The organism is Roseibium sp. MMSF_3544 (genome assembly GCF_030732845.1).
In the GTDB taxonomy this organism is placed as follows: Bacteria; Pseudomonadota; Alphaproteobacteria; order Rhizobiales; family Stappiaceae; genus Roseibium.
The window spans coordinates 170,879-286,221 of record NZ_JASHKA010000006.1; the positions used below are offsets into that span (position 1 = coordinate 170,879).

At 57.3% G+C, this 115,343-nt stretch carries 104 protein-coding genes (2 of these 104 running past the window's edge); 52 read left to right on the top strand and 52 right to left on the bottom strand.

The genetic code is table 11. The features are described 5' to 3' along the window. The 4 genes in view from RBB47_RS10955 to RBB47_RS10970 are tightly spaced (at most 22 nt apart) and all read left to right on the top strand, a layout consistent with a single transcriptional unit that may run on beyond the window. On the top strand, window position 1 holds a 1-nt sliver of the coding sequence (locus tag RBB47_RS10955; protein WP_305985832.1) for an RraA family protein. It extends 683 nt beyond the left edge of the window; a 1-nt sliver of its 684-nt coding sequence is all that appears in the window; its start codon lies beyond the left edge, outside the window; the stop codon is cut by the window's left edge — 1 of its three bases falls inside, at window position 1. A gap of 11 nt (window positions 2–12) precedes the next feature. Beyond that, window positions 13–642 carry an RraA family protein gene (locus RBB47_RS10960; protein ID WP_305985833.1) on the top strand — a complete coding sequence of 210 codons (630 nt, stop codon included), beginning with the start codon at window positions 13–15 and terminating at the stop codon, window positions 640–642. A 10-nt stretch (window positions 643–652) separates the two neighbouring features. Continuing rightward, window positions 653–784, top strand: coding sequence for an aspartate aminotransferase (locus RBB47_RS10965; protein ID WP_305985834.1), 132 nt, complete (start codon window positions 653–655; stop codon window positions 782–784). A gap of 22 nt (window positions 785–806) precedes the next feature. Continuing rightward, the gene (locus RBB47_RS10970; protein WP_305985835.1) at window positions 807–1,616 is read left to right on the top strand and encodes an alpha/beta fold hydrolase; all 810 of its coding nucleotides are present in this window, start codon (window positions 807–809) and stop codon (window positions 1,614–1,616) included. Window positions 1,617–1,619: 3 nt separating this feature from the next. On the opposite strand, the gene RBB47_RS10975 is transcribed toward RBB47_RS10970, so the two are convergent. The 7 genes from RBB47_RS10975 to RBB47_RS11005 form a co-directional block, all read right to left on the bottom strand. Next, window positions 1,620–2,570, bottom strand: coding sequence for a branched-chain amino acid ABC transporter permease (locus tag RBB47_RS10975; RefSeq protein ID WP_305985836.1), 951 nt, complete (start codon window positions 2,568–2,570; stop codon window positions 1,620–1,622). Between the two features lie 265 nt (window positions 2,571–2,835). Next, the gene (locus RBB47_RS10980) at window positions 2,836–3,726 is read right to left on the bottom strand and encodes a branched-chain amino acid ABC transporter permease (protein WP_305985837.1); all 891 of its coding nucleotides are present in this window, start codon (window positions 3,724–3,726) and stop codon (window positions 2,836–2,838) included. Next, on the bottom strand, window positions 3,723–4,442 hold the full coding sequence (locus tag RBB47_RS10985) for an ABC transporter ATP-binding protein (RefSeq protein ID WP_305985838.1): 720 nt from the start codon (window positions 4,440–4,442) through the stop codon (window positions 3,723–3,725). The genes RBB47_RS10980 and RBB47_RS10985 overlap by 4 nt, the downstream gene beginning before the upstream one ends. Beyond that, window positions 4,439–5,212, bottom strand: a complete 774-nt coding sequence (locus RBB47_RS10990; RefSeq protein ID WP_305985839.1) for an ABC transporter ATP-binding protein — start codon at window positions 5,210–5,212, stop codon at window positions 4,439–4,441. The genes RBB47_RS10985 and RBB47_RS10990 overlap by 4 nt, the downstream gene beginning before the upstream one ends. Before the next feature lie 12 nt (window positions 5,213–5,224). Next, window positions 5,225–6,424: an ABC transporter substrate-binding protein gene (locus RBB47_RS10995; protein ID WP_305985840.1), complete on the bottom strand. Its 1,200-nt coding sequence runs from the start codon at window positions 6,422–6,424 to the stop codon at window positions 5,225–5,227. Window positions 6,425–6,470: 46 nt separating this feature from the next. Further along, window positions 6,471–7,565 carry a cupin domain-containing protein gene (locus RBB47_RS11000; RefSeq protein ID WP_305985841.1) on the bottom strand — a complete coding sequence of 365 codons (1,095 nt, stop codon included), beginning with the start codon at window positions 7,563–7,565 and terminating at the stop codon, window positions 6,471–6,473. 13 nt (window positions 7,566–7,578) lie between these two features. Further along, window positions 7,579–8,298: a GntR family transcriptional regulator gene (locus RBB47_RS11005; RefSeq protein WP_305985842.1), complete on the bottom strand. Its 720-nt coding sequence runs from the start codon at window positions 8,296–8,298 to the stop codon at window positions 7,579–7,581. Between the two features lie 206 nt (window positions 8,299–8,504). Here RBB47_RS11005 and RBB47_RS11010 point away from each other — a divergent pair, with 206 nt between their 5' ends. Beyond that, window positions 8,505–9,641: an aminotransferase class V-fold PLP-dependent enzyme gene (locus RBB47_RS11010; protein WP_305985843.1), complete on the top strand. Its 1,137-nt coding sequence runs from the start codon at window positions 8,505–8,507 to the stop codon at window positions 9,639–9,641. Window positions 9,642–9,643: 2 nt separating this feature from the next. Here RBB47_RS11010 and RBB47_RS11015 read toward each other — a convergent pair whose 3' ends face one another. The 5 genes from RBB47_RS11015 to RBB47_RS11035 are packed head-to-tail and all read right to left on the bottom strand — an operon-like array spanning window position 9,644 to window position 16,225. Then, window positions 9,644–11,197, bottom strand: a complete 1,554-nt coding sequence (locus RBB47_RS11015) for an indolepyruvate oxidoreductase subunit beta family protein (protein ID WP_305985844.1) — start codon at window positions 11,195–11,197, stop codon at window positions 9,644–9,646. Then, window positions 11,197–13,347, bottom strand: coding sequence for an indolepyruvate ferredoxin oxidoreductase subunit alpha (locus tag RBB47_RS11020; RefSeq protein ID WP_305985845.1), 2,151 nt, complete (start codon window positions 13,345–13,347; stop codon window positions 11,197–11,199). Before RBB47_RS11020 ends, RBB47_RS11015 begins: the two co-directional genes overlap by 1 nt. 28 nt (window positions 13,348–13,375) lie before the next feature. Next, entirely contained in the window at window positions 13,376–13,870 is a 495-nt protein-coding gene (locus tag RBB47_RS11025; RefSeq protein ID WP_305985846.1) for a MarR family winged helix-turn-helix transcriptional regulator, read from the bottom strand. Next, entirely contained in the window at window positions 13,867–15,423 is a 1,557-nt protein-coding gene (locus RBB47_RS11030; protein ID WP_305985847.1) for an NAD(P)/FAD-dependent oxidoreductase, read from the bottom strand. The genes RBB47_RS11025 and RBB47_RS11030 overlap by 4 nt, the downstream gene beginning before the upstream one ends. 10 nt (window positions 15,424–15,433) lie before the next feature. Continuing rightward, on the bottom strand, window positions 15,434–16,225 hold the full coding sequence (locus RBB47_RS11035) for a cyclase family protein (protein ID WP_305985848.1): 792 nt from the start codon (window positions 16,223–16,225) through the stop codon (window positions 15,434–15,436). 112 nt (window positions 16,226–16,337) lie between these two features. Here RBB47_RS11035 and RBB47_RS11040 point away from each other — a divergent pair, with 112 nt between their 5' ends. The 6 genes from RBB47_RS11040 to RBB47_RS11065 all read left to right on the top strand — a co-directional run bounded on the left by RBB47_RS11040 (window position 16,338) and on the right by RBB47_RS11065 (window position 23,111). Continuing rightward, entirely contained in the window at window positions 16,338–17,906 is a 1,569-nt protein-coding gene (locus RBB47_RS11040; RefSeq protein ID WP_305985849.1) for an NAD(P)/FAD-dependent oxidoreductase, read from the top strand. A gap of 47 nt (window positions 17,907–17,953) precedes the next feature. Continuing rightward, window positions 17,954–19,480, top strand: coding sequence for an ABC transporter substrate-binding protein (locus RBB47_RS11045; protein WP_305985850.1), 1,527 nt, complete (start codon window positions 17,954–17,956; stop codon window positions 19,478–19,480). A gap of 101 nt (window positions 19,481–19,581) precedes the next feature. Then, the gene (locus RBB47_RS11050; RefSeq protein ID WP_305985851.1) at window positions 19,582–20,592 is read left to right on the top strand and encodes an ABC transporter permease; all 1,011 of its coding nucleotides are present in this window, start codon (window positions 19,582–19,584) and stop codon (window positions 20,590–20,592) included. Further along, entirely contained in the window at window positions 20,585–21,436 is an 852-nt protein-coding gene (locus RBB47_RS11055) for an ABC transporter permease (RefSeq protein WP_305985852.1), read from the top strand. The genes RBB47_RS11050 and RBB47_RS11055 overlap by 8 nt, the downstream gene beginning before the upstream one ends. Continuing rightward, window positions 21,433–22,299, top strand: coding sequence for an ABC transporter ATP-binding protein (locus RBB47_RS11060; RefSeq protein ID WP_305985853.1), 867 nt, complete (start codon window positions 21,433–21,435; stop codon window positions 22,297–22,299). Before RBB47_RS11055 ends, RBB47_RS11060 begins: the two co-directional genes overlap by 4 nt. Before the next feature lie 8 nt (window positions 22,300–22,307). After that, the gene (locus RBB47_RS11065; protein WP_305985854.1) at window positions 22,308–23,111 is read left to right on the top strand and encodes an ATP-binding cassette domain-containing protein; all 804 of its coding nucleotides are present in this window, start codon (window positions 22,308–22,310) and stop codon (window positions 23,109–23,111) included. A 64-nt stretch (window positions 23,112–23,175) separates the two neighbouring features. On the opposite strand, the gene RBB47_RS11070 is transcribed toward RBB47_RS11065, so the two are convergent. Continuing rightward, on the bottom strand, window positions 23,176–24,216 hold the full coding sequence (locus RBB47_RS11070; RefSeq protein WP_305985855.1) for a flagellar motor protein MotB: 1,041 nt from the start codon (window positions 24,214–24,216) through the stop codon (window positions 23,176–23,178). A 1,262-nt stretch (window positions 24,217–25,478) separates the two neighbouring features. Further along, window positions 25,479–27,008 carry a PLP-dependent aminotransferase family protein gene (locus RBB47_RS11075; protein WP_305985856.1) on the bottom strand — a complete coding sequence of 510 codons (1,530 nt, stop codon included), beginning with the start codon at window positions 27,006–27,008 and terminating at the stop codon, window positions 25,479–25,481. Window positions 27,009–27,387: 379 nt separating this feature from the next. Between RBB47_RS11075 and RBB47_RS11080 the strand changes: the two genes are divergently transcribed. The 11 genes from RBB47_RS11080 to RBB47_RS11130 all read left to right on the top strand — a co-directional run bounded on the left by RBB47_RS11080 (window position 27,388) and on the right by RBB47_RS11130 (window position 39,967). Further along, a complete protein-coding gene (locus RBB47_RS11080; RefSeq protein ID WP_305985857.1) occupies window positions 27,388–28,824 on the top strand; it encodes an ABC transporter substrate-binding protein in 1,437 nt (478 codons plus the stop codon). A gap of 111 nt (window positions 28,825–28,935) precedes the next feature. Further along, window positions 28,936–29,895: a carbohydrate ABC transporter permease gene (locus RBB47_RS11085; protein ID WP_305985858.1), complete on the top strand. Its 960-nt coding sequence runs from the start codon at window positions 28,936–28,938 to the stop codon at window positions 29,893–29,895. Then, on the top strand, window positions 29,895–30,755 hold the full coding sequence (locus RBB47_RS11090) for a carbohydrate ABC transporter permease (RefSeq protein ID WP_305985859.1): 861 nt from the start codon (window positions 29,895–29,897) through the stop codon (window positions 30,753–30,755). The genes RBB47_RS11085 and RBB47_RS11090 overlap by 1 nt, the downstream gene beginning before the upstream one ends. Beyond that, window positions 30,752–31,873, top strand: a complete 1,122-nt coding sequence (locus RBB47_RS11095; RefSeq protein ID WP_305985860.1) for an ABC transporter ATP-binding protein — start codon at window positions 30,752–30,754, stop codon at window positions 31,871–31,873. The genes RBB47_RS11090 and RBB47_RS11095 overlap by 4 nt, the downstream gene beginning before the upstream one ends. After that, window positions 31,870–32,970, top strand: coding sequence for an ABC transporter ATP-binding protein (locus tag RBB47_RS11100; protein ID WP_305985861.1), 1,101 nt, complete (start codon window positions 31,870–31,872; stop codon window positions 32,968–32,970). Before RBB47_RS11095 ends, RBB47_RS11100 begins: the two co-directional genes overlap by 4 nt. A gap of 22 nt (window positions 32,971–32,992) precedes the next feature. Then, complete coding sequence (locus RBB47_RS11105; protein ID WP_305985862.1) at window positions 32,993–35,029, top strand: molybdopterin-dependent oxidoreductase; 2,037 nt, start codon at window positions 32,993–32,995, stop codon at window positions 35,027–35,029. Next, window positions 35,026–36,054, top strand: a complete 1,029-nt coding sequence (locus RBB47_RS11110; RefSeq protein ID WP_305985863.1) for an NAD(P)/FAD-dependent oxidoreductase — start codon at window positions 35,026–35,028, stop codon at window positions 36,052–36,054. The genes RBB47_RS11105 and RBB47_RS11110 overlap by 4 nt, the downstream gene beginning before the upstream one ends. 7 nt (window positions 36,055–36,061) lie before the next feature. Next, window positions 36,062–36,799 carry a type 1 glutamine amidotransferase gene (locus RBB47_RS11115; protein WP_305985864.1) on the top strand — a complete coding sequence of 246 codons (738 nt, stop codon included), beginning with the start codon at window positions 36,062–36,064 and terminating at the stop codon, window positions 36,797–36,799. A 33-nt stretch (window positions 36,800–36,832) separates the two neighbouring features. Then, window positions 36,833–38,218 (top strand): glutamine synthetase family protein, encoded by a 1,386-nt coding sequence (locus RBB47_RS11120; RefSeq protein WP_305985865.1) that lies wholly within the window; start codon window positions 36,833–36,835, stop codon window positions 38,216–38,218. Beyond that, a complete protein-coding gene (locus RBB47_RS11125; RefSeq protein ID WP_305985866.1) occupies window positions 38,218–39,657 on the top strand; it encodes an amidase family protein in 1,440 nt (479 codons plus the stop codon). The genes RBB47_RS11120 and RBB47_RS11125 overlap by 1 nt, the downstream gene beginning before the upstream one ends. Window position 39,658: 1 nt before the next feature. Continuing rightward, window positions 39,659–39,967, top strand: a complete 309-nt coding sequence (locus tag RBB47_RS11130) for a 2Fe-2S iron-sulfur cluster-binding protein (RefSeq protein ID WP_305985867.1) — start codon at window positions 39,659–39,661, stop codon at window positions 39,965–39,967. A gap of 458 nt (window positions 39,968–40,425) precedes the next feature. On the opposite strand, the gene RBB47_RS11135 is transcribed toward RBB47_RS11130, so the two are convergent. From RBB47_RS11135 to RBB47_RS11170, 8 genes are all read right to left on the bottom strand, one after another. Further along, the gene (locus tag RBB47_RS11135) at window positions 40,426–41,004 is read right to left on the bottom strand and encodes a GNAT family N-acetyltransferase (RefSeq protein WP_305985868.1); all 579 of its coding nucleotides are present in this window, start codon (window positions 41,002–41,004) and stop codon (window positions 40,426–40,428) included. Window positions 41,005–41,065: 61 nt separating this feature from the next. After that, window positions 41,066–41,908 (bottom strand): alpha/beta fold hydrolase, encoded by an 843-nt coding sequence (locus tag RBB47_RS11140; RefSeq protein ID WP_305985869.1) that lies wholly within the window; start codon window positions 41,906–41,908, stop codon window positions 41,066–41,068. 243 nt (window positions 41,909–42,151) lie between these two features. Further along, the gene (locus RBB47_RS11145) at window positions 42,152–42,862 is read right to left on the bottom strand and encodes a GNAT family N-acetyltransferase (protein WP_305985870.1); all 711 of its coding nucleotides are present in this window, start codon (window positions 42,860–42,862) and stop codon (window positions 42,152–42,154) included. Continuing rightward, entirely contained in the window at window positions 42,859–44,451 is a 1,593-nt protein-coding gene (locus RBB47_RS11150; RefSeq protein WP_305985871.1) for a pyridoxal-phosphate dependent enzyme, read from the bottom strand. The genes RBB47_RS11145 and RBB47_RS11150 overlap by 4 nt, the downstream gene beginning before the upstream one ends. Before the next feature lie 27 nt (window positions 44,452–44,478). Continuing rightward, a complete protein-coding gene (locus RBB47_RS11155; RefSeq protein ID WP_305985872.1) occupies window positions 44,479–45,711 on the bottom strand; it encodes an NAD(P)-binding domain-containing protein in 1,233 nt (410 codons plus the stop codon). 102 nt (window positions 45,712–45,813) lie between these two features. After that, on the bottom strand, window positions 45,814–45,990 hold the full coding sequence (locus RBB47_RS11160) for a hypothetical protein (RefSeq protein WP_305985873.1): 177 nt from the start codon (window positions 45,988–45,990) through the stop codon (window positions 45,814–45,816). Between the two features lie 40 nt (window positions 45,991–46,030). Then, on the bottom strand, window positions 46,031–46,594 hold the full coding sequence (locus RBB47_RS11165; protein ID WP_305985874.1) for an OsmC family protein: 564 nt from the start codon (window positions 46,592–46,594) through the stop codon (window positions 46,031–46,033). A gap of 68 nt (window positions 46,595–46,662) precedes the next feature. Next, the gene (locus RBB47_RS11170; RefSeq protein ID WP_305985875.1) at window positions 46,663–47,370 is read right to left on the bottom strand and encodes a hypothetical protein; all 708 of its coding nucleotides are present in this window, start codon (window positions 47,368–47,370) and stop codon (window positions 46,663–46,665) included. A 498-nt stretch (window positions 47,371–47,868) separates the two neighbouring features. On the opposite strand from RBB47_RS11170, the gene RBB47_RS11180 reads away from it, so the two are divergent. Beyond that, complete coding sequence (locus RBB47_RS11180) at window positions 47,869–49,053, top strand: alpha/beta fold hydrolase (RefSeq protein ID WP_371932769.1); 1,185 nt, start codon at window positions 47,869–47,871, stop codon at window positions 49,051–49,053. On the opposite strand, the gene RBB47_RS11185 is transcribed toward RBB47_RS11180, so the two are convergent. Together RBB47_RS11185 and RBB47_RS11190 are read right to left on the bottom strand one after the other, a co-directional pair. Then, the gene (locus tag RBB47_RS11185; RefSeq protein ID WP_305985876.1) at window positions 49,054–50,031 is read right to left on the bottom strand and encodes an AraC family transcriptional regulator; all 978 of its coding nucleotides are present in this window, start codon (window positions 50,029–50,031) and stop codon (window positions 49,054–49,056) included. A 44-nt stretch (window positions 50,032–50,075) separates the two neighbouring features. After that, window positions 50,076–50,357 (bottom strand): hypothetical protein, encoded by a 282-nt coding sequence (locus tag RBB47_RS11190; protein WP_305985877.1) that lies wholly within the window; start codon window positions 50,355–50,357, stop codon window positions 50,076–50,078. A 248-nt stretch (window positions 50,358–50,605) separates the two neighbouring features. On the opposite strand from RBB47_RS11190, the gene RBB47_RS11195 reads away from it, so the two are divergent. Beyond that, the gene (locus tag RBB47_RS11195; protein ID WP_305985878.1) at window positions 50,606–51,670 is read left to right on the top strand and encodes a GlxA family transcriptional regulator; all 1,065 of its coding nucleotides are present in this window, start codon (window positions 50,606–50,608) and stop codon (window positions 51,668–51,670) included. Between the two features lie 20 nt (window positions 51,671–51,690). On the opposite strand, the gene RBB47_RS11200 is transcribed toward RBB47_RS11195, so the two are convergent. Further along, complete coding sequence (locus RBB47_RS11200) at window positions 51,691–52,707, bottom strand: AraC family transcriptional regulator (protein ID WP_305985879.1); 1,017 nt, start codon at window positions 52,705–52,707, stop codon at window positions 51,691–51,693. 524 nt (window positions 52,708–53,231) lie between these two features. Next, on the bottom strand, window positions 53,232–54,221 hold the full coding sequence (locus tag RBB47_RS11205) for an alpha/beta hydrolase family protein (protein ID WP_305985880.1): 990 nt from the start codon (window positions 54,219–54,221) through the stop codon (window positions 53,232–53,234). Window positions 54,222–54,898: 677 nt separating this feature from the next. On the opposite strand from RBB47_RS11205, the gene nrtS reads away from it, so the two are divergent. After that, complete coding sequence (gene nrtS, locus RBB47_RS11210; protein ID WP_305985881.1) at window positions 54,899–55,129, top strand: nitrate/nitrite transporter NrtS; 231 nt, start codon at window positions 54,899–54,901, stop codon at window positions 55,127–55,129. 14 nt (window positions 55,130–55,143) lie between these two features. Beyond that, window positions 55,144–55,626 carry a MerR family transcriptional regulator gene (locus RBB47_RS11215; RefSeq protein ID WP_305985882.1) on the top strand — a complete coding sequence of 161 codons (483 nt, stop codon included), beginning with the start codon at window positions 55,144–55,146 and terminating at the stop codon, window positions 55,624–55,626. A 2-nt stretch (window positions 55,627–55,628) separates the two neighbouring features. Here RBB47_RS11215 and RBB47_RS11220 read toward each other — a convergent pair whose 3' ends face one another. Beyond that, complete coding sequence (locus RBB47_RS11220; RefSeq protein WP_305985883.1) at window positions 55,629–56,252, bottom strand: class I SAM-dependent methyltransferase; 624 nt, start codon at window positions 56,250–56,252, stop codon at window positions 55,629–55,631. Window positions 56,253–56,305: 53 nt separating this feature from the next. Continuing rightward, window positions 56,306–57,157, bottom strand: a complete 852-nt coding sequence (locus RBB47_RS11225; RefSeq protein WP_305985884.1) for a 3-methyl-2-oxobutanoate hydroxymethyltransferase — start codon at window positions 57,155–57,157, stop codon at window positions 56,306–56,308. A 625-nt stretch (window positions 57,158–57,782) separates the two neighbouring features. On the opposite strand from RBB47_RS11225, the gene RBB47_RS31005 reads away from it, so the two are divergent. Together RBB47_RS31005 and RBB47_RS11230 are read left to right on the top strand one after the other, a co-directional pair. Further along, window positions 57,783–58,067, top strand: a complete 285-nt coding sequence (locus RBB47_RS31005; protein WP_371932772.1) for a helix-turn-helix domain-containing protein — start codon at window positions 57,783–57,785, stop codon at window positions 58,065–58,067. 55 nt (window positions 58,068–58,122) lie between these two features. Beyond that, entirely contained in the window at window positions 58,123–59,067 is a 945-nt protein-coding gene (locus tag RBB47_RS11230) for a methylenetetrahydrofolate reductase (protein WP_305985885.1), read from the top strand. A gap of 163 nt (window positions 59,068–59,230) precedes the next feature. Here the strand turns inward: RBB47_RS11230 and RBB47_RS11235 are convergent, their stop codons facing one another. The 6 genes from RBB47_RS11235 to RBB47_RS11260 form a co-directional block, all read right to left on the bottom strand. Next, on the bottom strand, window positions 59,231–60,166 hold the full coding sequence (locus RBB47_RS11235) for a 3-keto-5-aminohexanoate cleavage protein (protein ID WP_305985886.1): 936 nt from the start codon (window positions 60,164–60,166) through the stop codon (window positions 59,231–59,233). A gap of 55 nt (window positions 60,167–60,221) precedes the next feature. After that, a complete protein-coding gene (locus RBB47_RS11240) occupies window positions 60,222–61,241 on the bottom strand; it encodes an ABC transporter ATP-binding protein (protein ID WP_305985887.1) in 1,020 nt (339 codons plus the stop codon). Next, window positions 61,214–62,287, bottom strand: a complete 1,074-nt coding sequence (locus tag RBB47_RS11245) for an ABC transporter ATP-binding protein (protein WP_305985888.1) — start codon at window positions 62,285–62,287, stop codon at window positions 61,214–61,216. Before RBB47_RS11245 ends, RBB47_RS11240 begins: the two co-directional genes overlap by 28 nt. Before the next feature lie 2 nt (window positions 62,288–62,289). Further along, window positions 62,290–63,198 carry an ABC transporter permease gene (locus RBB47_RS11250; protein WP_305985889.1) on the bottom strand — a complete coding sequence of 303 codons (909 nt, stop codon included), beginning with the start codon at window positions 63,196–63,198 and terminating at the stop codon, window positions 62,290–62,292. After that, the gene (locus tag RBB47_RS11255) at window positions 63,191–64,171 is read right to left on the bottom strand and encodes an ABC transporter permease (RefSeq protein ID WP_305985890.1); all 981 of its coding nucleotides are present in this window, start codon (window positions 64,169–64,171) and stop codon (window positions 63,191–63,193) included. Before RBB47_RS11255 ends, RBB47_RS11250 begins: the two co-directional genes overlap by 8 nt. A 130-nt stretch (window positions 64,172–64,301) precedes the next feature. Next, window positions 64,302–65,921: an ABC transporter substrate-binding protein gene (locus RBB47_RS11260; protein ID WP_305985891.1), complete on the bottom strand. Its 1,620-nt coding sequence runs from the start codon at window positions 65,919–65,921 to the stop codon at window positions 64,302–64,304. A 230-nt stretch (window positions 65,922–66,151) separates the two neighbouring features. Between RBB47_RS11260 and RBB47_RS11265 the strand changes: the two genes are divergently transcribed. Continuing rightward, window positions 66,152–66,856 carry a GntR family transcriptional regulator gene (locus RBB47_RS11265; protein WP_305985892.1) on the top strand — a complete coding sequence of 235 codons (705 nt, stop codon included), beginning with the start codon at window positions 66,152–66,154 and terminating at the stop codon, window positions 66,854–66,856. Window positions 66,857–67,287: 431 nt separating this feature from the next. On the opposite strand, the gene RBB47_RS11270 is transcribed toward RBB47_RS11265, so the two are convergent. From RBB47_RS11270 to RBB47_RS11285, 4 genes are read right to left on the bottom strand one after another with little or no spacing between them, the layout of a single operon-like run. Next, window positions 67,288–68,982, bottom strand: a complete 1,695-nt coding sequence (locus RBB47_RS11270) for an ABC transporter ATP-binding protein (RefSeq protein WP_305985893.1) — start codon at window positions 68,980–68,982, stop codon at window positions 67,288–67,290. 1 nt (window position 68,983) lies between these two features. Continuing rightward, window positions 68,984–69,901, bottom strand: a complete 918-nt coding sequence (locus tag RBB47_RS11275; protein WP_305985894.1) for an ABC transporter permease — start codon at window positions 69,899–69,901, stop codon at window positions 68,984–68,986. A gap of 4 nt (window positions 69,902–69,905) precedes the next feature. Further along, a complete protein-coding gene (locus RBB47_RS11280) occupies window positions 69,906–70,880 on the bottom strand; it encodes an ABC transporter permease (RefSeq protein ID WP_305985895.1) in 975 nt (324 codons plus the stop codon). A gap of 58 nt (window positions 70,881–70,938) precedes the next feature. Further along, window positions 70,939–72,519, bottom strand: a complete 1,581-nt coding sequence (locus RBB47_RS11285) for an ABC transporter substrate-binding protein (protein ID WP_305985896.1) — start codon at window positions 72,517–72,519, stop codon at window positions 70,939–70,941. A 241-nt stretch (window positions 72,520–72,760) separates the two neighbouring features. On the opposite strand from RBB47_RS11285, the gene RBB47_RS11290 reads away from it, so the two are divergent. Continuing rightward, a complete protein-coding gene (locus RBB47_RS11290; protein ID WP_305985897.1) occupies window positions 72,761–73,696 on the top strand; it encodes a LysR family transcriptional regulator in 936 nt (311 codons plus the stop codon). Window positions 73,697–73,761: 65 nt separating this feature from the next. Further along, window positions 73,762–74,706, top strand: coding sequence for an asparaginase (locus RBB47_RS11295; RefSeq protein ID WP_305985898.1), 945 nt, complete (start codon window positions 73,762–73,764; stop codon window positions 74,704–74,706). A gap of 114 nt (window positions 74,707–74,820) precedes the next feature. Here RBB47_RS11295 and RBB47_RS11300 read toward each other — a convergent pair whose 3' ends face one another. Then, complete coding sequence (locus RBB47_RS11300; protein WP_305985899.1) at window positions 74,821–75,690, bottom strand: SMP-30/gluconolactonase/LRE family protein; 870 nt, start codon at window positions 75,688–75,690, stop codon at window positions 74,821–74,823. 1 nt (window position 75,691) lies between these two features. Then, window positions 75,692–77,305, bottom strand: a complete 1,614-nt coding sequence (locus RBB47_RS11305; protein WP_305985900.1) for an SMP-30/gluconolactonase/LRE family protein — start codon at window positions 77,303–77,305, stop codon at window positions 75,692–75,694. 136 nt (window positions 77,306–77,441) lie between these two features. Between RBB47_RS11305 and RBB47_RS11310 the strand changes: the two genes are divergently transcribed. From RBB47_RS11310 to RBB47_RS11350, 9 genes are all read left to right on the top strand, one after another. Beyond that, on the top strand, window positions 77,442–78,641 hold the full coding sequence (locus RBB47_RS11310) for an enolase C-terminal domain-like protein (protein ID WP_305985901.1): 1,200 nt from the start codon (window positions 77,442–77,444) through the stop codon (window positions 78,639–78,641). A 13-nt stretch (window positions 78,642–78,654) separates the two neighbouring features. Further along, complete coding sequence (locus RBB47_RS11315) at window positions 78,655–79,530, top strand: SDR family NAD(P)-dependent oxidoreductase (protein ID WP_305985902.1); 876 nt, start codon at window positions 78,655–78,657, stop codon at window positions 79,528–79,530. Between the two features lie 27 nt (window positions 79,531–79,557). After that, window positions 79,558–81,309 (top strand): ABC transporter substrate-binding protein, encoded by a 1,752-nt coding sequence (locus tag RBB47_RS11320; RefSeq protein WP_305985903.1) that lies wholly within the window; start codon window positions 79,558–79,560, stop codon window positions 81,307–81,309. A gap of 64 nt (window positions 81,310–81,373) precedes the next feature. Beyond that, window positions 81,374–82,378, top strand: a complete 1,005-nt coding sequence (locus RBB47_RS11325) for an ABC transporter permease (RefSeq protein ID WP_305985904.1) — start codon at window positions 81,374–81,376, stop codon at window positions 82,376–82,378. A gap of 10 nt (window positions 82,379–82,388) precedes the next feature. Beyond that, a complete protein-coding gene (locus tag RBB47_RS11330; RefSeq protein WP_305985905.1) occupies window positions 82,389–83,282 on the top strand; it encodes an ABC transporter permease in 894 nt (297 codons plus the stop codon). 3 nt (window positions 83,283–83,285) lie between these two features. Then, entirely contained in the window at window positions 83,286–85,031 is a 1,746-nt protein-coding gene (locus tag RBB47_RS11335; protein WP_305985906.1) for an ABC transporter ATP-binding protein, read from the top strand. Beyond that, window positions 85,028–86,509, top strand: a complete 1,482-nt coding sequence (locus RBB47_RS11340; protein WP_305985907.1) for a sulfatase — start codon at window positions 85,028–85,030, stop codon at window positions 86,507–86,509. Before RBB47_RS11335 ends, RBB47_RS11340 begins: the two co-directional genes overlap by 4 nt. Next, window positions 86,506–87,417, top strand: a complete 912-nt coding sequence (locus RBB47_RS11345; protein ID WP_305985908.1) for a dihydrodipicolinate synthase family protein — start codon at window positions 86,506–86,508, stop codon at window positions 87,415–87,417. Before RBB47_RS11340 ends, RBB47_RS11345 begins: the two co-directional genes overlap by 4 nt. Further along, window positions 87,414–87,596 carry a hypothetical protein gene (locus tag RBB47_RS11350; RefSeq protein ID WP_305985909.1) on the top strand — a complete coding sequence of 61 codons (183 nt, stop codon included), beginning with the start codon at window positions 87,414–87,416 and terminating at the stop codon, window positions 87,594–87,596. The genes RBB47_RS11345 and RBB47_RS11350 overlap by 4 nt, the downstream gene beginning before the upstream one ends. A gap of 708 nt (window positions 87,597–88,304) precedes the next feature. Here the strand turns inward: RBB47_RS11350 and RBB47_RS11355 are convergent. The 5 genes from RBB47_RS11355 to RBB47_RS11375 form a co-directional block, all read right to left on the bottom strand. Then, window positions 88,305–89,294, bottom strand: coding sequence for a LacI family DNA-binding transcriptional regulator (locus RBB47_RS11355; protein WP_305985910.1), 990 nt, complete (start codon window positions 89,292–89,294; stop codon window positions 88,305–88,307). A gap of 72 nt (window positions 89,295–89,366) precedes the next feature. Then, window positions 89,367–90,572 (bottom strand): ABC transporter substrate-binding protein, encoded by a 1,206-nt coding sequence (locus RBB47_RS11360; protein ID WP_305985911.1) that lies wholly within the window; start codon window positions 90,570–90,572, stop codon window positions 89,367–89,369. A gap of 21 nt (window positions 90,573–90,593) precedes the next feature. After that, window positions 90,594–91,391: an ABC transporter ATP-binding protein gene (locus tag RBB47_RS11365; protein ID WP_305985912.1), complete on the bottom strand. Its 798-nt coding sequence runs from the start codon at window positions 91,389–91,391 to the stop codon at window positions 90,594–90,596. Then, entirely contained in the window at window positions 91,388–92,167 is a 780-nt protein-coding gene (locus RBB47_RS11370) for an ABC transporter permease (protein ID WP_305985913.1), read from the bottom strand. Before RBB47_RS11370 ends, RBB47_RS11365 begins: the two co-directional genes overlap by 4 nt. Next, on the bottom strand, window positions 92,164–92,955 hold the full coding sequence (locus tag RBB47_RS11375; protein ID WP_305985914.1) for an ABC transporter permease: 792 nt from the start codon (window positions 92,953–92,955) through the stop codon (window positions 92,164–92,166). The genes RBB47_RS11370 and RBB47_RS11375 overlap by 4 nt, the downstream gene beginning before the upstream one ends. Before the next feature lie 132 nt (window positions 92,956–93,087). Between RBB47_RS11375 and RBB47_RS11380 the strand changes: the two genes are divergently transcribed. The 5 genes from RBB47_RS11380 (at window position 93,088) to RBB47_RS11400 (ending at window position 99,868) form a co-directional block, all read left to right on the top strand. Further along, window positions 93,088–94,251 carry an enolase C-terminal domain-like protein gene (locus RBB47_RS11380; protein ID WP_305985915.1) on the top strand — a complete coding sequence of 388 codons (1,164 nt, stop codon included), beginning with the start codon at window positions 93,088–93,090 and terminating at the stop codon, window positions 94,249–94,251. After that, the gene (locus RBB47_RS11385; protein ID WP_305985916.1) at window positions 94,248–96,284 is read left to right on the top strand and encodes a tripartite tricarboxylate transporter permease; all 2,037 of its coding nucleotides are present in this window, start codon (window positions 94,248–94,250) and stop codon (window positions 96,282–96,284) included. Before RBB47_RS11380 ends, RBB47_RS11385 begins: the two co-directional genes overlap by 4 nt. A 63-nt stretch (window positions 96,285–96,347) precedes the next feature. Further along, window positions 96,348–97,412 carry a hypothetical protein gene (locus RBB47_RS11390; protein WP_305985917.1) on the top strand — a complete coding sequence of 355 codons (1,065 nt, stop codon included), beginning with the start codon at window positions 96,348–96,350 and terminating at the stop codon, window positions 97,410–97,412. Window positions 97,413–97,569: 157 nt separating this feature from the next. Next, a complete protein-coding gene (locus tag RBB47_RS11395; protein ID WP_305985918.1) occupies window positions 97,570–99,036 on the top strand; it encodes a sulfatase-like hydrolase/transferase in 1,467 nt (488 codons plus the stop codon). A gap of 79 nt (window positions 99,037–99,115) precedes the next feature. Next, window positions 99,116–99,868 carry a dienelactone hydrolase family protein gene (locus RBB47_RS11400; RefSeq protein ID WP_305985919.1) on the top strand — a complete coding sequence of 251 codons (753 nt, stop codon included), beginning with the start codon at window positions 99,116–99,118 and terminating at the stop codon, window positions 99,866–99,868. A gap of 30 nt (window positions 99,869–99,898) precedes the next feature. Here the strand turns inward: RBB47_RS11400 and RBB47_RS11405 are convergent, their stop codons facing one another. Continuing rightward, entirely contained in the window at window positions 99,899–100,804 is a 906-nt protein-coding gene (locus RBB47_RS11405) for a LysR family transcriptional regulator (protein WP_305985920.1), read from the bottom strand. Between the two features lie 120 nt (window positions 100,805–100,924). Here RBB47_RS11405 and RBB47_RS11410 point away from each other — a divergent pair, with 120 nt between their 5' ends. From RBB47_RS11410 to RBB47_RS11435, 6 genes are all read left to right on the top strand, one after another. After that, complete coding sequence (locus tag RBB47_RS11410) at window positions 100,925–101,911, top strand: tripartite tricarboxylate transporter substrate binding protein (protein WP_305985921.1); 987 nt, start codon at window positions 100,925–100,927, stop codon at window positions 101,909–101,911. Continuing rightward, window positions 101,904–102,410: a hypothetical protein gene (locus tag RBB47_RS11415; RefSeq protein ID WP_305985922.1), complete on the top strand. Its 507-nt coding sequence runs from the start codon at window positions 101,904–101,906 to the stop codon at window positions 102,408–102,410. The genes RBB47_RS11410 and RBB47_RS11415 overlap by 8 nt, the downstream gene beginning before the upstream one ends. 3 nt (window positions 102,411–102,413) lie before the next feature. Beyond that, window positions 102,414–103,301 carry an NAD(P)-dependent oxidoreductase gene (locus RBB47_RS11420; RefSeq protein ID WP_305985923.1) on the top strand — a complete coding sequence of 296 codons (888 nt, stop codon included), beginning with the start codon at window positions 102,414–102,416 and terminating at the stop codon, window positions 103,299–103,301. Further along, a complete protein-coding gene (locus tag RBB47_RS11425; RefSeq protein WP_305985924.1) occupies window positions 103,292–104,806 on the top strand; it encodes a tripartite tricarboxylate transporter permease in 1,515 nt (504 codons plus the stop codon). The genes RBB47_RS11420 and RBB47_RS11425 overlap by 10 nt, the downstream gene beginning before the upstream one ends. Next, window positions 104,803–105,498, top strand: coding sequence for an SDR family NAD(P)-dependent oxidoreductase (locus RBB47_RS11430; protein WP_305985925.1), 696 nt, complete (start codon window positions 104,803–104,805; stop codon window positions 105,496–105,498). The genes RBB47_RS11425 and RBB47_RS11430 overlap by 4 nt, the downstream gene beginning before the upstream one ends. Window positions 105,499–105,603: 105 nt before the next feature. Next, window positions 105,604–106,518: a dihydrodipicolinate synthase family protein gene (locus RBB47_RS11435; protein WP_305985926.1), complete on the top strand. Its 915-nt coding sequence runs from the start codon at window positions 105,604–105,606 to the stop codon at window positions 106,516–106,518. Between the two features lie 391 nt (window positions 106,519–106,909). Here RBB47_RS11435 and RBB47_RS11440 read toward each other — a convergent pair whose 3' ends face one another. The 5 genes from RBB47_RS11440 to RBB47_RS11460 all read right to left on the bottom strand — a co-directional run bounded on the left by RBB47_RS11440 (window position 106,910) and on the right by RBB47_RS11460 (window position 113,556). Next, window positions 106,910–108,721 carry an ABC transporter substrate-binding protein gene (locus RBB47_RS11440; RefSeq protein ID WP_305985952.1) on the bottom strand — a complete coding sequence of 604 codons (1,812 nt, stop codon included), beginning with the start codon at window positions 108,719–108,721 and terminating at the stop codon, window positions 106,910–106,912. 79 nt (window positions 108,722–108,800) lie between these two features. Then, window positions 108,801–109,841, bottom strand: a complete 1,041-nt coding sequence (locus tag RBB47_RS11445; protein WP_305985927.1) for an ABC transporter permease — start codon at window positions 109,839–109,841, stop codon at window positions 108,801–108,803. A gap of 9 nt (window positions 109,842–109,850) precedes the next feature. Then, window positions 109,851–110,924, bottom strand: coding sequence for an ABC transporter permease (locus RBB47_RS11450; protein WP_305985928.1), 1,074 nt, complete (start codon window positions 110,922–110,924; stop codon window positions 109,851–109,853). Further along, on the bottom strand, window positions 110,921–112,450 hold the full coding sequence (locus tag RBB47_RS11455; RefSeq protein WP_305985929.1) for a sugar ABC transporter ATP-binding protein: 1,530 nt from the start codon (window positions 112,448–112,450) through the stop codon (window positions 110,921–110,923). The genes RBB47_RS11450 and RBB47_RS11455 overlap by 4 nt, the downstream gene beginning before the upstream one ends. 83 nt (window positions 112,451–112,533) lie before the next feature. After that, window positions 112,534–113,556 carry a substrate-binding domain-containing protein gene (locus RBB47_RS11460; protein WP_305985930.1) on the bottom strand — a complete coding sequence of 341 codons (1,023 nt, stop codon included), beginning with the start codon at window positions 113,554–113,556 and terminating at the stop codon, window positions 112,534–112,536. A 199-nt stretch (window positions 113,557–113,755) separates the two neighbouring features. Here RBB47_RS11460 and RBB47_RS11465 point away from each other — a divergent pair, with 199 nt between their 5' ends. Then, window positions 113,756–114,565, top strand: coding sequence for an SDR family NAD(P)-dependent oxidoreductase (locus RBB47_RS11465; protein WP_305985931.1), 810 nt, complete (start codon window positions 113,756–113,758; stop codon window positions 114,563–114,565). A gap of 68 nt (window positions 114,566–114,633) precedes the next feature. Here the strand turns inward: RBB47_RS11465 and RBB47_RS11470 are convergent, their stop codons facing one another. Next, a protein-coding gene (locus RBB47_RS11470; protein ID WP_305985932.1) for a LacI family DNA-binding transcriptional regulator crosses the window boundary here: on the bottom strand, window positions 114,634–115,343 show its 3' portion. It continues 316 nt past the right edge of the window; 710 of the gene's 1,026 nt are visible here — the last part of the coding sequence; its start codon lies off the right edge, out of view; it ends in the stop codon at window positions 114,634–114,636.

Here is a 115,343-nt window from a genome sequence, read left to right on the forward strand (position 1 = left end):
AGAGCAATCGTGATGACGAACGCGCAGGCCTATCCGGAAGATCTCCTTGAGCAGGCGCTTAAGCTCGGTACCTCGACAATTCACGAAGCTTCGGGGCTGGCCAGCAGCGCGACTGACATCAACATACGCCCTGTCTGGAAGGGAGCTGCTGTGGCCGGGGCCGCCTACACTTTGCAATGCTCACCGGGTGACAATCTTGCGATACACCACGCGATGAAAAAAGCCCCGGCGGGTAGCATCCTGGTGATCGATACCAAAGGGTTCATGGCAGGTTACTGGGGTGAGGTCCTGACCGTTTCAGCCAAAACGAGCGGCATCAGGGGTCTTGTCACAGATGGCGGTGTCCGGGATATCGATGCCTTGGAAGCCCATCAGTTTCCTGTCTTTGCACGCGGCGTCTGCATGAGGGGGACACTCAAGGCCAGTTTCGGTTCCGTTGGCGAGCCGCTGCACTTCACCGGGACGCCTGTGAAAACAGGGGATCTGGTCGTTGCCGATACGGATGGCGTCGTGATCATCCCGGCCGAGCATGTCGCAGAGACCATGGCCAAAAGCCACGCCCGATTTCAAAAAGAAGAAAAAATGATGGAAGAGCTGCGCCAGGGTGCGACCACCTACGATCTGCTCGGCCTTACCGGGTAAGGGCTGTCTCATGAGCGCGTCGCAAAAAGTTCTCAACGAAGATATGGCGCTCGCCAAACCGTCCGCGACATATCGCTTTATCGACCGCGTCGTCGCCCTACGGGCAGACAGCAAACAGATCATCTCTCCCACGCTCATCTGATGTGAACAAGGCTCACCTGCAAATGAAGACGGAATTTGAAATTTCCAGATGTCCATTCGAGATCGACGGAGTTTCCCTCGAGGTATCGGCGATGCATCGTGAAGGGGCAGGTGATCCGATCGTCTTTCTTCACGGGTTCGGCTCAACCAAGGAAGACTATGCGGACATTGTCAGACAGAAGGACCTTGGCTCCTATCCGTTCCTGGCAATTGATGCTCCCGGCTGTGGTGAAACGATGATGTCTGATCTCACCAAAACCTCGATCCCGTTTCTGGTCAAAACAGCGCTCGCCGCGATCGACAAGGCCGGTTTTGATCGTTTCCATCTGGTGGGGCATTCGATGGGCGGCTTGGCGTCCTTGATGTTGGCCAGTTCTTTCCCGGAACGTGTCCTGAGTTTCGTGAACATAGAGGGCAACATTGCACCGGAAGACTGCTTTCTCAGCCGGCAGATCGTGGATTATCCATCTGACGATCCGGACGCGTTCCTTGCAGAGTTTATCCGGCGAACCAGGCATTCACCGGCTTATTCATCGGCTTTGTATGCGGCCTCTCTTCCCTTCAAGGTTCGAGCCGAAGCGGTCCGGGGTATCTTTGAATCGATGGTGGATTTGTCCGACAACGCAGGTTTGATGGATCGCTTTTTAGGCCTCAAGTTCCCCAGACTGTTTGTCTATGGCGAGCAGAACAAGAGACTCTCTTATCTCGCTGACATTGAGAAACAAGGCGTGCATCTTGCCGAGATCCCGGAAAGCGGACACTTTCCCATGTATTCCAACGCCCCTGTGATGTGGCGAAAGATTGCCCAATTCTACAAGCTTTCAGCTGCTTGATCCCTATTCCTTCCGGAATTTCATCGGGGCTGGCTTTTCCGGCAACAGCCCTGCCCGGAACCGTTGCAGCACGACCTGCAGCAACAGGCCGACCAGAAGCATACGGATGAAGGAACTCCGCGTCGCCCATTCAGGTGGCAGCCGGTTGGTGAAGATCTCAGTGACGGACCAGATCGTCCAGATGCACAGGGCGCCGAGGATTGCGCCCTTGTTGTTCCCCGAGCCCCCCGCCATCAGCATCACCCAGACCAGGAAGGTGGTCAGCAGCGGATCGGTTGCCGTCGGCGACAGGAAGCGGAAGTAATGGGCGGACAACCCACCCGCGATACCCATGACAGCGCAGCCGATGACGAAGGTCTGGACACGGAATTTCTCTACGTTTTTGCCTGCTGCGGACGCCGAGGTTTCATTGTCACGGATGGCCCTGAGCGTCCGTCCCCAGGGGCTTTCGTAGAGCCGGGTGGTCGCAACATAGACAAGCAGGACGATGACCCAGACGAAGCCCAGAAAGGCAACGTCCGACATCCGGCCGGTCGTGACATCGGCAAAGGGCCGCGGGATGCGGGAAACGCCCAGGCTGCCGTTGGTCAGCCAGCTTTCATTGACGAAAACCAGGCGCAGGATTTCCGCGATGCCGATCGAGGCCATGGCAAGGTAGTCGCTTTTCAGGCGCACGCAGATCCTGGCGACCGCCCAGCCGGTCACGCCCGCGACAATTGCCGCCCCGACAAGGCCGATCGGGACGGGCATGGAAAAGCCGCCCAGATGCCTGCCAGAGGCCGCCGTCGTCAGGATCGCGGAGGTGTAGGCTCCGACACCGTAAAACCCGGCGATCCCGGCATTGAACAGCCCGCCCATTCCCCATTGCACATTGAGCGCAAGGCAAAGCAGCGCATAAATGCCGCCAAGGATCAGCAGACTGACGATGTAGAAAAAGAGGCCGGTGAGTTCCATTAGGTCAAACCCTCACAAAACAGGTCGCAATGGCGCTGTAAACGGCGATGAGATGCGAGGAAAAGCGCGAAAAGCGGGCTTCCCGCCCGGTTGAGCGCTTTGACGCAGCAGATCGAAGCCGTTTCTGCGTCCCTCCGGGATAAGGTGGATTTGCCCGGACACTTTGTTGCGACGCTTTGAAAACCGGACGGTTTCCTGCAGCCTCGCGCCGCGTTTCCGAACAAATTCATCCATACCATTTCGGCCTGCTTTGTAAGGGTATGACCTATAGTAACCTCCCCTTGAACAGACCTTGCGGCCGGAAGATCAGAAGCCCGATCATGATCACGAAGGCGATTGCCGTCTTGTAGGAGGGCGAGATCAGCGCTTCATCGCCGATCCAGTGATAGGAGGAGAGTTCCTCCGCCATGCCGATGATGAACCCGCCCGCCATTGCGCCCATCGGCTTGCCGATGCCGCCGAGAATGGCGGCGGCAAACATGGGCAGAAGCAGGTTCCAGCCGAGATTGGGATGGGCGCTAGTGTTGAGCGCGGCGAACGCGCCTGCCACCGCGGCGAGCGCTGCGCCGATAATCCAGGTCCAGCGGACGACCTTGGCCGTGTCGAGACCGGAAACTTCCGCCAGTTCGGGATCGTCGGCAACCGCGCGCATGGATCGACCTGTCTTGGTGGCGGTCAGGAAATAGTGCAGCAGCACAGCGATAATGGCTGTCGTGACAATCGCCTGCAGATGCAAAACGGAGACGCGGAACGTATCAAAGAGAACCAGCGGCGGGCGCACGCCGGCCACGAGCACCTGGTTCTCAGACCCCCACACGAGCTGAATTAACGAGCGAAAGACGAGCGCGATCCCGAACGAAGAGATCACCGTGTAGATGGTCGGCAGGTCCCTGAGGGGCCGATAGAAGAAACGGTCAACAAAGAGCGCGGAAGAGATCGTCAGTGCCATTCCGAAGGGAATGAGCAGCAGGGGATTGACCGGCATCAGCGCGGTCGCCGCCATGATGCCATAGGCACCGAGGGTCATCAGGTCGCCATGCGCGAAATGGGCAAAGCGCAGGATTCCGAAGATCATTGAGATCCCGACGGCGCCGAGCGCGTAGATGCTGCCGATGGTGAGCGCCGGGAACAGGTAGAAATTGACAAACTCGGTCATGCGGCCGTGCCTCCGAGAAAGAGGCGGCGGACATCTTCGTCGGCCAGCAATTCCTTGCCCGTACCGCTCAGATGATTGCGGCCATTCACCAGAATATGGCCGTGGTCGGCGATCTGCAGCGCCTGACGCGCGTTCTGCTCCACCATCAGTACGGTGATCCCGGTCTTGCGGATATCAAGCAGCAAATCGAATATGCGTTCAAGATAGGCGGGAGAGAGGCCGGCAGTTGGTTCGTCCAGCAACACCAGCTTGGGTTCACTCATGAGCGCACGGCCCATCGCGACCATCTGCCTTTGACCGCCGGACAATTCGCCCGCAGGCTGTTTCAGCTTGTCTTTCAGATCCGGAAACAGTGCCAGCACCTTTTCCCGGGTCGCTTTTTGATCCGCGGGCGGCGCGGCATAGGTGCCGACATCCAGGTTCTCGTCAACCGTCATGGAAGCAAAGACGTTCTTGTTCTGAGGCACCGCCGAAACGCCAAGAGGCACCAGCGCTGAGGTCTTGCATCCGGCCAGTTCCTGCTCCCCGAGCCGGATTGAACCGGCGGAAACGCTCGTCAGCGCGAAGATCGACTTCAGCAGTGTCGACTTTCCGGCCCCGTTCGGTCCGAGCACCACGGCGATTTCACCGGCTTCCACGGTCAGCGAGATTTCCTCGATGATTGGTGGTCCGCCATAGCCTGCCGATAGTCCGGCCACGGCAAGCTGTTCGGTCATAGCTGGACCTCGTATTTGCCGCCGCCGAAATAGGCTTCGATCACGCGCTCGTCCCGCTTCACATCGTCGACGGTTCCTTCCGTCAACAGCGTGCCCTGCGCCATCACCAGAACGTGGTCACACAGCCTTGAGACATAATCGAGATCGTGTTCGATCAGGCAGAAGGTGAGGCCGCGCTCCGCGTTGAGCATCATGATCTTGTCGGCCAGTTTGCCCAGAAGGGTCCGGTTGATGCCCGCCCCGATCTCGTCCAGGAGGATGATCTTGGGATCGCGCATCAAGGCCCGGCCGAGTTCGACCAGTTTCTTCTGACCGCCGGAGAGATTGCCGGCTTTTTCGTCGATGACATGCTCCAGTTCGAGCAGGCGAACCGTTTCACGCGCGGTTTCGTAGATTGCGCGTTCTTCGGCGGAATAGCTTCCCCTCCGAAAGATAACGTTCAACACGTTTTCGCCCCGCGGCGCCGAAGCGGACGCCATCAGGTTCTCAAGCACCGACAGCTGCGCAAACTCGTGCGGGATCTGGAAGGTGCGCGCCAGCCCAGCTTCGGCCCTCTGGTAAGGCTTCAGCGCAGTGACGTCCTTGTTGTCAAAGAAAACACGGCCTGAACTCGGTCCGATCGCCCCCGCGATGACGTTGAATGCCGTCGTCTTGCCCGCGCCGTTCGGTCCGATGAGACCTGTGATGCGGCCTGCGCCGATTTCGAAGCTTGCGTGGTCAACCGCTCGCAAACCACCAAAATCGACGCAGATTTCGTCCAGCCGGATCACGTCTGACGCGGCTTATTCGACGATTGCAATCTGCTTGTAACCGTCGCCATCGACAATGAACTTGCCAATGAAACCGCCGACGTCGCCGTTCTCATCGAACTCGGCGGTGCCGCTGGCACCGTCATAGTCAATGTCCTTGCCTTCCTTGATCAGCGCGACGGCTTTCGCCCACTCGCCCGGTCCGACCTTCTCACCCGGTGCCATGGCGACTTCGCGCAGCGCTTCCGCCATCTTGGCGCGGTCCGTGGAGCCGGCCTTTTCAACGGCAAGCAGGGCCAGGAAGGTCGCATCATAGGTCTGGTCGACAAAGGCCTTGTCCGCGCCTTCGCCGTACTCGGCGTTAAAGGCGTCGTGCAACGTCTTCTGGGCCGGGTTTTCCGCAGGCGATGTCGGCGAGGAGAAGAAGGATGTCTTGAGCGCGTCCGCGCCGACATTCTGGATCAGGAGTTCGTCCCGGAGCCCGTCGGTGCCAACGAACTTGTCAAAGAGGCCGCCCTCGATCGATTGCCGGACAATCTTGCCGCCGCTGTCACCCGCATAGGCGATGACGACAAGCGCGTCCGCATCACCCTTGGCAAGGCTTGCCAGTTCAGAGCGGTAGCTGTCCTTTTTCTCTTCGTGCTTGTTTTCCGCGACGATCTCTCCGCCGGCGGCCTTGTAGGCTTCCATGAAGGTCTGGCCGATGCCGACACCATAATCATTGTTCACATAGGTGACCGCGACCTTGTTGAGACCCTCGTCGAGTACCATCTTGGCCAGGATTTCACCCTGGTAGTTGTCGGACGGCACGATCCGGAAAACGAGGCCGTCATCCTGCAGGTCTGTCATGGCAGGCGAGGTTGCCGTCGGCGAGATCTGTGCGACACCAGCGGGGATGATCGCGGCCTCGGCGGCTGCGATCGTGGTGCCGGACATGAGCGACCCCATGACGATCGGAACATTCTCGATATTGACCAGCTTCTGGGCGGCATCGACGGCGCCTTGCGCGGTCCCGGTGGTGTCGCCATAGACAGCGACCACTTCCCCGCCGAGCAGGCCACCTTGGTCATTCACGTGCTTGACAGCCAGGTTCGCTGCGTTCTGCAGCGGTGGAATAAAGTTCGCGATCGGTCCGGTAATGTCCATCAGAATGCCGATCTTGGTTTCGGCGTAGGCCAGTGAACTGGTGCCCAGCATCAGCGCGGCGGCTGCGAGTGTCGTCAGTTTTTTCATGCTACTTCCCCTCATCGCTTTTTCATTGTTTCCGCTGCGCCCGTCCTTACCTCCCGGGCGCTTCCAGAACTTCGGTTTTGAACCGTCCCGGCAGGCTGACTTCAAGCAGCTCAAGGTCGGTTGTTGCGCCCGTGTATCGCGTCGCCATCTGGGGCGGGATCACGAAGGCGTCTCCGGCGGACAGGCGGTAAGGGTCTTTTCCTTCGCCCTCGAGTGTCATTTCACCTGCCAGCACAAAGTTGAACAGAATATCGCAATCGTGCCGCGTCCAGGGAGAGGTCTCCCCGGTCGCGCGTGCAACCATAACAGATGCCACCCCCTTGGTGTTGTCCGAGATGGTTGTGTCACGGGCCTCGAAGCCCGGGATCCTGAACGGGCTGAAAACCGCGTCCTTTGCCAGATTGTGCACGAACTTCTGGCCTTGCCATTCCCGGTCCGGGCGTTCGGTTTCCGTCGGCAGCGTCATTTCATGATCGATCTCGGTGATATGTTCTGCGGGAACACCGATCTCGACCACCTCGATGCCATCGGCGGCGTGCATGACGCGGTGCCGGATTTCGGGCGGTTGTATGAAGCAATCGCCCGCGGTCAGCCGGCGCATACCGCCCTGGTCCTCATAGAGAACGTCGACCCAGCCCCGGACGCAGAAGATCAGCTGAAACCCGACCTTGTGGAAATGAACCATGTCGGGCACCGGACCGTCGGGCACCCGGATGTGAGACGCGATCATCGCCCCACCGAGGCGGGTCGGCACCAGGTCCCGGTATTCCATCCCGGCACGGCCGATCACCCAGGGGGCCTGATCAGCGAGCCGTCGCACGACAAAGGCATGTTTGGTATCGGGAAGGATCAGGGGCGGGTTCAGTTCATCGATCTCGACCCTCGTGCCGTTGGGCGCAACAAGCAGCCGCTCGCCATTTGCGAAGTCATCAGGTGCATCGGTGAGAATGCGCAACGTTCCCGGGCTTTCCGGAGCGCCCTTTTCAATGCGCACCCTCAACCCGTGACCGGAAAAGACCGCGATTTCCGGATTGTCCGCTGGATAGATCATGTCCAGGCGCATCTTCAGTGTCCTGGTGAAGAAGGGCAGATCCTCGGCCAGATCGTTGGTGGGCAGTCGCACTTCAGCGCGCGTTTCCATTATCGCGGTCCCATCAGCGTGGTGTCTTTCCGGGCAGCAGTCGCTGTCCGGGATTGTTTGATTGGTTCACTTCCGCAGCCGCATGCGCGGCGAGATAGGCGGATTCCCCATCGAAGACGAAGCGCAGGATGCGGTCTGCGGCTGCGACGGCGTCCCGCCGGCGAAATGCCTGAAGAAGACCTGTGTTGCCGTCCACGATCACCGGATGGTTCGCGGGGTCCGCGAACGTCATCATGCGCACGGCCTGAACCTGGGTCATGTAGCGCTGCACTGCCTTGCGGAGTGATATGTTCGGGACAGCATTAATCCAGCCGTTCCGGAAAATCTCGCAGGCCCGGAACAGCTTTTCCCGTTCGCCAGCTTTCATTGCGCGGCGCGCGTTTATCAGAGCTGCCTCCAGATTGCTGAATGCGTCTTCGGAGAGGTTCTGCGCGGCAAGCGCCGCAGCCCGCGGTTCGAGCAGGCGCCGGAGATCAAAGATTTCGAGGATTTCCTGATGGTCAATTCTCGGCAGCACAAAACCTTTGGTGGTCTGTTCCAGATAACCCTCGTGCGCAAGCCGCATCAGCGCATCGCGCGCGGGCATTCGCGAGACACCGAATTCCGTCGCGACAGCGGTATCGACAAGCCGCTCCTGCGGATCGACTTCACCGTTCTGGATGCGGGCCATGAGAACGTCGTGGATCTGTACACTGGTGCCAGGCGGTGCGTTGGAAGCAGAGGCGGATTTCAAGATCGCGATGTTCTCTTCCTCCGTCTCAGACCCAAAACCGTATACGGAATGCGGGGCGCAGTGCTCCAGACTCCGCACTAAGCTTGCCCGATCTGGTGGTTTTCAGATCTTTTAAGCTTGAACTAACGTGAAAACTGTATACGAATATTTTGTGCCTGGTCAATACAGGAGCAGGCGGTCCAAGACGTCGATTTCAGGAGACTGGCATGACAGAAAGGAAGGCGGGTTACTTCCTTTATCACTCCATTGGCCAGTATCCAGGAAAAGAGGCGGATCTCAGCGATGCGATGGCTGAGCTTGCGGCTGTCTGGAGCGCTCCTGACGATCAGCAATGGTCCTACATGCTGGGCAAGCGCGCGGAATTCATCCATCTGTGGCGCGAGCTGATCGGCGCTCCGGACGGTTCGGTCACCACCTGCGAGAATGTCACGCAAGGTGTTCACATGCTGACCACTTCGCTGCCAGCCGATCTCCTGCGCGGCCGCAAGGTTCTCGTTGCCGCCGACTGCTTTCCCTCCAACCACTTTCTGCTCTCACGGCTCCAGGAAAGGTTCGGTTTCGAACTCAAAACGGTTCATCCGCGACAGGGCGCACATTGGGTCGCGGACGAGGACATGATCGCGGAGTGGGATGGCGATGTCGCCCTTGCCCTGATCACCTGGGTCAGCTCGACCACCTCGCACAAGGTCAACCTTGATGCTCTGGTGTCGCATGGCCGCGCCAAAGGCAGCCTTATCGGTGTCGACATCACACAGGCGTCCGGCCTGCTGCCTTTTTCGGTGCTCGAACCCGAGATCGATTTCGCGGTCTCCACGAGCCTGAAATGGATGTGCGGTGCGCCCGGAGCGGGCATGCTCTATGTCCGGCCTGACCTGATCGAAGATTGCCGGCCCGAGCTGCGTGGCTGGTTCAGCCAGGACAATCCTTTCAACTGGGACATAGACGCTTTCGACTATGCGCCTGACATCCGCCGGTTCGACAACGGCACGCCCGCGATCCTGCCCGCAGCCGCGACCGTGCCGGCGCTAAAATGGCATGCGGAAACGGATCGCGCAGCGATCCTCCACCACAACAGATTGCTCTGCGACATTGTGATCGAAGCGATGGATGATCTCGGTGTAGGCCTGTTGTCGCCGCGCAACCACGCTGAGCGTGGCGGCAGCCTGATGCTGGATCTGAAAACCGCTGAAGCGGCCTCAAAGACGCTCGCCGATCTGAACCAGGCTGGGTATTCGGCAGATACGCGCGGCGCAACGCTACGACTTTCCCCCGGCGTCCAGACAACGGAAGAGGCTACACGCGCGCTTATCGACGTGTTTGCAACGTCGATCAACCGGATCTGATTTTAGCCGGCGAAGCTTTCGATTGTTTTCAACGCGCCGTCGAGATCCGTACCCTTTTCATCCTTTAGTGCGGCCTCGCGCAGCCTGGCAACCCATGCTGCGCCGTCGTCGCGGTTTTCCACGAGACGGGCGCCGGCGAGCACCTTGTCGAACTTGGAAAGTCCGCGCGCATGTGTGTCCGAGTATCCCTTGATCAGCCGCCGGCAGCGCAGGATCTCCACGGCCATGTCATACCGGTCGGGGAGATATCCGGAGACCATCTTGAGCCATGCCTCAAGATGATCCTGTTCCATCTTGTGCCGCAGGGTCTTCAGCCGCCACTTGCGCATCCCGCCAAGGACATAGAGCATCGCAAAGCCGCGCAGGCCGTCCGTCCTGATCCGCCGTCCCCGGTTGAACCAGCGATCGATCCGTTTCATCCAGGCCGGATCGTTTTCCAGCTTCCGGCCGAGCTTTTCTGGCAGGAGGCCGACAATTTCCTCGGCGCGCGGATGCAGGTAATCCGTCAGGTGAAGCAGGTTCTCCGGTTTGACGCTCATCTCATCCTCGATGCGGCGAAACCGCTGCGGGCGGGTCTTAAGGTCCGCGACCCGGATGACGTCGTCATAGGTCATCGCATTGGCGATGTATTTCGCTGCCTCGCTTGACAGTTCGTAGTTCTTATCAGCGCTGTCTGCCTGCACCAGAACCTGAAGCCGGTCGAGGTATTCCGACCCGTAGTCGCAATCCTGGAAATCGACCACTTTGGTCAGGCCCGCCTTCGTCATCTCCTGAATGTCTTCCGGCAGGCCGGCAACGCGTGCCTGAAGCGCAGCCCAGGCCGTCTGGCTGGCCTGAGGCCCTTTCGGTTCCACAATCTCCTGTCTCGCGGGCGCCGGTTCTGGTGCTTTGGGTACTTCGCCGTTCTGCGCCAGATCATATCCGGCAGCGAATGCCCTCAGGCTTGCCTCCACACCTTTGCCGCCCGCGCGAATGGCGTTCTCGAAGGCTTCACGTTTGAACGGCAGCGCTTCGGAGCCAGCCAGAGCTCCGAACAGGGACGCTGAAATGACCGAGCCAACCGCAACGGCGGCCGTATCCATATCCGCAAGGATCAGCTTCTGTGCGGCGACTTCGGCTGCTGCCTTGACCTCTTCGGAGGATGCCATGCCGTCGCCGGGGACGGTTTTTTCAGAAACCGCGAGCATCCGATGCGTGGACGCGATCAGCGTGGTCCGGTCAGGCGTCACGAAGCCGCGCATGATGGCGCGACCGGCTTCCATCATCTCGGCGGCTATGGTGATGTCGACATCGCCAGAAGAGGGGGCGAGCGAGAAGACCGGCGTTGCCACATCGCCCGGAGCCATTTCGATATAGTAGATGGTCGCGCCGGTTCTCTGGGCGACACCGGCGACACTCGTCGCCTGGCAGTGATAGCCTTCGGAACGCGCAAGCGTCTCAATCCAATTGGTCAGGACGCCGCCGCCCTGGCCGCCAACGGCCATGACCGCAAGTTTGATAATGCCTTCCAGCGCCGGATCTGTCGGCTGGGCATCAAGAGGCAGGGCCAGCGACATCAGGCATTCTCCCCGGAAAAGCTCAACCGCTTGCCGGATCGCCGGTTCTGCAGCCAGGAAATAATCTTCCGGCGAAGGCCCGCATACCAGGTTTCGAACCCGGACGGATTGTGTACCACCTTGGCTTCATAGAAGGACGGGCAGAGGATCGCCGCGTCCGCGACCTCTCCGCAATTGCCGCAACCGACACAGGATTGGTCGATATGCGCGACCGGATCGTCCCGGAGGGGATCGTCGAGCTTCTTGAGCGAGAGCGACGGACAGCCGGACAGACGAATGCAGGCGTGGTCACCCGTGCAGACATCCTGATCGACGCCGAAACGTGGCAGTTCGACCCGTTTGCCATTAGCAATGGCTTTGTTGCGCAACGGCTTCTCGCGCCTTTGCCGGTTCAGCATGCACTCCGAAGAGGCAACGATCACCTTCGGCCCCTTGTAATCCGTCGTCAGCGCTTCGCGGATCGTGTCGCGCATTTTGGTGACGTCATAGGTATGGTCGATCTGGCGGATCCATTTCACACCGACACCGGCGAGAGCCTTGGAAATCGGGTTGTTGGTCGACTTGGTGTCGTTCTGAGCGCGGCTGGACATGACATCCTGGCCGCCGGTTGCCGCAGAATAATAGTTGTCGACGATGATGGCGACACTGTCGGACTTGTTGAAGACCATGTTGCCGATGGAGGAACTGAGCCCGTTGTGCCAGAAGCCGCCATCGCCGAGAATTGAGATTGCGCGTTTTTCTCCGCCGCCATCGAATGCGGCGTTGGACGCCGGACCGAGTCCAAAACCCATCGTCGAGCCGCCGATTTCAAAGGGCGGCAGGCTCGCGAACAAATGGCAGCCTATGTCGCCCGTGATCTGTCGGGATCCGAGTTCCTGTTCCGCCAGTTTAAGGGACGCAAAAATCGGGCGCTCGGGACAGCCAGTGCAAAAGCCCGGTGGCCGGATCGGTACCGTTTTGCTGAGGTCTGGAAGGTTCGTCTTGGGCGTATTCGGCGCCAGCACCTTTCCCGGCAGCAGTTCAGGTGCGTACTGGCGAACGAAGGCCTCCAGACCGTCGAACATGATCTGTCCGGTATATTCCCCGGCCTTTGGAAAAATGCCCTTGCCTTCAAGCTTTGTGGTGGCGCCTTCCTTGTAGAGCATTGCCCCGATCTGCTGCTCGATGAACTCCGGCTGTCCTTCCTCCACCAGCAGAACGGCGTCCTTGCCCCGGCAGAAATCCAGCACGTCCGATTTGATGATCGGATAGGTGACGTTCAGGACATAAAGCGGCACGGAGGTGTTGCCGCTGATATCGGCAAAACCGAGGCGCTGCAGCGAGCGGATGACGCTGTTATACATGCCGCCGAGACACATGATGCCGACTTTGCCGGTCTCCGGTCCGAAGCGTTCGTTGAGCTTGTTTTCCAGGACGTACTTCTCGGCGGCCGGCCAGCGGTTGTCGATCTTGTCGTGCTCATGCGCATAGGACATAGGCGGCAGAACCACACGTTTGAAGTCCTTCTGCGGATTGGAAAGGGCATCGCGGACAGAGAGCGGCGGCGGCACGTTGTCCGAGGTGTCGAAGCTGCCGGTTACGTGACACGAGCGGATACGGACCATCAGCATGACGGGCGTATTGCTGGCTTCGGAAAGCGCGAAGCCATCACCAACGGCCTTGACGATGGAGGGCAGGTTCGGGCGCGGATCGAGCAGCCAGAACTGCGATTTCATGGCGAATCCGTAGGACCGCTCCTGCATGATCGAGGAGCCTTCGCCATAATCTTCGCCAACGATTACCAGCGCGCCGCCATTCACGCCGGAGGAAGACAGGTTGGCAAGTGCGTCGGAGGCAACATTGACACCGACCGAGCCCTTGAAGGTGACGGCCCCCCGGATCGGGTAGTGCACTGAGGCGGCCAGCATGGCCGCAGCGGCGGCTTCCGATGCATTGGCTTCGAAGCGAACGCCGAGCTCGCTCATGAGATCCTGGGCGTCGGCGAGCACATCCATCAGATGGGAGATGGGTGCGCCCTGATAGCCGCCGACGTATCCGACGCCGTTCTCCAGAAGCGCCTTTGTAATGGCAAGAATGCCTTCGCCCGTGAAGACGTCTCCCGTTCCCTTGCGAAGATGCTCTACCTCAGCCTTGAACGACCTCTCGGCCATCGGCCCCTCCCTGCACAGTCTCTGGGTGCTAAATCGGATGTTTGCGTATGTTCTTCAAAATAGCCTGCAGCGTCGCAACGAAAGCGCGCTGATCGGCGTCGCTGATGCCGCGGAACATCTGCTGGTAAGCGGTCGCCAGGTGCGGCCAGAGCATGTCATGCGTCTGGCGTCCTTTTGTCGTCAGATGGATGCGCACGGCCCGGCTGTCTTCAGTGTCGGTCACCCGCTTGACCAGCCCGTCGCGTTCCAGGGCATCGAGCGCACGGCTGAGCGTCGAGGTTTCGACCACGGCATAAACGGACAGGTCGCGGATCAGGAGGCCGTCCAGAACGGACAAGACCGCAAGCGTCCGCATTTTCGGTGTTGTCAGCCCGAGCTTTGCCATCTCGTCCCGCAGAGCGCCGTTGTAGCGGCCCATGATGCGGTTCATGAGATAGGGAGGAAAGTTTTCAAGGCCGATTTCGCCCAGGCGCGGCACCGTCGTCTTCTGTTCCGCCAGTTCCAGCCCGTTTTCGTTTTTCATGCGCCCATCCCTTTCGCCAGGTTGTAGCCAGAGCCGCCTCCGAGGCCCGGACCCGGATGGGTCGACGCACCGATCACGTGGAGGTTGCCAATCGGCGTGGCGCTGTTGACGGAACGGGTAAACGGGCGCCAGACGAAAAACTGGTCGATATTGCAAGACCCGCCATAGGGGTCGCCTCCGACGAGATTGATGTTCATCTGGTTCAAGTCCGCCGGCGAATAAGCACGCCTTCCAAGCTTGATCTGGTCGAAGTTCCGGATGTGCTTTTGCAGGACGGCTTCGATGCGGTCGGCAAAGGCCTCCCGGATGGTTTCCGTCCACTCAGGGCTCGTTTCAAGCTGCCTTGCAGCGTCTCCCTTGATCACGCGTGGTGCATCCGGGATCTGAATCCACAGGATGGCCTTGCCATCGGGAGCACGTGAGGGGTCAAGCCTGTGCGGCTGGCCGACGCAAATCGTTGGCGTTTCGGGCAAGAGACCCCGTTCGGCCTCGTTCGATGATTTCGAAACGGCGTCGACACCGTCTGTCAGATGGATCAGCGCGACATCTTCAAGTCCGTCCGCGATCCAGTCCGGTTCAGCATCAAGGGCATAATGAAGCTGGAAATTGCCGCGGCCGTATCTGTAACGCTCCGCATGGGCTGGTGGCGGTTCATCCTGAAGGAGGCGCTGATGAAGCTGCGTCGGTGTGACGGACGCGATAACGGATTGGGCGTCGATCCTGTCTCCATCGGCCGTTTCAACGCCAACGGCCTTGCCGTCGCGCACAAGGATGCGCTCAACATCAACGCCGGTTCGGATTTCGCCGCCTTTTTCCTCAATCAGTTTGCGGAAGGCCTCCGGCACCGTTCCGGCACCGCCTTTCGCCACCGGTGCGCCGGCTGCTTCCAGCGCGAAGGCGATCACCCGGCCCATCTGGCCGGAATAGGTACTCTCGGGCGTCAGGCCGGTATGAAGCACCCAGGGTGCCCAGAGCGCCTGCACTGTTTGGCTGCCGTAGCTGTGTTCCAGCCAGGCCCGCGCCGGTTGCAGCGCGTCTCCGATCCATGTCTTCAGTCCGTTCAGGCCACGCTTCCAGGCCTGCTTCGCCATCAGACGCGCCATCTTGCCCGACCATAAGGGGCTGCCCAGCAAGGCGAACAGGAATTCGGCATCGGCTTCAACGGTGCCGACATCGGACCCGTGCTGTTTGCCGTCACCGGAAGCAAGCCCGTCGAAAGCGGCAATATTCGCGGCGCGGTCCATCGTGAGCACGGCGGACTGACCATCAGGCCGCAGCACCGCGGTCGGTTTCTGCGTGTGGCAGAATTCCAGACCGTGCCTGCCGAGATCTTCCGCCAGCTCTGCATGTGCGGGCGATGTCAGGAACAGCACGAAGGTCGCGGCCAGGACATCGTGACGGAAGCCGGGCAAGGTTATTTCCTCGGTCCGCATGCATCCGCCAAGCAGGTCCGACCGTTCGAGCACCAGAACCTTTTCCCCCTTGCGCGACAACAGTGCGGCCGCGACAAGGGCGTTGATCCCTGACCCGATTATGACATGCGGCGCGGTCACGGGATCGGCCTCAGCTCCTGGGCACCAGCGCCAGGGCGCGGATCGGGCTGCCTGTTCCCCGTTCGATCTTCAGCGGAGCTGCGATCAGGATGGCCCCCTTGGCCGGCAGCTTGCTCAGGTTGGCAAGTGAGGCCAGCCCAAAGCAATTGTCGCGGTGAAGAAGGTTGTGCGCCGGATAGGGCGGTTCCATGCCGCCAGCCTGTCCCGCATCCGTGCCGATGCATTGCGTTCCCCAGCCGACAATCTTTTTCGACAGCAGATATTCGATCGCATCCGGCGTCGGCCCGGGGCTGTGCGGCCCGGTCTCATCCGTGTTCAGGAAGAGATCTTCGTCATGGGCACGGTTGTCCCAGTCGGTGCGCATGAGAACCCATTCGCCGGCACCGATCTCGCCATGCTCGGCTTCCCAGGCCTTGATCAGATCTGCGGTCAAGAGAAAGTCGGCATTCTCCGCACTTTCCTTCGAGCAATCGATGACGTTGACCGGCGCGACCAGGCGCTGAACATTGAGCGTGTCGGTGAAACCGTCCTCGTAGTCCTTGCCGGTGATCCAGTGATGAGGTGCATCGAAATGGGTGCCGGAATGCTCACCCAACACCATCCAGTTCCAGGCGAAAAACGGCCCGTCGGAATCGTATTCACTGATCTTGTGAATCTCGACCTTCGGCGTGTTCTTGGCAAAATCGGGCGGCAACTGAATGATCGGGGTGTTGGGGCCCAATACGCCCGTGCAGTCGACCACCTCGACTTCACCGGACAAAATCTTTGCTCCCAGTCCGCTGAGCGCGTTCTCTGCTGACATCTGATGCTCCCTCTCTACGTCTTGGCCGCTTGGCTCATTATCGCAACTTTGATGCTAGACAGGTTTATTTGTATTTGCAATTATCTATTTCGAGGGAGGCACGGCTTGCACCATGGATGAGACACTGGACGGCGTCATTATCGGCAGCGGACATAACAGTCTCGCCTGCGCCGTTCATCTGGCCGCTCAAGGCTGGAAAGTGGGTGTGTTTGAGCGCGCGCCGGTCGCCGGCGGTGCGGTGAAGACCGGCGAATATACCTTGCCCGGGTACAGCCATGACTGGGCGGCGATGAACCTGTCGCTGTTTGCCGGCTCAGCCTTTTTCAAGGAATACGGTGAGGAGCTGGGCCGGAACGGGCTCGAGTTTGCTCCAGCATCCGATTGTTTTTCTTCCGTTTTTCCCGACGGCACCTGGCTTGGTGTCAGCAATGATCTTGAAAAAACGGCAAAGCGGATCGAGGCTATCAGCGCTGAAGACGGGAAGACCTGGCGGGAACTGACAGCCGACTTTCCGGCCATGGCCGAGCCGCTTGTCGGTCTGCTCGGCAGTCCTGCCAAGAAACGTGCATTTGCATATATTCTCTACAAACACTGGCGAAAGTCCGGCACGGATGGCGTGCTGGACCTCAGCCGCTTCCTGATGTCGTCACCACGCGATTGGCTCAACGAGACGTTCCGTTCGCCGAAAGTGCGCGCCCTTCTCGGCGCTTGGGGCATGCATCTGGATTTTGCACCGGACATCTCCGGCGGCGCGCTGTTTCCCTATCTTGAAGGCATGGCGAACCAGGCGTTTGGCATGGTTCTGGGCAAGGGAGGTGCCGGTGCCGCGATCAAGGCAATGGTGTCCACGCTTGAAGCACGCGGCGGAAGCGTCACTCTTAACGCCGAAGTCACGCGCATTCTTGTCGAGAACGGCGAGGCAAAAGGCATCGAACTAGCCGACGGGCGCAAGGTCATGGCGCGCAATGCCGTGATTGCCAATGTTGCCCCGAACGCCCTTTTGAAGCTCGCTGGGGAAACCGGAGACAAACGCTACAATGAGGGCCTGAAGAGGTTCTCCCACGCGCCCGGCACGATGATGATCCACCTGGCCGTCGATGCGTTGCCTGACTGGAGCGCCGGAGAAGAGCTAAAAAACTTCGCTTATGTTCATCTGGCGCCGGAGGTCGACCAGATGGCGCGCACCTATGCCCAGGCGCAGGCCGGACTGTTGCCGGACGAACCTGTGGTCGTCTGCGGACAGCCCACAGTCATTGATTCGAGCCGGGCACCGGACGGAAAGCACGCGCTCTGGCTTCAGGTGCGCATGGTTCCGGGGCTCATCAAGGGTGATGCAGCGGGGCAGATCGAGGAGACCGACTGGGCGGTTGTTGCAGACAAATACGCCGAACGGGTGCTCGATATCCTGGAAAGATATGCGCCCGGCACGCGTTCAAAGATCCTTGGCCAACACGTTGTTACACCGCTGATGCTGGAGGCGGACAATCCCAATCTGGTTGGCGGCGACCAGATCTGCGGTAGCCATCACCTGACACAGCATTTCATGTTCAGGCCCGTTCGCGGCTTTGCCGACGGCAGCACACCGGTGGGGAACCTGTTCCACACCGGAGCAGCCGTCTGGCCGGGGGCGGGCACCGGAGCCGGGCCCGGATATCTGCTCGCGCAAAAGCTCGCCGGATAGCGACAACGAAAACACATCCGGCCAACGTAAACATGGGGAACAGGACAATGAAGGTATCAAGACGCACGCTTTTGAAAAGTGCGGCCGCCAGCGGAGTGCTGACAGCCGTTGGAACGCCTGCTTTTGCAAATGAGATCGATGAACTGGTGATTGCCTATAATGTCAATCTGCCCAGCTGGGATCCGACGGTCGGCCCGTCCGCGGTCAACCCGACCATCCAGGGGATCTACCAGTCGGTGTTCGACATGTTCATCCACCAGAACCCGGATCTGAGCTTCGGCTCGGGCATCGTCAGCGACTGGGGATGGACCGAAGACAAATCCAAGATCTGGCTGGAAGTCCGCGAAGGCGTCACCTGGCACAATGGCGACCCGCTCACACCCGAGGATGTCGCCTGGTCGCTTGAAAGGGCAGGTAACCCGGATACAGGCAACCCCATCCAGTTCATCTGGGGCAAGATCGGCAACTTCCAGATCGACGGAAACCGCGTCACGGCGGACGTCAAGGAGTACGAGCCGACGATCTTCAAGTGGATGAGCTTCCTGACCGGCTATGTCCTGCCGAAGAAGTACTATGAGGAAGTCGGGGCGGAAGGCTTCGAAGCCGCACCGATCGGGACTGGCCCTTACATGGTCGACAATTTCGAGCGCAATGCGTTCGTACGCCTGAAAGCCAACGAGAACTACTGGGGCGGCGCTCCCGAGTTCAAGACCGTCACCATCAAGTTCGTCACCGACGCCTCCAGCCGCACCTTCGAGGTCAGCTCGGGCAATTCACATGTAACGCTGGAAATGCCCTATGAGGAATTCGACCGCCTCAAGGAACAGGACGGCATTGTCGGCACAGCGGCTCCGATTTCCGATATCGGCATGATCTTCATCAACGATGTCGAGCCGATGAACGACCCGAATGTGCGCATGGCCATGGCGCATGCCATCGACAAGGAAACCATTATCGAGCGGCTGTTGTCCGGCTACGGGGTCGCCATCGATACGCTCCAGACGCCCGACTACACCGCCTATGATCCGTCGATCACCGTTCCTTACGACCCGGAAAAGGCGAAGGAACTGCTGGCCGCGTCCGGCTATGGTCCGGACAATCCGGTCAAGTTCAAAATCCAGACGACGCGCGGCTTCAAGCCGAAGGACTACGAGATCATCCAGGTGATCGTCGGTCTGTGGCGCAAGGTCGGTATCGAGGCCGAGATCGAGGTCTACGAAATCGCCAAGCATTTCGAACTACGGGCGGCGGATCAGCTGGCTCCTGCGGCCTTCTACAACTGGGGCAACGCGATCGGCGATCCGACCACATCCACCGGGTTTGCCATGTTCGGCCCGTCGCCGCATTCCGTCTGGGACGGTGAAGACCTGATGCAAATGATCTTGCCGCTCTGGGGCGAAGCAGACGAGGAGAAACGCATCGCAGGCTGGAAGGCCGTCGACAAGCACATCGCAGAAAACGCGCTCGTGCTGCCGCTGATCCAGTATGTGCAACCGATCCTGCACAGCGATCAGGTCAAGGTCACACCACATGCTTCGGGTGCGCTGCTGCCGCATCTGATGACCCGTTCTTAAGTCAGGAAAACGTTCCTCACCTTCGCCGCAGTGCCCTCCTGTTTGCTCCTTAGGGCGCTGCGGCGGCTCTTTTTCCTGAACGAAGGGCTGCGAATCTTTTCATGCAAATCGTGCGTACGCTGCTGACGCGCCTGGCGACGACAATCATCACTCTCCTCGGGGCTGCCATCATCGTTTTCGTCGTGATCCGGGTCGTGCCCGGGAATCCGATCGCGATGATGCTGCCGCCTGGCGCGACTGATGCCGACATCGCGCGTCTGGAAGCGCTGTACGGCCTGGACAAGAGCATCTTCGAACAGTTCCTGATCTGGATTGCAAATGTTCTGCAAGGCGACTTCGGAACCTCCATCACAACGCGGCAGCCAGTATTCGACCTTGTGATCGGCCGGTTGCCGGCGACGCTGGAACTGTCGGTGATGGCACTCCTGATTGCGATTGTCGTCGGCGGCTCGGCAGCGCTCACCGCCACGCTTTACCGCGGCACGAAAGTCGAGGGCGGCATCGATGTTGCCGGCGGTGTCGCCCTGTCGCTGCCGGACTTCCTCTGGGGTCTCGCGCTCATACTCGTGCTTGGTGTTCTCTGGCCGCTGTTTCACATTTCCGGGCGCGTGTCGCCTTCTCTCGGGTTCGAATTCAACACCGACTTCTATCTGATCGAAGCGCTGGTGCGCTTCCGCTTCGACGTGGTGCTTGATCTGCTGGGCCACATGTTCCTGCCTGCGCTCGCGCTGGCAATCCCGTTGGCAGCAATCATTCTCCAGCTCCTGAAACAATCGCTCAAGGAATGCATGCACGACGACTACATCACGCTGGCGCGGACCAAGGGTTACTCCGAAACGTCGATCATCACGCGCGACGCGCTGCCGAATGCCATCCTGCCGACGCTGACACTCGTCGGCGTCCAGTTCACCTTTCTCATCGGCGGGACCGTCATCATCGAACGCCTGTTTTCCTATGAAGGTCTCGGAAACATGGCGATCGACGCGGTGATCAACCGCGACCTGCCGCTCATCCAGGGCATCGTCCTGGTGTTTGCGCTTCTGTTCACGCTCGTCAATCTGCTCGTGGACATGACCTATGCGGCGCTCAATCCGAGGCTTCGTCATGCGTGACGCCCGTGGACAGGTCCGCCGCATGCCCGGCCTTCGTCTCTGGCTCAGCGGCAGCTGGTTGCTCATTCTTATTCTGGCGGCAGTGTTCGCGCCAATGATCAGTCCGCATGATCCGCTGGAACAGGATCTTTTCGCGGCGCGGCTACCGCCCTTCTGGCAGCAGGGCGCGGATCCGGCCTTTCTGCTTGGCACCGATTCCCTTGGCCGCGACCTCCTGAGCCGCATGCTTTACGGCGCACGGCTGGCGCTGACCGTTGCGCTGGTTGCCGGGACACTCACCTGCCTCGTCGGGGCCACCCTTGGCCTGATCGCCGGGTATTACCGGGGCTGGGCCGATCTGGTGATTTCCCGACTTGTCGACATCTGGATGGCGTTTCCGCCCGTGCTCTTCGCGATCCTCCTGATTGCCGTTCTGGGAACGGGGCTGACCTCGATCATCGTTGCCATTGTCGTAATCGACTGGACGCGGTTTTCGCGGGTCGTACGCGCCGAAGCCATGAGCCAGGGCGCGATGGATTACGTCGCCTCCGCACAAGTTGCCGGACGCAGCCGTCTCGGCATTGCGCTAGCCGAAATCCTGCCCAATGTGCTGCCGACAATCGTCGCGCTTTTGACGCTTGAAATGGGCATCGCGGTGATCGTCGAAGCGATCCTGAGTTTCGTCAACCTGTCCATCTCGACAGACCAGCCGACCTGGGGCGGCATGATCGCCGAAGGGCGCACATCGATCTATCAGGCCTGGTGGGTGCTGGTGTTCCCGCTTGCTGCCCTGTTCCTCACCGTGCTCAGCTTTTCGCAACTTGGCGAAGGCCTGAAAGACTATTTCGATCCGGTGCTGCGATGAGCTATCTGACGACCAAGGACCTGACGGTCAGACTGAGGAACGGCGCACCGTTGCTGCGCAAGGTTTCGCTGGCGGTCAAATCAGGAGAAGTCCGTGCCTTGGTGGGCGAAAGCGGCGCGGGCAAGAGCATGATCGGCAAGGCCGTGCTCGGCATCCTTCCGCGCGCGGCAAAACTCACCGGCGGCGAGATCCTGCTCGACGGCGAGGACCTGCTGACCTTGCCGCCGAAACAGCGGCGCGCGAAGATCGGTGCGAAGGTGGCGCTGATCCCGCAGGATCCGCTCACCGCGCTCAATCCATCTAGAAGGGTCGGCCCGCAGATCACAGACCGGCTTGTCGATATTCTCGGATGGAAGCGCAAGGAGGCGGAAGACCGCGCAGTCGAACTTCTCGACGAGGTGCACATCCAGTCGCCCGAACGGGTGATGAGATCTTATCCGCATGAGCTGTCCGGTGGTATGCGCCAGCGCATCCTGATCGCCTCGGCCTTTGCCGCCGAACCCAAACTGATCATCGCCGACGAACCGACGACAGCGCTCGATGTCACGGTCCAGAAACAGATTCTCAAACTGATCCGCGAGATGCAGGAACGGCATGACACGGCGCTTCTCTTCGTAACGCACGATCTCGGTGTCGTTTCCAAGATCAGCCAGTCCCTGACGGTTCTCTATGCCGGCAAGGTCATCGAGGAGACGGATGTCAGAACGTTTTTCGCGGCACCGAAACACGCCTATTCAAGGGCGCTGCTTGCGGCAACGCCGAAGTACACGGACCCTGACGGTTCGCTCATGCCCGTTCCGGACAGCATCATTTCCGAGGTGGAACAGGAAGTTGCCGCCTTCGATGCGCAGTTGAAGAGGTGAGCGGCACCATGAGCGACCTCATATACCGTGTCAAAGACCTGAGGGTCTCCTTTCCAGACCTGTCCCGAAAGCCGTTATTCGGTGCCGCGCCGCGCATAGATGTGCTCAAGGGTCTCAGCTTCGATGTTGCCAAAGGCGATGTGCTCGGCATTGTCGGCGGCTCCGGGTCGGGCAAATCGACCCTCGGACGAGCCATGATCCGCTTGCTCCGGCCCGATTCCGGATCAATCCTGTTCGAGGGAACGGAGATCGCCGAATTGAACGAGGATGAACTGCGGCCGTTGCGAAAACAGTTTCAGATGATCTTTCAGGACCCGATGTCTTCGCTCAATCCGCGCCGCCGTGTCGGCGGCATCATTGCCGGCCCGCTTCGCCTGCAAGGTTTCGACAACATTCCATCGCGGGTCGATGAAGCGCTGGAGATGGTCGGCCTGGCGAAGCGTTTTTCCGAACGGTATCCGCACGAGCTGTCAGGCGGCCAGCGGCAGAGGGTTGGCATTGCGCGCGCCATCGCCCTCAAACCGGATTTTATTCTGGCCGACGAAATCGTGTCGGGTCTGGACGTTTCCTCGCAAGCCCAGGTTCTCAATCTTCTGGAGCAGCTGGTGCGGGAACTCGGACTGACGCTTGCCTTCGTCAGTCACGATCTGTCGGTAATCCGCCGGCTGTGTACCCGCATATTCGTTCTCCAAAAGGGAGAAATTGTCGAAAACGCGCCAACAGCCGAGCTGTTCGATAATCCCAAGTCTGCCTATACCCGTGCCCTGCTCGACGCGATCCCGCTCCCTGACCCGGATCAGGTCTGGAGTTGACAGCGCAGGCAGCACCGTCATCACCACCACCGGCTTTCTCTACGCCCGTGACGCAAAAGCCCGGCTACCTGTCGAGCAAACGAATCTCGATCCGGCGGTTCTCGGCGCGACCCTCGGCTGTGTCATTTGAAGAACGCGGACGATGTTCGCCGAACGCGCGCGCTTCCATGAGACCTTCCTCAATGCCTTCACTGGCGAGAGCGCGAAGGACCGACAAGCTGCGTGCGGATGAAAGCTCCCAGTTGGTCGGAAACCGCTGGGCCAGCGCGCCGGTAATCTGCGTGTTGTCCGTGTGGCCTTCGACCGAAATCCGAAATTCTCCGCTCGCCCCGATAGTGGACACGATCTGGTTGAGAAGCGCCGCGCCGGCAGGAGTGACGTCGGCAGACCCGCTTGCGAACAGGATAGTACCGAGAACCGTGAGGGTGATACCGTCGTCGTCCTGCCGTACGTCAACCTCTTCATCCGCCAGGTTTTCGCTCAGGTCCCTGAAGGTGCTGTCGAGTTTGCGCTGCAGCTCGAATTCGAAAGCAACGTTGTTCGCATCTTCCGCGAAAAAGGCCAAAGCATTGCCGCGCAAGACCCAGTCGCCCTCAACATTGGCGCTGTAGCGCACAAATTCCATAGAACTTGGCAACACCCAGACATAAGCGAGCTTGTCGATGCCACCTGTAAAATAGAGACCGAAATAGGTCTGGCCATTGATCGTTTGCGTGGTTTCTTCGTCCCACGTCTTGTAGATTCTAGTGCCCTCCGGCGATGTTGTGAGGACACCGGCATCATCGCTCAGGCTGCCAAGCACCATTTCCGACCGATCCGCACCGCGGGTGGTGATGATCGGGAAGCTGAAACGGCTTGTGTCGAAACCGTAGTCGTTAGGAAAGAAGTACAGGTGTTCAGACAAGCCATCATCGGCACTTTGCGCCGACTCGCCCACTGGTTTGAACAGGTTGCTGAACCCGGTGCGTATTGATGTGAACCGAGTGTAGCCGTCCGCATCGTCGTCGAGAAAGGTCACAGTTTCAATGACGGTTTCCGACCAGGCGGCGATGGGTGAAAGGATGGTCAGGATGACGGAAATCAGGATTGGGGCAAAAGACTTCATTGTGAGACAATTTTCCGGTTTGAGTATTACGCAGGAATTCTTTGGCTATCGAGCTTAGCGTCATGGTATTCCGAAACAAGCCCGCTATCGCGAAGGGGGCCGAACAGGCACATTTGACTTCTGCAAGGAGCACACACGGGCAGCCAACAGGATGAGCGATTGTCCATGGCGCTGCATTTGAACAACCAGGATGCCTCGGTCGTGGCAAGCGACGCACTGACAGCATTGCATCCCTGTCTTGTTGCCGCGGATCGCCCTTCAATAGCCTTATGCGATGCGACGCCACTTTGTGTTGGTTCGTCGACGCCGTGGGTCACCTCGTAGAAACGGCCAAGAATTTCTGAATGCCCGAGTTGGGTTTCACGGCAGCTGCTTGTTCCTGAAGACTTTCCAATAAATCCATTTACCGAACATACAGCTCGCCGCAGCCCGTAAGCTCTATTGCCGCGGGGTGCCACCCACTGCGGCGCTGACGATAGGATGCAATAGCCGTGGCCTCTCCGCGTAAAAATGCGTGAGACGTTGCACAAAACGGAGGTCACCCACTTCGCACAAGGTTTGGTTTCATTTTCTGGGAAATTTGGTAGCGGAGGACCGCTACCACCGTTACCCCCAACCCATGGGGTTCCAGTTTGTGTTGGCTTTGTTTTCTCGTAATCAGTTGATTTGAATTGGAAAACCGTAAAGTCTCTAGCCAGAGATCATTGAACTTGCGGAAAACCAAAGTGCCGACCCGACTTCGCTACATCGACCGTGTATCTCTCAATCGAGACAGCCAATATCCGAAATGGGGCTGGAAGCAAAATGGCAGGTTTTGTGTTTCGGTTGGTTGAAGCTGACATCTGACCGGATTGGTCGTACGCACCTTGACTGCCTCAGTGGTTACCATACCCGAGCCGACAGTTAGGTTCAGAAGCGATGCAAGTACGTTCGCATCCGGAAATACTTAAAGACGCAACTTGAAGAAGACATCATGGGAAAAGTCGAGGTTCCCGGTCCCGGTACAAACTTCGCGACTACCTAGTCATCCAAAGATCGCGCAAAGGCCATAACCCAGCCTGACACGATAGCGCCTACGTGCGCACCTGAAGATGTTAGGCTCATAGATTTTGGGGATCAGGCCATCAATCGCAATTTACGGACTTGAGTATTCGCGGGGTGCTTTTGATGAGTGAGAAACTCTTATGCACGCTGGATCGTTTGTGCGGATTGCAGCATCTGAAACGTCTGCCTTCAAGGCAAGAATCCAAAGCCGAAATCAACTAAAAATTGTCTGCGAAGGGATGCGTTGAGCCGTCCACCAAATCCGAAATGGATTTCAGTTTTGGTCCATGCGCAAGTATCTTTTCTTCATCATATGCGGCGAACCCGAGCAACAGACCTTTCCGTCGTCGATTGGACGAATAATAGATTGAAAGGGCGCGCGCAGTCGTTTTTTGCTCCCACAGATCCAACGACACTTGCCGATCGTTAGCGGACATCTGCAAGGGCAAGATGAAGTGCATTCCGCTTTCAAATTCGGCTGCTGGAGGCGTGTATCCCAGAAATCGGTCCAGAACATGCGCCATGCAGATTTGTCGGGCGTGGTAAAGCTCGCGCATGCGGCGCAAATGGGCGGCGTAAAGGCCGCGGTGCATGAACTCGGCCAGAACCATTTGCTCAAGGATGGGCGCGTGCCGGTCTATGACAGCACGCGCCCTGGCGAAATCAAGCGCCAGGTCCTTCGGCGCAACGACATAGCCGAGACGAAACGAGGGCAAGAGCGTTTTTGAGAACGTGCCGATCATGATGACCCTGTCGTCGGCATCTTGGCTTTTGATCGCAGGTCGTATGCCACCCTTGTAAAAAAACTCGCAGTCGTAGTCGTCTTCCAGGATCCAGGCACCGGAACTGCTGGAAAACGAAAGCATCTGTCCTCTTCGTTCACTCGACATTCGGCCCCCGAGAGGATAGTGGCGCGCTGGCGAGGTCACGATCATCCGGGGGGCTGGGAAGGACTTTCGCCCCTTTTCGAAATTCATGCCGTTTTGGTCGGCTTCGACAGGATAAACCGTGCAGCCGTTTGCAGCCAATGTGGCTCGGGTCCCGATGTAACCCGGTTCTTCGATCCATACGGGATCGCCGCGTTCGAGCAGCAGTCGCGTCACGAGATCAAGGCTTTGTTGCGAACCGGTCGTGATGATGACCTGATCGGCCTGGCAATCGACTTTGCGCGTGACCCGCAGGTGGTGAACGATTGCCTCGCGCAGCGGTTCATACCCGGCGTTTGTCACGTTGACGAGGATGTTGCCCTTGAGGCGGCCGGTGACCTCGTTCATGAGTCGAAGCCAGGAGCGCATGGGGAACGAGGTAATGTCCGGCACATCCGGCATGAACGGTGTCGGGGTCTCAGTCAGCGCTCCCGGGTTCTGGGTTACCAGATTTCTTCCGCGCGCGGACAGCCGTCGAAACGGGTAGCTTTCGGACGCAACGGGAAGTCGTTCGCCTGGCTCCTGAACGTATCCTTCAGAAAGATCTTCGGTTTCGTCGGTTGTCACAAAGGTGCCGGCGCCGACGCGGGAGTCCAGCAAACCCTCTGCAGTGAGAGTTTCGAAGACATGCAGAACCGTGTTCCTGGACACGCCCCAGTCTCTGGCCAAGGCTCGCGTTGACGGGAGCCGTGTTCCTCTCTGCAGTCGCCCGGACGTCACCGCCTGGCGAAACACAGCACTGATCTGTTCATGGATCGGAGTGTCTCCATTCCGATCCAGCTCTATTGAAACCAGCGCCCCCAATGAGCCGATCCGTGCCATCCGGTATTCCACGTATAAGAGCCAATTTCGCTCAAATTATCTCAAAATGGACCTGATGCTCAATGGCTAAGCATGCACAAATTATATCCACGCGACACGCTCAAAAAGAAATACCCACGTGTGATCGGGGTCTTTCAAACTAGAGCGCGAATAAACCCAAAACGTTGGTTCGAAACTCTTAAGCAACTTGGTCGCGTTCAAAAGTCAAAACATACCCAGTTATTAAAGAGTTGAATCGCTTAGCCGGGGAATAAATATGTCAAAGAGAGAAAATCTAAAGTCGGCCGTAAATGATCTTGAGTCGGGCGCGCTTACTCGACGTACTTTTTTAGCTCGAGCGTCAGCACTTGGCGTTTCAACCGCTGTTGCGAACTTCATAGTGCAATCTCCACTCGGTGCCTCGAAAGCGTACGCGGCTATCTCGGGACCGGAAGAACGCGCCTGGGCGCTTGCTCAGGAAATGGCGGCAAAAGCACAGAAAAAAACGCTGACGCTTTTGATCCCCACAGGGTCGATCGGCAACATGACACCCTATGTCGACAAATGGAAAAATGAGCTCGGCATCACGCTTGAGTTCATTGAGGAACCTGACGAAGTCGTTCACACAAAAGGCATGCAGGAAGCTGTCGCCAAGACAGGGCGATACGATGTGATGATGCCGACAGCTATGTCCTACCCGGACTGGATCGATTCGGGTGTCATTTATGACCTGACGGAGTGGACGGAACAGTACAATCCTGAGCTATTCAACCCGGACTATGGTGTTGTTTTCCCCGCAAGCCACCATGCGCAGCTCTACAATGGCCGCGTCGCGGGCCTGTTGAACGACGGCGATCAAATCACGCTGATTGGCCGGGCAGACCTCATCGAAGCGAAGGCGAAGGCGTTCGAGGACAAATTCGGATATCCGCTGACGATGCCAAAAACCTGGAAGCAATACTACGACATTGCATCCTTCATGCATGACCCGGACAACAACTTCTTTGGAAGCCTCGAATACCGTTCGCGCTACTACGTGAAGTGGATGTTCATGCAGCGCTTGATGTCGAAGGGGCGCCTCTATTTCGACGGCGAGATGAACCCGACTTTCAATTCCGACGAGGGTCTGGCGGCACTTGAAGACATGCTGGCGATGAACGCTTACCTGCATCCGGATGCGTTCTCGTTCACCTGGTCGTCAAACTACAACTCGTTTGGTCGCGGCGAAGGCTTCATGAACATCGTTTGGCCGTCCGGCTACAAGTATTCGATGAACCCGAAAACAGGGCCGGCGACCCACGGCAAGATTGCGGCGACGGTCATGCCGTCGGACACATTGGCCGATGGAACCGAACTTTATGCAGGCCTGTTCTGCTGGGGTTATGGCTACGCGGTCTCCAAGTATTCGGCCAATCCCGAACTTGCCTATGCGTATGCCCAGTGGATGACGTCTCCGACGATCGGAGCCGACGCTATTCCGTATCTCGGCGGCTATTCGGATCCCTATCGCGTCAACCACATGAAAGAGCCGACTCCGCGCCTCGTCGAAACGTATGGCGAACCTTATCTGCAAACGCTTTACGACAACATGGTCAACACAGTGCCGGATTTCTGCCTGCCAGGAGGCTTCGAATATCAAGATGCCCTCGACAAGGAGATCCACGCCTGCATGACCGGTGCGAAAACACCCAAGGAAGCGCTCGACGACGCGGCGCGTTCAGTGGACCGCATCACGCGGCGCGTTGGTCGCGACAAGGTAAAGCAGTCCTGGATGGCGCTTGCCAAAAACCTTGCCGATCCGATCAAGAAGGCCTCCGGCGCCGACACCTGGGTGTAACGGCCGATCGCCGAAGCCGCGGGGCACCTGCCTCGCGGCCGATCTCTCAGACATGATCCTTGCCGAGCCTCAAGCTTTTTCCCGTGACCACACCGGTATGACCAGATGACCATGCGCACAGATACACTGCCTGAAGCTATGACGGTTTCCGCCGACGAGGAACCCGTTAGCCAGCGCAAGGGAACGCGGCGCAAGACGCTCGGCAAGGCGCTCCTTTTACCGGGACAACTCATCTCCGTGTTTGTTCTGGTCGTGCCGCTGCTGGTGGCATTCTACATGAGTTTCACGGACTGGTCGCCGACGCGCGGAGCGCTGACGTCAGCCCGGTTTATCGGCCTCTTCAATTACGAAGAGCTGCTGGTCTATGACACGCGCTTTGTCGAAGCCGTTCTGCGTACACTGGTCTTTGCCGCAATCTGCCTGTCGCTGGAGTTCCTCATCGGGCTCGGTCTTGCTGTCTTGTTTCTAAGGAAGTTTCGCGGCAAGGCGATCCTGTTTTCAATGCTTTTGACCCCCATGATGGTGTTACCGGTTGTCGTGGGCTACACCTTCTGGATGCTGTTCCAGTCGAACGGCCCGATCAATCAGTTGATTGAACTGGCTTTCGGCGCAGGGGCGTCGCCCGATTGGTTCAAAAGCGCACTGCTGGCCCAGATCACCGTGATCGTGACAGAGGTTTGGCACTGGACACCGCTGTTCTTCCTCATCCTGCTCTCCGGCCTCAACGCGGTGCCTGAAAACCCGATCCGTGCGGCGGTCATTCTTGGCGCCAGTCCGCGGCAGGTTTTCTGGCGCGTTGTCTTGCCGATGCTGTTGCCTGTGATCGTAATCGCCTTCGTCATCCGCGCGATGGAAATCATCAAGCTGTTCGATGAGGTATTCATGCTTACGCGTGGCGGCCCCGGATCGTCGACCGAGACAATCAGCCTCTACATCTACAAACTGGCTTTCAACGATTTCCAGCTCGCCTACGGCGCGGCCGCAGCCTTCCTCGTCCTTATCGGGACGCTCGGGCTTGTTCATCTGCTGCTTACACCGGTGCGCAATCAGCTTCTGGAGGCTCGCAACTGATGTCCGACCGCCCGCTCACTCTGCCGCTTGCACTTCTTCTGGGTCTCGTCACCGTCGTCACCTTGTTTCCGGTGTTCTGGATCCTGATGACGGCCATCAAGCCGCCAACCGACTGGAATGCGGTTCCGGCGATCTGGGTGCCGAGCGAACCGACGCTTGTCAATTTTCAAACCCTGTTCGACCCGGAAGCTCTGGGTGTCTACGGCGTCGGCGGCGTCAGCGAAGCAGCGACCCAGGCCGTATTCGGGTCGCTTCTGGCTTCGATCGTTGCGACAGCACTTTCCGTCGGCATCGGCCTCGCGGCTGCCATTGCACTGTCGCGCTACAGCGGCGGAGGGCGTGCAACTCCGTTGATTATCCTCTCCGGGCGTATGTTCCCACCGGCCGCGATCGCCGTGCCTTTTGTGATCATCTTCTCCACGATTGGCCTCATCGACACCTATTTCGGCCTGATTGCGATCTATATCGCAGTGACTTTGCCTTTCTCGACCTGGATGCTCAAAAGCTTTGTCGACGAGGTTCCAAAAGAGGTCGAAGAAGCGGCGATGCTGGACGGTCTGACACGCGTCCGCGCCCACCTGACCGTTACGATCCCGCTGATCAAAGGCGGACTGTTCGCTACGACCTTGTTCATTTTCATTCTCAACTGGTCGGAATTCCTGTTCGCGCTCGTGCTGTCCTACACCACGATCGAAACGATCCCGGTTCGCCTTGCCAAATACGTGACGGCGACAGCCGGCACCCTCTACGGGGTTCAGGCAGCACTTGCGGTGCTTGCGATGGTGCCGCTCGTGATCGCCGGTTTCCTGATCCAGAACCATCTCGCGCGCGGGATGACATTCGGAGCCGTGAAACGATGACCCGACACAAGCTGGAACTTATCGGCCTGCGCAAGGAATATGACGATGGCAACGTCGTTGCGGTGGATGGCATCGATCTCGCTGTGGAGAGTGGTGAAACCATTGCGCTGCTAGGACCTTCAGGCTGCGGAAAGTCGACGACACTCAACATGATTGTCGGCCTGGAAGAACCAACCGGCGGCGACATTCATATCGACGGCAAATCGGTTGTCGGGCGCCCACCGGGCAAACGGAACATCGGCCTCGTCTTTCAGGACTACGCCGTGTTCACGCATATGACGGTGGCGAAAAATCTGTCTTTCGGGCTCGAAGTCAGCGGTCTGCCGCGATCGGAGATAAATCGGCGCGTGGGGGAAGCCGCCGAACTGCTGGGTTTGACGGACTTGCTGCAGGAAAAGGCGACGCGCCTTGGCGGCTCACAGCTTCAACGGGTTGCAATCGGACGTACCCTGGTCACCAAGCCCGCAATTCTGCTGCTGGACGAACCGCTTTCGAACCTGGAAGCGGAGGCCCGGCAAGCGATGCGAAATGAGTTGCGCCGTCTGCAAAACGAGATCGGTTTGACCATCGTCTACGTGACGCACGATCAGACTGAAGCGCTCTCACTCGCAAATCGGATCGCAGTCATGAGCGCGGGTAAAATCCGCCAGTTCGACGCTTCCGGGACGGTTTACAATGAGCCTGCCCATACCTTTGTCGCCAGCTTCCTGGGCTCTCCGGCCATGAACCTCGTCCGCGGTGAACTTCGCCGCGATGGGCAGGCACTCGCCTTTAAGTCGGGCGCGTTGACCGTTCCGCTGCCGGCCCGCTTCGATGCGATGGCTCCTGCCGATCAAGCGCCGGTGACGCTGGGAATTCGTCCGGAAAACCTCAGGATCGGTCAGCCGGGCGACAGTGGACTGATTTCGACTGTTTCCGTTGTTGAACCGAGAGGCCCGGAGGCAGCTCTGACTGTTGAAGCTGCCAACACGGATTTTGCAGTTGTCGTTCCGTCCGCAGCCCGGCCCGAACCCGGAGAAGAAGTCTCCCTGCAATTCCCGGAGGACTCACTCGTTCTTTTCTCGGGTGAAACAGATCGCAATCTGGCCCTGCCTCACAATGTGGAGGAAGCGGCATGACCGTCCATCCCATGATCACAAGCGCGGCCCTTCATATGGATGGGGTGTCGAGAAGGTTCGGCAAGACCCAGGCTCTGAACGCGATCAATCTGACTGTTCCGACCGGATCGTTTGTTGTTCTCCTGGGGGCGGCAGGCGCCGGTAAGACGACAACGATGCGCATTGCCGCCGGTCTGGAGGACGCCGACGAAGGCGCGGTGCTGCTGAGCGGTATTGATGTCGACGGTGTTCAGCCAAAGGACCGGGACATTGCGATGATTTTCGACAATCTCGCGCTTTATCCGAACAAGACGGGATACGACAACCTCGCAAATCCCCTAAAAATCAGAAAGATGGCGCAGCACGCCGTTGATGAGCGCGTTCATGCGGTATCGTCCACGCTGCGCATCGGGCACGTTCTGAAACGTTTACCGAAAACAATGAGCGGCGGCGAACGTCAACGCGTGGCCCTTGGCAGGGCGCTTGTGCGCGAGCCGAAGTTGTTTCTGCTCGACGAACCGCTCTCGAGTCTCGATGCAATGCTGCGCGTCGAGCTGCGGGCCGAGCTGAAGCGATTGCAGCAGGAGCATGGCTACTCTTTCCTGCTGGCGACACCTGATTTCAACGAAGCGCTCGCCGTTGCCGACACGATTGTCATGCTCGTTGAGGGCGAGGTCCGCCAAGTCGCGAGCCCACAGGAGATCTACGAAGCTCCGGTCGACCGTGATGTCGCACGCTTTGTTGGTGCGCCTGAAATCAATCTGTTACCCGCCAGTGTGGTCGCCGGCGACGATGGAAGACACCTTGAGCTCCTCGGGGCCAGTCTACCGCTTCCGGCAGGTCGTTTGAATTTTGACGGCGACTTCGAGGCGGGTATTCGGCCTGAACATGTCCAGATCGACCCGTCTGGAGCAGGCGCGCTTCAGGCATCCGTGGTCGATATCGAGCCGCTTGGACGCCTGTCCGCGCTCACGCTGGGCATTGGTCAGGAACAACTGCGCGTCACGCTCGCAGCGTCGCAAGCGGAACAAATGATCCCGGGATCAACGGTTGGTGTCGACATCGCTCTCGATTTTCTGATTGCGTTCGAGCGCGACACCGGACGGCGGCTCGACTGAGCGAACCAAAAAGAGGCCCTCCATGTCCAAAGAAAATCGGAAATTCATCAAGACGACCTGCCCTCGCGATTGCTACGACGCCTGCGGAATGGTTGCAGCGGTAGACGACGGCCAGGTTCGTAAGGTCCTCGGCGATCCGGATCACCATGTGGCCAAGGGAGTTTTGTGCGGCAAATGTGCCATTGCCTATAACGGGGTTTGGCGGCAGCCGGACCGACGACTGACGCAGCCCCTTAAACGTGTCGGCAAAAAAGGTGAAGCCGCGTTTAAGCCGATTTCGTGGGATGAAGCCCTTGAGACGGTGGCCGGGCGGTTGAGGCCGCTTCTTGAAGAGAAACGCAACGAGACAATCGTCCATGCCCACTACACGGGCACCGTCGGGCTTATCGCCGGCTGGTATCCTCTCCGGTTCTTCTCGCACATAGGGGCGACTGAAATCGACCCGGACACAGTTTGCAACAAAGCAGGCCATGTCGCTCTCGAATACACGGTCGGTGATTCTCTTGACGGGTTTGATCCGGAAACCGTCAAAGATGCCGCGACCATTCTTGTCTGGGGGGCAAATCCTTCACACTCCGCACCCCACATGCACAAGGCCTGGCTGCGCGACCGATCAGCAAACATTGTCGTCATAGATCCTGTCGCCACCAATACGGCGCTTGATGTTGCGCAGACGCATTTGCAGCTTCGTCCGGGAACCGACGCGGCACTCGCGTTCGGTCTTCTTCATGTCGCGAAGTCGCACCAGCTGCTTGATCGCGTGTTCATCCAGTCAAACGTCAAGGGCTTCGATGAAATTGAAGCGGCAATCGATGCATCGGATCCGGAAACCACCGCGGAGCTGACGGGGCTCCCGGCGGAAAAAATTATCGAAGTCGGGCTTGCCTACGCGAAGGGTCCATCGATGATCTGGATGGGGCAGGGCATGCAGCGGACATCCCGCGGCGGGAACGCATTCCGCGCCATCCTCGCGCTTGTTGCAGGCACGGGTCAGATGGGCAAACCCGGCACCGGCTTTTGTTACATGAACGGGCCGGGCACGCGCGGTATCGACATGGACAGCGCGACCGCTTCCCAGATCGCGCAGGACGGCAAGTCTGTCAGCCATATGGACATGGCAGATACGCTGGAAAACGCAGCGCAGTCGCAGGCCTTTTTTACCTGGAACTGCAACCCCCTGGCATCGTCGCCCGATCAAACGCGTCTGCGCAAGGCGCTGGAGCGCGAAGACCTCTTCACGGTGGCGTGCGATGTCTTTGCCACCGACACGGTCGCCTATGCCGACATTGTGCTGCCTGCGGCGAGTTTCCTCGAGTTCAACGACATCGTCGCCCCGTATTTCCACCACACCTTGTCCGCACAGGTCAAAATCCAGGAAGCGCCCGGAGAGGCGTTGCCAAACCAGGAGATCTTCCGCCGTCTGGCCAGCAAATTGGAGCTCGAGGAGCCGCTGCTTTTTGAAAGCGACGACGACCTGCTTTCGCGAATTCTGGCGATGACTTCTTACGAAGGCGATTTCGCAGCCCTGTCCGAAGCTGGAACCGTTCAGATTTTCGATGAGCCGCGCATGCAGTTCCCGGACGGGTTTGCAACACCGTCCGGGAAAATCGAAATCGCATCTGCAGCCGCCGAAGCTGACGGTTTGCCGCGCGTGCCGGAACCGCATGCCGACAAACCGACCGAAGGCGGTCGGTTGCGCATTGTCTCCCCCGCATCCAAGTGGCAGATGAACTCTTCCTACGCCAACGATCCGGGCATCCAGGAGCAGATCGGTGCGATCGCTCTGCACTTGCATCCGCAAGACGCCGAAGCGCGCAACCTCTCAACAGGAGACGTTGCAACGCTGACCAACGAGGCCGGGGAACTGCCCGTCACAATCGACGTGAGTGAAATTGCACAACCCGGCATGGGTGTCGTTTACAAGGGCCGCTGGCCGAACGCAGAGGCTTCCGCAGCCAACATAAACGTCCTGCACAAGGGCGCAAAAAGCGATATCGGGGAAGCCACTTGCGTTCATTCCCTGGAAGCGGAGCTTGTTACCAGGGAGGCAGCCGAATGAGCACGGACGTGGATGTCGTCATCGTCGGTGCAGGGCCTGTGGGGCTTTTTGCGGTTTTCGCATGCGGGCAACTTGGCATGCGCGCGGCGGTGATCGATGCGCTCGCCGACCCTGGCGGGCAATTGACGGCGCTTTATCCGGAAAAACCCATCTACGACATCCCCGGACGTCCGCAAGTTCGAGCGGACCGGCTTGTCTCAGACCTTGTTGAACAAGCGGCGCCTTATCGGCCAGCGTATCTTCTTGGGCAGGAGGCGAGGAGCTTGTCCGAGGATCCTTGCGGTGTTTTTTCCGTCGAGACGTCCAAGGGTGAGTCAGTGCGCGCACGTGCAGTCGTGATCGCCGCAGGTGCAGGGGCGTTCGGCCCCAACCGGCCACCACTCAAGGACATTCGCGACTATGAGACAACCAGCGTTTTCTATCACGTTGCGCAACGGGATCGTTTTTCCGGCAAGCGCCTTGTGATCGCCGGCGGCGGTGACAGCGCTGTCGATTGGGCGCTGTCTCTGGCCGAAGTCGCGCAGGAGGTGACCGTCATTCACCGCCGCGACAAGTTCCGTGCCCATCCCGCCAATGTCGCGGCGATGAGCGCGCATCCGAACATAAACATTTTGACGAAACATCAGCTTGTCGACCTGAAGGGCTCCAATGGAACCCTTGAAGGGATTGGTGTCGGGCGGATTGGCGGTGAAACGACGGTCCTTGAAGCCGATGTGCTCCTCGCTCTATTCGGCCTTGCCAGCGACATCAGCGTGTTGCGCGATTGGGACATTGCCATTGAGGGCAAAGTGCTCCCGGTCAGTGCCGAGACCTGCCAAACCAGCCGTGATGGCGTCTTTGCGATCGGCGATATCGCGCATTACCCGGGAAAGCTGAAACTGATCCTGACCGGATTTGCCGAGGCGTCTCTTGCAGCCCACTCCGCGCATCAGCGCGTCTTTCCCGGCAAAGCAATCCACTCTGAGTATTCGACGACACGAGGTGTTCCCGGATCGTCGGAAAACCCTGTCCTTCAATCTGCCTGAGGCGACCATGAACATTCTTGTTTTTCAACATGTCGATGTCGAACATCCCGGAGTTTTCAGGGACTTATGGCTTGATGCGGGTTTGAGCTGGCATGCCGTTGAGATCGACGAAGGCGAACCGATTCCATCATTGGAAGACTTCGATCTCCTTGTGGTGATGGGAGGGCCAATGGATGTCTGGGAAGAGGATCTTTATCCTTGGCTGAAACCGGAAAAGGAAGCGATCCGCCGCTGGGTGATGGATCTCAACAAGCCGTTTCTCGGTATTTGCCTCGGCCATCAGCTGCTGGCAGAAGCCGTCGGCGGCCGCGTGGCGCCGAGCGCCTTGTCGGAAGTCGGTCCGACGCCGGCAAAGCTGACGGACGCCGGCCGTTCCGACCCGTTTTTTTCCGGCATCGGACCTGATCTCAAAACCTTTCAGTGGCACTCGGCTGAAGTTTGCGAACTGCCGGAAGGGGCAGTCGTCTTGGCGGAAAACGACGCGTGTGGCGTCCAGGCCTTCCGGTTCGGCCGGTACGCCTATGGCCTGCAATACCACGTTGAGATCACCGACAAGACGATCTCCGAGTGGGGAGAGATCCCCGCATACAAAGCATCACTCGAAGATGCGGTCGGCATTGAGAATATCCCGAAAATGGTCGCTGAAACCACAAGCCTTCTACCGACTTATCGTGCGGTGGCCGAACGCCTCCACACCAATTTCATGACGCTTATCGGCGTAGACAACCTTGTTGTGGCGCGCTGAAAGACGCGTTGCTGTCCAGGAAAGGAAAGACCAATGCTCGATACCCTCAACCTGAGCCAACACTGCAACACCGTCCCGGACCTGCAACTGGCAACCCGTGACGGCTCGGAAGCGTTCGTTAAAAAAATCGCCGATGCCGGATACAAATATGTCCGGTTTGAATTCCCTGACATGGCTGGTTTGTCACGCGGCAAGACCATCCCGATCGGCCACGTTGCTTCCTACATGCGCTCGGGCCTGAACTTTTACGGTGGAACGGTCGCTCTGGACAGCTATTCGATCCCGGTGAGGAACTCCGGCTACAACGAGGAAATGAATTATACCGATTGCATCCTTGTGGTCGACGAAGACACGCTGACACCGGTGCCGTGGCTCGACGAGACCTGTCGGGTGATCTGCGACACGATGTGGTACGACGGCAAACCGCAAATGGCGACGCCGCGGTTGCTCTTGAAGAAGATGCTGATGCTGGCCGATTCCATGGGTTACACCGTGAAGATGGGCCATGAATACGAATTCTACCTCGTCGATGCGGAAAAGCGTGCGCCGATCTTCTCCGGCCAGCCGATTTTCGTAACGGCTCGCACCCACGAACACCCCGCCGTCGACACCTTGATCAGAACGCTTGAAGAAAGTGGTATCGACATCATCACTTACAATGTTGAGCACGGTCCTGGTCAGGTGGAGATAAACTATTCGGCGCTTGACGGCGTTGCAGCTGCCGACCGGGCTTTCGTTTTCAAGAACACAGTCAAGGAGTTCATGAAGACGCAAGGGCTTCTGGCGACATTCATGACCAAACCCTACAAGGGACTTTCGGGAAGCTGCTCACATTTCCATGTTTCGTTGCTTGACAAAGACACTGGACAAAATGCGTTCCTGGATGCCGAACCCGAAGACGGCATGTCGCCTCTCATGCGGTCTTTCGTGCAGGGTATTCTCGATCATGCCCGTGCGTCGATGGCGATCTGGAGCCCGTCTCCGAACTGTTATCGCCGCATCCGTCCGCGCACTTATGCTCCGTCCAACATCTCCTGGGGTGTGCAGGACCGCTCGGCAAGCGTTCGTGTCAAGGCGAGCCGGGACCAGTCGCAACATCTCGAAGTACGCGTTCCCTCGGCACTGTCCAATCCGTATCTGGTGGCCGCATCGGTCATTGCCGCCGGGCTCTTGGGCGTGACCCAGAGACGAACGCTTGTCCCTGCAGGGCAAGGGCCAAAAGAAGACAACGATTCCTTTGAGAAACTGCCGACAACCATCGAAGACGCTCTGGAGGCGCTGGAAGCGGACGGTGCACTTTGCGAACTGCTCGGCGACGAGTTTATCAAGGTCTATCTTGCCATGAAGTGGCAGGAAACCAGCCGTTTGCGCGACCAGATCCCACCAGCTGAAACCGAAGAGTATTTCGAGCTCTATTGATGTTGAACTTGCGACAAACGCAACAGGTGCAAAAGCACCTGGCGGATCTCAGTGTTGACGAGTTGACGAGCCTGTTTGTGTCGGGGGAGGCCAGTCCGGTCGACGCGGCACAGGCCGCGCTCGATCGGATCGACACATACGGTCAAACGGTCAACGCGTTCGTGCACATCGACAAATCGACGACGCTTGAAATGGCTCGGGCATCGGAGGCACGCTATAGGGCCGGGTCGCCTTTAAGCGCAATTGATGGCGTTCCCACATCCATCAAGGATCTTGCACCGGTCGCCGGCTGGCCACTTAGACGCGGCTCCGAAGCTCTCGATCCGGATGCTCCGGTCATGGAGGACTCTCCTCCTGTTGCCAGGCTTCGAGAGGCCGGAGCAGTTTTCATCGGCAAGACATCGACGCCTGAATCCGGCTCCAGAATAGTAACCCGAAGCCGTGTGCATGGCGTCACCCGAAATCCTTACGCACTCGACAGGACGCCAGGCGGCTCCAGCGGCGGCGCGGCGGCTGCGCTTGCGACCGGAATGGGCACGCTTGCCCTTGGAACCGATGGGGCAGGGTCTGTTCGTATCCCGGCAGCATTCTGCAATCTTGTCGGCTTGAAACCAGGCTTCGGGCGTGTTCCGTCCTTTCCGCCTTCTATCTTCATGCCCCATTCGGTGACGGGGCCGATGGCGCGATCTGTTGCCGACGTTGCGGCCATGATTGAAGTGATGGCGGGTCAAGAGCCAAGAGACCCTTATGCCTGGCCGGTCCCGTATGCGCCGCGGGCAATTGAAGAGTGGTCGGTTGCGGGGCTTCGAATTGCCTTCACAAAAGGCCTTGGCACGCGCTCCCACGCCGACGAGGCGACAAGCAACGCGCTCCAATTCGCCGCCAATCTGCTTGCAGACGCTGGTGTTCACGTAGAGGAGGCAGATCCAGAATGGCCGCTCGATCCATTCGATCCGTTCATTGTATTCTGGGAAGCGACCTATGCCGGCTTTCTGGACACCTATCCTGCCGACCTCGCCGCAAAAATGGATCCGCTGATCCAGGAGATTGCTGCGCGGGGCCGGCAGATTGATGTTCTGGCCTATCACCGGGCGCTTTCGGAACGGTTGCATATCGCTGCAGCCACGAAGAGCTTCTTCTCGCGTTTTGACGCGGTGCTGGCGCCCGTGATGCCGACACCGGCTTTTGACTTGGATGCGGAGGCGCCACCGGGTGAATCTCCGGATGATTGGCGCTGGTGTCCCTACACATATGTTTTCAACATGACCGGTGAACCGGCCCTGTCCGTTCCGGCGGGCTTCACGGGCGATGGGTTACCAATCGGCCTTCAGATCGCGGGCCCCATGGGAACGGAAGAGCGTCTTTTGGAGATTGGTGCAGCGCTTGAAGAAAAGCTTCGTCTTTTTGAACGGCGCCCGCCGATTTTGGGGGCAGACTGATATGGAAATCATCGTAACGCTGGCCGACGGGTCATCGCGAACACTTGTTGCGGGCGAGGGGCTTTCGGTCATGGAAGTGCTGCGAGACGCCGGACTTATTGAAGGTGAGTGCAACGGTTCGCTCGCATGCGCGTCATGCCATGTCTGGGTTGACGAGGCGTGGAACGAGTCCCTTGGAGAGACAAGCGAAGATGAGGAAGACATGCTGGACGTTGCCTTCAATCTCGCGCCGACGTCGCGCCTAAGCTGCCAGATCTTCATCGGTCCGGCCACAAACGGCATCCGTGTCGCCTTGCCGAAAGCAATCTGAGAACGCGCTGAACCAAAACACGCGTTGTGGACTATGCGGCCCAACACGAAATGTGGCGCAAGTCATTCTTCGACGCTCAACGCTTAAACACTGGCGTCGCAAGGCTAAATTGGCTACAGGCCGTCGCGCCGAATTGGACAGGATAAAACTATTTGCCCGAGCTGTAGTTAATGTCGGCTTTCGGGAACAGATCGCAAGTATAGAGACTTCCGGTTAGGGCGCGCAATCCGGCTATTTGTGCTGATCGCTCGAAGGACCCTTTTGCGCGGCTCTGCCATTCCGATTTCTTGCTTCGCTCTAAATTGGCAAAGTCTTCACTAGCGACGCATATGCACATTTTCGCTCTGCAGCGCGAAAATCAGACGTCCTTCTGGGGTGACAGCTTCAAATCGTTGACGACAAACAAGCGCTTCGCTGGGGGTGGAATTCAGCTAGGCAGATGAACCGAATACCGGATCTCAAAGTGGCTTGATCAAAAGCACCCAGTATTCTGTGTCTGTTTCCCAATCCTCTTTCACACAAGGCGCTTTTGCCGCCTCTTTGTAACCCTTGCGCTCATAAAGACGTCGCGCGCCCGTGTTATTGTCGGCCACGATGACACTCGTCTTTTGCAGACCCTCGCTGCGTGCAATTTCCTCTGCAAGATCGAGCAAGCGCGAACCAAGCCCTTGGCCACGATATTCGGGATAACAGGCCAGAACGTTCACGTACCAGCTCGCGAGGGCCTGGTTTTCCAGTTCCTGCAACGGACGAAACAGGGCCGGGAAGTCGTCCGCGATTTCTACTGGCGCCGCGCCAATCTTGTAGCCGGTCAGGCCGGCGACCGCGCCAGTTCCGTGATCCACCACCACCACAGTGCCATCTCGTGCTTTTTCTGCCTGCCGCGCACGGCCGACTTCCCAGGGTTCTTGGCCTTCTGCTGCGAGGCCCGCCCAAATGTAGTGCGGTAATCCTTCACCTGCGTAATTTACGAGTTCAGCGAGCTCAGGAGCGTCCGCTTCGGTGGCCAGTTTCAACGGTGGTGTCAGCTCAACCATCCTTAACTCCATCAATTGGACCATAAGCCCGGCATGCCGGTCGAATTAGGATTTTCCAAGTTCATATTGTTTGTCGCAGAATATCGCTCGAAGTCATCTCGTTCAGGTGTTCTTCGACAAGGTCCGCCACCTTGTCCCGGAAAATGAAGGGTCCCAGATGGCCGACGCCTTCGACTTCAATCAACCGTGCATCGGGTAGCTTGCTTTTCAGCAGCTCACCGATCCGCTTCGTCTGTCTGTGCGTTTGCGACCCGATAATCAAGGTTGTCGGGTGCTGCACCTTCTGAAACGCCTCGTCCGGTTCGTAAAGCAGTGCGCCGAAATCCAAAGGACATTTTGATATCCAGTCGGTGAGCGCCGCACGTCGATCGCGGCGCAAGACCTGCCAGGCACCGAGTCCACCCCAAAAATCGGTGAAGACTTGCGCAGCAAAATCCGGGTAACCCTCTTCAATCGCATTATGAACCGAGGTCGCCAATTTCCTGATGTCGTCAAACAGGGCGGCATCCTCGGGTATTGCTCCGTTCAAGAGGCTAAAACTGGTCGGTTCATAGAGGCAGAGCGAGGCAACCAGATCCGGATGGTTCTGCGCGATGTGGAGCGCAACGGCGGCGCCATAGGAATGGCCCACCAGATGGACCGGATCAGAGACCTTATTTAGTTGATCAATCAGTGGCTTTGCTTCTTCTTCTAACGAATAGGTCGACATCGACCACCCAGCTGCAGCCGCCTCCGGGCCGGCCAGGTTCGGACGCATCACAAACACATCCGAAGAGAGCCACCGGGGCAGATGCTCCCATTGTGTGTTATCCGATCCGGAGCAATGCAAGGCCATCACCTGCAGCGTGTCGTAGCGCGGGTGCGGCGTGTGCGAGGTTTCGTGCCAGCGTTCCATGATTTGCATCTCGTCTGTCCTCTTGTCCGGTCTGCTTCAAGCACGTTGCGACCTTTGTCGCCTTGACTTGATGAACCACTCTTTAGCCAGCGCGATCCAGGTAGAGAATGATCGCGCCACCAGTCGGGATGACCGAACCGCCGAAAGCGCTCACGATTCCGTGTCCGTGAAACCAGTGCGCAAGGCTTCAGCGCATCCAGCGTCTCAGAGCGGCTTAAGCCGCGGCAATCCATGCCGGCGTAGAGGGAATTGTCACGCCGCCATCAATGCGGCGATGTGCATTTGCCTGCGGAGGCGAAAGCCCATGTCATGGTACAAGGCAATGGCGCTTTCGTTGTTGGCGAAGGTGTGCAGGAAGGGCGTTTCAGCACGTGCGTATATGCCCGCGGCGACAACTGATACAAGTCGGCGTGCAAGGCCTCGGCGTCTGTGGTTGGGATGGACACACACCGCACTGATCTCGCAGTAGCCGGATAGTCGCATGCGCTCGCCTGCCATCGCGATCAGTTGTCCGCGGTGTCGGATGCCCCAATAGGGTCCGAGGGAAAGTGTCCGGGAGGCAAAGGGGCCAGGTCTTGTCAGGTTCACCAGGTGACGCATGTCGTTCACGTCCGGCTTGGTGAGCCTCACGACTTCGGCAGTGTCCGGGGTCCCAAGTTGACGTTCCAGAACCATCTGCACACTGGGCACCTTCAATGTGCAAACAAGGCCCTTTGGAACGTGTACATCATTGGCCTGTAGCAAATGAACGCCGTCCGCGCGTATTTGGGTCAGGCGGGCAAGGCCCGCATGATCTGTCTCGTCTTCCGGGTCGGATGCCGCAAAAGGTGCAATGTCGGTGGGATAGGCGCGCGCCGAGCCCGCGCTTATCGCAATATCTGCTTGACGCGATGTAAGCGCAAACCAGATTGGCCGATCCAGTTTTGCCTGCGCGCGTTCCAAGAGCACGGCATGTCCGATCATGACGCTGACCCATTTGCACCGCGAACCGTATTCGGCGCCGACGGCTTGCGGACCCAGGTCGGCAGATACCCCATCGGGTCGTTGACGGTACAGGCATGAATGGGCTTGGCAAGACCCACCAACCGTTTCGAAAGCATGCCATTCCCGGCACTTGCAAGAACTTCAGTGGCGCCTCCAATCAGTTCACCACCGACGAAGACTTGCGGCACCGTGCGCATCCCAGTCTCGTCGAAAAGTGCGCGCAGGATATCGCCTCCGCGGTCATCGGCCCGAAAATCTGTGCTGTCAACGTCGATGGCCTTGAACGGAATTCCGGCGTCTTCGAAAAGTCGCCGCACCGACCAGCAGAACTCGCACCATTCGAAACCAAACATGACAACTGGTGCTTCAGGGTCATGAATCGCACTGCGCACGAAAGATCTGGCGGCGCCCGAAATCGCAATCGGCTTGGATTTTTCTGGTCTTGATTTTGATTTCGCCGGGGGAGGTGCAGAAGCGGCAATCTCTTTTTCTTCCTCGGTCATGTCCACGGCAATGCGTTCGAACAGCGGCGTGGAAAGGTACCGTTCGCCGGTGTCGGGTATCATTGCAAGAATAGTGCTTCCCGGAGGCACTTTTGATGCCAGATGCAACGCTGCCGCGACCGTCGCTCCACCGCTTGGTCCGCAAAAGATGCCTTCGCGACGAGCAAGCTCCTGACTGATCTTCAGCGCATCGGCGCCGGAAACTGGCTGGAAGAAATCGATCAGGCCGGCATCGTGAACGTCACCGGCAAGTTTGGGGATGTAGTCGGGAGACCAACCTTGGATCGGATGCGCACGAGAGTTCGGATGGCTTCGCGCAGCCGCCCCGTCCGGGCGTCGCAGTTGCGGGATGCTACTGTTGAGAATCTGGGAGTTCTCAGGCTCGGCGACAACGATTTTCGTCTCCGGGCTTGATGCTTTCAGTGCGCGTGCCACGCCATTCAGTGTACCCCCGGTTCCAAATCCTGTAACCCAGTAGTCCAGACCTATATCCTGAAAGTCGTTCAAGATTTCCTGTCCCGTCGTCCGCCTGTGAATGTCAGCATTTGCCTGGTTTTCGAACTGTCGGCAAAAAAACCAGCCGTGCTTTTCGGCAAGCTGCTCGGCGGTCCGGAACGTGCCCGTTCCGCGCTCCGCTGCCGGGGTGAGGATCACCTTCGCTCCCAGAAAACGCAGCAGCTTACGCCTTTCGACGCTGAAGTTTTCCGCCATCACGATCACGAGTGGATAGCCCTTCTGGGCACAGACCATTGCGAGTCCGATACCGGTGTTGCCGGAGGTCGCCTCGATAACCGTCTGTCCTGGCAAAAGCTCTCCGGACTTTTCCGCAGCCTCGATCACCGCGAGAGCAAGCCGGTCCTTGACGGACCCCATCGGATTAAATGCTTCGAGCTTTGCATAGAGCTCGACATGGGCAGGGCCAACATGATTGAGACGAACAACCGGCGTCTCTCCAATCGCCTCTAGGATTGATGCCTTTCGGCCCTCACTGCGCGCAATATCGGGAGTTGAGCGCGCACTCCTGGTTTCCTGAACTTGCGTCTTTTCAACGAGCAGGTTCGACATGATAAAGTCTCCTGAATTTCAGATGGTTCACGCAGCGCGGCGCGCATCTAGATAGTGAGCGACGTGATGTGCGAGTTCGGTACTGTCTGCTTCGGCGCCGGAGATCTGATGGGAGCGGCGGCGGCGAAGAAACGGCAATCCGAGGACGTAAAGCCCTGGCAAACCGCAAACACCTCCTTCGTGTCGAAGGCGGCCGCGCAGGTCGAAAACGGGCAGATCGAGCCAGGAAAAATCCGGCCGGAATCCGGTGGCCCAGAGAATCGTCCGAACCTTTTCGGCTTCCAGGTCAAGGGTGAGCCGCGGATCCCGGGGTATGGATGTCGCTCCCGGGCGCACCGCAGCATCAGCACTACCCAATCCGTTTTCCTTCACCCAATCGTCTGCAAGATCGAGAGTGCGGTTCATTTTCAGGTCCGCTGCGGTCGTTACATGCGCAAGTCCGCCGGAGAACAATGCTTTGCCGTCGCGTACGTCGGAAAACCGTCCGACGATTTCGACGCCAATGTCCTGAAGCGAATTCAAATCAATTGCTCCGCCCCCGACAAGCTGGGGCGCCGGAATCCGCCGGGCGCGCTCGACGTCATCGATCTCGCCGGTCGACTGGTCCAGAACGCCGGTAATGTCCAACCAGTGTTCAATGTCCTTGCCGCGATAAGTTCGCGGCAATCGCACATGGCTGCCCACCGACAGTGTTACAGGCCGTCCCGAGAGATGAAGCTCGCGAGCGAGCTGGACGCCGGTGGCCGCGGCTCCAACCACGAGCACCTTGCCATCCGGCAGATCGGCAGGCCGACGATAGTGGTCAGGCGTAATCTGAAGAATGCCGCCCGGAACTGCTCCGGAAATTGCCGGTACGTGTGGTTTGCCCGCCGCACCGCTCGCGATCACGACCACTTCCGCGGTGAAGGTTGCACGACTGGTGTCCACGCGATAACGCGTTCCATCGAAGCTGCAGCGTGAAACCCGACAATTGCAAAGAATCGGCGCCGCTATTGTCTCCGCGTAGTGGAAAAGCTGATTGGCCATTTCGCCGGACGCCATGAAGCCGTCCGGATCGAGCCCGTTATATGGGGCTCCGGGCAGTCCGTTTGCCCAGTTCGGCGTCAACAGGCGCAGGCTGTCCCAGCGTTCGCTTCGCCAGGATTGCCCGGCCGTGCCTCGTTCAAGCACGACATGGTCGATCGATCGCCGTGACAAGGCGCGGCTCATGGCGAGGCCGGATTGACCTGCGCCAACGACGATTACAGTTGCGTGCTTCATCGAATAGACCTGTTTTGTGGGTCGGCCCCTGAGCCGACTTATGCTTCGTTCAATTTGACTGGGTTGGGGGGCGCCGGTTTCACAGCGCCCCGGATACGGCCGCTAAAAGGGAAGATCCAAACGTCTGATCCTGGCATGAACGTCATGAACGTCGTAACGGATCAGTCCGAGGTCCCTCAGCATGCGGTCATTGTCATCGAGCGTGTCCAGATGCGATTTCCGGCGCTTTGCCATTGCGTTTCGCACGCCTAACCAACGCTCTTTCAAATGCTGAAACATGGTTGATTTCCTGTTTGAGGTAACAAGCAACGAAACCCCGTCAACCGACGGTGACGTGCACGTTTCCAGGGTTGGTGATGACGTCGAACACCGCCGACCGTTTTTGCGACTGAGCAACAAGCGCGGCAATATCCTCCGCCGATGCGTCGGCATCGATGTCGAAATGCACACGGATCGACTTGAAGCCGTTGCGCACGTCTGCGTCGATGCCCAGGATGCCGGCAAGATCCATGTCTCCTTCGACGGTGGCCTTGGCCGACGTGAGCTCAATGCCGCGATTCTCGGCAACGGAAGCAAGACCGGCCATCAGACAGCTTGCAAGTGCGCCCAGGACGATTTCGACGGGCGTCGCACCGTTGTCAGGGGCGGCGAATTGCGGTGGGTGGTCCGCATCGATCGTGAACACGCGGTCGTGCTTCTGTTCTTCGCCAAGGCCGTAAAAGCTCTCGATCGTGGAGCGGCTGTGCACGCCGTCGAGCCATTCACAGGAGGCTCGCCAAATGAACTTTCCTGCTTCTGGTGCCTCCGTGAGCGCCGTGCGCGCCTCGAGGATTGCTTGGACATTGACGCCGTTTTTTTGAGGCGTTTGAATTTCAATTGTCATCTTCCGGTTTCCTTTGATTTGTGTGAACGGTGCGGACCGGATCGGGTCCGCACCGACTTCTTGGAGGTTCAGAGACCAGCGCGGGTCGGGAGTTCAGCAAACAACTGGATGTGTGCGTTTAGGCCGAATTCTCCGGGCTCCACGCCATAGGTCTTGCCGTCGCTGTGCCAATTCACGGCAAGGCCGGCGGAAAGCTGTTCGCCCGAAAGCTGTAGGCAGGTTTCGTAGGTCTGGTCGTAAACGGCTGCACCGCTTGCATCGGCGGTGAAGATCGACTGGCTGCCGTCATAAGCGCCGGCAGGCAGGTCGTAGGTGCCGATGAACGGATCGGTAGCACCGTTGACCATGAAGAAGTGCCACAGGGTATAGACCCCATCTGGTACCAAACCTTCGAAATCTATGGTGAGGTGGCCCTGACCGTTTTCGCAGCGATACTGGCCATTGCCGGAGGCGCCGAGCCACTCCCTCAGGGTAAGCTTGAGATCTGCACCTTGAGGATAGGGGCCGTCTGCCTCGGGATTGCCCGGCATGTGGCGCTGCGGCTCCGCTGAAGCGAAAAGCGGTGCGTTCGGCAAATTATCCTTCGGACCGGGACGCCAGACTTCGCCGGAGCCCGTTTCCCGCTCGATATAGACATCCTGTTCGGCGACGCCGGCATCGACGTGGTAGATGAAGTTGACGTCAAACGCGACCGGAGCGTCCTTGACGGATGCGTCGATAGCCAATGCCGGTGAGGCGATAGCCGACGACAAAAGAAGGAGTGCGATTTTGCGCATGAATGTTCCTTTTCAATTTTAAAAAATGGGTGCGGCGGCGCCGCGGTTCGGCCAGCCGTCTCCTTTCCGCTGCAAAGTGGTGAGCGGTCGGTGATCGGCAGGTTTTCGTGATGAGGTCAGCTCAAGCGTGCCGGTTGCACGAATGGCCAATCTCGTTCATCTGGCGATAGTCATCGCCTCCGACCTTTGGCACGGGCGCATGCCCGGCCTGGCGGCTGGTGGCGAAAGTTGTGATATTTCATGGTTTCACAGTGCGATTTGAATGTGTCCCATGTCTACGCGGTTCGGCGCGCGGAGCGAATGACGGGACGACCAATCCGCATGACCAAACGTCCAGAATTTCTCACGCCCGTGTGAGGTGCGCTTTGTGCAGGAAGGTGTTGCCGCTTCTCAGTGACAGTAGTCAGGGCTTTGCGAAAGCTATATGTCTGCGACGGAAAAACCGTTTCGGGCGCAGTATTCTTCAAAAGGGTTCCGGGTTCGTGCTAAGTGCAAGCGATGAAACACGCGTTTGACGATTTCCTCGTAGATCGATCCGCATTGGAACTCTGGCGTGGGTCCGACCGGATCTCCATAGAGCCGCTTGTTTTCGACCTGCTGGTTTACTTGATTGATCAAGCCGACAGAGTGGTTTCGAAGGAAGAACTCATAGACGCGATCTGGAACGGCCGCTTCGTGTCCGATGCCGCTGTTGCAAGTGCTCTGCGTGATCTGCGCCGCGCCTTGGGCGACGACGGAAACGTTCAACGCTACATAAGGACAATGCGTGGCCGGGGAGTGAGATTTGTCGCGCCGCTTGTTCCGATCGGACAGGCTCCCGAGAATACACCGGACACGGAAATGGCAGCGCCTGATCAAAGCATCCGGTTCTGTCGTAGTCATGACGGTACACGGATCGCCTACGCCATGTCTGGCGATGGACCACCCCTTCTGAAAACAGGGCATTGGCTTACGCATCTCGAGTTCGATTGGGAAAGTCCGGTCTGGCGTCATGTCAATTCTGGCTTTTCCGAAACCCATCGACTCGTTCGGTATGACGGACGGGGAAACGGGTTGAGCGAATGGGACGTTTCGGATTTTTCACTGACGCGGCAGGTTGAAGATCTGGAGGCCGTAGCCGACGCGGCGGGCCTTTGCCGATTTCCGATCCTGGGGGTTTCGCAGGCAGCTGCATTCAGCATCGTTTATGCGGCAAAACATCCGGAACGGGTGAGCAAGCTCATTTTGTATGCGGGATACGAAAAAGGCTGGCGGCAAAGAGGGGACGAGGAAAAGATCAAGTCCGTCGAAGCCATGCTGACGCTAATGGAAAACCAATGGAGCGGTTCCATTGCTGTAGCTGAACTCATCAGCGCAACATATATGCCAGATGCCCCACCGGATCATTGGCAATGGTTCAGCGATATTCAACGCCGTTCCACAACAGGCATAAATGCGGCTGCGCTCCTGCAAGCTCTCGGCAATATTGATGTTCAACCGTTTCTTTCAGAAGTCAAAGCTCCAACGCTTGTTTTGCAGGGGCGCAACGATGGCGTAGTGCCACTCGAGTGTGGACAGAACCTGGCCGCAGGTATTCCAAATGCGCAGTTCGTTGGTCTGGATACGCGCAACCACATACTGCACGCAGGTGATCCGGCCTGGAGCCAGGTATTAAAACTGTGCAGAGAGTTTCTTGCGGACTGATTAAGCCGCATCTTGGGATCGCATGCGCCAATTGACGGGTGAACGACCCATCTCCCGTTTGAAGGCGCGCGAGAAAGCTTCGGGTGCATCATATCCAACACGATAGGCTATCTCCGCCATGGTCAGTCCGTCCGTGCGCAACAGTGCGGCAGCCGTTTCCATCCTTTGAGTCAAGATGTACTTTCGCGGAGCCATCCCCATCACCTCGGTAAATCGGTCAACGAATGCGGATCGCGACATCCCGATTTCACCAGCAAGGTCCTCCACGCGCGGCGGAGTGCCCAGGCTGGTGTGTATACGTGCCAGTGCACGTCCGATGCGCGGATGAGCCATGCCCTTGAGCCACCCGCCGGGCGACGGATTTTGATCAACATAGATTCGTAGCGCTTCGATCAGCAGCAGACGGCACATCCCGCACACCATTGCATCGCTCGAACGGCGACTAAAGGCGAATTCTCTTGCAGCTTTTGTGATCGAGGCTTCGATCCAACGGCGCGTGTCGAGGCTTTCGATATTGATAACAAGAAGGTCTGGAAGCGTGTTGAGCAATGGGTTCTGCTCGGAATTGCAGGCAATAAAGCCGCAAAGGATGCGTGTCTCCATCCCACCACCGCCGTGGACAATCCGCGTGAGATCTTTAAAGCCGCCGGATGAGAGAAGATTGTCGCCGCGGACTGGTTGCGCCCCGGTTCCGCTCGCGAGCACATGAGGAGCATTTGACGGCAGAAAAACCACATCTCCAGCTCTCACGCGACGCTCCTGGTGATAGCCACAGGACTTCTCAAGCGTGACGATCGCTTCGCCTTCGGTTACCAGATGGTAGGCAATGACCTGCCGGGGGACCGGAAAAAAACTCCGGTACTCCCGTTCAGCCAAACGTGCAGTTACCGCCCAGGGGCTGCTGAACTCAGCGTTCAGAAATACAGCCCCCAAGAGATCCAAGGATCCGATAATATTCGTTAAGGGATCATTTGACATTTTTATCCCGATCTAAAAAATGATGTGGTTTCAAGGTTCTGCAGTCATGATTTTTGTGACGTAGCGCGGCGCAAGTTCTTGTTTCGATCAATTCGATCTTCCATCAGGCCTGCTGGTTCTGCGACAAACAGAACATTGATGAGTGGTGTCATCAGGCGGCAAACAAAACCTGCCGCGCTTCCTGCAAGAGGGTTGAAACACGTTTTTTTGAATGCAGGGTTCGATTGACTCGCGGCAATATATGCTTTGAGTAACGTGTGAAACCGGGCTTCTTCGCGCGCAACAGACAGCGTTTTCGCGAGGTGCGTTGTGTGTATGTCGCGCATTTCGTCTCTTCCTTCTGTGCAATCGGCGTCGGTAATTCCACGTGCACCCGATAGAGTTGCTGCTAAAGCACATGAGCAACCGAAGCTTGGTCGGAACTTGGGGACTGCTAGGGGATTGAATATCTGCGCTGAGACAGGTCCAATTCCGCAAATCGCTAGTCTGGTGATGATTACCGACTGATCCGAGCGGTGTTCAGCACCGATTAGTCAAATCCCGATCCATTCATGCCAAAATCGACGAGGAAGAGATGGCAGACCAAAGACCACTTGAGGTACAGCTCCTCGCAATCCCGGAAACGTGCGGATCGGCGCTTTATGGAATGGTTGATGTCTTGGCGACGAGCGGCAGGGTCTGGCGCGAAATTTCCGGTCTTGAAGCCGGTCCAGAACTAATTCGGACGCGCATCGTTTCACCGTGCGCTGAACAATTCCGGTGTGAAAATGGTGTCCCGGTCAGTCCGGATCTCACAACGGAATACAGCAACGTTCCCGAAGTTCTCGTCATCATGGACATCTGGGTCGGAGCAGACGATACCGTTGCCGATCGATATGAAGAGCTGAGTGCATGGCTGAAGCACTGCTGGTCCAACGGCACAATCATCTATTCGGCGTGTTCGGGCGCGATCATGCTCGCTGCAGCCGGGCTTCTGGACGGACGCTCGGCAACTTCGCACTGGGTCTACGAAGACATGTTTCGCGAGCAGTTTCCTGAAGTGAACTTCGATCCGACACCCGCGCTCGTTTTTGCTGACGGCAGCGGACGTCTGGTAACAGCCGGAGGTGCCTATTCCTGGCACGATCTCGCACTCCATATTATCTCGCGCCATATCTCTCCAGGCGAAGCCGTCTCAACTGCCAAATTTTTTCTGATGAGCTGGCACGCTGATGGCCAATTGCCCTATGCCAATCTCGCGCGGCAACGGCCGCATGCAGACAGCCTCGTGCGCAGGGCGGAAACGTGGCTGGCGGCAAATTTATGTCATTCCGATCCCGTGACCGGCGTGGTCGAAGTGATCGGTGTTCCCGAAAGAAGTCTGAAACGCCGTTTTTCACAGGCAACCGGCAATACAATCATCGGATACGTTCAAAACCTCCGGGTTGAAGCCGCGAAACAGGCGTTGGAGGTAAGTCAAAAACCGGTCGATGAGATTTCGGTGGAAGTGGGCTACGAAAACGTCGCCTTTTTCCGGCGGCTTTTCAAGCGCGCGACTGGGTTGACCCCGAGGGAATACCGCAAGATGTACGAACCGTTCTGGACTGATCAATCCATGCGAAAAATGCCGCACGTTGATGTTCAACGGAAAATCGCCTGATGCGGGTGTCTTCGCATTGGCTATGAGCAAGTTCCGTTGCGCACGACAGCGTCTGCGCGCGTCGCCGGCTCCTCTCTTAGGTCCCGCAACTCAATGGGTGAGTAACCGGTCTCTCTTTTGAATGCACGCGAAAACGCTTCGGGTGCGTCGTATCCGACGCGATAGGCAATCTCGGCGGTACTTAACCCGGTCTCACGTAAGAGCACTGTTGCCGCTTCCATTCTTTGAGCGAGGATGTACTTACGCGGACCCATTGACATTACTTCGGTGAAGCGGTCCACGAACGCAGAGCGCGACATGCCGATTTCTGCCGCGAGTTCCTCGACGCGCAGTGAAGCGCTTAGATTCGTGTGTATTCGGGCGAGCGCGCGGCCAATGCGTGGATGGGCCATGCCGTTGAGCCATCCGCCCGGTGACGATTGCTGCTCAACATGATTTCGCAACGCCTCGATCAGCAGCAGCCGGCACAAGCCGGACACCATCGCATCGCTTGAGTCTCGGCTCGCGGTGAATTTGCGCGCGGCCATTGCGACCGACGCCTCGATCCAGCGGCGGGTCTCGAGACTTTCGATGTTAATCACCAGAAGCTTGGGAAGCGTGTCGAGCAGCGGGTTTGGAACTGAATTGGAAGCCATGAATCCGCACAGTATACGCGTGCGCGCTCCGCCTCCGCCGTGGACGATCCGCACGAGGCCGTCCTGACCGGCTGGCAGCAAGAGATCGTCTCCGCAGATCGGGTTTTCGCCCGTCCCGCTCGCGAGCACATGCTGTTCATTCGACGGCAGAAAGACGACATCGCCGACTTTTACGCGCCGGTGTTCCCTGTAGCCTTCGGATTGATCGAGAGAGACGATCGCCTCGCCCTCTTTGACCACGTGATACGCGATGACCTGGCGCGGGACCGGCATGAACGGTCGACAATCTTCTTCTGTCACATGCGCGGTGATCGCCCAGGGAGCGGTAAACTCCGCGTTGAGGAAAACGGCCCCCATGAGATCGAGGGACCCGACAATGTCCGTCAATGGATCACTTGACATTTTGAATCCGCTCTCGTGTTTGGGTCAGAACCTTTCAATGACGTCTTTTGTTGTGTTTTCTCGGATTTCGGCTGACGCGTACGTCAATACCCTAATGCAAAAAGATGTGTCTATCGGCCGCAGATCACATTCTTGGCAACCCACGGACCAGAAAAACTTGATGACAATGCCTTTTGATCCTCGACGTGGTCGCGCGCGCGTAGCCTTACGGGCTTTTTTTCGGACAACCAGGATCGCAAATCCCTTATGCCCGTTCCGGGCTCGGTCTTCGTCGAAGGGGACGCAGGTGTTCAAGTCTTGCAAGCAGGCAACGCGAAATCTCGCAACGTATCGAAAAAACAAATCATTTCACCGGGCCGAGTTCACCGCCGACTTCGCGCAGCAAGGTTCCGTCATTTGGGCGAGAGATCGGCAGATCAGACTGGGTTGTCGAAAAGATCGATACCGCATCTTTTCAACGAGACTGATTTTTCGAACAGGGCAATGGCTTTGCGGTTTGGGTTAAGTGATGCCGAACTCCGCTCTCATCTGATTTCAATATCGGGATCGCTATCGGCATTCCTGCTCCATTGATCATCGAAAAAGCGAACGGTGTCTGGAAGAATTGATCGCCAAAACGCCCAGTTATGGCATCCATTTCCAACTCGCAGCTCGGGCTTTTGGCCAAGTTGACGTAACTCGAGAAACATCTCGACCGTGCCGTCATATGACCCGAAAAAGTCATCGTCACCGACGGCAAGCAAAACTCGAGGTAGGTCCGCTGCTGATGATGCTGTTTCTGCATAGCTAAATGGAGACTCTGCAATATAGTAGCCAAGATCGAAAGGCGACCCGAAGGTGTTTGCGTACCAGTGTTGCCTTTTCGCAAGGCGTGCCTCTTCCGGTCCGTGCTGCCAGGACAATCCATCTTTCTTGAAAAGGCCCGGACTTAGCGCTGCAACAGCGCCGAATACCTCGGGATGCTTGAACGCGAGCCTAAGCGCGCCGTAGCCTCCCATGGAAATTCCTGCCAAACCGCGACTGGCTGCTTTCGGCACGGTGGGGTATCGCCCGTCGATCTCTTCGACAAGCCCGCGTACAATCGCGCTCTCGTAGTCGCCTGGGCCACCAAAACGAGCGCTGTCAATGTACCAACTCTTTCCTGCATTCGGCATAACTGCGATCAACGGCGCGATCGCGCCGGTAGCAATCAAACGATCGAGTACCTTTGGAAGCTCGCCAGCGTGCTGCCACTCCTCTCCCGAAGCACCGAAGCCATGGAGAAAGTAGATGACAGGCAGGCGTACACCTTCGGCGAGAGCCGCGTCCGGCAAGTATATGTCGTATTCTATTGCCGGTGCCTTGAGGGTCGCTTTGGTGACCTGATCCTTAAGGAGGGTACCGGCGCTGGATACGGATCCAGTACAAAAAAACGCAATGATTGCTGAAACTGCGACTCGTGCCGCGTGCCAGATCAGTTTGTTGGTTCTGGCCGCGGAGGTGCTTCTTCGCGCCTCTAAGTTCGGATGTGTCATTTTTACCTTATGGCTCAATTATGAAACACAGCCGATCTATCGCCCACACTCTCTAATGAAAATGACGCAACAACCGCACAATCTGATTGAACCGCCAGTCTCTTTCACGGAAGTGTGAGTGTTTTGAGGGATGAACGACGGACCAAAATTTCAGGAGAACGCGATGTGAAACGGCGAGAGCTATCCAAACTCTTCAAAAAACGCTGGCCAGAGCTGAAGGCAGGCAGATGAAATCACTTTATTTGATTTTTTCTTGTTGCTGGTTTTCGTTCAATCAGAAGCGAATGCCAGCTTCGTGTCCAATCTGTGAATTCAATGTAGAGGTAATTAATGTCCGCTTTCGGTAGCGTGAGCGAAGCGTCCGAACGTTCGCTATGGGCGCGCAAAGAGGTCTTTTGTGTTTCTGCAAAAAAGGTCCACTCCGAGCCCTAGTGCCACATACCGCGATCATCATGAATGGCGGATTCGTGGGTCGCCTCAACTCATTCTGTGGGTGCTGTCAGCTTGGGTGTCGTTCGAGATCTAAAAGATCCAAGGATTGTGGCCAGGTGACCGAGTCTTTTCTCAACAGAGCTTCAATAGTCAAATGTGAAGCAGCTGATAGAAGCCGCTTTTCATTATAGTGTTTATGTTTTTGGTTCTATATCTTACAATGATGTGAGATATAGAGAGGGTCAATGTTACAGGCTGCGTTTGAGCGGGAGACTGTTGTCAGATCGTTGAAAGTTGCACTGGTCGTCGGAACGGCGCTCAATCTCATCAATCAGGGTGATGCGATGTTGAACAACGAACACGTCAATATCTTCAAGTGCCTGCTTACTTATGCAGTTCCCTACTGCGTCGCGACTTATGGCGCCGTTTCTGCGTTGCGGGCGAGGAAACCTGGCTCTGACCAAGAGCTGCAATGAACGGAAAACAACCGATGTCTTTGGACGATCGCGAGAAGTCATACAAGATCGGAGATCTTGCTCAGCTGTCGGGTTTGAGTATCCGCACCATTCGCGGCTATGAAGAGATGGGCATCATTTCATCTGTCCGCTCAGACGGCGGAACAAGGTATTACTCAGGCTCCGGTCTGGCGATTGCAAAACTGGCGCATCGCATGCGCAGTCTCAACATCCCGGTCACCACCATCCAGGAAATTGCGACGAGACGCCGGGACTTCGAAACCGGCGATTTGTCCAGTGCGGCAATGACGGAAATTCTGGAAAGCCTTTCGGACGAACTCCGCGGGCAAGCCGCTCGAATGCTCGAACTTGAAGACGAAGTCATGCGGACACTGCGGTTGATACGCGGTTGCAATGGCTGTCAAAACCTGCCGACCCCAAAAACCTGCCCGGATTGCCCGATGGAAACCAGCGCCAACAAAACCGATCTGTCTCAGATGATCTGGCAGGATACCTAGGCCTAAACCCTGAAGACCTTGCCGATCAGTGGCCAACGCAGCTCGAATACATGATCGATGCGTTCGAGGTCGTTGTCTTTTGGCTCAGGTATTTCGACGCCAGCGCTCAGCGCGGCTTGCAGCCCAGACCATGTCGCCAGGTATCTTTCAAACTGATCCAAATCGAACCAGTGGCTCCGGTACGTTTCAGGTAGCGTCATGGCCTCGCCCGGAATCGAAATGCCTGGATACCCAGCCATGACATCGGCGCGCGCGGTTTCCCAACAGGGATCGATGGCTTCAAAGACCGGGGTGTAGGCATGTTTTACGGGTGCAGGTATGTCGACCTCTCCCCAGCACAGCGCGGCGAACACACCGCCTGGTCTCAAAACTCGAAGCGCTTCCGACAGATGCTTGTCCCGATCAAAGTTATGAAAGGCCTGGATCGAGATCAGAAGATCAACGGAGCCTTCTTCGAAACGCAAGTGATTTGCGCTTCCTGCCACCTTTCTTACGTTTGGCTCGCAGTGCCCATGAACTGGATTGATATCCAAGGCGATTGAATGCTCGTAGGTGCTGGCCAACACGTTTGCGGTGCCAGTTGTGCCAGCACCGCAATCAACGCACAGAGCGTTGCGCTCCGGCAACCCGGAAATCCAGGACAACAAGCCCGAAGGAGTAAGTGGGTCGCCGGGCATACTCACATCTTCAACAGACTTGCCATTTCATCGGCTTCGCCTTCGTACATATGGTGAGACAAATCCGGGTTCGGGAATTGGCCTCCGTGAGCGCGTTCGAAATAGGCCGTATATGCTCTGCGCATTTCACCCATAACATCGCCAAACACTTCACGCTTGGGCGGAATTGGGAAGACCGAACAGCCGATTATGTCGCTGGAGACGTGGAAAATCCCGTGTGCGTGCGGTCCGGACCCCAGGCTTGCCACTGCGACCGGCAGATTCTCGTAGCACCATTTGGTAAACTCGACCGAGGTGTGTTCGAACAAAGCGGCAAAAATCCCGGCGTCGATCGACGCCTTTACAAGTTCGAGAATGCTCGCGGCTTCTTCTGCGGTGCGGCCCGCCGGAGCATGGCCCGAGTTCATGACCGCGCGCTCTCCCTGCACGCCGAAGTGTCCGACAACTGGAATGCCGGCTGCAACGATGGCACGGATGTGCTCTACGGTGCCCAGAGAGGGCTCAATGTGAACACCATCAGCACCTCGCTTCACGACCCGCGCGGCATTGCGCACGGATTCTTCGATTGAGATACACGCTGTTGTGTTGGGCATATTGCAGATTATGAACGGTGAAGATGCTCCACGCAGGACACCGTCCAGCATGTAGAGTTGCTCCTCAAAATCTACCGTTGCCATAGATTTGTGACCCATGAGGCCCATTGGCCCGGGGCTGCCGCAGCACAGAAGATCCATGCCGAGTTCTTCCGCGATGATTGCGCTTGGCGTGTCATGGCACTCCATGCCGACGATGCGCTCGCCCTTTGCGACCTTCTCTGCCAGGTGCTTAAGCCTTGTTTTTCTGCGCTTTACCACTTCCTCTCCTCCTATGGATTGTGATGAAGAGGACACTAGCCCGGGCCTCCAACGTTTTCTGTCAACCAGTTGACAGTCACTGAAACCGGCTGCCCGCAATGGGATTTGACAAAGTGGGAAATTTTAATAATCTAACATCTATGTAAGATAATTGATGACGCATGTGGACGCGACCTGAATTCACGAGTGTCTTGAGTACCAAACGGGGTCTCGCGCTCCACGTCGGTTACATGTCTTGAAGGGGAGGTCAGGGCATTTGAAAACTCAACGCAAGATCGACAGTCTGTGTCATGGACTGCCTTGGCAAGAATGGGACGCGGTCCTCGCAAATGGGCGGCACACAACGGTGTCGAGCAACTCCTGGCTTGAAACTGTTGTTGAAGAGGGCGAAACAATCGCGCTTTTCCTGAGTGGCCGCGTCGGTTTGCGTCCTTTGCGGGAAGACGTCGAGGGCAATGAGACCACAATCCCTTATTCCGCACCTGCGGTTCTTTCCTTGTCCGAGGACCTGGAGCACGAGAGCGCGCATTGGGTCCTGGTACAATCAACAGTTTGCTTGTTCACGTCGCAGAAACTTCAAACTGCCTTTGCTGCCTCGCCGAGATTTGCGAGCAACTTGGTGACCGTGCTGCAAGACCAGACAAAGCATCACCTGCGATGCTCCTCAAAAACCGAAGATGGCTTGGGCCGGTTAAGTGCTTCTTTGCTATCGAGATCCAAACTCTCAGGCGAGCAAAAGACGCGGGTCAAGGTAACGCAATCGCAATTGGCGACGGAGACGGGTCTCTCTCGACAGTGGGTCAACAAACTTCTGAAAGAACTCGAGAAACGCGGCTTCGCTGAACGCAAGCGCGGCCATGTTGTTCTCCTCAACCCACTAGGGTTGGAGGGCTTACCGGCGCAGCGCTAATCCGCGTAGACACCTTTGGGGTTTCTCCCTAACGCAATGGGAAACTGGAGCTAAGATGTTCAATATTGCCCGTTGGATTACAGGGAACGGACAACAAGAACGAGGAATCGAGGCAAGTCGCTCGTTCGAGGATGTGTTGTCCGGTTTCTCGATTGAGGTGATGCCTAGAACTGCGCCAAAGATTCTGGATTTTCAGACCATCCTACCGCAACGCACGCGCATCTATGTTGCCCATATCGCTGGCACGCCAATCGAGGACATGGTCTCTACCGTGGCGCGGCTCACATCAGAGGGCTTTGCTGTCATGCCTCATATTCCGGCAAGACTGGTCGACAACAAGAATACTCTTGAAAACTGGTTACGGCGATATCGCGACGCTGGAGCAAAACAAGCATTGTTGGTGGCAGGTGGCATCTCGCGCCCGGTTGGAGACTACGATAGCTCGCTCGCACTCCTGGACTCGGGTCTTTTTGACAGATACGGATTTGAGCGGTTGCACATTGCCGGCCATCCAGAGGGCAATCGGGATATCGATCCGGATGGATCCAGCAACAATGCAATGAAGGCGTTGATTGACAAGCAAAATTTTTCTGACCGAACCGGTTGCGAAATGGCAATTGTCACGCAATTTGCGTTCGAGATCGAGCCGATTGTCGCGTGGGAGCGGCAGCTGCGTGATGCAGGCGTCATGCTTCCTGTTCATCTCGGAATTGCAGGCCCGGCCAAGCTACAAACCATGATTAAGTTCGCAGTCGCATGTGGTGTTGGGCCGTCCATCCGCGTCCTGCAAAGACGGGCGAAAGATGTGGCAAACCTGTTGCTGCCGTATGAACCCATAGAAATATTGCGAGGTCTACAAGCCCACCTGAGAGCGCACCAAGACAGTCAATTGAGCCAAGTTCACATATTCCCGCTTGGTGGGCTCCAGCGCTCCGTCGATTTCGTGCAGCGATATACAGAACCAACTGATGCGGTTGGCAGTCAGCCAGGGCTGAGCTAGCCAAGTTCTCGATGTAAGTAGCAAGCAGATGTGCGGACTATTATGTTGTCGATCATCTGCACTTGTGCTTCGTCTCGATGCGAGATTGAAGTCCAAGTACGATCCCATCACAAGTGTGATGCTACCGAACATCAAACCCGATCTGTTCGCCGAAGCTGGAACCTTAAAATGCGACCTGATCGCCGCCTTTAAGTCCGAGCATTTCGCGTGCGTCGTCTGGTGTTGCGATCTGGTAGCCTTGTTCTTCGAGGATACGGCGCACCTTGAGCACTTGATCAGCATTTGATGCTGCGAGCTTTCCGCGATCCAGGAACAATGAATCCTCTAGACCTACGCGCACGTTTCCACCCAGTTGTGCAGCAACAGGCGCCAGTTTCATCTGCGCGTTTCCGGCTCCCAGTACCGACCAGTGGTAATTGTCACCGAACAACCGATCCGCAGTTCGTTTCAAGAATATCAGATTGTCCAAGTCGGCGCCTATGCCGCCAAGAATCCCCAAAACAAACTGTAAAAATACGGGAGGCTTAAAGAGACCCTGATCCATGCAGAAACGCAGGTTATACAGATGGCCGACGTCATAGCATTCATGCTCGAACTTCACTGAGTGCTCGGTGCCACCGATGGTTTTGGCAACTTCGGCAATGTCTGCAAAGGTGTTGCGAAAAATATTCATATCTGAGCTGCGGATGTATTCTTCTTCCCAATCAAATTTAAAGCTCTGATATCGATTTGCCAAAGGGTGAAATGAGAAGTTTATTGATCCCATATTTAACGAACACATTTCAGGCGAGAAGGTAGTGGCGGGCGCAAGTCTTTGCGTGATGCTCGCGTGAAGGCTCCCTCCCGTCGAAATATTCACCACCGCATTCGTTGCTTGCTTGATCCTCGGAAGAAATCTGGAAAAATCTTTGGGTTCAATCGAGGGAAAGCCGTCGCTCTCGCGACGGGCATGAAGGTGTAAGATCGCGGCACCCGCTTCGTAAGCTTGGATGGCTTGTGTTGCTATTTCCTCTTGTGTGAATGGCAACGCGTCCGACATCGTGGGCGTGTGTACAGCGCCTGTTATCGCACAGGTAATAATGACTTTCGATTTCGGCATATCTTTTCCCAAATTTTCGGTCGATCAGTGACACGACGCGCTTCCTGGATTTTGTCTAGTAGAGGTGGCATCGCACCGAATGGTCTGGCTTGACCTCAACAAGTTCGGGCTCCTTGGTGCGGCACAGATCCGTTGCGTGAGGACATCGCGTGGAAAAACGGCAACCTGGCGGGACATTCAAAGGAGATGGCACCTCACCGGACATTTCGACCCTGTTTCGGGTCGCATTCGTATCAACCTTTGGAATTGCTGCCAGAAGGCGTTCTGAATAGGGGTGAAGCGGCTCATTCAGGACACTCAGTGTCGGACCTTCCTCAACGACCTTGCCGAGATACATGACACCAACCCGGTCACAGATGTAGCCAACTGTCGCAATATCATGAGAGATGTAGAGAACGGCGAGCCCGAGTTGGCGTGACAGAGTTTCCAGAAGCTCAAGCACGCCCGCCTGCACCGACACATCCAGCATTGACACCGGCTCATCCGCCACGATGAATGACGGTTCCATAACAAGAGCACGCGCAATGGCCACCCGCTGGCGCTGACCGCCGGAAAGATCGCTAGGATATCGGTGCAGATATTCCTGCGCTGGAAGGCGAACGTGCCCAAGTGCACGCGCTATCTTTTCAGCTCGCTCTGCATCATCACCGATTTTATGGATCAGCAACGGTTCTTCGACTAATTGGCCGACAGTCAAGCGTGGATTCAGCGAAGAGTATGGGTCCTGAAAAATGATTTGCGCACGGCCGCGATAGTTCTTGAGCTCTGCGCCGGTGATGTGCGTGACAGGTTTACCGGCGAATTTTATCTCGCCTGAAGTCGGTTCGTGCATACGCACCAGCGTCATCCCGAAGGTTGATTTGCCACACCCACTTTCGCCAACAAGCCCAGTCACGGACCGTTCGCGGATAGAGATATTCACACCGTCCAACGCTCGGACGGCCTGTTTGTTTGCTGAAAAAATCGCCTGGAGCAGGCCCGAATTCGCCGAAAAGTGTGTTTTGAGATCTAACGCCTCGACAATGATCTCGTCGGCATCGCCTTCCTTCACGTGATCCCCTCCATCGCGTTCCATGTTTCTGCTTCGGCTGCCTTCCTGCGAAACTCTTCGGCCCGGGACGGGTAATGACATGCCGCGACATGTGAAGACGCCTTGATGTCGATGATTGGATCCTCGGTCGTGCATCGTTCGGTCGCAAACGGACAGCGCTGCGCAAACCGGCACCCTTTGGGTGGGCTCAATAGATTCGGCAAACCGCCACGAATTGAGATTAAGGGCGGTCGGACGCCGTCTCCGGAAGGCATCCTGGGGAACGCGTTTTCCAGACCCATGGTGTAGGGGTGCAGCGGTTTCGTCAGCACGGTTGCCGTCGGCCCGTACTCTACAATGCGTCCCGCATACATGACCGCAACCATCTCGCAAGTTTCGGCCACCACCGCGATATCGTGCGTCACCAAAATCATCGAACGATGCAGCGACTTCTGCAATGCCTGGATCCGCGCCAAGACTTGATCTTGCATGATTGGATCCAACGCGGTTGTGGGTTCGTCGGCCAGAAGAAGTCCTGCATTCAGACTAAGCGCCATAGCGATGACGGTGCGTTGGCGCATCCCGCCAGAAAACTGGTGAGGATACTCACGAAGGCGCGCGGCCGGCAGGCCCACCATAGCGAACAGCGCTTCAGCTCGCTTCCAAGCCGTCGCATAAGAGGTGCCAACATGCGCACGAATGGACTCGACGATCTGATCGCCAACCCGGACAACCGGATCAAGTGAGTTCATTGCGCTTTGAGTGACCAATGCGATCTGCGTCCATCGCACTTTCTGCAACTGTTCTGCGTTCATCGCGATCAGATCAGCACCGTTGACGAGAACCCGACCAGAAAGCGCAGCGTCTTCGGGCGTAAGTCGCATCAGTGCTTTAACGACAGTGCTTTTCCCGCAGCCCGATTCACCAACCAGCCCGAGGTTGGATCCCGGAGCCACTTCGAAACTGATGTTGTCGACCGCATGGAACGAGCCCTTGACCGTTTTGTAGGTCACCGCCAAATCAAGGACTTCAAGATGAACGGATGGTTTTTCATCCAGTTGTGCTTGCAATTGTTCAAATGTAATCGCCACGACTAGCGCCTCCTTAGCCGGGGATTGTTCAGTTCTTCATATCCGCGCCCAATCAGGTAGATGGATGAAATGAGAACCACCAATGCGATCGATGGCGGCGCGACCCACCACCAAGCTGTTCGCAAGCTGCCGCTCACGAACGCCGTGTTCAGCATCTGGCCCCAACTCACTGCCGTAGGGTCGCCGAGGCCTAAGAAACTCAGGCTTGCCTCGGTCAGAATGGCGAAGGCAACGGACATCGTGATCCAGAGGAAAACGATCCGGAACACGTTCGGCAGGATATGATTTATGATGATGTGGAAATGTGAGGCACCAGCCGTTCGCGCCCACTTCACATAGATTTTCTCGCGTTCTGTGAGCACGGTTGACCGGATGATCCGTGCACCGTTTCTCCAGAATAGGACGGTAATCACCAGGATGATGTTTTCGATACTAGGCCCAAGCAGACCGACAGCAACAATTGCAAAGGGCAATGTTGGGATCGACAGCGCAACATCGGTCAGCCGCATCAACAGGTCGTCGATGACCCCACCGAAGTAGCCGCTGATGATGCCGATAAGAGTGGACACAAATCCAACAGCAAGCGCAGCAACAACGCCCACCACAAAGGCCAGCCGAAACCCCATGATCAGCTGCGAAAAGACGTCGTGGCCAAAGGTCGTCGTGCCCAACCAGTGATCTATGGACGGAGGTTCCAGTCGGCGCAGGCGTCCTGCTTCGCTCAGTGACGACTCGAAGGGCGGATAGGGTGCCAAGTAAGGGGCAAATATCGCAACAACGGCAAACAGGAAAAAGACAATCATGCCAATGCGCGCACTGCCATCCTGCCACAACATTGCGACCGGGTTTAGCATTCGGTGACGCAGACCGACATTTGCAGCCTTGTTTGTGAGTGTTGGAGTTTTAGCCATGCTTCGCTCGTGAATAAGCGACCCGTGGGTCAAGTTTCGTGTAGGTGAGGTCAGCGGCAAGGTTTGATAGAACGATCAGAAGAGCCATCAATATGAATGCAGCTTGTGCAAGCGGATAGTCCTGTCGCGTTACTGCCAGGACCAACTCCCGCCCAACACCTGGCCAGGCAAAGACGATTTCGATGACGATAAGACCAGCAACCGTTTCCGCGAGAGCTGGAAAGAGCCACGTCACAAGTGGCAGTAGTGAATTGCGGCCCGCATGCCACGCCACACGTGGCTCGGAAACGCCTTTGGCGCGGACCAGTTCGATGTAGTCTTCGGTCCTGCTTTCGACGACGCCGCTTCGCATCAAAAGTAGATTTTCCGGCAAAAAGAAAATGATCACCGCCAGCAGCGGCAAGAATAGATGATGGAGAAACTCAAACGTGAAGTAGCGTTGACTGCCAGCAGCATCGCCGGGATCGCCCATGCCGAACGCCGGGAACCAACCAAGCCAACTTGAAAAGACCGCAAGAAGGGCAATTCCAACGATGAAACTCGGCGTGCCTCGGGCAATGGTGGCGACGAAGATGCCGATGTTTTCAATACGGCCGCCCCGTTTGGACCACCCCACAACCATGCCCAGACCGGCTCCAATCAACGCACCCAACAAAAGTCCCGGTATTGCCAGAATCAGAGAGTTCACAATGAGGGGCAAAAGAACATCCCAAACGGGCTGACGATAAAAGAATGACTCCCCAAAGTCGCCGACCGCGAGATTTCCAAAGTATCGGAGATATTGATCCCAAAGAGTTCCGGTCAGGCCCCATTTCTCCAGGAGTGCTTGACGGGCCTCTTCCGGCATTCCCCTATCGACGAGCATTGCAGTCGGGTCAGACGGCATTATCCGAAACATCACAAACATGATCGAAGTGACGACGAAAACCACAAAAAGCGATTGCACATTCCGACTAATGAGATACGCGCGCACCCAATGGCTCCTGACTTGACACGAGTTCGTTTGCCCTGCTTGAGAGGCTCAAGTCGGCCTGACACAAGCCGCGGCTCCAGGCAGTTGCGGGCCAGCCTTTCAAAGCAGGAGCCGGCCCGCGTTCGATCCGTTAGTTTGGGGGGGGATAGTGCAGCCGTCCCTGGCTGTCCCAGCCATAGCCCGCTTCTTCCAGGATTGCGCGAGCGCCTTCTATGTCGAAAGCGTCAGGCTTGACACTTTCGTCATGCCAGAGGGCAAGCTGATTTGGCACAGGCCCGGCACCGGCCGGGATGAAGAAGCCCTGGAAAGCTTCAATGCCGACGCGCTGGTTGTGCGTTGCCATGCGAAGGGCCTTCCGGAAAGCGAGATCTGTAAACGGCGCTTTTTCATTGTTGACCCAGACCAGCTGAGACGCATGCGTCGGCAGCTCAATGAAATCCAGATGGTCTTCCCTTGCGGCGAGGTCGCTCATTGCTGCCACAGGCAGCACCGCGGTCGCAATATCACCGTCGCCTGCCTGAAGCGCTGCGCTGATCGCATCGGACTGACCCAAGGCAAGCCGTCGCACACCATCATATTTCGGCGCAGCGAAATGCGCGGTATGCGTCGACAACTCGTGAACCTCATTGGGGCGCCAGGTTTCGAACTTGAACGGTCCGCTTCCGATGACTGCGTTATCCGCCACAATGTCACGATCGACAAAGTCACCGCTATAATCGGCCCAGACGTGTTCCGGCAGGATAAACAGAAACGTCAGCGCGGTCGGAACAAATGCTGAGTCAGATGACTTCAACTGTATGTCGAAGGTGTAATCATCGACCTTTTCGACATTGGCGATGTTTCCTAGGCGAGCGGCCATCGCAGGGGGCTGTATTTCGACAACCTTGTTCAATGTGAATACGGCGTCATCCGCCGTAACAGGCTCTCCATCGTGGAACGTCATGCCCTCTCGCAGCTTGACCCGGAGATTTGTTTCATCCGTAAATTCCCAGGACTCGGCCGCCCAGGGGACAATTTCACCAGACGGGTCATTTTTCGCAAAAGTATCGAAGACAAAGCGTACCCAGCCGACGGCACCTTCCTCAGCCATTGGATTGTATCCGCTTACGTCTTCCAAATAAGCCCAGTCGAGAATGCGATCATCTGTCAAAGGCTCAGCTGAAAGCCAGGGACGCACCGGGTCTTCATGAGGGGCGAGCGGCGCGGGGCTGCTGATATTGCCCCACTTTTCGCTGTTCCAAACCATACCATAGACATAGTGGGTGACCGGCCACCAAGGGGCCTTCTCATGGTGATAATTCTGAAGCTGGTTGACAGTCTTAATTCGCTCGTCGAGATCTATCTGGGTTCGCTGCAAGGAAGCCAAAGCGGAGTATTCTTCGTCGCACCACTTTGAAGCGTTGCGCCTCTCGCCACATGCAGAGGAATCGGACAACCAATAGGTAGGGTCCGTACGGTCTGGGTCCGCACCGACTGCAACAACCGCCATATCTTCGAGGCCCCCACCCACATTAATCGTGGCGACAAACGTGCCGAATTGGATGGGTTGCAGTTCGAATTCTAAACCTAGTTTCGCCCACTCGGACGAGAGGATCCGAGCAGATTGCTCGTGTTCGATACCAATATCCGCAGCGTAGTAAACCAGGCTAATCGGCGGCACAGGTTCGCCAAGTTCCTCAGCATTTGCTGCACTCAACGCGCCGAACGACGCAAGTAACACGGTCCATTTTACGATTGATTTGGATTGCAAAGCTTGTCCTCCCAAAAACGCCAACGCCCTTCATCGCGTTCGCCAATCAGAGTGCATGTATAAAACATATAAAAATACGCAATACAAGATTTTATGCATAAAAATGGAAATTACCTATAACTCTTGCGCAAATCCATGGAACTATGGTAACGACGGCGACGATGAGGCGGCTCCCCTGCGCGTCACGCGAAAGGAAGTTTCAACGACCTAGTCTCGTGAAGAGGACACGAATGGCAGAAACGTTCACCGAGTTGATAGCTAGCTCCGCCCGCGGAACTCTCACGGAGCAAGCTTTGGAGACGCTCCAAAGGGACATTCTTTCTGGAAAGCTAAAGCCAGGTGCGAGGCTAGGGGTAACAGAGCTTGCACACACGTATGGGATTGGAACGACGCCAATCCGCGAAGCGCTGTCCCGATTGTTGTCGAAGAACCTGATTGTTGCCACGGAAAGAAGGGGCTTCAGGGTTCGTGAGATGAGCTACGAGGATCTTCGAGATATTACATTGACGCGTTTCGTGATCGAACGAGAGGGGCTTCGTCTTTCAATGAAGCAAGGCGATGACGAGTGGGCCGCATCCATTATTGCAAGCCTTCACAGACTGCGACTGCTTGTCCGCCGCCAACAAGAAGGGGAGAGTCTTGGCGGTCCTGAGTTCGACGACTTGCATCAGCAATTCCACGCATCCCTGTTGTCCGCGTGCGATTCACCACGATTGATGAGTCTTGCAGACAACCTATATCTCCAAGCTTATCGCTATCGGGCCACGATGATGGATAGCTGGACGGATCCCCAACAGTTCATTGCTGCGCATGAAGCCTTGGCGAACGCCGTCACGGAGCGCCGCGAAGCTGAAGCAATTTCCTTGTTGGAAGACCACCTCACAACGACGCTTCGGCATGTTTATGAGCGTGAGAAGAATACGAAAACTGACTAGGTTTCGTGACGGATCACTGTTCAGGCTCCGAGCACGTAAGCCTGGATTTTCGGTGAGTCGTAGGAACCTGTTTAGGTTGTCAGAACCGCTTGGTCCATAAATCAGCATTTCGCATGCGCAGACCCAACGCAGCAGGATCATATAGTGCGATACCCATTTTGAGTTCTCCTTCGGCCACCATTGGCCGTCGGAATAATGCGCAAACGCAAAGAGTGATGGGCCGTGATGAGAGTGACCGGTTAGGGCATTCCCAAAACCGTGGTGGACAATCGTCCGCACTCATCAGGAGCGCGCGTGTGGCTCAAAACGGACTTTCATTCTTTTGTTGGCTCTACACGTCGGCTAGCGGCCACAGGGCTGGGCATAATGGCGGCCGCTAGTCGACGTACAAGCGTTAAGAAACACCGTACCACATATCTCATCGACCCCGTTCACTTGGCAAAACGGGGCATTCGACCAATCAGCGTCTGGGTGTAGCTGTGTTGAGGATGTTCAAATAAGGCTTCTGTTTCCGATACTTCCACGAGGTCCCCAAACCGCATCACGCCGACCCGGTCACACATTTGCCTGATCACCGGAAGGTCATGGCTAATGAAGAGAAGGGTCAGCTTCAACTGGTCCTGGAGGTCCTTTAAGAGATTGAGAATCTGTGCCTGGATGGAGACATCGAGCGCACTGGTGGGTTCGTCGCAAATCAGGAACCGAGGCCGTGTAGCTAGCGCGCGTGCAATTGAAATCCTTTGGCGTTGCCCGCCTGAAAACTCGTGCGGGTATTTTCGGGCGGCGTCTTTGCCAAGTCCTACCAGTTCCAAGAGATCGGCCACGATTTCGCGGCGCTCCTTCCCGTTTTCGGCGAGCTTGTTAACAAACATCGGCTCAGCCACGATTGCGCCGATCTTCATGCGTCCGTTCAGGGAGGAATAAGGGTCCTGAAACACCATCTGGATGTCTTGCCGCACTTGCTGTTTTTCTTTGGCATTCTTTGTGTTGATCAGATCGTGGCCGTCGAACTCCATCTCGCCGCCCGTCGCAGGATAAATACCGGTAATCACACGTGCGACCGTGGACTTTCCTGAGCCGCTCTCACCAACAAGCCCAAAGGTTTCGCCGGCCTTTACATCGAAACTGATGTCTTTGATTGCGTCCAAGTATTTGCGGTTGCTCGGTCGGATCGCGCCTTTGATGAGGAACTGCTTTCGCAGACTGCGGACTTCGAGCAGGCTGCCTGAACTCGTTTCGTAAGCGCTGCCACGGCCCAGCCAATGACTTTGCAAATCGAAGTCCTGCAAGGCACTGCCATCACTTTCTGCGATTGCGACCTTGGGGAAACGATCGATTTTCTTGTTCGACGGCGGAACGGCGGCAATCAGAGACTGAGTATAGGCTTCTTTTGGCGCGTTCATGATTTGCGAAGTGTCACCAAGTTCGATCAACCGGCCACGATACATGACCGCAACCCGGTCGGCCGTCTCTGCAATCACACCCATGTCGTGGGTCACTAGGATGACACCCAGCTTGCGGCTCTTGCACATGTCTTTTATCAGCTGCAGGATCTGCGCCTGAATTGTAACGTCGAGCGCCGTCGTCGGCTCGTCAGCGATAATCAGTTCAGGTTCGACGCAAAGCGCTAGAGCGATGACCACACGCTGACGCATTCCGCCCGAAAACTGATGCGGGTATTGTTTGATCCGCACAGACGCCTCTGGAATACCGACCTGTTCAAGCAATTCAACGGCACGTTTTCGCGCTTCAGACATGGAGACATCCAAGTGCGCCAGGATTGTCTCGACAAGCTGGAACTCTATTGTCTCGATCGGGTTGAGCGACGTCATCGGGTCCTGAAAGATCATGCCGATCCGCTTGCCGCGGATGCTGCGCATGTCAATTTCGCTAAGTTGATCAATTCGCTCGCCGTTCAGCCGGACCTCTCCCTCAGACATCCGCCCGGGCGCTTGCAGCAATCCCATGACCGCGTTGCCGATGGTCGATTTTCCGGCGCCGGATTCGCCGACAAGGCCCAGGATTTCGCCTTCGTTCACGTAGAGACTGACATCGTTCACCGAAGTGAAAACACCATGCCGACCCGGGAATTCAACGCGCATGTTCTTAATATCGAGAAGGGCCATGTCAGTCGTCCAATTTCGGGTTGAGCGCATCTCGAAGCCAGTCGCCCAAAAGATTGACCGAGAGTGCAAGCATCAGAAGCGTCATGGCAGGGAAGAACAGGATCCACCATTCTCCCGAGAACAGGTAACCCTGTCCGATCCGTATGAGAGTACCAAGCGAGGGTTCCGTAGGCGGTGCTCCAACACCCAGAAAGCTGAGTGTCGCTTCGGCAATGATCGCCAGCGCAAGCGAAATTGTTGCAATAACCAATACCGGCGACAAAACATTGGGAAGGATATGACGGAAAACAATGCCGAGCGGGCCGCGGCCAATAAGGATAGCGGCTTCCACATATTCCTTTTTCTTTTCGACCAGCGCCGCCCCCCGCACGACGCGCGCAAACTGAACCCAGTCAGAAAGACCAATCGAAACGATTAGGACCCATATCGCCATTTGGTCGCGAAGGTGAACGGGGGTAAAGCCTTTGGCGATCCCAAAGACGAGCATCGCAACAAGTATCGACGGAAAGGTCAGTTGCACGTCGGCGATCCGCATGATGATTGCCTCGACTCGCCCACCGGCATAGGCGGACGTCAGTCCCAGAATGATGCCGATGACCAACGCGAAAATCACTGCGGCAAAGCCGACGAACAGGGAAATCCGCATCCCGTATAGGATCGTCGAAAAGACATCCCGCCCTTGGTCATCCGCCCCCATCAGAAAACTGTCGCCCGTAAGAGCGTTGGGTACCATCGGTTGGGAAAATCCGTTCATCAGATTGAGGCTGCCTGGATCGAACGGGTTGTAGGGTGCCAGTAACGGTGCAAAGACAGCAGCAAGGATCAACGTGACGGCAACGACGAAAGAGATGATTGCCACGGGTGAGTGTCGAAACGACCAGAACAGATCGCTCTCGAATGCGCGTTTAACCATGTCCATGGGTTTAGTGTCCCTTGCTTTCGCGAAGCCGGGGGTCAATGGCCAAATAAGCCATGTCAACCAGGAAGTTAATGCCGACGAACATGACGGATATCAGCATCAGATAGCTGGCCATCACGGGTATGTCGACGAATTGGATCGAGTCGATGAACAAGAGGCCGACGCCCGGCCACTGGAACACTGTTTCGGTGATGATCGAAAAAGCGATGATGGAACCGATTTGGAGACCAGCGACCGTGATGACGGGGATGAGTGTATTCTTTACGGCATGTCGGAAGTTGATCGCCTTCTCCGGTAAGCCGCGCGCGCGGGCGAACCGAATGTAATCCTGGCGCAAGACTTCTGACATTTCGGACCTCACCAGCCTCATGATCAACGTCATCTGGTAAAGCCCCAGCGTGATCGCCGGCAGGATGAGTGACTGAATGCCGGTCCACGTCAGCAATCCCGTGTCCCACCAGCCAAGGTCGATGACGTCTCCACGCCCAAAACTTGGCAACACCTTAAGTTCGACTGAGAAGACGTAAATTAGAAAGATGCCGATGAGAAACGTCGGAAGCGACACACCCACCAACGAGGATGTCAGGATGAAGTTTGTCATGACACCCTTGCGCCGGATCGCGGTAAATATGCCAAAAAGGATTCCGAAGGTCATGGCTAAGAGCGCCGAGACAAGAGCCAGTTCGAGCGTTGCGGGTAGACGCTCGAGAATGATCTCCAACGCGGGGCGGCCTTGCCGGAAACTCACGCCCATATCGCCTCGCAACGCGCCGGAAATGAAATCCCAGTATTGAACCAGAAACGGGTCGTTCAGGCCCAGTTGCTCCCGGAGCCTTTCAACTTCGGCCTCAGTGCGCTCCTGGCCCAACATGTTTTCGACTGGATCGCCGACAAATCTAAACATGGCGAACGCCACCAACCCGGTCACGAATAAAACGAGAACCGACTGAAAGGCGCGTTTCAGGATATGCGATATCATGATGCCCTCGAGATCGATCTGACGCGGCCCAAATTGCTCTTGGACCGCGCCGGGAGGATTAGTTGAATTTGAAATACTTGAACTTCGGCGAATCTTCCGGGTCGACGACGGTTTCAACCTTGTTCGCCATACCCCAGTTCAGAACCTGGTGGTGGACAGGCAGGTAAACGACATCCTCCTGCACCTGTGCCCAAATCTCGGCAATTGTCGCGTTGCGTATTTCCAGATCGGTTTCCGAGGCCAAAGAGACGATCTTCTCGTCGATCTCTGGGTTGGAATAACGGGTCCCGTTCCAGGTGCCGATCTCTTCCTGTTTGGAGTGGACAAGGAAATTGAAGATATACTCCGAGTCATAGGTCGGGACCCCCCAGCCCAACATGTAGAAGTCGGTTTCAAGGTCAGGTATATGTGGGAAGTGCTGCGCTTTTGGCAGCGACTCTAGCTGAACTTCGATACCGATCTGCGCCATCATGCCGACAGTTGCCTGACAGATTGCCTCGTCGTTAATGTACCGATCGTTCGGGCAGTTCAAACGCACCGAGAACCCGTCACCGTAGCCGGCTTCTTCCATAAGCGATTTCGCGGTGTCGATGTTGTTTTCCGGGATAGTATCAAGCGCTTCGGTCCAACCGTTGACAAACGGCGGCATCACGGCACCGGCCGGGATCGACTGGCCACGCATCACGATCTTCTGGATTGCTTCGCGGTTCAGAGCCATGTTCATGGCCTTGCGCACACGTGCGTCGGCAAAGGGATTTGCACCCTCGATGTTATCGGTTGTCAGGTCAGCATCACCTTGGTTGATCCCGAAGAAGATAACCCTGTTCTGTGGCGCCTTGATCACCTTCAGGTTCGGATCGCTATCGACCCTGGCCAGATCCTGCACCGGCACGTCCTGCGTGAAATCCACTTCTCCCGACAGCAAGGCTGCCACGCGGGTCGCTGGGTTCTTGATCGGGGTATAGTTGATCTTGGTGACTTCAAGCGGGAATTCGGCCTTGCCCCAATAACCATCGAAGCCTTCCAGAACTGTCCTGTTGTCAGGAACTCGGCTGATCAGCTCGTAGGGTCCGGTCCCATTGGTATTGCGCGATGCAAAGGTTGCTTCGCCGGCTTCGAAATTTTGAACTTCAACGGTGTTGTTTGCTTCTGCCCAACCTTTGTCGATGATGAACAGGTTGGTGAGATTGGCGGGCAACAGCGGGTTTGGACCGTTGGTCTCGATCTCAAGAGTATAAGCGCCAGATGCGCGAACTTCCTTGACTGAAGATAGCAATTCTTTCATGGCGCTGTTAGGTGTCATGGCGCGATTTAACGAGAATTCAGCATCCTCGGAATCGAAGTCTGCGCCATCGTGAAAGGTCACGCCTTCCCGCAGTTTGAACACCCAGACGTTGGGATTGTCAGGACTCGGAGTCCATTCGGTGGCTAGTCCAGGTACGATTTCACCCGTCATGTCCCGTAAAAGCAGAGGTTCGTAGATCTGGTGTGCCAGCGCGTGCGTCGGTCCCTCATTCTGAGCATGCGGGTCAAGCGTGAGGCTGTCGCCGGCGCGAGCCCAGTTCAACGTTTCGGCGGAAGCAAAGCCGGTTGTCGCCAAAAGCAACGCCTGAGCCGCAATTATGAGTTTTTTTTGCATAGTTCCCCTCTTAGTTTGAACCCCTGTTCTCCAGGGCAAAACGCAAAGACGTCAGGGCGCGGCAACTGCGTCACAGCCTGATTGTGATCCCCCTTCATTCGCCCTAAAATGCGAGGGTGGTGCTTCTTCCTGCGGCACAAGCAGTGCTCGTTCGGATGGCAATCGCGCGCAAATCGTAAGATTCGGAAGGCAAGTTTGACGAATGCGAAATAGTCATGGCCTATGAGTGCGAGGAAAACCGTTGACCTTCAGACAGTTGGAGATTTTCCTCGCGGTTGTGCGCATGGGCACGGTGTCGGCTGCAGCGGACTCAATGGGAGTGACCCAATCCGGAGCAAGCCGAATGATCTCCGAGCTTGAGAACAATGTTGGTTTCGCGCTGTTCTTTCGCTCTGCGCGCGGTGTGGAGTTAACCGCACAGGGGCGCGCGTTTTACGAACAGGTGGAAAGACATTTTGCCGGCGTTGACGCACTGAAAGACGCCGTTCGTCTGATCCGCTCCGGGATTAATCGTCGGCTACGGCTTGCCTGTCTGCCCACACTCTCCACCGCGATTTTACCCGGCGCAATTCGTAAGCTCCACGCCGAGCGCCCGGACATCGCGATAGAGATTGAAACCGCGACGTACAACGAAAGCCTGAGTCTGCTGAAATCGCGACGTGTGGATGCCCTGCTGTCATTCCTGCTGCCCGAGTTGGATGGAATTCAAACCTTGAAACTGGCTGAAGCCGCTTATGTCTTTGCTGCGTTCAAAGGCCACCCACTGACAGAAAAGAAAAAGGTCACGTCAGACGATCTCAAGGGCTACGAAGTGCTTGGTTTGATCCCGAATCCTGCGGCCGACCGCGGCATGGATCGGGCGGAGACCGTTCGCGAAAAGCATATGTCCGATGTCAACAAGCGTATCTGGTGCCAAACTTCGGCGACGCGATACTCGCTTGTTGCAGCCGGGCTGGCAATATCAGTTGCGGAACCGTTTGCTGCACCGCTTTTTCGCCCTATGGGTGTTGTCGTTCGGGAATTGGTTCCAAGGGTGACGCTTCAATATGGTTTTTCAGCACATTCGGATATCTGGGATGCGCCGGAGATCGCACTCTTCAGAAAAGTGCTGGCAGAAGAGTTGCAGGAATTTGCTGAGCACGAAAACGCGGATATTGAAGTCGCAAATCCAAGCTAAGCTTCGGCTCGCAAAGTTCCTGCGCGCTGCTTAGCCGTCAATCTCGTCAAGTCAAAGAGGCCCTCATGACCAATTTGTTGGTTCACACACGTGGCACGATCAGCATGGTCAACGGTCCTCATGGTTTCCAGCCGAAAACCGGAGTTGTCGAAGACTTTGTAAATCGGGAGTTGCGCGAAAAGCTTCGTGGCCATGAAATTGATGTGTGCGTTCTTTCCCCTCTCATCGACAGTGCAAACGCCAATCCATCGGATTGGAACCGAATTGCACAGCTGATTTCCGAAACTCATGAACGCTATGAAGGATTTGTCATAACGCACGGCACAGACACCTTGGCCTATACATCAGCGGCGCTTTGCTTTGCCTTGGAGGGCCTTGCCAAACCGGTCGTTCTAACGGGATCTATGCTCCCTTTGACGGTTGAAGGCAATGATGCAGCGTCGAACATGTTGGGTGCATTTCAATGCGTTCTCGAAGCCCCATCCGGCGTCTGGGTCTTTTTTTCTGGTCGCAGACTACACGGAGCCCGTTTCTACAAAACCCATTCGCGCAAGCATGACGCTTTTGGGTCGATGGCAAGTGATCGCGAGTCAATATGGCGTTCTCCCGAGCTTGCATATCACGCTGCAGAATCTGCAAGGGTCGGTGTTATTGCCGTCGCTCCGGGAATGATAGAGAGCGTTCTTCAATTCGCGGCAACGCAGTGCGATGGGCTCGTGCCTCGGTGTTACGGTTCAGGCACCGTCTCGGAAACTCAAGCGTTCCGTGAGGCTTTGATCGCTGCGAAAAACAGGAATGTCCCTGTCTTAGCGGTCAGCCAGTGCCCTGAAGGAGGAATAGCACTCGGAACTCACGCGGCTGGTGCGGTGCTGGTTGAATGTAACGTGATCGACGGGTGTGAAATGACCCTCGAAACTGCATATACGAAAATGGTTTTTGCGTTATCAATACACTCCGCCTTGGAGCACAAGAAAGCATTTCTCGAAACATCGATTGCTGGCGAGATTTAGAGGTGCGATTGGCAGCTTCGTCAGGAGTTTACGACTTTGGTACAGGGGCCGCAAAAAAGTTACACCGGCGGTGTCAAGTGAGACCGATGCGGAGGTTTTAAACTGCTTAAGGGTTCATAGCCCTGCAACCTTGAACAAGGGCCCCGCTTGCGCTGCCACTTGCATTGCCATCAGTCCTCCTGCGAATGGCTGTGCGGACAATTGGGTGTGACTTAAGAACCGGCGCTGATTTGTGACAAACAGATGGTTCCCATCAAAACCTCCCAGGCATGGCATTGTCGGTCGGGTTACGGGAGCTGGAATGCGCTGCAACTCGTCACCATTAAGCGAGATCTGTCGAATGTCACCCTCGCCAATGAGAGCAATCCAGAGATTCCCGTGACAGTCAAAACAAGCGCCGTCCGGGTGTTCACCTGTACCAAATTCGGTGATTGTTCTCCGTGTGACGAGCTCGCCGGTCGCTTTGTCACTGGCAAGATATTCAAGCTTTCGGCTGGGAGTATCCACAAACGTAACGCCACACCCGTCTGGGGATGGAGCGATCGCGTTCGGCACAACGATATTTTCCTGGACGATCTGAATCGAACCATCTCGGTCCCTGCGATACAGCCTGCCAGTTGCGCAGCCCTGACCCGTCATGTCCATCGAACCGAACCAAAGGCGTCCTGCTGCGTCCGGTTTGCCGTCATTAAGTCGAACGGTGACACGATCTGCTTCAACTTCGCAGATGCGCTCCAGTTTTCTTGTCTCCGGTTCAAAAAGATAGAGTCCGTTTTCCAGTCCGACAACGAGCCGTCCGCTTTCTGCATGTGTTACGAAACCGGGTTGCCAGGGAAGGGGGGTCGCCGCCGTCGTCCCGTCCAAAGTCGTTCTCAAGAGGCGTTGTGCTTGAATGTCGATCCACCAAACACAGTCTCGCGCTGGATCCCAGAGCGGCGATTCCCCGGTAATCGCCATTGGATTGGTCAGCAACTCGAACGCCATGTTAAAGGTCAAACCTGCCCGCGGGCAGACCTTTAACGTCACCTTCGATCCGAATGAGATTCCCAGATTGCGGCGCAATTGCCGAGTAGCCTGCCGGCATTTTCAGATAGGTCGACGTTACTATGAGGGTGTTTAGCTCGGGCCCGCCGAATGTCAGTGCCGTCGGCATCGGCACGGGTAAGTCGACTTTTTGTTGTAGCGACCCGTCTGGTGCAAACCGGTTGACCGACCAGCCGCCATACATTGTCGCCCAAATGAAACCGTCGCTGTCGACAGCGATTCCGTTGGGGTGGCCGATGTCTCGTGAACCCTGCACAAGGATCTGCCGTTGGCCGAGGCTTCCGTTTGCGTCTATCGGATATTTGCAAAGTGCGCCGATGCTGCCGTCAGAGATGTAAAGGCTCTTGCCATCTGGCGAGAGAGCGGGGTTCTTGGGCAGGCCCGCATTTTCCAGCATGACGTCGACGGATAGATCGGGGCTAATTTTGTAAAGGCTGCCGTATCCAGTGGTGTTGTCCAAAGGCATGGTGCCCACCCAAAGGTTGCCTTCCCGATCAAGACCGGCCGAATTGAACCGGTTGTCAGGCTTATCTTCTTCCGGGTCAAAGAGAAGAGTGGTTTGGCCGTTCGACGGGTCAAAAAGCTGAATACCCTGGCGACCGGCCAGCAGGAGCCGACCGCTTCGCGTGAGCGAAAGGCCACCGGTCAGGTCTTCCAGAATGACGCGGCTGGGATGTAGTCCGCCATCATCCAGCCAGCGCAATGCCGGTGCGAGGATGTCCAGCCACCAAAGGCGTTTGTGCTTTGAGCACCATACCGGGTTCTCTCCCATAAAGTCGCGACCGGTATTCAGGACTTGCAGTCCTGGACCGCTAGAAACTGGTTTAGGAGGGAGTTCGGTCGAATTGTCTGTGGTGGTGACATTGCCTGACGCACGCTGCGCTGCCTCCCTTACCAGGCGACCGGTTTCATGCAACTCTTCCGCTGTTTCGGTGCTTGTTTCGTAATGACAGCACAACGCGGCGACGGGATATCCGCTCGAATCGACGATTGCAGAGGCAACGGATTGGTCATCACCTTTTGAAAGGGCGTATCCGAGCGCCTTTACCTGACCTAACGCTGGATTTGCCTTGCCATTACTTTCCTTGTGCGGAAGGCGCGCCGCAATGGCCAGTCCAGGTGCGGAGGTCGCAGCCGGTATTCGCGGCCAAACCCTGACAACGCGGGCGCTTCCGGCATCTGGATCTTCGAAGTAGAGAACAAAAACGAACTCACCGTCCTGCACGTAGAGGCAGCAAGGTCTGTTCAACGAGCGCGATAATCGAGCGATTTCCGGTTTTGCCGCACGAATAACTGACGACTGGTCGATCGTTCGCCGGGCGAGGTCGAAGACCTTTGAACCCAGTGAATACCGTTTGCCGTGTTCCTCGAAGCGGACCAGATCCCGGCTTTGAAGCGCCGCTAGTAGTCGGTGGAGCGATCCTTTGGGAATATCAAGAGCTTTCTGCAATTCTGCAAAGCGCATTGGGGCGGGGGCGGCACCGATTGTCATGAGGACATCGAGGCCACGGACCAATGCCTGTGCGCCCGGCACTTCGGCGGCGGGTTTATCCATGAACGGGTCGCTGTGTGTCATGGAGCGAAACTATTTTCATTCACACGCGCGTTCAAGTTTAAATTTGATACATATTGACAGATGCTCTTAAAAATGTTCCGTATCATGGAACAAAAAGAAAATTGAGGTGAGAAAATTGAGTTTTTTGGAAACTCAACCACGATGCACGATTGTACGCGTTGACGGCTATCAGGTTCAGATTTCCGGCAAAACGACCTGGGTGTTCCTGTGTCTGGGCTTCTCATCCGGCGTCAACGGCTGGGGAGAGGCGACGCTTTTTGGCGCAGAGCGTGAATTGGAAAGCCTGCTCAATCGCTTGCAGGAAAGTCTGCGTGTCGAACCTGCTCAAGATATAGCTGATCTTATCGGGCGCTTTCGCCAGGCCAATATGTCAGGTGCGCGCGCAACTTTTGCCTCAGCCCTGGAACAAGCCTGGCTACACGGCCTCTCTCAAATGGCTTCGGTACCACTTTATTGTCTGTTCGGAGGTGCGGAGCGTGAAAACGTTTCCTTTTATGCCAACATCAACCGCGGAATAGCCGACAGGTCACCGAAAGGCTTTGCGGAGCAAGCGGAAAAGGCGTTGGCGTCAAGCGGTGCGCAGGCGGTTAAGATCGCACCGTTCGATGGGTTGCGCTGGGATAGCACACCGCTCAGACAGCAGGCGAAGCTGATCGATAACGGTTTACAGCGCATTGCAGCTGTTCGGGAGAAGCTTCATGCCGGTCAAAAACTGCTTGTTGATTGCCACGCCCGCTTCAACCCATATCTGGCGCGCTCGATATTCTGCGACCTCGGTGCGCTCGGAGTCTTCTGGGTCGAAGAACCTTGCGCAATGGCATCATTGTCCGGGCAGGAACAGCGTTCCCTAAGGCAATCCGCTAATGCGTCGGACCTGATGCTCGCTGGCGCTGAAACAGTTTCGAACCTAGCGGAAATGGAATTAGTCCTTGCCGGCGAAGGTCACGATGTTGTCCTGCCCGACATTAGAATGACCGGTGTTGCAGACGGTATCGCGATGTTGCGGCTGGCAGCAGCAAAACAGATTGCCTGTAGCCTTCACAACCCGGTCGGCCCCGTGCTTGATGCTGTTTCCACCCATGTCGCTGCTGCATTGCCTTCCTTCCTGATCCTGGAACGCCAGGTCGGCGAAAGCGCGAAATTCGATGAGATACGCGGGTCCGAAACTAACGTCTCCAGCGGTTCGGTCACTGTGGACCGTCAACAAGGGATCGGCTTTTTCCCAGACGAGAATGCGCTTGATCCGCTCGATGTCAGACAGCTCGAAACTGCGTTGAGCTTTGCCGGTATGAGCGGCGCCGGTCCGGACGCCTAGGAGTGAAATGAGTATGACAGGTAAAGTCTCATCTTCAGAGTTTGCCGGACATCGCGTTTTAGTCACCGGGGGAAGCCGTGGTATCGCCGCCGAACTTTCCTACCAGCTCGCGATGCGCGGCGCGAATGTCGCGGTGAATTTCAGTGCTGCGGCCGACAGCAGCTTTGGCCGTGCGGAAGCAGCGCAGGTGCTTGTCGACCGGATACTGGCCGATGGCGGCAACGCCATCTGCGTCGAACAAGACCTGATGCAGGCAAATGGAGGTATCCTGTTGGCGGAAAGGGCCCAGGAAACCGCTGGCCCGATCGATACACTCGTTCTCTCCGCATCCATCCAGTATCACGTTCCGTTTTTGCTTCAGTCGCCAGCAGACGTCTCCGACCAGATCCGGATCAATCTTCAGTCCAACATTGAACTTCTGCAGACGCTCATGCCGAAAATGGCGTCATCAGGCTACGGGCGCATACTTGCGATCGGCTCGGTTCAGGAGGTTGCGCCCTCGCCGGAAATGCCGATCTACGCCATGACCAAGGCGGCGATGAAGAACCTGATCGAGAACCTCGCCATTCAGGCGGCGCCCAAAGGCATCATGATCAACAACATTGCTCCAGGCCTCATCCAGACCGACCGCAACGCATTCCGGCGGAGCAACCCTTCCGACTGGGACAAGATGCAATCCAAGGCAAATCCGGTCGGGCGCGCGGGCCAGCCCCAGGATTTGACCGCGTTGGCGCTGCATCTGCTGAGCCCTGAAAACACCTTCACGACCGGGGCAACGATCTATGCCACCGGAGGGGGGCATCTTCCAATTGGCACGGGAGAATACGCTGAACTCATTTTACCACAAAATATTGAAAGTAAAAGGAAAAATCTGAAAATCTCGTCGTAGGACTCGACATTTCTTGGGAGGAGGAACATGAGCATCTTGAAGAAATCCTGTTTGGCCGCATTGGCGCTGGTCTTAGGTGCGAGCGTCGCGTTGCCTGCGCTTGCACTCGATAAGGTTGACCGTGAGAAGACATTGATACTGATGCCTGATGACGGTGGCGCACCGCAGTTCCGCAATCCAGGGCAGTTGAACCCCTACCTGCCGTCAAACTTGACCTTCCGCTGGTCCGGCGGACCGATCATGGAACCGCTCTTCTACTATAATTCGCTCAAGGACGAGATCATTCCTTGGGTCGCGGAGAGCTTCCAAAATAATGACGAATTCACGGAAGTGACGGTCAAACTACGCGACGGGGTTAAGTGGTCAGACGGTGAGCCATTCACGGCTGACGATGTTGTTTTCACCTACAATATGCTTCTTGAAAACGGCAAAGGCTCCGGTGGACTCATGCATTCCTCAGATGTTGCCGACCGGGTGGCGTCGGTGACAGCCCCTGATCCGATGACTGTGTCTATCAAGCTGACGCGTCCCGACAGCCGTTATGCCTACCGCCACCTGATCAACCATTTCGGTAAGGGCCTGTTCTGGCTGCCCGAACACGTATGGTCCGGCAAGGACCCTCTGACATTCAACAACTATGCGGAAGACGGCAGTCTTCCCGTTGTGACCGGCGCTTGGAAGATCGTCCGCTCGACGCCGCAACAGATTATTCTCGATCGCCGGGACGACTGGTGGGGTGCTGAAACCGGCTTTCGCGATCTGCCGGACGCTGAACGTGTCATAAATATACCCAAAACAGGGCATGACCGCGCCGCGCAGCTTGTTGTCGCCGGTGAAGTCGACATGACCGGGGATCTCGTATCGGCACCGCTTACAAAAAGCGTGGTCGAGGGTGCAGACCACGTTACAACCTTTTCCGGAGACGTGCCGCCCTACGGCAATCTCGACTGGTGGCCGAACTCTCTCTACATGAACCACAAAACCGGGACCTGGGATGATGTTCGTCTCCGCCGCGCCATCAACTACTACATCAACCAGCAGCAATTGGTCGATATCGCCTATCTCGGCGCCAATCCGGTCAGCCGCACGCCATTCCCGGCGTTCGGGTCGATGGCCCCCTACATTGAAGACAGCATTGAACTTGCCGATAAATTTGAGATCGGCGTGTTCGATCCAGCCAAGGGCGACGCATTGATGGATGAGATGGGCTACGTCAAGAATGGCGACGGCATGTGGGAAAAAGACGGCAAAACCATTTCCGGATCGTTCCATGGCCTAGCGCTCTTCGAAGCTGTTGGTCCGATTATCGCCCAGCAGCTCCGAGATGCAGGGATCGATGTGGAGTTTCAAACTAATACCGAAAGCCGCGGCCTGATGGTCGAAGGCAAGACGGAGTTGTCGATCTTCGGACATCGCGGTGGCGTTGCCGATCCCTATGACACGCTGGATCTTTACCACTGTAAAAATGCGGTTGAAGTTGGCAAACCGCTGCTGATCCTCGATCGCTGGTGTGACGAGGAATACTCAAAGATCGTCGATCAGATCGGTTTAATCTCACCGGATGACCCGCAGATGCGCCCGCTCGTCAAGAAGGCCATGGAGATCTGGTACGAGAATGCCGTTGAGGTTCCGCTGAACCAATGGGTGCACCGGATCCCGTACAACACAACGTATTGGGATAATTTTCCCACGACTGAAAATCCGTACATGCAACCGGCATTCTGGTTTGCTTCCGGGCAGTTTGGTTACGTGTTGCATAATCTCGAAGCCAAGCAATAGCCTGGTTTCCGCCGGCCGTGTGTCCTGCGGCCGGCGGAACATCAGATGATGGACGGTGGCATCGATGTATCTGATTTATCTGACGAAACGGTTGGTAATGCTGTTTCTTGTCGTGGTGACCGCCGCGACGTTGAATTTTTTCATTCCGCGTTTGAGCGACAAGAGCCCGGTCTTGGAAAAAATCACCGAGATGTCAGAGAGTTCTGCGCCCGGTAGCGTGAACATGCAGGAGCTGCTCGTCATTTTCAACGAGCGCTTTGGTCTCGATAAGCCACTGCTTCAGCAGTATTTCGATTATCTCGGCGATATGCTGACGTTGGATCTGAACTATTCCATTACAAGTTATCCAACTCGCGTGGCGGATATGATCCTGGCTGCTCTGCCATGGACTCTCGGATTGATGGTGACGTCTACGCTAATTGCTTTCTTGGTCGGTTCCGTCCTCGGTGCGCTCACTGTTTGGCGCAAGGATCTGAAGCTTTTGCAGTTCTTCGTTCCAGTGGTGATGGTTTTCTCTGCCATCCCGTTTTACCTGATCGGGCTGATCCTGATTTATTTTGTTGCCTATAGAGGTGGCTATTTCCCGATCGGTGGAGGTTACTCGCTCACCGCGTTCCCAGCGTGGGACTGGGAGTTCGCATCCGACGTTCTCTACCACTCCATTTTACCGGGTACATCGATCGTCATTGCGTCAATCGGAATCTGGGCGCTGGGCATGCGCGGCATGATGGTTACTGTGCAAGGCGAAGACTACATGAATTTCGCGGAAGCTAAGGGCCTTAAAAGCCGCCGAGTGTTTCTAAGGTATGCTGTCCGAAACGCCGTTTTGCCTCAGGTCACGCAACTTGCGCTGTTCATGGGGCAGTTGGTGACCGGCGCAATCCTCGTCGAGATCGTTTTTGGATATCCAGGCATGGGCAGCTTGCTGCTGCAGGCCGTCGACTATCTCGACTACTACACAATCTACGGTATCGTCTTCGTCCTCATTCTGGCCGTTGCCGTATCGATGCTGATCCTGGATCTCATTTATCCGCTTCTCGACCCGCGCACGCGGCATCATCGTGCCTGAGGATATCCGGATGACTTTGGCAACAATGGCTTCAGAAAATCGTCAGGCTCGAAGTCTTGATTATGTGAAGGGGTATCTCGCCCGCAATCCTTCGCTTGCGATCGGCATCGTTTTGGTTGGCTCTTTGGTTCTGTTTTCCTTCGTCGGAAGCTTTTTCGTCGACGCGCGCATGGCCCGGCCGTTGTCGGCGGCACCGTCACAACCGCCAAGTCCCGAGCTTCTGTTTGGAACCGATACACAGGGCCGCAACCTCTTTGCCGTCTTGGTCTACGGAACCTGGCTAACGGTGCAGCTTGGCCTGATCGCAGGAGCAATCGGTATCCTGGTTGGTGGCAGCCTCGGGTTCATGTCCGCCTATTTCGGAGGCTGGACCGACCGGATCATCAACTTCTCGACCGATGTTCTGCTGACCGTGCCGGCGCTTCTTGTGCTCGTCATCATCGCCTCAGCCTTCAGGGAGGGCATGACGCCGACAATGATGGCTCTTATCATTGCGGCGCTGGCCTGGCGCCGTCCGGCGCGCCAGATCAGGGCGCAGGTCCTGGTAATGCGCAATGCGGGTTACGTCGACACGGCCCGGATATCGGGCGCCGGGCCCTTCGAGATCATCTTCTTTGAATTGGTGCCCAACCTGATGCCGTATCTCGTCGCGTCTTTCGTCACTGCCGTGTCGGCCGCCGTTCTCGCCTCGATCGGCTTGGAGGCCATGGGGCTCGGTCCGCAAAATGCGCCGACCCTTGGCATGAGCATCTACTACATGATGAACTTTTCCGCTTTTCTTTTGAAAATGTGGTGGTGGATCATTCCGCCGATCGCGGCTCTGATCATTCTTTTCGTAGGGCTATATCTCATCAACACAGGCCTCGACGAATTGGCCAATCCGCGCCTGCGCAGGAGGGCCTGACCTGTGCTTGCGATCAAGGATCTCTGCGTTGATTTTCCAGTGATGACCGGGATTGTTCATGCCGTTGCCGATGTCGACATTTCAATTGGTTCCGGCAAGCGCGTCGGCTTCGTCGGCGAGAGCGGATCCGGCAAGACCACCACCGCGCTGGCGGTCATGCGCATGATCAAAAAACCGGGAGAGGTGTCCAAAGGACAAATTCTGCTGGGAGAGACGGACATTCTGGCCCTCAGCAGCGAGGAAATGCGCCAGACGCGGCTCCGTCGGATCAGTTATATCCCTCAAGGCGCAATGAACTCTCTGAACCCGGTCATGCGGATCGAGCAGCAGATCTGGGACGGCATCGTCGATCACGAGGGAGCGGTTTCGCGGTCGGAGCTGAAACGGCGATCAGACGAAGCGATCGAAGGTGTCGGCCTTCCGGCCCGCGTCGCGCGCATGTTCCCGCATGAACTTTCCGGCGGCATGAAGCAGCGCGCCTGCATCGCCATTGCAACAGCACTGAAACCTGAATTGATCATCGCCGACGAGCCGACGTCAGCGCTCGACGTGATTACGCAACGCCAGGTCATGGAAACCCTGGAAAACGCCCAGGAAGCGATCGGCTCGGCGCTGATCCTGATCGGGCACGATATGGGGCTGATGGCGCAATGCGTTGATGAATTGATGGTGATGAAGGATGGCCGTATCGTCGAAAGAGGCGCAATCCGCGACATCTTCAAGTATCCGGAACATCCTTACACCCGCCAGTTGATCGCATCCGTGCCGTCCATTGGGGGCGAAAGTTTCCTTCCTAATGTGTCGGCAACGACTGCAAACGGGCAAAAGCAAGGCGACGCACCGCTTCTTGAGTTCGATGGTGTTTCGAAGGTTTACGGTGGCGGGTTTTTCTCAAAGAAGGGCAACACGGCACTCTATCCCGTGAGCTTTGCCTTGGACGGGAGCCGGCCCATGATCATTTCCATTGTGGGACAATCCGGCTCTGGAAAATCGACCATGGGAAGTCTCATGCTTGGGTTCAACCGCGCGACCACCGGTGTCGTCCGGTTCGAAGGACGTGACATGGCCATAATGAAGCGTCATGAAGTAAAAGGCCTGCGTCGTCATATTCAGGCGGTCTTTCAAGATCCCTACGGTGCGTTCAATCCCTACTACAGGGTGGAACGTGCCCTTTCTCTGCCGTTGCGGCGATTTGGAATCGCTCAGGGCGCTGCTGAAATCCGTGAACGGTGCGCTGAAGCCTGCCTCGGCGTCGGTCTTGATCCGGCCCGTATCATTGGGCGGTTTCCACACGAGCTATCCGGCGGCCAGCGACAGAGGCTGATGGTGGCTCGGGCTCTGATGCTGTCGCCCAAGTTGCTTGTGGCCGATGAGCCGGTAAGCATGGTGGACGCCAGCCTGCGTGCGTCCATCCTCAAGAACCTTTATGACCTCAAGGACAAGCACGGCATCTCGATTGTCTACATCACCCATGATCTGGCGACCGCCTATCACGTCAGCGACTTCGTGATCGTGCTGCACGAGGGTCATGTGGCGGAAGCAGGTGCGCCGAAGGAAGTTATCGGAGATCCTCAGCATCCCTATACCAGGCTGTTGATCAACTCGATCCCCTGGCCGGATGTCGACAGGCAGTGGGGAACGTCTGCCTCGGCACGTGAAGAAACTGCCAGGCTGATGAAGGACGCCCGCGACCATCCGCCGGTCGACCGGAGCGCGGTGCCCGGCTTCGTGCTGGCGAGAGCGTCATGACGACTGGGAGTGGAACAACCCGACCTCCTAATATTCTTTTCTTCATGCCGGATCAGCTGCGGGCCGATTTTCTCGGCTGCTATGGTGCCGGGTTTGCAAAAACGCCCAACATTGACGCATTGGCTGCGCGGGGCACGCGCTTCGAGCGGTGCCTGTCGCCCAATCCGATCTGTGTGCCTGCCCGTGCGAGCCTTCTGACCGGTACGAGCTCTCTTGAAAACGGTGTGCTGGTAAATGGTGCCTGGCTGCGGCCTGACAGGTCGCAGTGTGGCCTGGACAGTTGGCCGGAAAGACTGTCTGCAGCCGGATATCGGACCTACTCCGTCGGTAAGATGCACTTCTTTCCCTGGGATGCGTCCGAAGGCTTTGAAACGCGCGTCACTGCGGAAGACAAGCGGCAGATCGGCATTCAGGACGATTACGCGGACTTTCTCGCTTCCCGTGGGAAACAGAAGCAGCACGCCCGGGAGTTCAAAGGATATTTTGAAAATGGCGGGGCCTGCTACTCTCCCTTGAGCGAAGACGAGCAAGTCGATCTTTGGTGTGCCGAACAGGCGATTGCCCTGCTAGAACGTCACAGCAGCTCCGATCCCTTTGCAATGATGATCGGATTTCCCTCGCCGCATTGTCCCTACGACCCGCCAGAGGACATCGCTGTACTCTTTGATCCAGCGGACATGCCTTCGTCTCTTCAATTGACTGCCGAGAGCGAAACGCTGCGCCCGTGGTTGATCGACAACATGAAAAAACCATGGGCCGATATCGATTACCAGGTTTTCACCGATCACCAAAAGGCAAAGGTGCGAGCCCATTATTGTGCGCTGATCCACCTAGTCGACCGCGCTGTCGGTCGTATTCTAAAAGCACTTGATCGGCTGGCATTTCTTGACAACAGCCTTATCGTCTTTGCCTCCGATCACGGCGATTTTGTCGGGGACTATTCACTCGTCTGCAAGAATTTCTTTTTGGATCCGTCAGTTCGCATTCCGATGATTGTGGCAGGGCCCGGTGTACCGCACGAAGTAAGGTCGGATACCGTGACTTTGAGCGATCTATACCCGACGTTTCTGAAAGCGGCCGGCCTTGAGCTTCGCAAAGACTCCGCTTTCCGGAATCTGCTGCGACCACCTCCAATGCGTTCCCGCGTTATTTGCGGGGCGACACACTGCGGCTTCATGATCGAAAAAGAAAGAATAAAGCTCGCCCGCTATGTCGGTGGGCTCGTGACGCTTTACGACATGGAAGCGGACCCGGGCGAGCAATTCAATCTGGCGGAAGACGCGGCATGGCGGCCGGTCAGAGAAGAGCTTGAGTCGGCACTGACAGACTGGCAAATTGCGGAAACAATCAAGGGCCATCAGGATAAGTCTATCGTCTACGCGGCGGAAACCAGCGCGCAGAAAGGTAGCGATCCCGGGCTCTTAGGGCGGAATTGGCAACGACCGTATCCGTGGACAAAGGAGGCGGGAAGCAGATGAAGACCGATGATCTTGAAGGGATCTTGCCAGTTCTTTATGCTTTTTTCGATGAGCGCGGCGGTCTGAGGCTGGATGGCTTTCGCCAGCAGGTGGACCATTGCATGGAGAACGGGGCGGGCGGCGTGATCCTGTTCGGCTTTGTCACCCAGTTCTACCGCCTGAGCTTCGCTGAAAAGGTTTCGGCGATCCGAGAGACCGTGCGGGGCCTCAATGGCGCGGGGTGTTTCGGTGTTACGGTCATGGAAGCCAACACAGACAGTCAGCTCGAACTCTGCCGGGTCGCCAGGGAGGAAGGTGCCGATTGGTTGATCCTGCAGCCGCCTCTCGGTCCAACGGCACGGCCGTCTGACTGGATAAACATGCTGAGACAGATCATCGACAGCGCCGGTCTGCCGGTTGCCGTCCAGAATGCGCTGATTGCTGGAACGCACCTGACCAATGACGAACTCGTTGCGCTTCAGGACGCATCTCCGAACCTTGTTGCCGTCAAAGCGGAAACCGCGAGCGAAGACATTGCCGCATTTGCTAAGGAATTCGGTCATCGGTTTCGGGTTCTGACGGGGAACTGGGGTGTCGAGTATCCGTTTTTTTTGAGAAACGGGGCACATGGGCTGATTCCGGCGCCTAATTTCGTGCCAGAACAAGTAGCGTTGCATCAGGCAGCACTGAATGGGGATTGGGAAACGGTCGACCGAATACACTCCGATATCCTGCCGCTGATGCAGTTTTTCAGGGAACGTCCAGCCCCCGAAGGACAAATCCTCTTGGGTAAACAGGCCTATGGTTGGCGCACCGGTTTTGACCCCGGCGGGAATCGGGCGCCCGGTCCGCCTTCATGCAATCCCCGGATTGTAGAGCATGCACGCCGCCTTTTTGAACGGCTCCCCAAAGCACGGGCGGCGACATGAAAACCTTGCTCTTCACCGACGCGAGCCGCGGGCTCGGCCTTGATTTCGCAACGCAGTATCTTGAGGATGGCGGGCGGGACTTTGCGTGCTGCCTGTCGCTCTCAAACGTGTCAGATCTCAAAATCAGCGGTCTTGATCTGATTGTAATGGACCTCGACGCCGGAAAACGTCACTTCTAAAGCGGCGGGCTTGTGTGGTGTAAAAATTGACATCCCGTTGAAAAATGCCGGCATCAACCACCAGACTTCATATCTGGATGTTCTGTACGGGTTTGCCGTGGTCATTTCAACGCAAAGAATGGCGGCGCCAAAAACAACTTGCCGAAGGACTGCGTATTGAATCTGCTGACGTTATCGATCTACTAAGGATAAACATGGTCGAGGCTATTAAGCTCCCCCAGGCAGGTGCTGTCACATCCTGAGCGTCCGTCAATTTCAAGCGAATGAGTGTCGAGGTTACGATGAAAGGGGACGTTGACTTGCTTAAGTTGGCAGGCCTTCACGCTCCACTTGTTGAGGCGATCTAACCACCTGATGAAGTACAGAAAATGGTGGGTTCAATGCTGTTTGCCGAAGCCCACTAGCCCCCATAGTTCGCCGAAGTCGATCCTGAAACCAGGGAACGTTTGCGCGGCTCGAAAATCAAGACAAGTAAAAAGAAGTTCGCTCGGTTGAACGCATACGAGTTGTACGAAAGATACTTGGCGTGAAGGAAGAAACGGACGATGGCTTGCACCAGATGCCAAGATGATGGGTGGAGCCGTATAGCACGATGCTGAACGAAAATTTGCGTCAGCGGCGTGCTGGCCGCCGTACAATCGTTAACGTGTCGGTATGATCTTTCGGAGAAATAGGAGTTATTTCTAGACCTCCAATCAATGCCTTCGCTCAGGTCGTACCGCGTTCAATAATCTCATAAGCCACAATTTGCGAGTTGCCTCTTGAGCCGTCGACAATGCGCCCGATGATTTCCTCTCCGGCGCAGCGGCCGATTTCATACCGCGGTATGCGGACGGTGGTCAGTTGCGGTGTGACCTGCGATGCGATGTCCGTATCGTGCAGCCCCATTATGGCAACATCATCGGGAATACGGACCTTCAGGGCGCTCGCGCGCAGGTGAGCACCAACGGCGAGTGTGTCGCCATTGAAGAATATGGCATCAGGTCGAGGCTCTCCACTTACAAGACGTTCGAAGGCTTCAGCGCCGCCCTGGAGAGTAGGCTCCGTCCAGGATACATCGATCTTGTCTTCAAGGCCCGCTTTCTTCATTGCCGCTTTATATCCCTCAAGGCGCTCCACCGCGCGGGCGCGGTTCTCGGGCGACACATAAGTGATGCGCCGATAACCCTTCTGGATCAGATAGAAGGTCGCATCTTCAGCCATCTGGCTGTTTGAAAATCCGACATAAAGATCGAGCGGGTTGCTCGGCACGTCCCAGATTTCAACGACCGAGATGCCCGACTTTTCGATCAGCGTTCGAGTGGCTTTGCTGTGGTTCTTTCCAGTCAGAACGAGCGCATCGATCTGGCGGCCGACGAAAGTGCGTATGAGCTCTTCTTCTCGGGTCGCGTCATAGCCGGATATGCCGATCAATATCTCCATCGAGGTCGACGAAAGGGTGTCTGACAAACCCTGTACCGTGGCTGAGAAGATTGAGTCTTCCAGCGTCGGCACGATCATGCCGACGACACCTGACTTCGAGGTGACGAGGCTACGTGCAACCGCGTTGACCACGTAGCCGACTTCCTGAGCTGCGACACGGACCTTTTCTGCCGTTTTCTCGCGCACCATGTCGGGCTGGTTCAGTGCCCGCCACGCCGTGATAAACGAAACCCCTGCCGCATCGGCGACGTCCTGAAGACGACTGCGTTGACCCATTTTGATTCTACCAAATGGAAGTGTTCCGGCTAAGGTATTGCCAGAACACTTCATTGCAAGTCCGCAATCGGGTCAGAGCGACCATTCCGCAATTCGCCATTGCGGAAGGCCGCGCACATCGCCCGCGTCCTTGTCGGTAAAGACACCCGCCGCAGGCGTGCTGCCGACTTGGGCATAGGCCGATTGAGTCGCGTCCGCACCGCGTTGGAGCGTCGCCTTGACCTGCTCGGCCGTGAGCGGCGTTTCGAAGATCTCAGGTTCCTGCGAGAGGCCGACTAGCGTCGCCGCATCGCCCTCGGTGATCCAAGACCAGCCGCGGCGATACCACAGCGTCACGTCGACAACCGCGTTTTTCGCATCGACAGAAGCGGATTTCGGCCAGTGATCACCGATGATTTCGGTCACTTGGGCGGGTTCCATTTTGGACAATGCGTCGGCCGCCTGGTGGTTGGCGACGAGGAACGCCGTGACGGCTTCAGGTGCCTGTTCCAGGAACTGCTGGCGCACCGCCCACCAGATCCGGTGCGGATAAAAGGCTTCGGGCGCAAATGGCGTTTTTTTGAACCATGAAAGTTCATGACCCTCACCTTTGCCTTCGGGGCCGTCGTAGTGCTTGCCGCTTGTGCCGTAGTTGGTCATGAGCGTGCTGAGAACCCCCCGTTCTTCCGCACCGAACGATCCGGGATTGAGGCCGACAACGGCGTCAATCCCGCTTTGCGGCTCGAAGAGTTCGGTGACCGCCGTGATGTTGCGCATGGTTATGTCGAGGTCCTTGGCATCGGACGTGTCGAAATAGGCTTTCAGCATGTTCACCCACTGCAGATGCAGGTCCGAGCCGACAATCGTCAGCACTGTCTTGCCGCGCATGTCTTCCATGTTGCGGATCGGGCTGTCCGGCGGAACTTGCACCGGAAAATCCAGCCCGCCGCCGGCGATCGCGATCGGGATAGCCGGGTTGGGTGTTGCTAGCAGACGGATCAACGGAGTCGAACCGAGCATGCCGTATTGCAACTGTCCCGCAGCGACGCCCTGAAGCATGCGAAGCAGCGCCTGAAAATCCTGAAACTCAGGCGCAACGTCGACGCCGGCCGCTTCCGAGGCTTTCTCAATCAAGCCGTTTTCCTGCATGTAGATGACCAGCGGCCCGCCATTTGTATGGGTGCCCACGCCGATCGGCATTTCGATCTTTCCGGCGGCGAGGGCTCTTGGCACGGCGAAAGCCGAAAGCAAGCCGAGCGCCGCGCTTGTGCGCATCAGGTCGCGTCTGTTCAGTGTCATGTCATTCCTCCCTGGTTGTTTTCAGTCTTCCAGAATTGCCGAGCGCGCTTCGTCCCTGATCTGATCCCAGATCTGCTGGACAAGCACACCTTCGGCAGCAAGGTCGCGGTGTTCGAACCGCGGACGGTTCAGGTCGATTTTCAGGTCCGCCTTGACACGCCCCGGCCGGCGGCCCAGCACGATCACGCGATCGGCCAAAAGCACGGCCTCGTCGATACCGTGAGTTATGAACATCACGGCCGGCCGGTCCGCGGGTGGCTGGTCTTCACCCCAGATTCGCAAGATCTCCTCCTGAAGCAGCGTGCGCGTCTGCAGGTCGACCGCCGCCAGTGGTTCGTCCATCAGCCAGGTGCGGGGTTCGTTCGCGAGCATGCGCGCAAGGGCGCAACGCTGACGCATTCCGCCGGAAAGTTCGTGCGGCAGCCGCGTGTCGAATCCGGAGAGCCCCACGACGGAGATCAGCCTGTCGACCTCCTGCTGCCATTCCGAGGAAGGCACGCCTCTCGCTCTGGGGCCGAACGAAATGTTTTGCCGGACCGAAAGCCAAGGAAACAGGGCGTAGTCCTGGAAAAGCACGCCGCGGTCGGGGGAGGGGCCAAGGATCGGCGCATCGTAGTGATAGGCAGCGCCGGAAGTCGGTTCCAGAATTCCGGCAATGATCGACAACAACGTCGACTTGCCGCAACCGGACGGCCCGACGATTGCGACGAATTCGCCCTGGCTCACTTCGAGATCGACGTCTTTCAGCGCGACGACTTGCTCACCGGTGCGGCTGGAGACAAAGGTCTTGGATATTCGATCGATCCGGATTGCCGTCATGCGTACTCCCAGGGCGCCCGCATGCGGTGCAGCCGGCGAAATCCCTTGTCGATGAGCAGCCCGATCAGGCCGATGACAATCATGTAGCCGACGAGGCTGTTGACATCCCTGTCGAGAAAAAGCGTTGACACCATGAGTTGACCGATGCCGGCATTGATCGCGCCTCCCGTTTCCAGTTTCACGCCGATTGCCAGTTCGGCGGCGACGATCGAGGCCCAGGCGAACCCCATTGCGATGCGAGCACCGGTTATGGTGTTTGGGGCCACGGACGGCAGCACGACGTGTGTGATGATGTGCCGGGGGTCGGCACCCAAGGTGCGCGCCGCGTTGACCAGCCGCATGTCCACCTGGCGGGCTGCCTCGGAGGCATTCAGGATGATCGGGAAAATCGCCGCGTAGCAGACAATGAAGACGGCTGAATTTCCAGTGACGCCGAACCAGAGGACGGCCAGCGGAATGAGTGCGATCGGCGCGATGGAACGCAGGGCGTTGATAATGGGTCCGAAGGCGAGGTCCAGCCAGCGCGAACGGCCAATGGCAACGCCGATGACACTGCCGGCGATTGCTGCAAAGACGAATGCGACAAGAATGCGGGACAACGACTGCTCGATCGCGATCGGAGCCTGCCCGCTCAAAATGTTGCGGACGAGAGCCGTTGCGACTCCGGTCGGCGAAGGATAACGGTCCGGCGTCGGCGACAAGCGCACGGCGAACTCGGCAACAACAAGCGCTGCTCCGTAGATCGACAGCACGGACAATCGAGCGCGAACGGTCATGTTGCCGCCCCTGACTGCGCCGGAGACCAGCGTAGCAGCCTTGCCTGGAGCAGACGGATGATGCCGTCAAACAGGAACCCGAGAACGCCGACCACAAGGATCACGGCCAGGTTCTTGTTCATGGCGAAAAACTGCTCGTACCAGAACGCCCGCCAGCCCAGACCGCTATTGCCTCCAATCAGTTCCGCGCCGATCAGGGTCATCCAGGCGACCCCGAGGCTCAGCCGGAAACCCGCGAGGATCATCGGAAGGGCAGAGGGCAGAATTACGTGCCAGCGGATGGTCGAAGGCGGCGCGCCCAGAACCTTTGCTGCGTTGATCAGGCGTCCGTCGACACCTGCGATCCCGGCGACGGTATTGATGTAGATCGGAAACACGGAGACATAGGCGATCAGGAAAATCGGAACGGTTTCCCCGACGCCGAACATCATGATTGCCAGAGGGATCCAGGCGATGCCGCTGATAGGACGAAGCAGTTCGATCAGTGGGTCGACCAGACGCTCCACAAGCCGGTTCTGCGTCGCCAGCACGGCAAGAGCGAAGCCGATCGTCACGCCGAAACTCATGCCGACGCCAAGGTGATGGAGGCTGGCCAGAATGTCGCCGACCAGTTCATCCTGCATGATCGAAACCAGCGCGGTCAGGACCGAGTTCGGCGGCGGCAAAAGGATGGGGTTTTCAAGCCACCAGGACGCGGCGGTCCAGGCCGCATAAAGTCCGGCGCAACCGACAATCGGTGCCGTGACTGCGGACGCAACACGCTGAATTTTCCGGGTCTCTCGGCTCATGCATTTTCTTTTGAGGCAGACTTGACTTTCAATTTGATAAACGATTATCAATTTTGCTGTCAACAAATGATAATCGTTTATCATAATGCATCGCAAATATTGCAGGGCGGCGGAAGCCGGAGGAATTTTTTGGTGGGTGCCATCGTAGCCGTAAGAACGCAGAGCGTCGTCGTCAGTGATCGGACCACCTGGTGGCACGTGCTTCTGGAAACGGATGAGGGCCTAGTTGGCGCCGGTGAAGCAACGCACGAGAATGTCGCAGACGGGTTTGCCACGAGACTTCAGGCCGCCGCATCTAGGTTGATTGGTCACAAACTCGCTGAATGCATGACACCGGTCGGAGCGCTGAGCACAGGCAACTTCGAACAGCGCACGATCCATTCCGCTCTCAGCCAGGCCGTCTGCGACCTGAAGGGCCAAAGACAAGATGTTCCGGTGCGGCGGGTTCTGGGCGCGGCGATACGTGGCGTCGTTGTTCCGCTCTATGCCAATATCAACCGGGCGAGCCGCGACCGGTCGGCAGAGGCCTTTGCAAAGAACGCTGCTGCCGCTGCGAAGGAGGGGTTCAACGCCATCAAGATTGCCGCTTTTGACGACCTGAAACCGGAGACTTGCGGTACGCAGGAAGGCCGGGACCTGATCGACCGCGGCCTCGAGCGGCTGACCGCGGTTGCGGAAGCGGCGACAGGCGTTGATGTCATGGTCGACTGTCACTGGCGGTTCACCCCGCTGGAAGCGCGGTCCCTCGTTCCTGCCCTGAAGGAGATTGGCGTGAAATGGCTCGAGTGCCCGTTGCGCGAGACCGAAGATCACATCGCGGACCTGGTGCAGCTCCGGAAACTGGCAAATGACGCCGGGATCCGGCTCTGCGGCCTGGAAACCTTTGGAGGGTGGGGGGATGTCGCGCCATTTGTGACGGCGGGTGCCTACGACGTGGTCATGCCGGACGTGAAACACGCAGGCTCGCTGAAAACCATTGTGGAACTTGCCGATCGTGCCGCCGAACACCAGGTTGCCGTCTCTCTACACAACCCGACCGGTCCGCTCGCCCATTTCTTCAGTGAGCAGCTTGCCGCTGCACTCGACAACGGGGAACGGCTGGAAATTCAATGGCGCGAAAGTCCTTTGTTCTTCGAACTCACGGACCCTCCTCCGACCGTATCCGGTGGTGTCTGCCGGGCCTCCGACAGGCCGGGTCTTGGTGCGAGCCTCAAGACGCTTGCCGAAGCCGCACCGGTTACGTCGACTGCCGGTGACACCGCACTTGCCACCCCGAAACGCGAGGCCAATCAATGAATGCGGGTGCATTTTTCGACGGTCTCATGATCGCCTTGCAGTGGCCCGGATTCGGCTTTCTCCTGCTCGGTGTCGCGTTCGGCATCTGGCTGGGCGCGGTGCCGGGACTTGGCGGACCGCTCGGCATCGTCCTGGTTCTGCCCTTCACCTACGGCATGGATTCCGTGTCGGCGTTTGCGCTGCTACTCGGAATTTTTGCTGTCACCTCAACGTCGGACACGATCGCCTCCGTCATGCTCGGCATTCCGGGAACCGCATCGGCGCAGGCGACCGTTCTCGACGGGCATCCGATGGCGCGCCGGGGCGAGGCGGCGCGCGCCTTCGGAGCGGCCTTTACCGTCTCCGCCTTCGGAGGCGTGTTCGGGGCCGTCATTCTGGCCTTGTCTTTGCCAATCGCCTTGCCGATCATCTTGAGGTTTAACAATCCGGAACTCTTCGTGCTGGCACTGCTCGGCCTGACCATGGTCGGATCCTTGAGCGGACGGTCCGTCTCCAAGGGACTTGCAGCCGCGGCTTTCGGGCTGGTGCTGTCCTGTGTCGGCTATGCCCAGGACGTTGCCATCCCGCGCTACTGGATGGATTCGGCCTATCTGCTCGACAAGCTACCGCTCATTCCGGTCGTGCTCGGAATTTTCGCGCTGCCCGAACTGATCGATCTTTCTGTCCGGGATACGAGCATCTCGAACCGTGCACCCAAGAGCAAAAACAACTGGCACCAACTCGGCCAGGGGATGGCGGATGCCGTCCGGAACTGGTGGCTGGCGCTGCGGTGTTCGGCGATCGGTGTCTATATCGGCATGATACCGGGCATCGGCGGTGCGGTCGTTGACTGGATCGCCTACGGTCATGCGCTCCAGTCCACCAAAAACCCCGAAAGTTACGGTACCGGAGACGTGCGCGGTGTCATTGCGCCGGAAGCCGCGAACAACGCCGTGCGCGGGGGCTCGCTCATTCCGACTGTTGCGTTTGGTGTGCCGGGAAGCGCCATGAATGCCCTGCTCCTGAGCGCCCTGCTGATACAGGGGCTCCAGCCGGGCGCGCAGATGCTGACGACGCAGCTGCCGATGACCTACTCGATGGTCTGGAACATCGTCCTGGCTAACATTATTGCCGCCGGTCTTTTGATGGTGATGGCGAACCACATTGCAAAACTGTCCTTTGTCTCCGGTCACCTGATTGTGCCGATCGTGGTCCTGTTCGTCTTCATGGGTGCGTGGCTGACCATGGCCGAACTGGGTGACTGGATTTCGCTGCTGGTGTTCGGTGCGCTCGGATATCTGATGAAACGGGGTGGCTGGCCGAGGCCACCGGTCATTCTGGCCTTCATTCTCGGCGGTCTCATGGAAAACTCCTTCCTGCTCAGCTGGAAGATCCACCAGGGGCTGGGCTGGGTCGGGCGGCCGATCGTTCTGGTCATTCTGGCTCTGATCGTGCTGACGCTGGTCGCATCCCTGCGCCGCGCTGCCAGGAAAGCACGCGCCGCACGAGGAGAAGAGCCGGAGGATTTCGTTTCAAGCCACCTCGACAGCGACGAGGACCAGGACCGGTTTGCCTCTCTTTTGATCGGGCTTGTCCTTGTCGCCGTCTTTTTGGCTGCCGCCGTTCCGACATTCGGCTGGCCCGCGGAAGTCGCTGCCTTTCCGCTGATCGGGATCGTTCCGGGCGTGGCTCTCAGTCTTTTGGTCTTGGGCAGGGAGTGGTTTTCCTCAAAGGCCCCGAGACAATTGTGGCGCGACTTTCAAAGCCGTCGGGAAACACGACGCGCCTTACAGCTCCTGCTTTACCTCATCGCAACGGTCGTGCTGGCCTTGCTCATCGGCCAGAAGCTGGCGCTTCTCGTGCTCATCGCGACCTATCTCGTCAAATGGGGAGGCTACGGATGGCGGCTGACCATTCCTTACGTCGCCGTCTGCTGGGCGATACTGACAGGATTCTACGACCGCATCGTCCATGTCTTCTGGATGAAGCCCCTATTGAACGACCAGATCCGGGCCGTGCTTCCCGATTGGTTGCCGGCATGGGTGATCCTGTGAGGCAAGTCTCGTCCGGACACACGTTGAAACCAGAACGGAATACGCAGAAGAGGAGGAATTAACATGCTGACGAGGAGAGCGATTGGAGGGCTGGCAGTGTCTGTTGTCGCCCTTGCCGGGTTCACGGCGCTGCCTGCTGCGGCCGAGGACTATTTTGAAGGCAAGACGATTACCTGGGTGCTGCCATGGCCGGCCGGCAGCGGAGGGGATCTTCATGGCCGGCTGACCGCCAAATACATGGAAAAACATATTCCCGGCAATCCGCAGATCATCGTCAACAACAAGCCCGGCGGCAAAGGCACCATCGCCATCAACTACGTCTACGAGCAGGCACCGAAGGACGGTACCTCCTATTTCTACGGAAACTGGAGCCCCTCGGCAGTGCTCGACAAGTCGCCGGGCGTGCGTTACGTGCCGGAGGAAATGGGGGTCGTCGGGTCCGCGGGCGCCGATCTTGCATTCATGATCCGCTACGACCAGGTTCCAGACCTTGGGTCAATCGAGGAAGCCGACTTCATTGTTGGTGGCCGTGGCGCAACCAATGCGATCGAGGTGCTCGGCAATCTCGCTTTAAGGACCATGGGTGCGAATTTCCGGTATGTCGGGGGCTTCGGCGGCTTCTCGAAGATCCAGGCCGCCATCAAGGCCGACGAGGTTCACGGTGGTCATGCCGGCCTGCCGGGGTACGTCAAGTTCTTCGGTCCTGACAGCGACGTCGCCTATCCGCTCTACTATCACCAGCAATTCGATGTGGACGGGAACCCGCTGCCCAAGCCGGAAAAAGCCTATCCGGCCAGTACGCCAACGTTCTACGAAGCTTACGAAAGCGTTCATGGTGAAGCGCCTTCCGGCAAATACTGGGATGCCTACAAGTGGTGGAATTCAAGCCTGATGTCGGCGGCAACCGCCATCCTGGCCCCTCCGGGGGTCGATGACGGCGTCCTGGAAATCATGCAGACCGCCTTTCAGGAGGTCGCCAAGGATCCCGAATATCTGAAGGAATACGAGGATTCCATCGGCGTGCCGCCGCCGTTCAACCCGACGGAAAAGACCAAGCAAATTCTTCAGACCTTCCGCGACATGCCGCCGGAAGTGGAAGTCGTGGTCAAGGAAGTGTCCGCACTTTGATCTGGAACGGAGACAGCGGAGGCGCACCAATACGTCTCCGCTGGCATGATTATCTGCATAAGCATTCTTCATGGGAATGTCTCTGGACATCGCACAGGCTGGTGAACGATCCTGACGGCACTCATTCTTGCCGAATCGTTCACATTGAGACCACCTGATGGAAGCCCAGAATCTTATCATTGTCATGTCCGACGAACATGCCGGAAAATATGCCGGTTATGCGTGTCACCCGGTCGTCCGGACGCCGAACATGGACCGCTTGGCGCTGCGTGGAACAGCCTTTCTTCAAGCCTATTGCAACAGCCCGATCTGCATGCCGTCGCGAGCCAGTTTTGCAACCGGCAAATATCCGCACGAGACCGGTTACTTCTGTAACGCGACACCCTATGACGGTGCGGTTCCCGGCTGGCCGCATGTTCTGAGCGCGCAGGGCATACCTGTTCAATCGATCGGAAAGCTTCATTACCGGGACAAGGAGGTTTCCTCCGGCTTCGACGAGAGCCACCATGCAATGTATGCGCTGAACGGCATTGGCGACGTTTTCGGGGCCATTCGCCAGCAAGCGCCACTGCCGGTCCGCTACGGTGTCAGGCAGGTCGCCGAGAAGGTCGGTGCCGGAGAGTCCGACTATACCCGTTATGACCGCAAGATTGCGGACCGGACCCTCAAATGGCTTCGGGAAACCGCACCGCGGCTCGACAGCCCCTGGGTTCTCTTCGTCAGTTTCGTTGCACCCCATTTTCCGCTGATCGCGCCCGAGGAATTCTACTCTTTGTATGATCCGGATGAGCTGGACCTGCCGAAGGCCTGCCGTCCGGACGACTGGCCAGACCATCCCTGGTTTTCGGCCTTTCGGCACTCCTATATAACCGACCAGTATTTTGACGACGACCTGCGCCGCCGGGCGACGGCTGCTTATTTCGGTCTGTGTTCGTTTGTCGATCACCATCTCGGCCAGATCATCGACGAGGTCGACGGCGGTGCCTTGGCCGGCAACACTAGGTTGATCTATACATCCGATCACGGAGATAACCTGGGCGTGCGCGGGCTCTGGCAAAAGAGCAATTTCTACCAGGAATCTGCACAAGTTCCGTTGATTCTTGCGGGCGAGGGCGTGCCTGCAAACGTGAAAGTGGATTTGCCGGTGTCGCTCGTTGATTTTCACCCCACGATCCTTCACGGCGCCGGTCTCGACCATCTTGCCGGAAGCGTCAATGACGATGCCGCGAGCCTCTTCGATATCGTGAACGGCAAGGTGCAGGCCGACAGGATCGTTTTCGGCGAGTACCACGCGGCAGGCGCGGTGAACGGTGTGTTCATGCTGCGCCAGGGCCCCTGGAAGTATGTTCACTACGCGAACATGGCAGCGCAACTGTTCAATCTTGCCGATGATCCGGAAGAACTGACCGATCTGGCGCCGATGGAGGGCTATGCCGATCTTTGCCGCGTCTTCGAACAGGAACTTCGGCGCCGGATAGACCCTGAGACGCTCGACGCGGATATCAAGGCGGCGCAACTGGAGATCGTCAATCGGCATGGCGGTGCTGCCGCCGTCCTGTCCAAGGGATCGATGGGGGCATCGCCGCCTCCCGGCACCACGTTCAGCGGGTCTCGCACGGAGTAGGGTAGGGACGCATTCATCCAAGTTTTTGAGCCCTGACGCGGGGCCGTCAATGTTTCACGGAAAGGGGAAGGATTGAGCTTTGCGTGAAGAACTTCTGACCATCGCGACCAGTTCCGGCCCGATGCAGACCTTTGCAAGCGCGCCTGCAGGACGCGGAAACGAGCGGGCGGTGATCCTTTACATGGATGTTTTCGGACTGCGCGAAGAGCTTTACGGTCTGGCGCGCGAGTTCAGCGAACTGGGATACGTGGCAGTTGTCCCGGACCTGTTTCACCGGCTTCCAGTTTCCACATTCCCGCTTCCAGGAAGCGAGAGCGATCCGCTTCCCGCCGATGCCGTCGAGGCGAACCGTGCAACGACACTTGCCAAAACCCTTGCGGACACAAGTGCGCTTATTGACTGTCTGGAACATGGAACGCAAGGCTTCCGGGCTCGCGAATTTGCCGTGATCGGGTATTGCATGGGTGGACGTCATGCCCTGGCGGCAGCCGCCGCCTTTCCGCTAACAGTCAGGGCCGGGCTGTCAGTTCACGGTGGCAAGTTGGTCAAGGACGGAGAGGCATCGCCCCATCTGCTGATCGAAAAACTGCAGGTCCCGTTCCACTTCGCGTTCGCAAAGGAAGACCATACCTGTCCGGAGGCGCACAAAGCCGTATTACGGGAAGCGGCACGAAACGCATCCGCGCGCGTCACCTTTTCCGATCATGATGCGTATCACGGGTGGACGTTTCCCGGCCGCTGGTCGCACGACGCCGACACTTGCGACATGATCCTGCAACAGGCCGCGACATTGTTTGCGTCTGCTTTCGGGACCCGGGCAGAGCTGGCATGAACCGCTCCCAGAGTGCGACACGCTTTGCATTCAGCCTTTGGAGTATGGCTTGCTCAGGCGGCGCACTTCACTGATCAGTTCCTTGGCGAGCGGGGGCATATAGGACGACCGCCGCGTTATCAGACCCGAGACCCGTTCAATGTCGAGCGGATTGTCCGGCACCCGTGTGACCGCCGACAGACGCCTTTCATGGATGCGAAGCTCGGCGACATAGGAAAGCAGATCCGTCGCTTCGACGATCTGGAACAGGCAGGAATTGTCTACACACTCGATGGCCGGCGCCGGCGCCTTGATCCCGCGCTCCCTGAAACCCTTTTCAAATCTTTCCCGGATGACTGTTCCAGGAGGAAGGACCCAGTCGGCTGCAGCGAGATCTTCAATTGTCAGATCCTGCCGGTTCATCAGCGCATGGTCCGCGCGGGCAATGACCGTGACCCTGTTCCAGAGCAAGGGTTCGATATTCACCTTTCCCGCAAACGCATCGGGAATATCGATCGGCGCGAGCACCAGATCCAGATCCCCCTTCAGCATCTGCGCAACAAGCTGTTCCGGCGTTCCGGGGACGATGCGGATTCGGCATTTCGGCCGTTGCGTGTAAAGATTGGCGACGGCCCTCGGCAGAAGCACTTCCTGCCAGGTGCCGCCGGCACCGATCACGATCTCCCCGAGTTCGGCATCCCGAATGGCGTCGATCCGTCGGTAGGTTGCCCGCAGATTGCTGTCGATATCGCGCGCGGCATCCGCAAGCAGATCCGCGAACAGTGTTGGCGTCACGCCGCGTGCCTCGCGTTCGAAAAGGGGTACGCCAAGTTCGTTTTCCATGCGCTGGACCGCCTTGGAAACGGCAGGCTGGTTCATGCCGATCCGCTCGGCGGCGACGGTAATGTTGCCGGCGTCATAGACCGCGAGAAAGAGCTGGATGTTTCGGAGATCCATATATTCCAATTCGGCATGTTAAAAGATAAATTCTTTTTAGGTTGGGCATGTCAGGCTGTCTAGTCTTCTCCTGAGACCGGCTGGCGCGCTGTGGCGCGTTGCGGTGCAAGGGAGGAAAGAATGGCTGACATGAAAAAGTATGTGGGCGCAGCAGTCCTGGCTCTTGCTTTGGCGCTCGGGATGAGCGCTCCGGCGAAAGCGGAATACCCCGAAAAACCTGTCACCTTTGTCTTGCCGAACGGCGCGGGAGGTGCGGCTGACATCAATCTCAGGATCATCCTGAAACACCTGGAAAAGCACGTTCCGACCAAACTGATCGTCAAGAACATCAAAGGCGGGGCGACGGCGACCGGAACCCGGGCAGCCTATGATGCACCAAAGGACGGATACACGCTCCTGTTTTTCCACCAGGCCTTCATGGGAACAGCTGCACAGGGCATTCTCGGGCGCGAGTTTCGCGACATGGTGCCGGTCGCCCGGGCAGGTTCGATCGACATCATGTATGCCGCCGCAAAGGACGCCCCGTTCGACAACCTCCCGGAACTGATCGCCTTTGCAAAGGAAAATCCGGGCGCGGTCAAGGTGGGGGTCTTCTTGCGGGCGCACAGTCACATGGTCGCGCTGAAGGTCATGGATGCACTCGGCGTCGAGTTCAACATGATCAACATTCCCGGTGGCGGCGGTCCGATCCGCGCCGCCCTGGTCGGCCACCAGATCGATCTCGGCATCACCTCCGTTTCAGAAAGCCAGAAGTATTTCGAAAGCGGCGACATCAAGCCGCTGTTTGTGTTCCGGCCCGTCGAGGTGCCCGGTCTGGAAGAGCTTCCGTCTGCCGAGGAGAGCGGCTATCCGAGCATGGCGGATGTCGGCAGCGTGACTAACTATTTCTGGGCCCACAAGGACGTCCCGGAAGAGATCCGTACCTATTGGGCGAACAAGATCGAAAAGGTCATGGCCGATCCCGAACTCCAGGAAGAGCTTGGGCAGCGCATCATCGACCTGCGGTTCGCGCGTGATAACGAACTGCAGAAGGAGGTCGATGCGCAATACGCGAACACGGTTGCGATCGTCGAAAAATTCGATCTTGGAACCGGCTCGAATGAATAGCGGTGCGCAGGCCGGCGCGAAGCGGCGCCGGCCGGGTCCGCAAGGGTGGCTGGGTGTCACCCTCATCATCGCCATGAGCTGGCTGGCAACGGTTGCGGCGCAACTCCCGCCACCGCAATTCGAGCCGGTCGGCGCCCGCCTGTTCGCGCTGGCCATCCCGATTGTGCTCGTGTTTCTCGGCGCGGTGCTGACGGTCCAGGATGTGCTGCTCGGATCTTATGAGCAGCAACAGGACGAGAGCCTTGCATCGGCATCCTCGATTGCCGGTTCGGCCGCGCTTCTGTGTGTCTTGGCCTTCTATGCGTTCCTGGTCTCTCTCGGACTCAGTCCAATCGTCTACATCCTGATTTCCGGGGTCTTTGCAGGGTGCGTCTCCCTGCTCGCGTCCCGTCCGGCAAAGGCCGGTATCGTTGCGCTGGCGACGGTTGCAGGCACGCTTCTGGCTGCTGGAATTGCCTGGAGTTTCACCAATTTCCTTTACGTCGACATTGTGAGTTAACCCATGGCCGGTTTCGACTACGGATTTGTCGGTTTGGGCGCGATGGGGTCGGGCATGGCGGGTGCCATGGCCGACACGGGCCTCCGTATTGCTGGTGTCGACCCGGATCCGGGCGCCCGGTCGAGGGCGGAGAGCTGGGGTGTCACCACGGGAGACGATCTCGCGTGGCTCCTGGAGGACTGTCATTCGGTGGTCATGTCCCTGCCGTCGGAAAGTGCCCTGGACACGGTCTACCGTGAAATCGAGGTGACACCTTCCAAGGGCGATCAACTCGTCGTCGAAACGTCGACGGTCTCGCCCGCTCGCGCCAGGGACCTGGCCGCGATTTCCCGGACATCGGGCCGCCGGCATATTGAAGCCGGTCTGATCGGACTGCCGCAGGATGCGCGTGCGGGCGCGCTCTATCATTTCGTCGGCGGGCAGGATCGAGATGTCGCCGCTGCAGCGGAGTTTCTGAGTCGAACCGGCCGGGCCTACGCCCATCTGGGTGACGTTGGCAGCGCCGCGGTCGCCAAAGTTCTCAACAATGCCATCGGCAACGCGACGATGCTTGCGTATTCCGAAGCCATTGCGGTCGGTGAAATTCTTGGAATGGACCCCGCGGTGTTCGTGACTGCCGTTAAGGTAGCAGACGGGTCGGGCATGTCGAAAGTCTTTGCCCGTCATGCACACTGGGCGACCGGCGGTTCGAAACGCCAGCCTCCGACACCCATCAACCGCAAGGACATGGCCGCTTATGCGGCAATGGCGAGAGAGGCCGGTTCCCTCTCCCCCGTGCTCGGCGCAGCCTCACGGGTCTTGGCGGAGATGAGTGACACGGACGGGCTGGTGCAAACGCATGCCGACCAGGTGCGTGACAGCGCTCGCACGACGGAGCGCTCATGGAACTGAGCAGCGCCCTGATCGACCATCTGGCTGTTTCGCCGCTGCTGTTTTCTATTGCCGGTGTCGCCATTGGCATCGTGTTCGGAGCCATTCCCGGCCTGAACCAGGGCGTCATCATGGCGTTGACGCTGCCGTTGACCTTTCACATGGACAGCTATCTCGCCCAGGTTCTGCTGATAGGCATGTATGTCGGTGGCGTCAGCGGTGCCATGGTGACCGGTGTCACGCTCGGTATCCCCGGATCCCCCGCCGCGATCATGACCACGTTCGACGGATACGCGCTTGCGAAGCGCGGGCAGGCTGCGCGGGCTCTTGGCCTTGGCGTCTCGGCCTCGCTCGTCGGCGGCCTTATCTCCTGGCTCTGCCTCGCTCTGGTTTCCGAACCCATTGCCAGGTTCTCGCTGCGCAATTTCGGCAGTTTCGAATATGCGGCCCTGGTCTTCGGCGGGCTGCTCATCATCGCAACGTGCTCAGGCAAGAACTTCGTCCTCGGACTGACGTCCGGTCTGCTCGGCATGATGTGCGCTCTTGTGGGGCTCGATCTCGTCAGCCAGGTACCCAGGTTCACCTTCGGGTTCGAAACCTTCGACAGCGGTTTCCGGATCGAAGCCGTACTGGTTGGCATCTTCGCGATCGGGCATCTGCTTTACGACATCAGCATGCGCGCCTTGCCGCCACGCCAGATCTCCGTTCGCACGTTTGAAATCTGGCGATCCGTCCTGGCGCTGACCCGGCACTGGTTCAATCTCATCCGGTCCAGCCTCATCGGTGTCTGGATCGGCATCCTGCCCGGCATCGGCGCAAATATCGGCTCCGTGGTGTCTTATTTCGTGGCACGCAATATCGACCGCGATCCGGAGAGCTTCGGAACGGGACGGGAGGAGGGCATTGTCGCTTCCGAGGCGGGCAACAATGCCACGGTCGGCGGCGCGCTTATTCCGATGATTTCCATGGGGATCCCCGGAAGCGGGGCGGACGTCATCCTGATGGCCGCCCTCCTATTCCACAACATCCAGCCCGGCCCGCTGCTGGTTCTCGAACACCCGGACGCCTTTTACGGCATCATCGCAACTTACCTCGTGGCCACCCTTCTGGCCTTCGTTTTTTTGATGTCGCTGGCGGTCTCCCTGTCCAAAGTCGTTGGCGTGCCGCGGTCCATTCTCGTTCCCCTGATCTTCATTCTGGCGATCGCGGGAACCTATTCGCTCAACAATCTGTTTTTCGACGTCTGGGTGATGATCGGCTTCGGCGTGGTCGGGCTCCTGATGCGCCTGTCCCGCCTGCCGTCGGCCCCTTTCATGATCGGGTTCGTCTTGACACCGCTCTTTGAGGAGAAATTCCGCGCCAGCATGATGGAATCCAATGGTTCGCTGATGCCTTACCTGGAACGTCCCCTTGCCTTGGCGATCCTCCTTTTTTCCATCGCATTTGCCGTTGCTCCGGCGGTTTTCGGTCTGATGAACCGTGCTTCCGGGCAACGCGCCACAGACCGTAAGGAGGAAACCGGATGAAAACAGTCCTCGTAACAGGGTCGAGCCGAGGGCTTGGACTGGAGTTTTGTCGTCAGTACAAGGCGGATGGCTGGACCGTTCTGGCAACCTGCCGCACTCCTCAGACATCTGAAAGCCTGCAAACGCTCGGTGTGGAGATTTTCCAACTCGATACGGCTTCCGTCCAGAGTGCACACAGCCTGGCTGCGCGCCTTGCCGGAAGACGGATCGACGTCTTGATCAACAACGCCGGTGTGATGGGTGACAATGCCCGGTCGGCCCTTGATGCCGACCTGGACGATTGGGAGGAGGCTTTCCGGATTAACGCTCTCGGGCCAGCCATAATTACACGCGCATTACTTGAAAATCTGACGCTTTCCGATGCACCGGTCGGCGTGACGATGGGCAGCCAGGCCGGAATTTTCGACATGATGAAAACACCGAAGCTGGCGATCTACAGGTCCACGAAAGCGGCGGCCCACGCGGTCACGATCTCGCTCGCAAGGGCGCTCGAGCAGCACGGTGTTCTTTATTTCTCCCTGCGTCCCGGCAGAACGAAGACCGATATCACAGGCCATACCGGAGACTATGAAGCTGATGATTCCGTTCGACTTATGCGTGGCCTCATTGACCGTGCCGATCCGGCTTGGCGCGGGCTCTTTGTCGACCGTAGTGGTGCGGTTTACAATTACGGCGGGGGCTTTCACGCCTAGCTGCGATCCTTGAGCCATGCGGCTTGGCTGGTTCAATCAGTCTTCTTTTCGGCGAGCTCACCGACGCTCAATCGCCGGTCTGTAGCCGGCCAAAGGGAGTTTTCCATGTCTATGCGATACAAGGGAATTTGGCCTGTTGCGCCGACGCCGTTTCATGACGACGGTGCGATCGACACCGAGGGTATGAAGCGTGTTCTGGACTTCATGATCGACGCGGGAGTCGACGGCTTGTGTATCCTGGCGAACTTCTCCGAACAGTTCGTTCTGACCGATGCTGAGCGCGACCAGCTGACGAGACTGTCGCTCGAGCACGTGGCGCAAAGGGTTCCCGTCATCGTGACGGTGAGCCACTTCGCTAGCCGTATCGCGGTGGAACGGGCGAGGCAGGCGAAATCGCTTGGCGCCGGCATGGTCATGCTGATGCCTCCCTATCATGGCGCCACGCTGCGCGGCGCGCCCGAACAGATATTCGAACAGTTCCGGGCGGTCGGAGAGGTCGGCATTCCGATTATGGTTCAAGATGCGCCGATGGCGGGCAACGACCTTTCCGTGCCGTTGCTGGTCCGCATGGCGCGGGACATCGAGATGGTCAAGCTGTTCAAGATCGAATGCAGTCCGGCAACCGGAAAGCTGCGCGAGCTGATCGCGGCGGGCGGCGATGCCATCGAGGGTCCCTTTGACGGGGAAGAGGGCATCACACTCTTCGCCGATCTCGAGGCAGGGGCGACCGGGACAATGACGTCGGCCACGATCCCCGACAAGATCAAACCAATTCTTGAGCTTCATGCCGCCGGGAGCGCGGAGGCTGCTGCGGATGTCTATCGCCAGGTGCTGCCCTTCATCAATTTCGAGAACCGCCAATGCCAGTGGCGTGCAGCGAAGGCTGCCATGATGGAAGGCGGCATCATTCGCTCTGACTATTGCAGACATCCGATCCAGCCGCTTCATCCGGATATCAGAGCGGGACTAATGACCGTACTGCGTCCGCTCGATCCACTGGTGTTGTGCTGGGCCGATTGAGACCGAAGCTAACAATGGAATGGGTCTGTGCTGATCCGTCACCGAGAGCAATAGCGGTAGAGACATGGATGAACGGGGACAGATCCATGTTGCTGGCGCGGTTGATCACCGGACTGAACATCTTGGCATAGAAGCTCGTATATTCGTTGTTGGACCCCTCTTTGATCAGCCTTTTTCCTCCCAGCGACAAGCGGGCGTTGGCGTCAATCGAAATCTCTTTCGGCTGCTGGTTTACGATACAGTTGGATTATCTTAGCTGAAACTGGTAGCGGAGGACCGTTACCGCCATTACCCGCAACCCATCGGAATTCGGTTTGTGTTAGTTTTGTTCTCTCTTAAGCAATTGATTTGAAAGCATGAGAACTGCACGTCGCTCGTAACGATTGCTCGACTAGCTGTAATGCCCGCGGGCGCGCATCAGGGCATCGGCCTGGTTCTGGGCATTCGACAAGGCCCGATCCACGCTGATCGTGCCTTGCAGCATGTCGTGGATCTCCGTTCCGATAATATTGATCAAATCCGTTATCTCCGGAACCGGCGGGCGCGGCCAGTATTGCAATATGCCGGACCGGGCCATGCCGTCGACGATCGAGATGACGGGCGAAATGCGGCGTACTTCCGGGTCCATGCTGACGCTGAAGCGCGGCGTTACGAGGCTGCCGTTTTCGATATAGAGCTTAATGGTTTCCGGCGAGGTGAAGGACTGCAATGCCGCCCAGGCCGCGCTTACACGGTCGGGAGCGGTGTTGGCGGGAATGGCGAGTGCATATCCCCCGACAGGGGCAATCGGCTTTCCGCCTGGCCCAAACGGGTGCGGCAGAAAATCCGTTACGCCATAGGCGGGCGATTCCTTGTTGAGTTCGAACAGAGGTGCAAGGAGTGTCGCGCAATAGGCCATGGCAACCTCTCCGTCGGCATAAGCGCGGGCGCGTTCGTACCAGGACATCGACAGGATCGACAAGGGTGAAAAATCAAGGAGCTCGCGAAGATACTCCGCAGTCGAGTAGGCTTCTTCCGACTGGAGCATTGGTCGCATGTTTTCGCCTTCAGGCCACTCGGCATCATAGTCATGACCATCATGCGCAAGGTTTAAAAAGGGCTGCCCCATGGCGCCCATGACAAACATGAACGTGTGTCCAAGCGGCGTTCCGCGACCGGCATTCCAGGCGATACCTGATCTGCCGAGCGAACGGTTGTGCATGCGCCGCGCGGCCTCCAGCGTATCGGCGACGGTAAAGGGCACACCAACACCCTCGGCGGCGCAAAGATCCCTGCGCACGCACAATAGCTCGGGCGTCGTCTGCACCGGCAGGCCATATTGAATGCCGCGATACCGGGCCGAGGCGAGCGCAACCTGGTGGAAATCGGACAGCTCTGCGCCGCTTTGTGCGATCAAATCGTCAATCGGCAACAAAACGCCTTTCTCGGCGAGTTCGCCAAACCAGGGAAGGTCGCACGCCACAATGTCGTAGCGCGAGGACTTCTGCTCTGCGTTTGATAGGATTTCCTGTCTCAACCTGTCGATGGACAGAGCGCGGCTGTTGATGCCCACTCCGAAAAGACCTTCGAATTGCCGCTTCAAAACATTCATTGCCATGAAGGTCGGATCCGCATGCACAAGAACGCGCAGTTCATTTTGGAGGTTCAGCTTCGAGACCAGCGGGGTCGGCGGCGGGATCGTGTCGGACTCGCTGTAGGAAGCCCCGAAAAAATAGTCGCTGAAACCGCGTTTGCCGGCCGCACCAATGCCCAGTGTGCTGCCGATGGCGCCGCGTACGCGGCGTGCATACTCCTGCCACTCGGCAATGAGCTTGTCGGATGGATGCAGCGAGAAACTCTTTCCGGTTTTTGTTCTCGGGCGGCGGATCAGAAGGCCGCGTTGCTCGATCGACGCAATTGCCCGGATCGCGGTTCCGTAACCCAGGCCGCTCGCGTTCGCGAGAAAACTTGTGGTCGTGAGTTTTCCCTTGAGGTGGTTGCGGAGCAATGTGGTGATCAGCCGCGTTTCGTCGTAGCCGCGCTTCAGACTGAGAACCTGCTCCGCCTCGGTGCCGAGTGCGTCGATGAAATCGAGAAAAAGGGTGAACTCTTCGGCCGACACGCCGCCTGAGCGCGGCAGATCCGGACTTTCAAAGGGGCCTTCGGGTCGGGCCCTTTTGTTTCCGCGCTGCAGGTTCATGACCTCCCTCAGCGTTTCCGGCATCTCCGGCACGATCCAACCTCTCGTCAGCTTCGCAGAGGTCAGATTAGGTCCATTCTGGACTGTTTTCCAGTTTCGGTATTCAGCCCGGCGAATTTCTTAATCGTGCGATCTTGTCGGCGAGAATACTTCGTCGTCGGTCAGCGTCCTGCAAGAGCTGAGAGCGCCGCTGGCTTCCCTCGAAGAGCCGGCTGCCGGTTTGAAACATGATGACGACAAGAAGCAGAATGCCCAGATACATCTGCACCATGAACGCAGGCGTTACATTGAAGACAAGCCCGGTGTTCAAGAAGTTGACCGTCAGTGTTCCGATGGCCGCACCAATGACACCGCCTTTTCCTCCGAGGATCGAAACACCGCCGATGAAGGCGGCAACCGTTCCTGCAAGCAGAAGATACTGTAGCCCGAGTGCCTGAGCGGTCCCGGACCGAAGGCCGATGATGACGCCTCCCAGACCTGCGCAGAAACCGGAAATCGCGAACACGATAATCATCGGGCGCTTGAGCGATATGCCCGAAGCAAGCGCTTCTTTTCTTGCGCCGCCGATGGCGTAAATCTCGCGGCCGTAGCGGGTGTAGGTCATGAAAAGGCCGACGAGAACAAACATGAAGATCACCAGGATCGAGGCTGGCGAGAAATAAACGAACATTTTCGTTGAGATGAAATCCGGAATGCGGAAATCAGTCAGCATCACCGTTTTTTCTTCCGCGGCGAACAGCGCAACCCCACGCAGGAGCATCAATGTGCCGACGGTTAGCACGATCGCGCGTATCCTGAGATATGCGATGAAATAGCCTTGAATTATGCCGATTGACGTGGATATGGCCAAGGCAATCAGGAGTGCGTTGATCGCGCCGAGGCTGTCCGTAAAACGCACAGTGATGACCGCGGCCAACGCGGCATTGGACCCGATCGACAGGTCAATTTCACCGGCAATGATGCACAGGGTCAGTGCGAGCCCGACAAGTCCGAGCACGGCGAACCGTTCCATGATGGCGAACCCGGTCCGGTGCGTGAAAAACAGCGGCTCGGTGATCGCGAAAAAACTGTAGACGCTGACCGCCAGAAGGATCGCGAAGCTTAGATCGGGGTTCTCGGTGACCCAGTGTTTGAGGCGTTCCATGGCGGGCTCCTATTCCACGGCGCGGCTGCCGCGGCGGACAAGTGCAAAGACGATGATGGAAAAAACAATCATGAGGCCGACCGCAAGCACGCGCGCGCCGGAATTGAAGCCGTTCAACACCATCATGTTGTCGACCGTCGAGATGAAGATTGCTCCAAGAGAGGTTCGGAGCGTGGACCCGTAACCGCCCATGATGGAATTGCCCCCGACCATGACGATGGCAATGACCATGATGGTCATGTCGCCAGAGGATCCGAACTCGGAAGAGAAATAGTTTACATGCGCAGACGAAACCTGGCCGGAAAAGGCAACAGCGACAAACGCGGCGCAAACGCTGGCAATGATGCAGCACTTGATCGCCATGCCGAAGTTCTCATGTCCGGTCGCCCGGCCGGCCGCCCTGTTTGCCCCCACCAGATAAACCTGCCGGCCAAAGGTCGTGTAACGCAGCACAAGCTCAGCAACGACGGCGATGACAATGAAGGCAACGGTGATGTTCGGGATATCGCCGAAAAACGACCCGGTTCCGAGCCATTCGGCGCCATGCGGCCGGCGGTAGCTCACGACAAGATTGTCCGACCACCAGGACCCGATTCCGAAGAACAGCCCTGCTGCGCCGAGCGTGACGACGATCGGATTTCCACCCAGACCGATTAGGGCGCCTTGAGCGGCACCTGCGATCGTCGCGACCAACATGGTGATCATGAAAGCAACGAGAAACGTCGCCAAGAGCCCGAACGTTGTCACTTCCCCGCCGGCGGAACCCCACTGGTTCCAGTCAGCGCCCATCAGCGTGGCGAAACAGATGATCGACAGCGCTGCAATCTCCTTCATCGACAAAAGGAAGAAGTTTCCCGAGAGCGTCACGAAGGTCAGGCCGATTGCCATGATCCCGACGAGCGCGGCGTCGCGAATAATCGTTTTGACGTTAAACCAGGTCAGGAAATCGTCAGTGATAAGTGCACCTGAAATCAGGACGACCAGGAACAGCCCGACCATCACGATGACAACCGGAGAATGGTCCCGCCTGATACGTTTGATGATGTTCAGTCCGGTTGCGGATACGGCGGCCGTGTCGCTCATGATACTTTCTCCGATACCGCAATGCCGGCTTCATGAAAGGGATCGGTGATTTGTTCGAGGATGTTGGCCGAGGTCATGTCGGCAAGATGAAGTTCGCCGATCTGAATACCCCGGTAAAAACTGATGATCCTGTCGGGAAGGTTCGTTATTTCCTGTATGTCGGTCGACGCGACGATGATCGCGGCGCCCTGGTCGGCCAGCTCTCTGAGGATCTGGTAGATCTCCGCCCGCGCGCCAACGTCAACACCGCGCGTCGGTTCATTCACCAGAATGACGCTCGGTGAGATCGAAAGCCATTTGCCCAGAGCCACTTTCTGCTGGTTGCCGCCTGACAAAACGCCCGCCTCTTGAGGCAGTCTTTTGGGGTCGACTGTGAACTTGATGGCGTTTTCAGAGGTCGTCCTGCGCTCCTTCGCGCCATCCAGAATTCCACTTGTCGAAATTGTCTCGAGTGCAGGCGCCGACATGTTTTCCATGATCGGACGGCCGAGAAACAACCCGTCTCGCTTGCGATCTTCCGAGCAGTAGGCAATTCCGCGGCGGATAGCCTCTTTTGCCCTAGCGGGAAGAAACTCCTCGCCGCGGTAAACAAGCTTTCCGCCGCGCGACTTTGTTGCCCCGGCCATCGCACCGAGAATTTCAGAAGTGCCGGACCCAAGCTGACCGGCAAGACCGAGAATTTCTCCTGGGTATATCTGGAAACTGACCGGTTCGAGGATACCGTCCGGCCAGAGCTCCCGGACTTCCAGCGCCGGTTCGTCGCGCGCTATCGGATGGCGCTTCGGATACATGTCGCCAAGCTCGAAGCCAAGCATGAGTTCGACCAGACTGTTCACATCCATATCGGCGGCGGCTCGCGGCTGCTGGCTTTCGCCGTCTCTGAGGACGGTGATCCGGTCGCAGATCTTGAAGATTTCGTCCATTCGGTGACTGACATAGATGACGGATTTTCCGCGCTCCTTCAGCCGTTTCACCATTTCAAGAATGCGGATTGAATCCGTTTCCCCAAGGGCAGCCGTCGGCTCATCGAGGATAAGGACCTGAGGATTGTGTGCGATCAGGCGCGCCACTTCGACCAGATGCTGCTCGCCGACGGACAGGCGATTGGTTGCCCGGAGCGGGTTGATATGTCCCAACCCGACCTCTTCCAGAAAGGGACCTGCCTTGCGGGCGAGATGCCCTTTCGACGCGATGCGTGGAACACCGTCTCCGGCCAGAAAAATATTTTCGGCCACGCTCATGGTAGGAATCAGGCTGAGTTCCTGTTGGGCGATGGCAATTCCGCACTGCTCGGCAGCCGTGGGACTGCTGAAATTTCGGATCTCGTCGTCGTAATGGTATTCGCCCGCAAAGCCGGTATCGAACCCGCCGATTATCTTGACCATCGTGGACTTTCCGGCACCATTTTCGCCGACAAGTCCCATGACTTCGCCTCTGCCAATTTCGAACTTCGCACCTTTGAGCGCCTGGATTGCGCCGTAGTGCCGGCTAATGTTCGTAAGCCAAAGAAGCGGTTGCTCCGCCATGGCCCCTCCCTGACCCAGCCTTAGCAGTGTTTTTATGTGATGAATGGCACCCCTGTCGCAGGGCGCCATTCTGTGTTTTCCGATTAGTTGCCCCAGGCGCCGGAGCAAAGTTCGTCGATGCCGTAAAGCTTGCCATCGTAGCCACGCAACGCAACCGTCTCCATGTTGGTCGCCGTTACGGCCGGGTTTGGCGTGAAGTTGATGTAATTCGCCAACTCACCAGTCGCCAAATACTCTTCAACCATCTTTATGGCGAGTTGTCCTTCGTGGAGAGGCGACTGCAAGGTCGTCCCAAACTGCTTGCCTTCTTCGATGAGCTGTTTGTCTCCGTTGCAAACCGTTCCGACCGCAATGACATCCTCGCCCATATCGTAACCGGCTTCTTCCAATGCCTTGATGCCCCCGGTGAGGATCGCGTCATCCATACCGTAGACGAAGTGAATGCCTTCGTCGCGCAATGCCGCAATGGCCTTGGCCGCGCCCTTGTAGCCGTTCGCCTGACCGAAACCTTCGTCCACATCGCCGATGATGTTCAGGTCGGACCCCGCGATGGCTTCCTTGAAGGCATTGATCGACAAACCATAACCGCCGTAACTGTGCGGATAGCTGAGAACCAGGACGTTAAAACCTTCACCTCCGGCAGCTTTCTTGGCGGCGGCAGCTTCGCGCATCATATAACCGGCATTGCGGGCGCGCAGGCGGTCATCCGGTCCGGCGTAGCCAAAAATGTACTCCTTGTCCTGCTCGTTCGGCAGCTGATTGATTTTCAGAACCGGGACACCTGTCTTCGCCAGCGCCCGCAACGACCCGAGGCCTGCGACTGCGTCCGACGGCCACCAGATGAAAACATCGGGTAGGACACCGGCGGCCAGAACCTGTTGCACCTGCTGATCCTGCTCAGCCTGATTGAACTGGTTCTCGAACACCTTGATGTCATACCCTTTGAGGGCGGCCGTGTCCTTGATACCCTTTATGAATCGGCCGATATACGCTTCACCGGCGGGGCCGTTGAACGACACGATCGACTGCGCCATCGCGGCGGTCGATGCGGCACTCAAGATTCCGACGGTCGCGGCAAATCGGAGCGCTGTCTTCAATACCGTCATTCCTTCCTCCCATAGCATTACCAGACGAGCCTATTTCGTCTTCCGCACCGTTTCAGATCGCACTGGTCTACGCCTATCAAATTTGGTCCAGTCTGGACGAAATTCGTCTGAAATGGATAAAACTCCAGTGTGCTCCCCTTACTCCACACGGCACGGTCACTCCGATCGAAGCTTGACGTGCTCTGGGAGGATCACATCGATGGACACGAAAAGACTCGCCGGGAAAAATATTCTCATCACCGGCGCTGCCCAGGGTATGGGTGCGGCAAATGCCGAGTATTTCGCAATGCAAGGCGCAAATGTTTGTATTGGGGACCTTAATCTCGAAGGTGTCGAAGCTGTCGCGGAGCGGATCAATGCCAGGGGCAATGGCAAGGCCGTCGCGGTGAAAATGGATGTCACCAGGCGCGCGGACAATTCGGCAGCGGTCGCAAGGACGGTCGAGGCATTCGGGTCGATCAACATTGCTCTCCTGAATGCAGGTGTAAACAAACCGCGCATGTTCATGGACATAGACGAAGACAATTGGGACATGATCATGAACATCAATGCAAAGGGTGTTTTGCTCGGCATGCAGGAGGCGGCCCGCCAGATGATCGCCCAAGGCCCGATGGACGATCATCCGTACAAGATCATCCCGGTGGGGTCCATTGTCTCGCGAACCGCATTTCTCGACGTTGTCCCTTACTGTTGTTCGAAATATGCGGTGCTCGCGATGATTATTGGCGGCGCGAAAGCGCTCTGGCAACACAAGATTACCGTCAACGGCTACGCACCTGGTGTTGTCAAGACAGAGCTCTGGGAGCAACTCGACAAGGATCTTGTCGAAATCGGCATGTTCGAAAAAGAAGGGCAGTCGATGGATCACCTCGCCCAGACCATGATCCTGATGAAGAAGCTTTCGACGCCTGATGATGTGAAGGGAACAGCCGCTTTCCTGTGTTCGAATGAATCCGACTACATGACCGGACAGCTGATCATGATCGACGGCGGCATGATCATGCAATAGCGTCAAACCGGCTGTATTTTTCTGGACATCGGGGAACCCGGTATCGGCGCCGCATCAGAATTAAATTTCTATGACTTGGGTGCTGCCGTGCTTCCGCGCAGCACCAGTTCTACCGGCAGTATTGTTTCTGCAACAGCCTGCCGGTCGGACTGGTCAAGAATGTCAAGAAGCCGCTGCGCACAAGTTTGACCCGCCCGAAATTGCCGGATCCGGATGGTCGTCAGTCCTGGAGGGATCAGGTCCAGGAACGGCATATCGTTGAAACCGGTCAGAGACACATCATCCGGACATTGCAGACCACTCTCTTGCAGCGCATTCAGTGCACCGAGCGCCAGACGGTCGTTGGCGCAGATTACCGCCGTAAACGGCTTGCCCTTGTCCAGCAATCGCCTTGCAGATTTCCTGCCTTCCTCCTCTTCGAACTGCTGCGCGACCTCGATCAGGTCGGGATCGGCAGTTAGCCCGTATTCCTTAGTGGTCTGCAGAAACGCCTCATATCGCAAAAGACCCGTGGACAGGTTTTGCGGTCCGGCAATCTTCGCGATCCGTCTGTGCCCCAACTGATAGAGATGATCGACAATCATTCTGATGCCGTCCTCTTCGTCGTTGATGACATACGGTATCTCGTGACCATCGACTTTCCGGTTCAATGTCACGACAGCGAGGCCCTCGTCGGCTGCCCATGAAATCGTGGGGTCATCGCGCAGCACTGCAGCATGAATAATTCCGTCGACGCCACGGTCTCGCAGAACCTGGATTAAGCGTCCCTCGCGCTCTG

Excerpts from the sequence above, each read along its gene's own strand:
- RBB47_RS11320 (WP_305985903.1), top strand. The coding sequence starts at position 79,558 with ATGAGCATCTTGAAGAAATCCTGTTTGGCCGCATTGGCGCTGGTCTTA.
- RBB47_RS11200 (WP_305985879.1), bottom strand. The coding sequence starts at position 52,707 with ATGTCAAGTGATCCATTGACGGACATTGTCGGGTCCCTCGATCTCATG.
- RBB47_RS11135 (WP_305985868.1), bottom strand. The coding sequence starts at position 41,004 with ATGGTTGAGCTGACACCACCGTTGAAACTGGCCACCGAAGCGGACGCT.
- nrtS (WP_305985881.1), top strand. The coding sequence starts at position 54,899 with ATGTTACAGGCTGCGTTTGAGCGGGAGACTGTTGTCAGATCGTTGAAA.
- RBB47_RS11025 (WP_305985846.1), bottom strand. The coding sequence starts at position 13,870 with ATGAAAAACGAAAACGGGCTGGAACTGGCGGAACAGAAGACGACGGTG.
- RBB47_RS11395 (WP_305985918.1), top strand. The coding sequence starts at position 97,570 with ATGGAAGCCCAGAATCTTATCATTGTCATGTCCGACGAACATGCCGGA.
- RBB47_RS11165 (WP_305985874.1), bottom strand. The coding sequence starts at position 46,594 with ATGACAATTGAAATTCAAACGCCTCAAAAAAACGGCGTCAATGTCCAA.
- RBB47_RS10985 (WP_305985838.1), bottom strand. The coding sequence starts at position 4,442 with ATGACCGAACAGCTTGCCGTGGCCGGACTATCGGCAGGCTATGGCGGA.
- RBB47_RS10995 (WP_305985840.1), bottom strand. The coding sequence starts at position 6,424 with ATGAAAAAACTGACGACACTCGCAGCCGCCGCGCTGATGCTGGGCACC.
- RBB47_RS11325 (WP_305985904.1), top strand. The coding sequence starts at position 81,374 with ATGTATCTGATTTATCTGACGAAACGGTTGGTAATGCTGTTTCTTGTC.
- RBB47_RS11445 (WP_305985927.1), bottom strand. The coding sequence starts at position 109,841 with ATGGAACGCCTCAAACACTGGGTCACCGAGAACCCCGATCTAAGCTTC.
- RBB47_RS11265 (WP_305985892.1), top strand. The coding sequence starts at position 66,152 with ATGGCAGAAACGTTCACCGAGTTGATAGCTAGCTCCGCCCGCGGAACT.
- RBB47_RS10980 (WP_305985837.1), bottom strand. The coding sequence starts at position 3,726 with ATGACCGAGTTTGTCAATTTCTACCTGTTCCCGGCGCTCACCATCGGC.
- RBB47_RS11130 (WP_305985867.1), top strand. The coding sequence starts at position 39,659 with ATGGAAATCATCGTAACGCTGGCCGACGGGTCATCGCGAACACTTGTT.
- RBB47_RS11010 (WP_305985843.1), top strand. The coding sequence starts at position 8,505 with ATGACAGAAAGGAAGGCGGGTTACTTCCTTTATCACTCCATTGGCCAG.
- RBB47_RS11360 (WP_305985911.1), bottom strand. The coding sequence starts at position 90,572 with ATGACACTGAACAGACGCGACCTGATGCGCACAAGCGCGGCGCTCGGC.
- RBB47_RS11350 (WP_305985909.1), top strand. The coding sequence starts at position 87,414 with ATGAAAACCTTGCTCTTCACCGACGCGAGCCGCGGGCTCGGCCTTGAT.
- RBB47_RS10960 (WP_305985833.1), top strand. The coding sequence starts at position 13 with ATGACGAACGCGCAGGCCTATCCGGAAGATCTCCTTGAGCAGGCGCTT.
- RBB47_RS11370 (WP_305985913.1), bottom strand. The coding sequence starts at position 92,167 with ATGACCGTTCGCGCTCGATTGTCCGTGCTGTCGATCTACGGAGCAGCG.
- RBB47_RS11365 (WP_305985912.1), bottom strand. The coding sequence starts at position 91,391 with ATGACGGCAATCCGGATCGATCGAATATCCAAGACCTTTGTCTCCAGC.
- RBB47_RS11300 (WP_305985899.1), bottom strand. The coding sequence starts at position 75,690 with ATGGCGTTCGAGTTGCTGACCAATCCAATGGCGATTACCGGGGAATCG.
- RBB47_RS11120 (WP_305985865.1), top strand. The coding sequence starts at position 36,833 with ATGCTCGATACCCTCAACCTGAGCCAACACTGCAACACCGTCCCGGAC.
- RBB47_RS11140 (WP_305985869.1), bottom strand. The coding sequence starts at position 41,908 with ATGCAAATCATGGAACGCTGGCACGAAACCTCGCACACGCCGCACCCG.
- RBB47_RS11055 (WP_305985852.1), top strand. The coding sequence starts at position 20,585 with ATGCGTGACGCCCGTGGACAGGTCCGCCGCATGCCCGGCCTTCGTCTC.
- RBB47_RS11015 (WP_305985844.1), bottom strand. The coding sequence starts at position 11,197 with ATGTCGCTGGCCCTGCCTCTTGATGCCCAGCCGACAGATCCGGCGCTG.
- RBB47_RS11115 (WP_305985864.1), top strand. The coding sequence starts at position 36,062 with ATGAACATTCTTGTTTTTCAACATGTCGATGTCGAACATCCCGGAGTT.
- RBB47_RS11330 (WP_305985905.1), top strand. The coding sequence starts at position 82,389 with ATGACTTTGGCAACAATGGCTTCAGAAAATCGTCAGGCTCGAAGTCTT.
- RBB47_RS11075 (WP_305985856.1), bottom strand. The coding sequence starts at position 27,008 with ATGGCACGGATCGGCTCATTGGGGGCGCTGGTTTCAATAGAGCTGGAT.
- RBB47_RS11000 (WP_305985841.1), bottom strand. The coding sequence starts at position 7,565 with ATGGAAACGCGCGCTGAAGTGCGACTGCCCACCAACGATCTGGCCGAG.
- RBB47_RS11465 (WP_305985931.1), top strand. The coding sequence starts at position 113,756 with ATGGACACGAAAAGACTCGCCGGGAAAAATATTCTCATCACCGGCGCT.
- RBB47_RS11385 (WP_305985916.1), top strand. The coding sequence starts at position 94,248 with ATGAATGCGGGTGCATTTTTCGACGGTCTCATGATCGCCTTGCAGTGG.
- RBB47_RS11085 (WP_305985858.1), top strand. The coding sequence starts at position 28,936 with ATGCGCACAGATACACTGCCTGAAGCTATGACGGTTTCCGCCGACGAG.
- RBB47_RS11105 (WP_305985862.1), top strand. The coding sequence starts at position 32,993 with ATGTCCAAAGAAAATCGGAAATTCATCAAGACGACCTGCCCTCGCGAT.
- RBB47_RS11100 (WP_305985861.1), top strand. The coding sequence starts at position 31,870 with ATGACCGTCCATCCCATGATCACAAGCGCGGCCCTTCATATGGATGGG.
- RBB47_RS11285 (WP_305985896.1), bottom strand. The coding sequence starts at position 72,519 with ATGCAAAAAAAACTCATAATTGCGGCTCAGGCGTTGCTTTTGGCGACA.
- RBB47_RS11315 (WP_305985902.1), top strand. The coding sequence starts at position 78,655 with ATGACAGGTAAAGTCTCATCTTCAGAGTTTGCCGGACATCGCGTTTTA.
- RBB47_RS11155 (WP_305985872.1), bottom strand. The coding sequence starts at position 45,711 with ATGAAGCACGCAACTGTAATCGTCGTTGGCGCAGGTCAATCCGGCCTC.
- RBB47_RS11020 (WP_305985845.1), bottom strand. The coding sequence starts at position 13,347 with ATGGCCGAGAGGTCGTTCAAGGCTGAGGTAGAGCATCTTCGCAAGGGA.
- RBB47_RS10975 (WP_305985836.1), bottom strand. The coding sequence starts at position 2,570 with ATGGAACTCACCGGCCTCTTTTTCTACATCGTCAGTCTGCTGATCCTT.
- RBB47_RS11110 (WP_305985863.1), top strand. The coding sequence starts at position 35,026 with ATGAGCACGGACGTGGATGTCGTCATCGTCGGTGCAGGGCCTGTGGGG.
- RBB47_RS11375 (WP_305985914.1), bottom strand. The coding sequence starts at position 92,955 with ATGAGCCGAGAGACCCGGAAAATTCAGCGTGTTGCGTCCGCAGTCACG.
- RBB47_RS11280 (WP_305985895.1), bottom strand. The coding sequence starts at position 70,880 with ATGATATCGCATATCCTGAAACGCGCCTTTCAGTCGGTTCTCGTTTTA.
- RBB47_RS11425 (WP_305985924.1), top strand. The coding sequence starts at position 103,292 with ATGGAACTGAGCAGCGCCCTGATCGACCATCTGGCTGTTTCGCCGCTG.
- RBB47_RS11235 (WP_305985886.1), bottom strand. The coding sequence starts at position 60,166 with ATGCCGAAATCGAAAGTCATTATTACCTGTGCGATAACAGGCGCTGTA.
- RBB47_RS10970 (WP_305985835.1), top strand. The coding sequence starts at position 807 with ATGAAGACGGAATTTGAAATTTCCAGATGTCCATTCGAGATCGACGGA.
- RBB47_RS11180 (WP_371932769.1), top strand. The coding sequence starts at position 47,869 with ATGAAACACGCGTTTGACGATTTCCTCGTAGATCGATCCGCATTGGAA.
- RBB47_RS11405 (WP_305985920.1), bottom strand. The coding sequence starts at position 100,804 with ATGGATCTCCGAAACATCCAGCTCTTTCTCGCGGTCTATGACGCCGGC.
- RBB47_RS11355 (WP_305985910.1), bottom strand. The coding sequence starts at position 89,294 with ATGGGTCAACGCAGTCGTCTTCAGGACGTCGCCGATGCGGCAGGGGTT.
- RBB47_RS11250 (WP_305985889.1), bottom strand. The coding sequence starts at position 63,198 with ATGGCTAAAACTCCAACACTCACAAACAAGGCTGCAAATGTCGGTCTG.
- RBB47_RS11450 (WP_305985928.1), bottom strand. The coding sequence starts at position 110,924 with ATGAGCGACACGGCCGCCGTATCCGCAACCGGACTGAACATCATCAAA.
- RBB47_RS11185 (WP_305985876.1), bottom strand. The coding sequence starts at position 50,031 with ATGTCAAATGATCCCTTAACGAATATTATCGGATCCTTGGATCTCTTG.
- RBB47_RS11195 (WP_305985878.1), top strand. The coding sequence starts at position 50,606 with ATGGCAGACCAAAGACCACTTGAGGTACAGCTCCTCGCAATCCCGGAA.
- RBB47_RS11150 (WP_305985871.1), bottom strand. The coding sequence starts at position 44,451 with ATGTCGAACCTGCTCGTTGAAAAGACGCAAGTTCAGGAAACCAGGAGT.
- RBB47_RS11230 (WP_305985885.1), top strand. The coding sequence starts at position 58,123 with ATGTTCAATATTGCCCGTTGGATTACAGGGAACGGACAACAAGAACGA.
- RBB47_RS11160 (WP_305985873.1), bottom strand. The coding sequence starts at position 45,990 with ATGTTTCAGCATTTGAAAGAGCGTTGGTTAGGCGTGCGAAACGCAATG.
- RBB47_RS11295 (WP_305985898.1), top strand. The coding sequence starts at position 73,762 with ATGACCAATTTGTTGGTTCACACACGTGGCACGATCAGCATGGTCAAC.
- RBB47_RS11040 (WP_305985849.1), top strand. The coding sequence starts at position 16,338 with ATGGATGAGACACTGGACGGCGTCATTATCGGCAGCGGACATAACAGT.
- RBB47_RS11275 (WP_305985894.1), bottom strand. The coding sequence starts at position 69,901 with ATGGACATGGTTAAACGCGCATTCGAGAGCGATCTGTTCTGGTCGTTT.
- RBB47_RS11070 (WP_305985855.1), bottom strand. The coding sequence starts at position 24,216 with ATGAAGTCTTTTGCCCCAATCCTGATTTCCGTCATCCTGACCATCCTT.
- RBB47_RS11145 (WP_305985870.1), bottom strand. The coding sequence starts at position 42,862 with ATGATCGGACATGCCGTGCTCTTGGAACGCGCGCAGGCAAAACTGGAT.
- RBB47_RS11035 (WP_305985848.1), bottom strand. The coding sequence starts at position 16,225 with ATGTCAGCAGAGAACGCGCTCAGCGGACTGGGAGCAAAGATTTTGTCC.
- RBB47_RS11045 (WP_305985850.1), top strand. The coding sequence starts at position 17,954 with ATGAAGGTATCAAGACGCACGCTTTTGAAAAGTGCGGCCGCCAGCGGA.
- RBB47_RS11090 (WP_305985859.1), top strand. The coding sequence starts at position 29,895 with ATGTCCGACCGCCCGCTCACTCTGCCGCTTGCACTTCTTCTGGGTCTC.
- RBB47_RS11430 (WP_305985925.1), top strand. The coding sequence starts at position 104,803 with ATGAAAACAGTCCTCGTAACAGGGTCGAGCCGAGGGCTTGGACTGGAG.
- RBB47_RS11410 (WP_305985921.1), top strand. The coding sequence starts at position 100,925 with ATGGCTGACATGAAAAAGTATGTGGGCGCAGCAGTCCTGGCTCTTGCT.
- RBB47_RS11415 (WP_305985922.1), top strand. The coding sequence starts at position 101,904 with ATGAATAGCGGTGCGCAGGCCGGCGCGAAGCGGCGCCGGCCGGGTCCG.
- RBB47_RS11460 (WP_305985930.1), bottom strand. The coding sequence starts at position 113,556 with ATGACGGTATTGAAGACAGCGCTCCGATTTGCCGCGACCGTCGGAATC.
- RBB47_RS11205 (WP_305985880.1), bottom strand. The coding sequence starts at position 54,221 with ATGACACATCCGAACTTAGAGGCGCGAAGAAGCACCTCCGCGGCCAGA.
- RBB47_RS11345 (WP_305985908.1), top strand. The coding sequence starts at position 86,506 with ATGAAGACCGATGATCTTGAAGGGATCTTGCCAGTTCTTTATGCTTTT.
- RBB47_RS11270 (WP_305985893.1), bottom strand. The coding sequence starts at position 68,982 with ATGGCCCTTCTCGATATTAAGAACATGCGCGTTGAATTCCCGGGTCGG.
- RBB47_RS10965 (WP_305985834.1), top strand. The coding sequence starts at position 653 with ATGAGCGCGTCGCAAAAAGTTCTCAACGAAGATATGGCGCTCGCCAAA.
- RBB47_RS11060 (WP_305985853.1), top strand. The coding sequence starts at position 21,433 with ATGAGCTATCTGACGACCAAGGACCTGACGGTCAGACTGAGGAACGGC.
- RBB47_RS11390 (WP_305985917.1), top strand. The coding sequence starts at position 96,348 with ATGCTGACGAGGAGAGCGATTGGAGGGCTGGCAGTGTCTGTTGTCGCC.
- RBB47_RS11240 (WP_305985887.1), bottom strand. The coding sequence starts at position 61,241 with ATGGAACGCGATGGAGGGGATCACGTGAAGGAAGGCGATGCCGACGAG.
- RBB47_RS11095 (WP_305985860.1), top strand. The coding sequence starts at position 30,752 with ATGACCCGACACAAGCTGGAACTTATCGGCCTGCGCAAGGAATATGAC.
- RBB47_RS11340 (WP_305985907.1), top strand. The coding sequence starts at position 85,028 with ATGACGACTGGGAGTGGAACAACCCGACCTCCTAATATTCTTTTCTTC.
- RBB47_RS11170 (WP_305985875.1), bottom strand. The coding sequence starts at position 47,370 with ATGCGCAAAATCGCACTCCTTCTTTTGTCGTCGGCTATCGCCTCACCG.
- RBB47_RS11125 (WP_305985866.1), top strand. The coding sequence starts at position 38,218 with ATGTTGAACTTGCGACAAACGCAACAGGTGCAAAAGCACCTGGCGGAT.
- RBB47_RS11440 (WP_305985952.1), bottom strand. The coding sequence starts at position 108,721 with ATGCCGGAAACGCTGAGGGAGGTCATGAACCTGCAGCGCGGAAACAAA.
- RBB47_RS11215 (WP_305985882.1), top strand. The coding sequence starts at position 55,144 with ATGTCTTTGGACGATCGCGAGAAGTCATACAAGATCGGAGATCTTGCT.
- RBB47_RS11065 (WP_305985854.1), top strand. The coding sequence starts at position 22,308 with ATGAGCGACCTCATATACCGTGTCAAAGACCTGAGGGTCTCCTTTCCA.
- RBB47_RS11420 (WP_305985923.1), top strand. The coding sequence starts at position 102,414 with ATGGCCGGTTTCGACTACGGATTTGTCGGTTTGGGCGCGATGGGGTCG.
- RBB47_RS11435 (WP_305985926.1), top strand. The coding sequence starts at position 105,604 with ATGTCTATGCGATACAAGGGAATTTGGCCTGTTGCGCCGACGCCGTTT.
- RBB47_RS11305 (WP_305985900.1), bottom strand. The coding sequence starts at position 77,305 with ATGGATAAACCCGCCGCCGAAGTGCCGGGCGCACAGGCATTGGTCCGT.
- RBB47_RS11050 (WP_305985851.1), top strand. The coding sequence starts at position 19,582 with ATGCAAATCGTGCGTACGCTGCTGACGCGCCTGGCGACGACAATCATC.
- RBB47_RS11190 (WP_305985877.1), bottom strand. The coding sequence starts at position 50,357 with ATGCGCGACATACACACAACGCACCTCGCGAAAACGCTGTCTGTTGCG.
- RBB47_RS11455 (WP_305985929.1), bottom strand. The coding sequence starts at position 112,450 with ATGGCGGAGCAACCGCTTCTTTGGCTTACGAACATTAGCCGGCACTAC.